Consider the following 115343-nt stretch of genomic DNA (forward strand, 5'->3'; position numbering starts at 1 on the left):
GTGTACCGAATGAGCGCTTTACCTATGGTTTACGTAGTAGTTCTATTTTAGCGGCTTTAGTGAATGCCGTTTTATTGTTAGTTGCTTGTGGTGGGATTGTTTGGGAGGCAGTACATCGCTTTATGGATCCTCCTGCAGTGGCAGGGTCGACGGTCATGTGGGTTGCAGCAGTGGGCATTGTGATTAATGGTATTTCTGCTTGGTTATTCATGCGTGGGAGTAAAAATGACTTAAATATCCGTGGTGCTTATTTGCATATGTTAGCGGATGCTGCGGTCTCTTTTGGGGTTGTACTCTCGGGTTTAGTCATTTTGCTCACAGGTTGGTATTGGCTCGATCCGCTGATGAGCTTAATGATTGTTGCAGTGATTATAGTGGGGACTTGGAGTTTATTAACGGAGTCCACGCAATTAGCTTTGCTCGCTGTACCTAAAAGCGTAGATTTATTAAGAGTTTCACAATTTTTACAGCAACAGCCGGGTGTCAGTACGATTCACGATTTACATGTGTGGGCGATGAGTACGACTGAAACAGCTTTAACCGTACATTTAGTAATGCCCGCTGGTTATCCTGGGGATGCTTTTATGGATGAATTGACCCAAGCTTTAAAAACCAAGTTCTCCATTGTGCACAGTACCTTACAAATCGAGCAGGGCACCACTGAACATAATTGCTGCTTGCATGAGCAAATTAAGTTTGAGCCTTTACATACGCATTAAGCAGGCGAGGGTGGTAAGGCCATGAAAGATGTTCCACATTATTCACTCTATGGCAAAAGTTCAGCAGCGGATGCGCCGCATTATCTTTACATTGCTCGCCTAGAGGAGTCTCTGCCTAAGCATAATTGGGAAATCCATGCGCATCGGCATGATCAAATGCATCAGCTTTTGATTGTGGAGGAGGGTAAAGTTTTCTTGCAAGTGGCTGATTGGAGCGCAGAAGAGCAGGGGGCTTGTATTCTTTCAGTGCCTGCTCGTGAAGTGCATGGTTTTCGGCATAATCCTGATGTACGCGGTTATATCATTACTATTTCTGAGTCTTTTTTAATGGGTGCTTTTGCCGAAACTGAGCGCCAAGCGTTTCCATTTTTGTTGATGCAGCCCTTATTAATGCGCTCAAATGAGCACAGTGTTGCGCATCAAAATTTATTTTCTTTGGTGCGCCAATTAGTCGCAGAATATGAGCAGCCGCAAAGTGGGCAAGCTTGTTTATTAGGCGCCTATTTAAAGATTATTTTTGTATTGTTAGGGCGTGCAGCTGGCCATGTGCAAACCCCAGATCAACAATTTGATGCAAAAATCACGGTATATGAGCAATTTCTAAAGCTGCTTGAGGACAATTACACTAAACATTGGTCGATTAATCGCTATGCAGAGCGTTTAGGCATGACTGAAAGCCGCTTGAATCGTTTGTGTCAGCGCTACACGGGGCAAAATGCGTTGCAAATTATGCATGGGCGCTTGGTAACTGAAGCTAAGCGTAAGCTAATGTACGCGAATTTATCAGTGAATGAAGTGGCTTACGAGTTAGGTTTTAAAGATCCAGCTTATTTTTCACGCTTCTTTAATAAGAACTGTGGTGAGCCTCCCAGTCAGTTCAAAAGCCGTATGCGCACTCAAGATCTTAGCTAAGTAATTGTGTCAATTAAGTATTTTCTAAAAAATAGTCTAACTCTATAGCATTTTCAGTCTATAATTGAGATGAGTGTGTCAAATCAATAATGGATGAACCCCATGCCTATAGGACTAGAGGCTCAGCAAGTTCGGGCTATCTTTTTCCCGAAACGTAAACATTTTACTTTCCACCGCATTAATATGGAGTATCTAGTACCGCTCAAAGCCTTGCAGCGTGAAAGTGTTTACAGCTTATTAGATGCCGGCTTACGTAATAATTTGCGTAATATCGGTGCTAAAGACGAAATTATTTTTAGCTTGCGCCCACAATTGGAAGGGGTAGCAGGGCGCATGTCTTTGCAAGGTCAACGCTTAGCGCGTGAACGAGAAATTTTACGCGAGCAATTAGCTAAGCAAGTACAACGTGGTTTTCGAGTTTACCGTGCGGAAGTAGAGGCTGATTTAGCGAATTTAAAGCTTTCAGAAGCTCTAGCTGTGGAACAGCAAGCGGGTTATGAAAGTATGGTGACTGCTGAATATTTATTAAGGGATGCGGTTACTACTAATATCAAAAACTATCGTGCTCACTTTGAGCTAGCTTGGATTTACCTCACTTTTTTAGAGTCACTTGCAGAAGCTGAATATCATTTTCAGATTGCGACTCGTTATGCTTTAGAGCAGGGTGATATATTGTTTGCACACTTTGCGAAACGACATTTAGCCGATGCTTGCTATAGCCAAGCTAAGTTTGGTGAGGCTGTGGAGCATACTTTAGCCGTATTACATGACAATGCGGAAACGGATCTAGAAAGCCGTTATGAGCATATTCGCTATCTATCCGCAGCAGGAGAGGTAGAGCCTGCAACTCAGAAGTTGTCAGCTTTAGTGTCTGCTTCACCAGTCTATTATGTACAAGCTCAAGCGGAGCCTGATTTTAGGCAGCATACGACGGTACGTAGTATGTTGTTTGATCTACGCCAACAACGTGTTGATCGCATTACTCACTATGTGCATACCTCTTGGCAAAATCATCCACTGGCACGCCTAACTCTGCCTGATCAGATTGACCCTGAGCAGTTATTCAGAAGAACATTTAAGCAACATATTAAAGTGATGGCACATCTGCCTTACATGACACTGACTACCCGTGAGCATCAAATTGCAGCTTTAATCGTAGATGATTCACAGCGACGAGTGATTAAAGAGCTTAATACACGTTCTAAATCCTACGAGGCGGCTAGCGAGAAAAAGCGCAAAAAATGGTCATGGGTTAATAAAATGGGGGCAGCCTTCTTGCACACAGCAGCGGTACTGTTGCTAGCTTGTATTTTCTTTTTTGCTGTACGTTATATAGCCAATTTAGCAGGTATCGGTACGGTGTTAGCAGGATCGGAGGCAGTAATGAACATTGCTTTATTCATTTTACCTTTATTATTAGCAGGTTTATTGCTGATTGGGTTTATTCCTAAAGGTGCTAGACGCCTATTCTATAAGCAATTAGAACTTGATAATACAGTAAAATTTATCAATAATTTTAAATAGTTAGGCAAAAGCAGGGTAGGTAAGTCACTCCCTGCCACTGAGACTATGTTTAAGCAGACTTTGTGCCTGAAACGGCTTTTTTTATAGCCTCCTGTAGTTCCCCACTTTGGAACATTTCTAAAGTAATATCGCAACCACCGATCAATTCACCGTCAACATAAACCTGTGGAAAAGTTGGCCAGTCGGCATAGCGTGGTAAATTTTGGAAGATTTCTGGATCACTCAATACGTTTACATATGCAAATTCTTCACCACATTGCATCAGAGCTTGCGCAGCGCGGCTAGAAAAACCGCATTGGGGCATCTGTGGAGTGCCTTTCATAAAGATAATGACTGGATTATTCTTTACTGCATCGTCAATACGTTCTAGTACGTCCATTCTTATAACCTCTTGTGGAATATTTATAGACTTATTGTACCTAGGTCTGAGCAGTAAGTGTAATTCAAGTTTCATCAGTTATGTATTTTTATATTTTTTATTATGTAAATTTTAACAAAAAAACTACAATCTTTTTCAAACCTACTTCAAACCAAACTATCAAAAGGAAGAATCTTCACCTGACTGCCTACTTCAATATCCCCCCATTCACGCTCTAAAACAATAAAACAATTCGCTTGGCTCATAGACCGCAGGACATGTGATGCTTGTTCGCCAGTGGTTTTAACTTGATAGCCTTCGGTCGTTCGCTGGTAAATACCCCGTTGAAAATCTTTACGCCCCGGAGTCTTTTTTAGAGGGGTTAAAGTAGTAGCGGTATGGGTAATAGCTTGAGTTACGGTGTTACCTGCTAGTTTTAAGATAGCAGGGCGCACAAAGAGTAAAAAAGTTACTATCACTGATACCGGATTACCGGGTAAGCCAAAAAATAGACAGTCGTCTAATCTGCCATATGCTAGTGGTTTGCCGGGTTTCATCGCCATTTTCCAAAATTTGACTTGTCCCAGTTTGCTTAAAGTTTTGGTAACAAAGTCGGCGTCTCCTACTGAGACCCCCCCACTGGTGATTAATAGATCAGCTTTAGTTTTCGCTTGTAGAAAAGCCTGCTCTACTGCTTCCGCTTGGTCAGGAATAATACCTAAATCCAGAATATCTACCGGAAGATGTTGAAGTAAGGCATGCAGGGTATAACGGTTACTATCATAAATTTCACCCCAAGCTAAGGGAGCACCAGTTGACTTTAACTCATCACCGGTAGATAAAAAAGCAATGCGCAGTTTGCGCAGGACTTTTACTTGAACCATCCCTAAAGAAGCCAGCATTCCAATGTCTGCTGCGGTAAGTTTACGACCAATAGTTAGAATTATTTCTCCTTGCTTTAAGTCATCACCGGGATAGCGCACATTTTCGCCTAACTTCGGTGAGCCATGCATTATGATGTGCTCATCTAGTTTTTCCGTATTTTCTTGCATTTCGACAGTATCAGTGCCCGCAGGTAAACAAGCTCCAGTCATAATACGTACACATTCGCCTAGCTGAACTGTACCTAAATAAGGTCGACCCGCCCATGAAATACCTATCTGAGTCAACTTAGCATGAGTTAATAAACTTTGATAAGCAAAAGCATAGCCATCCATTGACGAATTGCAGTACGGTGGCACGTCGAAACCTGCTTGAATATCTTCAGCTAATATCCTGCCATTCGCCTGTTTGAGATCTACCAACTCAGTTGCAGTGATAGCTGTAATTCCATTCAAAATAAGGTCTTGCGCTTGCTCAACGGTTAAAACATCTTCTGGTAAAGCATCACAAGTGCTACTTGCTGACATGTAGTTTGTCCATAAGCTTTCAAAGAACTAGTAGTGTCGCTAGTCATCCTTAGCTAAGCAAGCTTTGTTTTTAGGCTGATTTAGCTTTCTTTAAAGCTAGAAATTCTAATTAAGTATTTTTGGCAAAAGCTTGCGAGGAAATTTTTGGAATCTAAAATATTGCATAGAAACAAAAATATAAATATAGAGCGAGGTATAAAGTGAGCGTTATAGTCTTAGGGAGTTATGTGCACGCACATTGTTTAACTGTCTCGACTCTACCCCTAAATGGAGCTTCAATTCAAGCGCAAGATTACTGGCATGGACATGGGGGTAAGGGACTTAATTTAGCCATTGGTATGCATCGCTTGGGTTTAGAGGTTTGTCTCTTGTTAGCGATTGGTCAGGATAGGGCTGGGAAGGAAATCTATTCTTTCTTGGAAGCAGAGGGTGTTAACACCAAACACGTCTTAGCCTTAGGTGAACAGTCAGGATTTGGAGTCGGACTAATTAGTGCTGATGGGCAGAATATTATTGCCGTCCATCCAGGAGCTAATCATCTGCTAGTGGAGAAACATGTCACTGGGCTAGAAGAAGACATCAAACAGTCTAGCTTGATTTGCGCACAGTTTGAAATTCAACAATCAGTGATTTTAACTGCTTTCCGCTTAGCTAAGCGTTATCACTTAACCACTTTGTTGAATCCTTCACCTTGGAAGAGGCCAAGTCCTGAGTTATTAGCGCTGACCGACCTTTTGATTATGAATGAGTCTGAAGCAGCTTGTATGTTCGAGCTAGAGGATTACGGTCGTTTAAGTATCCAAGCGTGGTGTGACTTAAGTTTAGAACCTTATTGGCAGGGAGAATTACTGATTATCACTTTAGCCGAGCGGGGAGCCGTTTTATTTCAACCCGAACAAGCACCGCTTTATGTTCCAGCTTGGGGAGTTAAGCAAGCTGACCCAACCGGAGCAGGAGATGCCTTTACAGCAGGTTTCGCCTATGCCTTGTTAACATATAAACAATACCCGCAGGCTATGCAGTTTGCAAATGCTTGTGGAGCTTTATTAGCACAAGCAGTAGGTGTGCTAGATGCCTTACCACAACTCAGTACAGTGGAAACTTTTATGCAGCAGAATCGTTTGCCACATTCAGCGTAATTCGATAGGTATAAGCATCCCCACGAAAAGTACCTTCCACATATTCGACCATTTGCCCAGTGGTCGTATAGGTACGGCGCTTTAGCAGTAAACAAGGACTTGGCTCACGAAATTGGAAGCACTCCATTTCTTCTGGATTACTCATGGCAGCCTCAATTGATTGTTCGCCATGCTGTAAGCTTAAGCCACATTGATTCTGCAGGAAGCTATATACCGAACCACTCATATCATATTTAGCTAAGTCTGGCGCAAGGGTCAGGTCATACCAAGCCACTTCACGGGTCATGGGCATATCATTGGCTAAGCGCAAACGTACTAGTTTTAAGAAGCGTGCAGTCGAAGGGCGATTAAAGATCGAGGCAATCACTCGATCACTCACCACGCGTTGTTCAAGAATACGCGTGGAAGGCTCCATGCCAATCTCACGCATTTCTTCAGTAAAGCCTTTGAGTTTACCAATTTCAGGGTTAATCCGTGGTGGGGCTTTAACCATAACGCCAGCACGACCATGCGTACTGATATAGTCTTGATCGCGCAACTCATCATAGCAACGGCGAATGGTAGTCCGGCTCAGCTTCAAGGCTTCAGCTAGGGTACGTTCTGATGGCAAGCTATCACCATCTTGTAATTCTCCAGCCTTAATCATGCCAATAATTTGCCGCTGCAATTGCCGGTAGACCGGTTCTGAGATGCCTACATCGGGGCGTAAGCGGCGAATAAATCCAGCACTATCATTCGCTGCCTGTACCGTGTTAGTGGCTAATTGATTGTGGGCAATTACAGTCATGGTTACTGAGCCTTTATTTGAAATCAATGAACAGACTTAAGACTATCATAAAAAATAATAAAAATTGTAACAGGCTGTAGAAAGTATGAGGGATTTAAGCGGGCTTGACCTATGTCATAAAGAAGCGTTGCCACAAGTACCGTGCGACTCTTGTTATTCTAATAAATGCAGGTACTTGTAGCTGAAAAGGGATTATTGTTAGAATTATACACCTATCCAAGTGCTACCCCGGTTTTTCATACACTCTAGCCCAAAGTGTATTAGATATAAGTGTTTTAGCCCTATGCTAGATTTAACTCTTTGATTTGAAAGTTTATCTGGCTTATTGTTTTTTGCTGTTCACTGTCCGTTGCGTTGTTGTTATTCCATGTACGCAGAGTAAAGCTAAAGCGCTTAATTAAAACTTAATCACTTAGCACGAGGTTTTGTGAATTTTTACACAATTCGATGGCTTACGAATTTACTCATATCATCTAAAATTTCCCAGCCACGGCGGAAACCTAGACCACAAGCCTCCCAAGCATAGAACACCCCTGCTTGATAACTACGGCCTTCACGGTCTTGTGGAAACTCTGCAAACTCTTGATAAACTTTACGATAGTTATCGTACTCGCCCCCTAAAGACTTAATAATTTGGCCGGCGGCATCTAGAATCATGGTGTTAGCACCCTCACGACCAAACATAGTTTTAGAGACTTGCTTTTTTCCTTGTAAGGCTTGTGTACGGGTTTCAAGTAAATAAGGTGAATTTGGAAATAATTCGTACAATATTTTCATGATACCTTTGCTTTGGAATAGCAGGGTGTAAGCAGGATTAAGCAAGGTACAGGCCTGATTACGACTAATGTCTTCTAAAAGACCGGTAATACCATCTGTTTGTAGAGCAATATCCTCCCACGGGTAGAGCTTAAACCAATGATCAAAGCGCGTATGACTAGGATTGAAAACTCCTTCTTCTGAGAAGGCAGCTTCATTCATATAACAGTAGTCAGTCTGAAAGCCTGCATCGGATGCCATTTGTTGTAGGAAGCGGGTAGTGCGTTCGTCTTCAGGTAGACCTCCAATACTAGAAAATAAAATATTCTGGTATTGGTAATAGTTGGCAAAATTTTCTGGATCATCATTGCCAGTGAGCAAACGCTGGAAGTTTTTTTGAATTGCTTCATACACATTATTAAACTGACTTTCCTCATCCATACCATTGGCTTTGAGTAAAGCCCACTGCACTACTGCTGTTTCAAACAGACTAGTCGGAGTATCAGCGTTGAATTCGATGAGTTTAATCGGTAAGCCATCAATCCCACCGGCTAAATCAAAACGACCATAGAGATGTAGTTCATCCCGCTCCCAACTGCGCTTAATTTGTGAAACCAAGTTGAAGGGAATATCTAGGTCAAGAAACAGTTCGTTATCGATGACATATTGAGCCGCTTGCACATACATCTCATACAGTTCATTAGCAGCATTGTAGTAGGCCTCAGCCTCACTTTGAGTAACCGTAATGATCTCATTCATGATATAGGGCGTACCATCAGAATCGGTATGCCAAGTCATACCGACCTCTTCCATCAAGGCATTACTGATGGGTTTAACACTTTCTGTTTGAATCATACCTTAGCCCCCAAAGCTACTACCGCTGCTTTTATTGCTATTACTTGGATTACCTTGATTGCCACCAAAGAAACCAGAACGCGGTTGAGATTTGTTCTGGGTGGTATTATTAGTTTGCGCAGGATTACGGGTGCTGCTCATAGTGCTTTGGGCGCGTTGGTTTTGTTGTTGTTGATGTTGCTGGTAGTTTTGATTACTCATCAGCTTGTTAGCAATCATCCCACCAATTAAAGCCCCCGCTGCTGAGGCTAAAATGGTCTCACCCAAGCTTAAACCTTGGTTTTGTGCCGCTGGCTGTGCTAATTGTGAATTACCCTCTTCAAAGCGTTTCGCTTCAGCTTCTGCAATTTTTTTCAGCTCTTCTTCATTAAGAATTTTTTCGCTGCCATCTAAGCCTTTTAAAATTGCTCGTGTACCCTCAGAAGAGGGGTATTTTTCTTTAAGCTCATAGGTATCGGGGTTTGCGCCCGTTTGCTGAATGACCATAAACAAACCTTGGCCGGCGGCATCTGCAATTGCATTATTAGAGCTAGTTGCGGTGGGGGGAGGAGTGCCACTGTCACAACCTTGTAAGCCTGCTAAAAAGGTTAGCCCTAAGCTGCCTACCATGGAGTAAGAGAGAATTTTTTTAATGTAATGTTGCATGACGAGTTCCTAAGCTTTGGATAGATCAAGGTTAAAGAAACTAAGTGCAAAAAGCTATTACTACTGATTGAAGGCCGGTTATCCGTTGAGTTTAGATTATTAGTTTTAATTATGGCAAAGTTTACAAGAGTTTTTTCAAATTCAATTTTAAAAATTAAAATTACAAACTAATAATAAGGAAAATTTAATGAAATATTTAGCATCTATCATTTTAATCGCAGGCTCTTTGTTGGCTACCTCTGTTTTTGCAGAAATGGTCAATATTAATAAGGCTAATGCTGAAATCATGCAAAAGAATTTAAAAGGTATCGGTACGAAAAAAGCTGCAGCGATTATTAGTTATCGTACTGAGCATGGTGAGTTTAAAAAGCTCGAAGATATTAAAGAAGTCAAAGGCATTGGTGATGCTTTATTTGAGAAAATCAAAGCAGATATTTCTTTAGATCAAGGTTTAAGCGTTGAAGGCGCTGCTGGTGCAGAAGGTAAGGCTAGTCCTGAGAAAAAAGCAGAGGAAAAATTGACTAAACTTGAAGACAAGGCTGCTAAAGAAGAAAAGTCGCCAGCTAGTAAGGCAACTGAGAAGGTCGAATAAGCAAGCTCTAAGCATTTAGACTTGTAGTCTTGGCTAGCAGAGGTAAAGTAAGCTTCTGCTAACCAAGAGTTAAAATGATGACACATACACAAGCTATTAAACAAACCATATTGATCACGGGTGGGGCTGGCTATATAGGTTCACATACCTGTATCGAATTAATCCAAGCAGGTTATCAGGTCGTTGTGGTCGATAATTTATCGAATAGCTCGCCCGAAGCACTTAAACGGGTTGTCACTATTGTGGGTTGTGAGCCGTTAATTTTTTATCCCCTGGATATTCGTGATCAAGATGGGTTAGAGGCAGTTTTTAGTGCACATCCTATTAGTAGTGTGATCCATTTTGCAGGTTTAAAAGCGGTCGGTGAGTCGGTTCAACAGCCAGTTGCTTACTATGATAATAATGTCAGTGGTACAGTCACTTTATTAAAAGTTATGCAAAAGCATGCAGTTAAGCAATTAGTGTTTAGCTCATCAGCGACGGTTTATGGCGATCCGCACACGGTGCCTATCCAAGAGCATTTCCCGCGCTCGGCGACTAATCCTTATGGGCGTAGCAAGTTGATGATTGAAGAAATGTTGATGGATTTACAGCAGTCAGCACCCGACTGGCGGATAGCTTTACTGCGCTATTTTAATCCAGTAGGGGCACATAGCAGCGGTTTAATTGGGGAGGATCCACGTGGTTTACCCAATAATTTAATGCCGTATATTGCACGTGTGGCCGTTGGTACTTATCCGCAACTCTCGGTGTTTGGGAATGATTACCCAACAGTTGATGGTACTGGGGTGCGTGACTACATTCATGTCGTTGATTTGGCCAAAGGCCATCTGGCAGCGTTGCAAGCTTTTCAAAATCCGCAAGTTCCCCATTTATTGGCAGTCAATCTAGGTACTGGACAAGGCTATTCAGTCCTCGAAATGATTCAAGCCTTTGAGCAAGCTAGTCAGCGCAAGATTCCCTATCAGGTCGTGGAGCGTCGTGCTGGTGATGTAGCCGCTTGTTTTGCCGACCCACAGTTAGCGAAAGAGTTACTAGCTTGGCAGGCAGAAAAGTCTTTAGTCGAGATGTGTGCCGATGTTTGGCGCTGGCAACAGCAAAATCCGCACGGTTATCTCTGAACGTGTAATCGAATAGACTTTTAATGCCACCGATTGAAAGGTGTTTAAAATGTACTTCTTAGAGAACAGTGTTGGTTACTCTGGTGAGTAGATAATTATATAGTATAAATTCCATTTATCGGTTAAATAATTCCATTACCTCAGACAGCATTCGCTTTCAGAGTGCTGCTCTTTTAGTCTGCAATGCATAACAAAATCCTTAATGGAGTTAACGATGCATCGCCCCACCCAGAATTTGGTTTTCATCAGTATCTGCCTTACTCTCAGTGCCTGTGTGGCTAAAACGCCTAACTATCCAGCTCCACCTCTATTCGCTTCAACCGTTACTGCTTATAACCCTAGTATTGTCCCTTTAGCGCCTAAGGTTAGATCAGTGCCAGTTGCGCCAATGGTCTTGCCTCAAGGTGTCCAAGAGGTGGGCAGTGATTTAATCGGTGAGCAAGATTTATTGGATATTGCCGTTTTTAAAGTGCCTGATTTAACCAGAAGTGTACGCGTGGATGGGCAGGGCTATATTACTTATCCTTTAGTCGGGAAGCTGCGTGCCAAAGGCTTACATCCTGCCCAATTAGAAGATCAATTAGCGAAGTTACTTGAGCAGTCTTATATGCATAATCCACAAGTAACTGTGCTGGTTAAAGAGTCGACACAGAACCGCATTACCGTTGAAGGTGCAGTGCGTTTACCTGGTGTATTTCCAGTGGTGGGTAGTATGACCGTGTTACAAGCACTGGCGAAAGCGGGGGGATTGACCGAGCAGGCTGATAGTCGTCGTGCTGTTTTATTGCGCAAAGGTGCTAATGGGCAAGTAAGCCAACAACCCATTGATATTGCAGCGATTCGCCAAGGTCGTTTACAGGATTTTACACTCTTACAAGATGATCGTATTGTAGTACAAGATGCGATTTATAATCGCTTTACCGTTAGTGGTGCAGTCGGGCAACCTGGCGTTTACCCGCTCAAAGAAGGAATGACAGTGATGCAGGCTGTGGCAACGGCAGGTGGCATGACTCGTTTAGCCAATAAGTACAAAGCCATGATTTTCCGACGTGGTTTAGATGGGCGAGAACAGCGTTATGCAGTGAATTTGGATGCAATTTATCGTGGTACGAGTTTAGACCCGATGATTCAGCAGGATGATCGGATTGTGATTTTAGAAGCGCGGGAAAAAGTAATTTATGACGAAGCTACCCGCTTTGTCAGTCCGCTAAGCTTGTTCTAGCTATTTTTCTGGGAAGCTGGTATTTGGAGCTGGTTAATTGAGCCAGCTCCCTTTTTTTAGTTTAAGTCCTGCTATAATGCCGCTTTCGATTGCAGTGTCTTAAATTTCAGTATGCAAACAAATGCACCTTTTTTTATCGGAATTTGTGGGGGCAGTGGTAGTGGTAAGAGCGAATTAGCCCGAGCTTTAGTAGCTGCTTTGCCTGAGGATCAATCAGTACTGGTTGAACTAGATTCTTACTATCATGCTGCGATTAATTTTCCTACCAAAATCAAAGGTAACTATGACCATCCTTTATCCTTAGATGAAGCCCGTTTAGTCGAAGACTTACTTAAGCTCAAAGCTGGCGAGATGATTCATAAGCCTTGCTATGATTTTACCATACATAATCGTGCGCGCTTTTCTGAGCGAGTTTTTCCAAGCCATTTCATTATCATTGATGGCATTTTGTTATTCGCTTTACAACAAGTTGCCAAGTTAGTGGACTTATCCGTGTTTGTGGATACCCCAGCAGATATTCGTTTAGCCCGGCGCTTATTAAGGGATGTGCGCGAACGTGGGCGTACTTTAGATGATGTCTTGGCTCAATACCTAAATACCGTGCGCCCAATGCATGAGCAATATGTGGAAATCTATAAAGCAGAAACGGATATTTTAGTCTCAGGCACTGATAGTATTCAGGCAGAAGTAGCTGCAGTTTTAGCAGCTCTTCCTAGATAGAGTGTAATAAAGCTGGCCTCAAGCTTTAGGGCTAGGAGGTGGTGAGCCTTCTGCAAAGGTAGGCACATTTGGATCCATAAAATCCCAAGCGGGTTTATTTCGGTTGTAAACAATGCGGTCGGGCTTATACCAATCATGCTTTGCAAACGCACCAACTGCTACGCCCAAAACGCCCGGACGCATCGTGGTTTTGCCAAATAAGCGACTTCCACAAGTAGAGCAGAAATAGCGTGTATTCGTGCCACCCGTATCGGTTGGAGAGGCATAGCTTTGTGGATTGCCCGTGATTTGCACTGCTGCTTCTGGAAAAAAAGCTAAAGACATGTGTCCGGTTCCAGACGCACGTTGGCAGTGATCGCAATGACATTGGCCGGTTAAAATAGGGGCACTACTCACGGTGAATTGCACCGCCCCACACAAACAATGACCACTAGCAAAAATGGATTCTGACATTAGTTTCTCCTCAATGGGTTAGGGTACTAACTTACGCTCTGGCCATTGACTGATCAAGATGCCTGCAAGCATTAAACTACAACCGAAAAGTTGTTTAGCATTCACCGCTTCCTCTAAGAATAACCAGCCAACCCATAAAGCAAATACTGATTCGCAGGAAAGAATTAAGGCCGCGACACTGGCATCTACTGTGCGTTGCGCAATAATCTGTAACGTAAAGCACAAACTACTAGCGATTAGGCCTGAATAAACTAGAGGCCAAAGCGCTGCTTGATAGTTAGGCCAGCTTGGTTGTTCAAGTGTTACGGCTAAGAGGCTTGACCAGAGCGCAGCCACCGCAAATTGTACGACCGAAACACCTACTAAATCGCTCACCCGCCGCGAGAGCCAACCTAAAGTAATCACATGCCCTGCCCAGAAGAAAGCACCCATAAACTCTAAGTAATCACCTCGATTAATATGAAAATCATGCCCCACCGATAAGGCATATAAACCTAAAATGGCTAGAACAATCCCTACCCAAGTGAGTGGTCGCGTGGTTTGCCCTACTAATAAGCCCAATAGTGGTACGATCACAATATACATGCTGGTAATAAAGCCAGCATTCCCTGCTGTCGTATAAAGCAGCCCCGTTTGTTGAAAGGCAAAACCAATGGACATCACTGTCCCAGCTAAGAAACTACCGAACCAAAATAATTTAGTTTCACTCGCAGGTGGCTTAGCTTGACCTTGGCGCATAAACCACCAGATGGGCAATAGAGAGAACGTGGCTAACACAAAGCGCCCAGCATTAAAGCTGAAGGGTTCTAAACTTGCTAAGCCTAAACGTTGGGCGACAAAGCCACTACCCCAAATAGCTGAAATCAGAACTAGAATAAAGTGAGCGGAGGTGAACGGAGCCATGACTAACCTGTGTTGCTCAAAAGTCTTGAGCAAAAGGTTCGATTATTCAGAAATGAGTAAACTTGGCAAGGAAAACATTAGGAAATACAAAGCAGAGTTTAGGAAGTGGGACGGCTCCAAGAAGTCGTGTGAAACTTCAGCCTTGAACCAAAGGTTCAAGTGGGTGCTTGTTATGGTCTATAAGGCTTACCGCTATAGCAGTCATGCACACAAAACCACAAGGTTACTCCCGGGATAAAGAAATAGGCTCAAGGATTTATCCACTTCATCACGAGTATCCCAGATGACCGTCCTTGAATACATACTATTACAATTATTCAGCGCTGGGAAGCCCTAGCAAGCTTAACTAATCGAGGATTAGCCCGATGCATACTTCTGATATTGTGCTAAAGCGGCGCTGACTTGGGTTTGAATCTGTTCGACCTTAGCCATAGTCTCAGCATATAAGGCTTGGTCATGACTTAAACCTTGATGATTGATAAGTTCATGCGCTAAGTTTAGAGCCACCATGACTGCAATCCGATCGGTTCCTAAAACCTTCCCCGACTCGCGCACCTGACGCATTTCCTGATCAACACGCTTGGCTGATAAAATCAAGGCTTGTTCTTGACCTTCCGGACAAGCTACGGTGTATTCTTTATCAAAAATTTTGACTACTACCGGGACAATGGGACACTCTTCCATTGCATTAGTCCTCGATGGATTTAGCGGGGGCAGGACGCTTCAAGGCAGCTAGGATTTCCTCGACTTGCTGGCTGGCAATCCGATTTTTATGGTGTAGACGCTCACAATCGGCTATGAGAACTAACTCACGTTCTTCTAAACGCTGTTTATCAGCCACCAGTTGTGCGATCACTACTAACAATTGTTGTAAGTCTTGCTCTAGGATTTTAAGTTGATTTTGCAAAGCCATAAGGGATCATGCATGCTCGTTGTTTTCGGGGCGATGGATGCTAAATGCTCCTCTTCGGCTCATAATACACGCATAAGTATAGGAGACGCATGTATTGGATACACAGTTGCCTGAATTTTATACATTAGAAGACAGTTTATTGCGAGTTGAAGCTGATTTTACTGCTTCAGAAGTGCATGGAATTGCTTGTGCGGTGTTGGCGTTTAATAATCAATATGCTGAGAAAGCTTGGCAAGTTCAAGTTTTAAAAGGCGATGCACAGGATTTTTATATTCAAGAAGCGCGGCGATTATTGAAGCAATTGTTTAATACCACGCTTGAGCAATTAAACTCAGGTGATTTAGGTTTTGAATTATTCTTACCGCCTGAACAGGACAGTTTAGACGCACAAGTGGCTGCTTTACAAAAGTGGTGTCAAGGCTTTGCTTTTGGTTTGGCGCTATCTGGTTTGAAAACCATGCAAGACTTGCCTGAAGATACCCGTGATTGGGTACAGGATGTGGTTAAAATTGGTGCTGCGGGGGAAATGGATGTGCATGATGAGGACGAGTCCGAAACAGCTTTTATCGAGCTAGCAGAGTTTGTACGGGTTGGCGTATTACTAATGAATGAAGAATTACAACCTGTCCGTGGTAGGACACAATTAACTGAAACTTCACAGGAGCTTATAGAATAATGAAAAACGCCCCTACGATTCCGGCTAGTGAGTTTGCTGAGCGTCGCCAGCGCTTATTAAAAGCTTTAGGTATCAATGCGATTGCGATTATTCAATCCGCACATGTAGTGATTCGTAATCGTGATGCTGATTTCCCCTTCCGCCAAGATAGCGATTTTCTGTATTTAACCGGTTTCAATGAACCGAATGCAGTTGCAGTATTTATCCCCGGCAGGGCAGAAGGCGAGTATGTCTTGTTTTGCCAAGCTAAAGATCCTGCCATGGAGCGCTGGACAGGAAAGCGTGCTGGTGTCGAAGGAGTCATTAAAGACTATGGTGTTGATCAAGCCTTCAAGATTGAAGAGCTAGATCAGCAAATGGTGAAGCTCTTAAGCGGGCGTAGCGAAGTTTATTATCGCATTGGTTTTGAAACTGAGTTTGATCTGAAAGTCTTGAGCTGGCTGAATGTTTTACGTCGGCAGGCACGGAATGGGGTAGCTGCTCCACATACTTTTAAAGTCCTCGATGCATTAGTGCATGAAATGCGTTTATTTAAATCACCTGCAGAAGTGGAGATGATGCGCTATGCAGCCCAAACTGCCGCCCGCGCACATACTAAGGCGATGCAAACGTGTCGTCCGGGGCTATGTGAGTTTGAAGTACAGGCTGAGATTGAACGTGAGTTTCGGCAAGATGGGATGGAACCTTCTTATACCTCCATTGTAGGCGGTGGAGAAAATGCCTGTATTTTGCATTATGTCGAGAATCGTTCTGCGCTAAAGGCTGGTGATTTGCTCTTGATTGATGCGGGTAGTGAGCATCAGGGTTATGCGAGTGATATTACCCGTAGTTTTCCGGTGAGCGGTCGCTTTAGCCATGAGCAAGCGCAGCTCTATCAAGTAGTGTTAGAGGCACAAAAAGCAGCGATTGCAGCCGTGAAACCCGGTAATAACTGGGATGCACCACATCAAGCTGCTGTACGAAGTTTAACCACCGGCTTAGTAAAGCTAGGCTTATCGCAAGGTGAAGTGGATGAGCTCATTAAAGATCCACCTAAACCGGAAGATGGCAGTGCAGCCCAAGAAGCGCCTTATCGGCAATTTTATATGCACAAAACCGGACATTGGTTAGGGCTCGATGTGCATGATGTCGGCGATTATAAGCTGAAGGGTGAATGGCGCACCTTAGAGCCGGGGATGGTGTTGACTGTTGAGCCGGGTTTATACATTTCACCCGCAGAAAATGTCGATCCGAAATGGTGGAATATTGGGATTCGTATTGAGGATGACGTGCTAGTCACTACGGAAGGCTGTGAAGTACTTACCGCTGGAGTGGTGAAAGAAATTGTGGATATTGAAGCTTTAATGGCGCAATAGTTGGCTTAAGAGCGATGGGATTGAAGTATGTGGGATATTGTGATTGTGGGTGGCGGTATGGTTGGGGCGAGTTTAGCGCTGGCCTTAAAGCCTTTGCAGTTAAAAGTAGCTCTAATTGAAGCCGTTGCTTTTGGCAGTCGCTCACAGCCCGCTTACGATGATCGTTCAGTAGCGCTTTCTTATGGTTCTAGCCGGATTTATCAAGGGATAGGTATTTGGTCTGAGCTACAAACTCAAGTGGCTCCGATTAAACAGATTCATGTGTCAGATCGCGGCTATTTCGGCGCAACGCGTATTCGTGCGGAGCAAGAGGCCGTACCCGCTTTAGGCTATGTGGTTGAGAGCCGTGTGTTGGGGCAAGTTTTGTTTAATGCCCTAACAGGAAGCCAACTAGAAATTATTAGCCCAGCCACGGTCTCTGAGTTTGAACAACATGCTGATTATGTCGAAGTTAAATTTGAGCGACAGGGTTTAGTTGAGGGTTTGCAGACAAAATTATTAGTCATTGCCGATGGCGCGAAATCCCCTTTACGTGAGCAATTGGGGATTGAAGTAAAAGAGCGCAATTACCAACAAACGGCTCTTATTGCTAATGTTAGTACGGATAAACCCGTGCAGGGCGTGGCCTATGAACGCTTTACGAGTTCAGGGCCTTTAGCCTTATTACCTATGACTCAAGGACGTTATTCTCTGGTTTGGACGCATAAAACTAATGAAGTGGAAGCGAGCTTAAGTTTAAGTGATGCTGAGTTTCTACAAAAACTGCAGCAAACCTTTGGCTATCGACAAGGGCGATTTATTAAAGCAGGTAAGCGTTCTAGCTACCCTTTGAGCTTGATCAAGTCGGCGGCTGAGGTGCAAGGGCGTGCGGTTTTAATTGGAAATGCTTCGCATACTTTGCATCCGGTCGCAGGGCAAGGTTTAAATCTAGCCTTGCGGGATGTGGCAAGCTTAAGCGATCTCTTAGCCATGCAAGCCCAGCAACACCATGATTGTGGTTCGGCGGCAATGCTGGCCACGTATCAAGCAGCGCGCCAAGCCGATTATAAAAGTGTGCTGGGTTATACCGATTCGTTAGTGCGCTTATTTTCTAATGATTTTCCACCTTTAGGGCATGCGCGCGCAGGCGGCTTATTAGCAGTGGATCGAATTGCACCCTTGCGTAAGCTCCTCACGCAACAAAGTATGGGCTTACGCTTTCGCCAATCCCGCTTAGCTCGCGGTTTAGCCTTAAAATCTTAAGCGAGTAAAAACTGACTTGTAAAAAAGACAACAACCCCTACGGCAATCGTCAACAGTGGTTTTTTAAAGATTAGGCCAATGACAAAAGCGGCTAGACTACCTAAAAGCCATGGATTGTGCCAGCTTAAATCCAGTTGTTTATTCGGCATGAACATCATTGGCATAATGATCGCCGTTAAGACCGCAACTGGCACATAAGCCAAGGACTCCTCAAGCCAAATCGGCAGTTGAATCCGATGGGCACGAGCATAGAGCACAAAGCGAATGCCAAAGGTAACTACAAACATGCCGAAAATGTTCATAATAAGGCTGAACGTATCAGGCATGTTGATCACCTTTAGTTGTGTTTAAACGGGCATGTAAGTGTTGTACAGCCACACCGGCGAGTACGCCCAATAAAGCGGCTAGTAACATGCCTAGATTATTCGGTAATTGATATAAAAATAGAGCGGCTGTGCCTGCTACCGCAAAGCTGATCCAATAAGCACTGGTGCGTAAATAGGTCGTAATGATGCCTAAGAACGTGGCTACCATCGCAAATTCCAAACCCCATTCGCTCATACCCGGAATGAGTTCCCCTGCAAGCACGCCAATAATCGTGGTGAGATTCCACATAGTGTAAAAGGCGACGACAGAACCTAAATAAGCCCAATGCCCTGTGGTTTCATCTAATTTACCATTCACAAAATAAGGTTTAGTCGCTGCATAGGTTTCGTCGGTAAGGCCAAACGCTAACACCGCCCGCCATGACATGGGTAAGTGTTTGACATATTTCATGTAGTCGGCGGAATATAAAAGATGGCGTAAATTGACGATAAAAGTTGTAAAAATAACAATTAAAATCGGCGTGCCCACGGCAAATAAACCTAAGGCAACAAATTGTGCTGAGCCTGCAAAAACAAATAAAGACATGGCGATAGGTACCCAAGGATCTAAACCTTGGCTCACGGCTAAAGAGCCGAAGATCATCCCAAAAGGTAAATTGCCCAACATCATCGGTACTGAAACTAGTGCGCCAAAACGCATCGCTTCCCATTTTGTCATTGTGGTGCTGCCCGTTGCCTGTGGTGATTAGTGGATAGGTTTATACCAAGCTCTATGGAAAGATTCCAGACAGTTTGCAAGCCATGCTATTCTAAAGGCATAGAGAATTTTGCTTTTTTAACAACCGACGAAGGTATGAATGGAACTGGAACAACTGCAAACTTTAGTGCTCGCTAGTCTTGAAGATATGAAAGCCCGTGATGTAACTGTCTTAGATGTACGCGGCAAGTCAACTATTACCGATGTGATGATCATTGCTTCGGGCACTTCCTCCCGCCATGTGAAATCCCTTGCTGATAGCGTTGCAGCTAAAGTCAAAGAGGCTGGACACCAGCCTTTGGGGGTAGAAGGTGAGCGCGATTCGGATTGGGTTTTGGTGGATCTGGATCAAATTATCGTGCATGTGATGTTGCCGACTGCGCGTGATTTCTACAATTTAGAGAAGTTATGGGGCACAGGCAGTGAAGCTCGTCATGAGTTGCGCTTAGGAGCTGCCTAGTTGCGTATCCACCTGTTAGCAGTTGGCACGAAAATGCCGACTTGGGTGGTGACCGCGACAGAAGACTATGTGGGGCGAATGCCTGCCCATTGCCAAGTTCTAGTGCGCGAATTAGTTGCAGAAAAACGTACCAAAAGCTCTGATCTAAACCGAATTTGTGAGTTAGAAGGGGAGAAGCTGTTAGCGGCTATTCCAGCCGGTAGTTTCGTGATTGCCTTAGATGTGTTAGGTAAAGCTTGGTCGACTGAACAATTAGCGGGGCAATTAGATCAATGGCTGGGTTCTGGGCAGGATGTGGCTTTATTAGTCGGTGGACCGGAAGGTTTATCGAAAGCTTGCTTACAACGTGCAGATTTAAAATGGTCTCTGTCAGTTTTAACCTTTCCACACCCTCTTGTGCGCATTATTATTGCTGAACAGCTCTTCCGCGCTTGGAGTATTCTGTCTAATCATCCTTACCATCGTGGAGGCTGAATGTCTAACCCACAATTGATTTTGGCTTCAGCTTCACCACGGCGGCGCGAATTGCTTGAGCAAATCGGTATTCGTTATCAAGTGCAAACGGCAGATATTGATGAAAGCCCTTTGCCCGCTGAAGAACCTTTTGCTTTAGTACAGCGTTTGGCTAAGGAAAAAGCCCAATCTATTTGGGAGGCGAGCGATAAGAGCTTACCTGTTTTAGGCGCTGATACTTTAGGCATAGTAGATGGTCAGCTATTAGTTAAACCAGATAATTTTTTATCAGCGCGGCAAATGTTATTATCTATGTCGGGGCGTGCGCATACGATTTATAGTGCTGTTGCTCTGTATCATCAAAACGCTTGCGAGCTGGCAGTCAGCGAAAGTAAAGTCTGGTTTCGTATGATGACTGAAGCTGAGATTGAAGCTTATTGGAAACAAGGCGAACCGCGTGATAAAGCGGGTGCTTATGCCATTCAGGGGATGGGGGCTATTTTTGCTGAGCGTCTAGAAGGCTCCTATTCAGGAGTGATGGGTCTGCCACTGTTTGAAACAGCTCAGCTCTTAGCCAAAGCTGGAATACGCATATTATAAGCTAGCGCTTATTAAAATAAATCTAACCACTGGCGCCATTTAAAGAGGAAAGCATGAGTGCAGAACTGCTAATTAATATTACCCCGCAGGAGTCGCGCGTTGCCCTGTTAGAAAATGGTGTGCTTCAAGAAGTCTTAATTGAGCGCCTGTCACGGCGGGGCATCGTGGGCAATATCTACAAAGGTCGGGTCTCTCGGGTTTTACCGGGGATGGATGCGGCATTCATTGATATCGGTCTCGATAAATCGGCGTTTTTACATGCTTCCGATTTGACTGAGCCACCAATGGAAGATCTCCACACTGAAGATCTCCCTAAAAAACAGCCTGTCCCACAAATCCATGAAGTTTTGTACGAAGGTAAGCAGTTACTCGTACAAGTGATTAAAGATCCTCTAGGCAGTAAAGGAGCTCGTCTAACTACTTATATTACTTTGCCCTCGCGCTTTTTAGTGTTAATGCCCGATAATCAAACGCTTGGTATTTCTGGGAAGATTGAATCTGCTGAAGAGCGTGAACGCTTACGGGCTTTAGTGCTAAAAGTTCGTTCTGAATTTAGTGAGCAGTTTGGCTTTATTGTCAGAACTGCGGCGGATGGGATCAGTGAAGAAAGTCTACGTCAGGATATGCAGTTTTTGCTGCGCTTATGGAGCAGTATTGAGCACAGTGCCGCTGCAACTTCACAAGCAAAATTGGTCTATTCGGATTTACCGTTAGTCCTGCGGGTTTTGCGCGATATGGTGGGTGAGCCTATTCAAAAAGTTTTGATTGATTCGCGCGAAACAGCGGCGAAAGTATGTGAGTTTAGTCAGAAATATATTCCTGATTTAGCTTCACATATTGAACATTATCCGGGTGAGCGCCCTATTTTTGATTTACATGGGGTAGAAGAGGAAATCCAAAAATCACTGCAGCGTAAAGTGCCTTTGAAGTCAGGTGGTTATTTGATTGTCGATCAAACCGAAGCCATGACTACGATTGATGTTAATACCGGTGGTTTTGTAGGTAGTCGTAATTTAGAGGAGACGATTTTCCGTACTAATTTAGAGGCAGCACAGGCAATAGCACGCCAATTGCGCTTACGCAATTTAGGTGGAATTATCATTCTCGATTTTATCGACATGATGCAGAGTGATCATAAGCAACAAGTCATCAAAACTTTAGAGAAAGCCCTTGAAAAAGACTATGCCAAAACCTATATCAGTGAGGTATCCCCGCTGGGCTTAGTCGAAATGACCCGTAAGCGTACCCGCGAAAGTTTAGAGCATGTTCTGTGTGAATCTTGCTCCACTTGTAATGGGCGCGGCTATATCAAGACGGCTGAGACGGTATGCTATGAAATTTTTCGCGAAATTCTGCGGGCGGTACGTCAATTTGATGCGAAAGAACTGTTGGTATTAGCCTCACAAGAAGTGATTGACCGCTTATTGGATGAAGAATCGGATAGTTTAGCTGAGCTACAAGAATTTGTATCGGTAGCGGTACGGTTGCAAGTTGAAGCTTTGTATAATCAAGAGCAATTTGATGTGGTTTTGCTTTAAAACCGTTGACTGTCTAACACAGTAACGTCTGACGTTTGCAGTTAGAGGCCTTATAAAAATCAACGTATACTCAAGCAATCAGTCGAATGGGACGGAATATGAAAGCAATTGCTGCTTTACAAATGGCATCAGGCCCACAAGTACAAGCTAATTTAATGGAAGCAGGGCGCTTAATTGCCGAAGCTAAAGCTTTGGGTGCGGGTTTAGCAGTGCTGCCAGAAATGTTTGTCATCATGGGGCAGAATGACCAAGCGCGCGTGCAGGTGACTGAAACTTATGGTTCAGGCTTGATGCAAGCAGCTTTAGCACGCTTAGCGCGACAGCATAAAATGTGGATTCTAGCAGGGACGATTCCTCTGCGTTCAGCCGACGCGGGGCGGCCTTACGCTGCTTCCTTGCTATATAATGATCAAGGCCAAGTCGTGGCACGCTATGACAAAATTCATTTATTTGATGTCACAGTAGGCGAAAATGCTGAGGTCTATACTGAAAGCGACACGAATACGCCGGGTAATCAACTGGTGGTTGCTGATACACCTTTCGGCAAGATCGGGATGAGTGTTTGTTATGACTTACGTTTCCCTGAATTATATCGCGAATTAGCTCGGCAAGGTGCTGAGATTCTGGTAGTACCCTCTGCATTTACGGATGTGACCGGACAAGCCCATTGGGAGGTTTTATTACGCGCCCGTGCGATTGAAAATCTATGCTATGTGATAGCCCCTGCACAAGGCGGCTATCATGTGAGTGGGCGCACTACCTATGGACATTCTATGGTTATTGACTATTGGGGGCAAATTCGTGGTCAACTTAATAAAGGTTCTGGTGTGGTATTGATTGAGCCAGATTTAGAAGCTCAACGTGCACTGCGCCAACGTTTTCCCGTATTATCACATCGCCGCTTGCTGATGTGAAATTGAATAAGGACTAAAAACATGCAAGATGCCATGGCTTATGCTCGCGTTGAGTTTCTGACTCCCAGTGGGTTGAATGAAGCGGCTTTAGATAAAGTATTTGCTGAGTTACTCAGTACCGACACCACCCTTGCTGATTTGTATTTTCAAGCAGCGCGGTATGAGTCTTGGGGCTTAGAAGAAGGGATTGTTAAAAGCGGTAGTTACAGTATTGAGCGGGGTGTTGGTGTGCGTTCGGTCTGTGGTGAGCAAACTGGCTTTGCCTATAGTGATGAAATCAGTCTACCAGCGCTCTTAGAATCAGCCCGTGCAGCCCGTGCCATTAGTCGGGCAGGGCAGTCAGGCAAAGTGCAAGCTTGGAAGGTGCAATTGCCAGCGCGCCATTTATATGGGCTGAGTGATCCTCTCGCTTCTTTAAGTGAGGTCGACAAAATTGATTTATTGCAGCGCATGGATACTAAAGCACGTGCGGTAAGCCCCTATGTCAAGCAAGTGATGGCAAGCTTGGTCGCAGTGCATGAGATTATTCTGATTGTGGATGAGCAAGGGCGGATGACAGCGGATGTGCGGCCTTTAGTACGGACTAATGTCTCCGTGATCGTTGAGCGTAATGGGCAAACCGAAAGTGCTTCTTCCGGTGGTGGTGGGCGTTTTGATCTAGATTATTTCATGAATAATAATCGTGCTGATGAATTTGCTGAAGAAGCGGTGCGTCAAGCTTTAGTTAATTTAGATGCACAAGCTGCTCCAGCAGGGACGATGACCGTGGTATTGGGTTCAGGCTGGCCCGGGGTACTCTTGCATGAGGCGATTGGGCATGGCCTAGAAGGTGATTTCAACCGCAAAGGGACTTCCGCTTTTTCGGGGCGGATTGGCGAGCAGGTGGCTAGCAAAGGCATTACCGTAGTCGATGATGGTACTTTAGAAAAGCGCCGTGGTTCTTTAACGGTGGATGATGAAGGGACTGAAACTCAATGCACTACGCTGATTGAAGATGGCATTCTCAAAGGTTATATGCTGGATCGGCAGAATGCGGCGTTGATGGGCACTCAGTCGACCGGTAATGGTCGCCGTCAGTCTTACTCGCATTTAACCATGCCACGCATGACTAATACCTATATGCGGGCGGGTGAGTATGATCCCGCAGAGATTATTGCCTCCGTTGATAAAGGTGTTTATGCAGTGAATTTCTCAGGTGGGCAAGTGGATATTACCTCTGGGAAATTTGTGTTCTCGGCCTCAGAAGCCTATTTAATTGAAAATGGTAAAGCTACGCGGCCTTTGAAAAATGCTACCCTCATTGGGAATGGCCCTGATGTGCTGACTCGCGTACGTATGGTCGGTAATGATCTGGCTTTAGATGCCGGAATAGGCGTGTGTGGTAAAGATGGGCAAAGTGTACCGGTGGGCGTTGGCCAACCGACTTTGCGGGTTGATGGACTCACTGTTGGCGGCACGGCTGCTTAAGCTTAGGGAATAAAGAACTATGATCGAATTAGAAAATCGACAAGCTTTAGGGGCTGAGTTTCAAGAGCTGGCCGAGTTTGTGTTGAAAGCTGCCAAAGAGCGTGGTGCGAGTGCTGCTGAAGTAGGTATTGATAAGGGTACTGGTTTATCTGTCGAAGTGCGTATGGGTAAAGTCGATAAACTGCAATATCACCGTGATCAAGGGGCTAGCCTAACCGTCTATTTTGGACATAAAAAAGGTTTTGCTTCGAGTGGTGACTTTTCCCGCAAAGCACTCGAAGATACCTTAGATGCAGCGTGTCGGATTGCGCGCTATACCGCCGAAGATGAATTCAATGGTTTGGCTGATCCAGAGTTGATGGCAAAGAATCCACTGGATTTAGATTTGTATCATCCTTGGGAGATTAATGCGGATCGAGCCATTGAGTTAGCACTTCAGGCTGAAGGTACCGCGCGTGCTTATGATGCACGTATCACCAATAGCGATGGTGCAAGTGTGGATAGTTATGCAGGTTTGGGGGTGTATGCGAATTCAAATGGTTTCAATGGTCTGAATAGTAGTACTCGCCATTCTTTAAGTTGCTCAATTGTTGCGCAAGAAAATACTGCGATGCAGCGCGATTATTGGTATACGACCTCCTGTGTAGCTGAAGCTTTAGACTCTGCTGAATCGGTAGGCCAAGAGGCCGCGCGCCGCACAGTACGCCGTTTAGGGGGTAAGTCCATTCCGACTTGTGAGGCTCCAGTTTTGTATGCACCTGAGTTGGCGCGTGGTTTAATTGGACATTTGGTGTCAGCTTTAAGTGGTGCATCACAATATCGTAAGGCCAGCTTCCTGTTAGATTCAGTGGGTAAGCAAATTTTCCCTGAGTTTTTGCAGTTACGTGAATGCCCCCATATTCCGCGTGCACCCGGTAGCCGGGCTTGGGATGCAGAAGGTGTGGCTACGCAGGAGCGTGATATTATCCTCAATGGTCAAGTACAGGGCTATTTCTTAGGTAGTTATTCAGCGCGTAAATTAGGGTTGCAAACCACTGGCAATGCGGGGGGTAGCTCTAATTTGCTCCTAACTCATACTGATGCTTCGTTCCAAGATTTACTGAAGCAAATGGGGCGCGGTTTATTAGTGACTGAGTTGATCGGTAGCGGTATTAATATGATTACCGGCGATTATTCACGCGGTGCAGCGGGTTTTTGGGTCGAAAATGGTGAGCTGCAATATCCTGTGGAAGAAATCACCATTGCTAGTAACTTAAAAGATATGTATCTAGGTATTCAAGGGGTGGGGACGGATATTGACCAGCGCGGCAGTATTCAAACTGGGTCTATTCTCGTGAATCGTATGACGATTGCGGGGCAGTAAGCTTTAGCGGAGCCAGTTTTTACTGGCTCTCACTTGTCCAAAAACTTTAGTTCAAGCCAAACTCTTGTTGAATATCCATTTGCATCTGTGGGCTGATGGCTTCGCTAGTTGTGCCCATTAGTTGTGCTTGTTCCAATAATTGCCTAGCTGCCGTTTGTAGTTGAGTGGAATCGGCGGCTAGTTTTTTTGCTAAACGCAAATAATATAAACCAGTTTGCAAATGTCCGCGTTGAACCGCTTCTTGGGCGCGCTCTAAATGCTTGAGTGCTTGCGGATTGGTAGGTAATTCAGGTTTAGGTGGTACTTGAATGGCTACAGGTGAGTTAGTAACTAATAAGCTAGCAGAAATTGTAGCGGTACTTGGCTTAGCATCCTCAGTCGGTAAGGAAAGATTAGCTTCTTCAACTTTTTGCACAAGCTGCTTGTCTGCCACCTTGGTTAGCGATGTATCGGTTTTAGGTATTGTTATTTTAGGTTCTACAGCGGCTACTAAGCTGGTGATATTGGTTATATGTGTACTAGGTTTATCTAAGGTACTAACTGTTATAGCTGGTGGAGTCGGAGCTTGGACAGTTCTTCTAGGTGCTGCAAATTGATAAAGCCCTAGACTACCAGCCGCTACAACCAAACCCATGCTCCCAAGCAAAGCTAAAGGTAAAAAACGGGTTTTTTTCTTGGGTGGCACTTCAGATTGAGGCTGTAAGAGACTAGGTGACTGCTGTTCTAGAGCCTGTAGTTCTGTGAGAAATGCAGTGCCCATCAAATGCAAATCCCCATTGGGTGCTACTAAAAATAGCGCAGGATCAATACCTTTAGTAATCAAGCCTTGGTCGATGAGTTGTTGAGTAATACTGAGAGCCTTTTGATGTAGATTAGTAGGCTGACCTTGTAAAGCAGGCAGGACACTTAAAGACCAAGCTTCTGGTGCTTCTAGCACAAAACACACTTCAGTATCTGACCAAGCACAGTCCAAGACGTTCAATACGGCAGCTTCAGCTTTAGAACCTAAGTCTTGTAAATGATTCAGGCTCTGTTTTAAAGCGTAGTCGCTGATGAGTTGAGCAGGCAGGTAGTGAATCAATAAACGTTGATTACCGCCTGCCTGTAGCTCGCGTCCCAAAAATAGTTCACCAAGGGCGTTCGAGAAGAGACGCTCACCTATTTTGTAGCGTTTATGTAGCACACTTTCCATAGGTTATTTCCTTGTTTGAACGCTTGCTGACTTAAATCACTGTGATTTTTGCAGTGATTCGACAGTTTTCCAATGATTAGTTAAATGCTTATCCATAATCGCGTCGTACTCACCCGATTCTTGTAAAGCTTTTAAACCTTTGTTCACATAATTCAAGAGAATGGTGGCACGCGGGTGCGTTTTATGGATAAGCACATGTAAACCTTCTACAGAGAGTTCGCGTGATAACGGTGCTACTTTATCTTGCAAACCCATTTTCGCTACCGTCTCGCGTCCGGTGAAATCATTCATTGCGACTGCATCCACTTTGCCCGCCATGAGAAGGTCGAAGCACTCTTTGACTGATTGAGGCTGTTCTAGCTTAATCAAGTTTTTCTTCAACCACTCGCGACCAGTGCGCTCTAGGTCATGAGTAAAATAGCCACTCGGACGGCATAAAGTATGCCCGATCATATCATCATCTTTTTCAAATTTTAGTGGTGCATCATTCCGCGTGAACAAGACTTCTAACATTTGAAAAATGGGTGTGGAGAATAAAAACTGGCAGCGCATATGCTCGACATTCGGGCAGCCCGGATTTAACCAAGGAAAGCCCATGTCATATTTTTTCTCTTTGATTAAAGGATCGAGGTGTGCTGACCAATCATTAATCCAAGTCAGTTTATAACTGACATTTTGATTTTTCAGAGCCGTTTCTACTAACTCAGTAATCAAACCCCCATTAGGCAAAGATTGATCAGTGAAGGGTTGGTAATCCCCAGCAGTCAACAATTGTACTTCAATTTTGTTGATAGGATTAGTTGCTGCAGGCTCATTACTGGGTGTGGGCTGAGTGGTTGTAGTGGTGCTACTTGTAAGAGTGGCTTCAGTGAGTTCCGTAGGAGTTGTAGCGGTGTTTGCTTCGTCAAGGCAGGGGATACGTAACTCTTGGCCAACCTTTAGCAAGGCGGGGCCATCTGTCAGAATTTTAGTGTTAGCATAATAAATCATGCTGTATTTGCCAGCACTGCCATAAGCGCGTTGAGCAATAATACTTAAACTATCTCCTTTAGCGACTTTATAAGGTTGTTTGCAGTCCAAATTTTCAGCTTTTACGTTGGCTTGTAAGCTGACTAATAGCAAAAATACACATAAAAACAATCGCTTTCCATGTTGACTGAAGTGTAACCACATACGACTACCTCGCAAGTTTTTATTAAGCATTTTAATTCTTTAGCTGAACCTTGAATTAATGATTCATATATCGGATATAAGCACTCTTATAATGTGTGGTCAAGGCTGTGAGAAAAGTTTATTAAAAATGGTTGTTTTCCCTACAAAATTTATAGTTGTTCCTTGCAAGGTAGACAGGGATAATATCCGGTCATTTTTTAACTTCGGCAACACAATTAGGTAGTGCTTAGATGGCAGGTAAAATTTTCATAGAAACCCACGGCTGTCAGATGAATGAGTATGATTCAGCTAAGATGCTGGACGTGCTACATGCGCATGAGGGCTTGGAATTGACCAGCAATCCTGAAGAGGCGGATGTCTTGTTGCTGAATACCTGCTCGATTCGTGAGAAAGCGCAGGAAAAAGTATTTTCACAAGTCGGACGATGGCGCGCGCTTAAAGAAAAAAATCCACAGGTCATCATTGGCGTGGGTGGGTGTGTAGCGAGTCAAGAAGGTACGGCTCTACGTGAGCGAGCGCCCTTAGTGGATGTGGTGTTTGGCCCACAGACCTTGCATCGCTTGCCTGAGATGATTAAGCAAGTACGCATGGATCATAAACCTGTGGTTGATATTAGTTTCCCTGAAATCGAGAAATTTGATTATTTACCTGAACCACGTGCAGAAGGCCCAACCGCGTTTGTATCGATCATGGAAGGTTGCAGCAAATATTGTACCTTCTGCGTCGTACCTTATACCCGTGGCGAAGAAGTATCACGTCCCTTTGATGATGTCCTAGCGGAAGTCGCACAGTTAGCTGCACAAGGTGTGCGTGAAGTTAATCTGTTGGGGCAAAATGTAAATGCTTATCGGGGGGCGATGCACGATGGTGAAATCGCGGATTTAGCGCTATTAATTCAATACGTAGCTGCTGTCGATGGCATTGATCGGATTCGCTTCACGACCTCACATCCGAATGAATTTAGTGAAAATTTAATTAATGTGTATGCGCAAGTACCTGAGTTAGTCAGTCATTTGCACTTGCCAGTACAAAGTGGTTCGGATCGAATTTTGGCAGCAATGAAGCGCAATCACATGGTGCTAGAATATAAATCCAAGCTGCGTAAATTACGTCAACTGCGCCCCACCATAAGTATGTCGTCTGACTTTATCGTCGGCTTTCCCGGCGAAACCGACAAGGATTTTGCGGATACTATGAAACTGATTGATGAAATCGGTTTTGATCATAGTTTCAGCTTTATCTATAGCGCCCGCCCCGGCACACCAGCAGCGAATTTGCCGGATGACACGTCGATGGAGATCAAAAAGCAGCGGTTGCAAACTTTACAAGGCCGGATTCTGGCAAGTGCGCAGGCGATTAGCCAAGGTATGGTGGGGACGATACAGCGCGTATTAGTCGAACGTCCTGCAAAAAAGGATCCTAATCAATTAGCCGGTCGCACTGAGAACAATCGGGTGGTGAATTTTGATGGTAATGCCCGTTTGATAGGACATTTTGTTGACATTCTAATCACGGAAGCTTTACCGAATTCCCTACGTGGGCGCGTGGTGGCGGTTGAGCGTGAAGCAGGCAGCATGGATATGCAGGCTATTTGAGCTTTGTTAAAGCTTCCTATTTTATATCAAGACGACTGGCTGGTAGCGATTAACAAACCAGCCGGTTTACTTGTTCATCGTAGCCTAATTGATAAGCACGAAACCCAATTTGCCGTGCAATTAGTGCGCGATCAAATCGGCCAAAAAGTTTATCCCGTGCATCGGTTAGATCGTCCTACTTCTGGGATGTTGCTATTTGCTTTAGATGCGGCTACGGCACGTGCTGTCACTGATCAATTTACTCAAGGCTTAGTTTTGAAAACCTATAGCGCTTTAGTGCGAGGTTTTTGTGAGCTAGCCGGTGTCATTGATTATGCGCTAAAAGAAGAGCTGGATGAGATTGCCGATACTAAAGCTGATCCTAATAAACCCGCCCAAAGCGCGCTTACGCATTATCGAACACTTGAACAATTTGAACTGCCCTTCGCTTCAAGCAAACATCCGACCAGCCGCTATTCACTCTTAGAACTGCGGCCAAAAACGGGTCGCAGGCATCAATTGCGTCGCCATTTAAAGCATATTTTTCATCCGATTGTGGGCGATACCACACATGGGGATGGTAAGCAGAATAAATTATTTCGAGAACAATTTAGTTGTGAGCGGTTGCTGTTGCATGCGCAGGCTTTGCAAGTGCAGCATCCGATTAGTAAGGAGGCTTTAAATCTACAAGCACCGCTAGCGGACGAGTTTGTGCAGGTTTTACAATCAGTTGCTAGTAAGCATTTAATGGTAGGTAATTCAAATGTATATACCTAAGCACTTCGAGCAATCCAAACCACAAGCACTCTTAGAGTTATATGGTGCTAAATGTCTATGGGCATGTGCGTGTGCAGGATAATCGGGTTTGGCTGCATGTTTTTTTGGAGAAGCTCACGGCTCAGCAGGAAGCCAGTTTTTCCCAGCCTTGGCGGTTAGCCGATGCACCGGAAGATTATTTACAGAACATGCTCAAAGCGATTGTTGGGATTGAGCTAGTCATCACGCGCTGGGAGGGTAAGTGGAAATTGAGTCAGAATAAAGTTAGCCCCGAATACCAAGGGGTGATAGCAGGCTTGAGTGAAACCCAAGTGGCAGAGTCGATGGCTTTAGCCGCTACTATGCAAAGCCTCAAGCCTGCCCATTAGGAGGATAGGCACGGTAGTCGGAAGGTTCTAAGCTTAAAACTTTCCTCTAAGTGTGGAGCAGTGATGCCTGAGCAAACCTTGTCACAAGAGCGGCGTATTTTGATGGTGATGCGCAAAACTTTGGCGAGTATTGTGCGTGATTTGACGCCGAAAGATCCATATCAGCCTTATCCCCTTAGCACTGCGACGGTTGAAGATATGAAAGCCTGCTTTGATTTAATTGCCGCGCGTGAGCGAGAGTTAGCAGTACAAGAGGGTTTGACCACGCAAGAATTACCGCGCTTTACCGATGATCCTCCAACCGCGCAAGTGATCTCCGTGGCACAATTAAAAGCTAATTTGAAGCGAGTGAGTGAATGAGCGTGGTCGATCCTAAAACGTTTGCAAGCTTGCAGCAGCTAGTGCAGTGGGAGCTTAGCCCTGAGCATATGGCATTAATTTTAGGTTTGCCCGCTGAAATTAAAGCGCGTCACTTAAGTGCTTACTTGCGCGGCGAGCGGGCTTTACCCGAGTCTCTCGATTTGGCTGATCGGCTGGATCATATTCTTGGTATTAGTGAAGCACTCGCCACTACTTTCCCGTTTAGCGCACAGATGCGTTCAGTTTGGTTACGTCGCCCCCATCGACGTTTTCAAGGGCGCTCGCCTATAGTGGTGATGCTGGAAGAGGGTGTAGAAGGCTTGCAGAAAGTGCGTATGGATGTGGATTGCGCTTATAGCTATGCGATTGCGGATGCGTTACAGGCACAACAAACTAAAAACAATAACGCTTAAATTGCTTAACACTGCCATCGTTCGGTTCGTGTTTCATTTCGATACCAAGTAGGGGGTGAGGATTGGTGTTTATAGTACAGATCCTATGTACTAAACTTAACTTTTACCTAAGTTTAGGCTAAAGCTCATGTATCACCGTATCGTTAGACATAAACTTCTTACAGCCTTTGCTGGTTTGAATACAGGTCATATACAAGCCGTACTTAAAGAACTGAGTGATTCAGCCGAGCATTATTTTATTGGTGACCATGCTTTGGGTGAGGTACGCCATACTCGTGCAGATATTCAACAATGGTATGAGCGCCTATTGACCATCTTCCCTGATATTCAGTTCACCTTGCATAAAATCGAGGTCAAAGGTATGCCGTGGAATACTTTAGTCAGCGTATATTGGACTGAAGTCAATCATGGCACGGATGGTGTGCGTACAGAAAATACAGGTGTAAATCTCATGCAAATTCGCTGGGGCAAAGTAACTAGTATCCGGATTTATACGGATACAGTACTGTTAACTAGAGCTTTAGCACGTTTAGCAAAGGCTGGTAACTTGGAGGCAAGTAAGCCAGCTATTGAATCTTGAAAAGATTAACCAATTCTAAGTATTCCTTGTCAAACTACCTCAGTCTAGTATCCCCCCCCTGCTTTTGCTACATTAGCGCCTTTCTTTGATCTGAGAGTATCCCCTCATGGTAAATCCAAGTGTATTTTTTGACGTGTCCATCGGCGGCCAACCTGCTGGACGTATCGTGTTTGAACTATTCGAAGACGTAGTACCAAAGACTGCAGAAAACTTCCGTGCCTTGTGCACAGGTGAGCAAGGCTTTGGTTATAAAGGTTCTAGCTTCCATCGCGTGATTCCTGAATTCATGGTGCAGGGTGGTGATTTCACCAATCATAATGGCACGGGCGGTAAGTCCATCTATGGCAATAAATTTGCTGATGAAAATTTCAAATTAAAGCATGATCGTGCAGGCTTATTGTCAATGGCAAATGCAGGCCCCAATACCAATGGCTCACAATTCTTCATTACCACCGTTGTCACCCCTTGGTTAGACGGCAAGCACGTGGTATTTGGTCAAGTCACAGAAGGCATGGATGTCCTAAAAACGATTGAATCCAATGGTACGCGCAGCGGCAGCACTAAAGCAGCGATCAAAATTGAAGATTGCGGCCAACTCTAAGCTTGTTTTTGGTGCCGGTCGCTGATCGGCATCAAACCCCTCCTGATTCTCTTCTAGCACACTATTTACTATGCAAGGTTTAAATCCTCAACAACAAGCTGCAGTTGTGCATCTAGGTTCCCCCTTATTAGTTCTAGCCGGCGCAGGTAGCGGTAAAACCCGTGTGATTACCCAAAAAATTGCATGGCTGATTCGTAAAGCTGAGTACGAAGCGAAAACCATTGCGGCGATTACTTTCACCAATAAAGCAGCGCGGGAAATGCGCGAGCGGGCAGGGCAATTGCTTAGTAAAGAAGAGTCCAAGGGTTTAACTGTTTCCACCTTCCACACTTTAGGCTTAACAATTCTCAAGCAAGAAGTGAAGAAATTGGGGTATAAGCCCGGCTTTTCGATTTTAGATACGCAAGATAGTGATTTAGTACTGCGTGAATTAGCGCTTAAAGAGGATATTGGTGAAACCGATGATATTCGTTGGCAAGTCTCGCGCTGGAAAAATGATTTTTTAAGCCCTGAGCAAGTCATGCAACAAGCGACTGATGAGTTAGGTCAGCGTGCAGCTAGGTTATATGAACAATATCAGCGCCAAATCAAAGCGTATAATGCAGTTGATTTTGATGATTTAATTGTCTTACCCGTCCAATTATTTCAGCAATATCCTGAAGTCTTGGAAAATTGGCAAAAGCGCTTACGTTATTTATTAGTCGATGAATACCAAGATACCAATGCTTGCCAATATCAACTGATTCGTCAACTTGCAGGCGTGCGTGGTGCTTTGACTACGGTAGGCGATGATGATCAATCGATTTATGCGTGGCGTGGTGCGCGTCCAGAAAATATTGTGCAACTACAGCGTGATTATCCGAGTTTAAAAGTGATTAAGCTGGAGCAAAATTATCGTTCTACTAAACGTATTTTAGAGAGCGCGAATCATCTAATTGCCCACAATCCGCACATGTTTGAAAAGAAATTGTGGAGCACTTTGGGCGAAGGTGATCCGATTCTCGTCATGCCGTGTCGTTCGGTGGAACATGAAGCGGAAAAGGTAGTGGGCGAGATTATGAAACGCCATTTTCGCGAGCGAGCGGAGTACAAAGATTTTGCGATTTTGTATCGCGGTAATCACCAAAGTCGGGTATTTGAAACCTTGCTACGTCAGCAAAATATTCCTTATCAAATTACCGGCGGTACTTCGTTTTTTGAGCGTACTGAAGTTAAAGATATTTTGGCTTATTTGCGCCTAATCAGTAATTCTAATGATGATGCCGCATTTCTGCGGGTGATTAATACCCCACGCCGTGAAATTGGTACGATAACTTTAGAAAAGTTGGGCGATTATGCGCATGAACGCAAGAATAGTTTATTTATCTGTGCGCAAGAAATGGCATTTGCAGAGCGAATCGGTGCTAAGTCACGCCAGCGTTTAGAACATTTCACCTATTGGCTAAATGACTTAATTGAACTGAATAAGACCGAACACCCAGCGAATGTGGTGAAGCGTATTGTCACGGATATTCATTATGAGGACTGGCTCTTGCAAAATTCCAGCTCGCCGAATATGGCAGAAAGGCGCATGGCCAATGTGCACGAAGTCGTCAATTGGGTGAACAAACTGTATGACGATGGCATGGGCAAAGAGACTCTCGCGGAAATTGTTGCGCACATGAGTTTGGTGGATTTGCTAGAGCGCAATAGTGAAGAAACTGAGCAAAATGCAGTGACTTTAATGACCCTGCACGGTGCGAAGGGCTTGGAGTTTCCTTATGTGTTCCTGATTGGGGCAGAAGAGGAAATTTTGCCGCATTTGAATAGTATGGATGAAGCAGGCATTCAAGAGGAGCGACGTTTGGCTTATGTGGGGATTACCCGTGCGCAAAAGCATTTGACGATTAGCTATGCGAAAACTCGTTCACGCTATGGAGAGAAAATGGCTTGTGATCCGAGTCGCTTTTTAGCGGAACTACCTGAGGAGCATTTACTCTGGGAAGATCGTAAAGTTAGCACGCCCGAAGAGCGCCAAGCCACTGCGAGTGCTTATATTTCGAGTCTAAAGGATTTACTCGGTTAGCTGCAGTAGTCTAAGAGTAGGGCTTGTGATTATCTGATTAGCCCCCATCTTGTTTAGCCTAATTCTCGGAGATTTTCTGTATGGCTATTCGTCCTATTCAGCAATTAATCAGAGCGCAAGCGGTGCGTGAAGGTGCAGGTGTGACCGTGCATCGGAGTATTGGTACGCAGTCTTTGCGTCACCTTGATCCTTTTCTCATGCTCGACCATTTTGGTAGCGATAACCCGAATGAGTATATCGCCGGTTTTCCAGCCCATCCTCATCGTGGGTTTATTACCTTTACCTATATGCTGGATGGGCAGATGGAGCACCGGGACAGTATGGGGAATCGTGGCGAATTAGATTCGGGTGGGGTGCAATGGATGAAGGCCGCCAGTGGCGTGATTCATTCTGAAATGCCCCGCCAAGTTGATGGTTTACTCCGTGGATTTCAGTTATGGATTAATTTACCGGCTGCTGAGAAGATGTCTGATCCCGCGTATCAAGAGTTTCCGGCGAATAAAATTCCCGAAGTGGAAACGGCTAGCATTAAAGTACGGGTTTTAGCCGGTGAATATCAAGGCCAAGCTGGGGTAATTAAAGACCCTAATACCCAAGTCTGTTATTTAGATGTGCGCTTGGAGGCTCAGGCTCGTTTTGAACTCGCTGTACCTAAAGAGCACCAAGGCTTTATTTATGTGTTTGAAGGTAGTGCTACGAGCCAAAGCCACGCTTTACCTCAGCACAGTTTAGCGGTATTGGGGCAAGGTGATGCAGTTGCTGTGACTGCGGGCGAAAAAGGCACACGTTTTATTCTAGTGATGGGTAAACCGCTTGGGGAGCCGATAGTGCAATACGGCCCTTTTGTGATGAATACCCGTGAGGAAATCGGCCAAGCGATGGCAGATTATCAAAATAATCAGTTGGTCAGGAAAAAAGCAGCTTTTAATGTTTAATAGTTGAAGTAGCTTTACTAAAACGACAGCTAGCTATCTAGTAGCTGTCATTCGATAGGTGTGCTAGGTCTTAGCGGGTTAGCAGCAGTTACCGCAGAACTCATACCAATGTATTCAAGATTATTCATTTTGAATAGATTACAAAATGCGTTACCGTTTGTCGATGAATAGTAGCAGCAAAAACACCGTTGATTAGACAAGTATCATGCTGTACGGCATGATTTTAGTCATGCTCATCAGCCACAAAATCCGCCTCCAGCCTAACAATAAACAAGCGACTTACTTTGCTAAGGCAGCGGTTCGTAAGCTATACCGTGGATACTGACTCCAGCCACTTACCACCCGCCGAAAACCAAGGCGTGGTGGGGGTGGATTTGGGCGTATCCGCACTGGCAACCCTGTCAACGGGGGAAGTAGTGGCAGGGGCGAAGCCGCATAAAGCCTTGCTATCCCGTCTGCAACGGCTCTCCCGCAGCTTGTCACGCAAGGTTAAAGGCTCAAACCAGCGAAATAAAGCCAAGGCAAAACTGGCGAAACTTCACGCACGCATTGCCCACATTCGCAAGGAGACTTTGCACCAACTCACCACCGATTTAACCCGCTGCTTGCACACCATCGGCCTTGAAGATTTGAACGTGTCGGGCATGGTGAAAAATCGCCATTTGTCACGTGCCATCAGTGACATGGGCTTTTTTGAGTTTCGCCGCCAGTTGGAATACAAAGCCGAGATGCGCGGTGGTGTCGTGGTGGTGGGGGATAGGTTTTTCGCCAGTAGCAAAACCTGTTCGGCTTGCGGTCACAAGCTAGAAAAACTCCCACTGTCAATCCGGCAGTGGACTTGTCCGACCTGTGGCGCAAGCCATGATCGGGATGTGAATGCGGCTATGAACTTAGCCCATTACGCCGTGAGTTACACGGTGTCTGCCTGTGGAGGGGATGGCTCTGGTCTTGGACGAAAGTCGAAGACGAAACCAGCCCCAATGAAGCAGGAATTTGACCGCAAACTGGACGATGTTCAAGTTTGTATAAGTTCAAAGTAACGGTTTGTATACTTGTGCCAGTGCTGCCGCTTTCACATGACCAAAGCCTTTAATTTGACTGAAGCGTGCTAAGTTTTCTTGTGCTTGAACAGCATTTTCGGGTGTTAACTGCTGTGCCAGTGATTTAATCAATTCACTATACTCTTTAATCAAAGCTCGTTCCTGTTGACGCTCGGCAGTGTAAGCAAACACATCCAGTACAGTGCCGCGTAGACCTTTCAATTTTGCCAAATACGGCATGAGTTTAAACATCCACTGTCCATACTCACTTTTAATTGGCTTGCCTTGGCTGTCATATTTAGTAAATAGTGGGGGAGCGAGATTCAGTTTAATGCTGTAGTCTTGCCCCGGTTCACCCTCAAAGCTTTTGCGTAACTGCTCAATGAATTCAGGCTTGGAATACAAGCGGGCTACTTCATATTCATCTTTATAAGCCATTAGGCGTGCCAGATTTTGCGCGGCTATCCGTGTCAACGGTAAAGAGACATCCGTACCTAATTGCAATTCGGCTTGGCGTAAGGGTTCTAAGCTTTGCTCATAGCGCTTAGCATAAGCGGTATTTTGGTAGTCCGTCAGCCATTGCTTATTAAAGCTTAGGATACTATCTAAACTGGCTTCAAGTTTAGGTGCGAGTGGTGTGGTTTGGAGTAGCTCTTGCGCATTGCCAAAGTGCGCAAACTGACAACCCCATAAAAATGCTGCCTTGTTTTTCTCCACTTGCGTACCATTCAGTTCGACCGCTTGCATGAGACTGTTGCGTTGCAGTGGAATCCAGCCTTTTTGCCAAGCAAAGCCTAAGACCATCATATTGGCAAATAAGGTATCGCCTAAGAGTTTCAAGGCTAGGTCATTGGCATTTAAAAATTCACAATGACTACCAATGCTATTTTGCAGGTCATAAGCAATGGATTGTCCGGGGAACCTCCAATTGCGATTAGTAATAAATTCAGCGGTGGGTGTTTCACTCGTATTCACAATGGCTTGAGTTTGCCCGTTTAAGGTCATGGATAAAGCTTCTTGTGAGGCCGAGACAATCGCATCGCAACCTAAAAGTAAATCCGCTTCACCCGTTGCAATTTTACTGGCATTGAGTTGGCTAGGCAGTTTGGCAATTTGCACATGCGAGAGTACAGCACCGCCTTTTTGGGCTAAGCCTGCCATATCCAGCACCGTCACGCCCTTATTTTCTAAATGCGCCGCCATGCCTAATAAAGCGCCAATGGTGACAATGCCGGTGCCACCGACGCCAGTAATTAAAATTCGATGTGGCGTTTCCAACGCAGGTAACACTGGGGGAGGCAAATCTTCGTGGCTAGGTTGGGCAATTTTAGCCGGTTCGGGTTTACGTAAACTCGCTCCTTCTAAACTCACAAAGCTCGGGCAAAAACCTTTCACACAGGAAAAGTCTTGGTTGCAAGTCGATTGATTGATTTGCCGCTTAGTGCCTTTAGGCGTTTCTACCGGCTCAATGGATAGGCAATTGGAGGTTTTCGAGCAATCACCACAACCTTCGCAGACTTCGGTATTAATGAAGGTGCGTTTTTTTAGCTCAGGCATAATCCCACGCTTACGACGACGGCGCTTTTCGGTGGCACACATTTGTTCGTAGACTAAAATGGTAGTACCTGTTGTATCGCGTAAACGCTTTTGCACTGCATCCAATTCATCACGATGCACAATTTCAATTGAAGTAGGTAGGCGATTTTCCACCAATTTATATTTTTCAGGATCATCAGTGACAACGATAGTTTTGGCAACTCCCTCGGCCTCCACTTGATTCACCAACATGGGCAGAGTCAAAGTACCATCAATGGGTTGGCCACCGGTCATCGCTACTGCATCATTAAACAGAATTTTATAGGTAATATTCGCTTTGGCCGCGACGGCTGCGCGAATCGCTAATAAGCCAGAATGGAAGTAAGTACCATCGCCCAGATTAGTGAAGACATGCTTATCATTAGTAAAATGCATTTGTCCTAGCCAAGACACGCCTTCGCCACCCATTTGGCTAAAAGTTTCGGTATTACGATCCATCCAAATGGTCATGTAGTGGCAGCCAATCCCTGCTAAAGCGCGTGAGCCTTCTGGCACGCGAGTTGAGGTATTGTGCGGACAACCGGAACAGAACCAAGGCTTACGCTCAGCAGTGACCCGTGGGCGGGCGGTTTCACGTTCTTTGGCTTCAATAATGCGAATGCGCTCATTGACATGATGGCGAATGTCCTCGGGTAAATCCATCGTCACTAGACGCTTGGCAATCGCTTTTGCGACAATCGCCGGATTAAGTTCCGACATAGCTGGCAACAGCCAATCACTACGGGGTACTGACCATTCCCCACCATCATGATCCCGCGAGGCAAATTTACCGTAAATATTGGGACGTACATGTTCGCGCCAATTATAAAGCTCTTCTTTGAGAGCATATTCAAGAATTTGGCGCTTTTCCTCGACTACTAAAATCTCATCCAGACCTTCGGCAAAATCACGCGCATCGTGGGCATTCAAAGGCCAAACACAGCCGACCTTCATTACGCGCAACCCAATACGTCGACAGGCTTCAGTATCTAAACCTAAATCATTTAAGGCTTGGCGCACATCTTGATAAGCCTTGCCGCCGGTGATGATGCCGAAGCGCGCTTTAGGTGAATCAATTACCACACGATTTAGATTATTGGCGCGCACATAAGCTAAAGCCGCATACCATTTGTAATCCATAATGCGCGCTTCTTGCACTAAGGGCGGATCAGGCCAGCGAATATTGAGACCACCTTCAGGCATTTGGAATTCTGCATCAGTTGGCAGAATAATACGCACTCGGTCAGGGTCAAGCTCTACTGAGGAGGAAGTTTCAATCACTTGTGTCACACATTTTAAGCCCGTCCACAAACCAGAGAAGCGGCTCATTGCCCAGCCATGTAGACCAAAATCGAGGATTTCTTGGACATCAGCGGGATATAAAACAGGGATGCCTGCGGCTGCCAGTAAGTGTTCGGATTGATGAGCGATAGACGAAGATTTCGCAGCATGATCATCACCCACTACCATAATCACCCCGCCGTGTTTGGAAGTACCCGCGTAGTTGGCATGCTTCATGGCATCAGTCGAACGATCAGCGCCTGGGCCTTTGCCATACCACATACCAAAGACGCCATCGAATTTCGCATTCGGATAAAGGTTGAGCTGTTGTGAACCCCAGACTGCGGTAGCCGCTAAATCTTCATTTAAACCGGGTTGGAAAACGATGTCATGTTCGGCCAAATGTTTACGGGCTTGCCAGAGTTGTTGGTCAAAAGCCGCTAAGGGTGAGCCACGATAACCAGAAATAAAGCCGCCCGTATTCAAGCCCATGCGTCGGTCATTCACTTTTTGCAGCATGGGTAAACGCACCAAGGCCTGTTGACCACTCATATAAGCACGGCCTTGTTGCAGGGTGTATTTGTCGTCTAGAACCAGATTGCTGGGTAGTTTAGCGGTCATGGGGTGCTCCTCAACTCTTCTCTTTTATAGATGACTAGTATGCTAAGGAATTCTGTTTGTATCGTAAAATTATTTAAAATGACTTGAGGTATGTGAAAAACGCATGGATGAAACCAGCTAAAAAATACACCAGTTAAGCTGCTAAGCCTTACTAATCAGCAATAAATTAGCTAATAAGCATAAACTTGCTACATTGGCTCTAAGCTTATACTTAAATACTAAAATTCCATGTTTGCATTTATCTGATAGGGATTGAGATGCCAAATTCAAATCTAACTAATTTACAAGACGATCTAGTCGTGCAAATGACAGGGATCAGAGGCTTGCAAATTCCTCTGTGGGGGCTGTTCATTATGGCTGTGTTAGGTGTGCTGTATTTTGCCAAAGCCGTATTTGTTCCGGTTTTTCTAGCTGTGGTCTTTTCTTTTGTTCTGATGATTCCTGTCAAGTTACTGGAAAAGTTGCGCATTCCACAAGCTTTCGGTGCCTTGATTGTCTTGTTGGTGACTTTGGGGGCTTTCAGTGTGTTAGCCTATTATATGTATGATCCCGTGAAGGTATGGGTTGAGCGTTTTCCGACTGAAATCCAAAAAATTGAAACGAAAGTGGCAGAGTTGCGTTCGTCATTAAATGATGTACAAAAAACTACCGAGCAAATTGACCAGAAGATTACTGATTTGACGGGTTCTGCCATTAAAGACTCAAGCACTCAAGAAGTCGTAGTGAAATCAGGTAGCCGCCTTTATACCGTGATGGATACTACCCAAGCCTTTGTGGTGGGTTTTATGTCCTTCCTCTTATTGCTTTACTTTTTGATGGCTTTTGGCGAGTCGATGATCAAAAATTTGATGATGACTTGGAAAGATCGAGCGCATCGAATTACCTTCTTAAGAATTACGCAAGAATCGCAATATCAGATCAGTTACTACCTGTTATTGATTACGATCATCAATATTGGTTTAGGCATTGTGACTGCTTTAGGCATGTGGATGATTGGCATGCCGACCCCTTTACTCTGGGGTTTCTCAGCAACCCTACTCAATTATATTCCTTATATCGGCCCCTTGATTAATATGATTTTAGTAACGTTTGTGGGCTTGGTGACCTTTGATAATTTATCCACAGCCATGTTGCCTGCTTTAATCATTTTGGTGCTGAATATTATTGAGGGTCAAATGGTACAACCTCTCTTTGTAGGGAAAATGTTCACGATTAACCCTGTATTCGTGTTTATTTCAGTTGCTTTCTGGGGATGGCTCTGGGGAGTAGCAGGTATGTTTATGGCTGTACCTTTATTGATGATTCTGAATATCTTTGTGCTGAAAATGCGTGAACTAGCTGCTGCGGCTGAAGCTTCGAAAGCTGCAGCAGTCGCTGCTGCGGTTGAAGCTGCCGTGGCTGAAGAGGCAGCGAAAGATGAGGTGAAAATCATCCTGCAATGAAACGATGAGTAAAGACATTAGCCTGCGTCAATTAAGATATTTCATTGCTGCCGCTGAAACTGGCCAGCTTTCGATGGCGGCTAAGCAGGTGCATGTCGCTCAATCCACTGTGACCAATGCGATTTTGCATTTGGAAGACTCTATGGGGGTGAGGTTGTTTGAGCGTCACCCTCAAGGGGTCACTCTGACTGCAGAAGGCTATAACTTTTATCATCGCGCCAAACAGATTCAAGAAAGCCTCGATCTTGCGCTAAGCGAACCCCATTTCCAGCGGCATCATTTAACGGGTGCAGTACGGATGGGAGCATCTTATGCATTACTCGGCTATTTTCTGCCTCCTTTACTAGCGCGTTTTCGCCAACATTATCCAGATATCGATCTTGATTTACGTGATATGGAACGTCCAGAGATTGAGGCTGCGGTCTTGTCTGGTGACTTAGAATTAGGCTTGGTTTTAATCTCCAATACTAGTCAACGTGAGCTCTTCAATCATCATATACTCTTGCGTTCACGTCGCCAATTATGGACTTCAGCGAATCATCCTTTGCTCGCTCAGCCCTTTGCTTCTTTAGCAGATGTAGCACCCTATCCGTATATTCAACTGACTATGGATGAAGGTGAACCGGCTACCCAACGTTATTGGCAGTCACAAGGTTTGCAGCCGAATATCGCTTTTCGCACCAAGTCGATGGAGGCGGTACGTGGTTTGGTTGCACATGGTTTTGGTGTCACCATCCTCGCAGACATGGTTTACCGACCTTGGTCGTTAGAGGGTGGAAAAATCGAAACTTTGCCAATTTTAGGTGTGGTGCCGCATTTGGAAAGCGGCATGATTTGGCAAAAAAATCTTGAACTTGCTAAACCTGCCGAAGCCATGCGGCAGTTTTTGATTCATAGTTGTGGGAGTTGAACGGTATTAGTAATACTCCTCTGGTTTCCAGAATTTCTTTCGACAGTTTCTACAAAAACAAAGTGTTTCCTTTGGGTGAAGAACTTTTTGTAACAAAAAGCGCTGGTTTTTTGACCATAATTTGTGTCTGCAACAGGAAAAAAAGTGCAGAGAGTTCGTCACATGAGTCGTTTGATGTGCCTGCGTAACATCAGGTTCTAGCGCTCAATGCTTTGGAAATAGCGTTGAGTAATCAGGTGGTGCACCATTATAACAAGAGCGTTAGCGTTGCATCGGTGCGCCGTCCAAAGGCATAGGCAAAGACACGTTTGAGGTGAGGCGACCCAGCATACCAGAGCCAACAGGGTTCGGATTTCTTGCCCACATACGACCATTGTTCATCCCGCTCACAGATGAGTTCTAAACCGTGCTCCGCCGCACCAGCCTCTAGCGGTAAGGAGTTTACTGTCGGTGGGTCGAGTTTTTAAATGAGCTAGCACAGTATTAGTACTAATGCCTAACACGCGAGCGGTATCACGAACGCCAGCCCCCTTCATTGCCTACGCGATAATCTTTTCCAGTATGCCTACTTTATTTGCTTCATAGCGGCAATTGAGTTGAAAACAACAGTGGCAATCTTGGCAGCGATAGGGCGGTTCACCACTCTGTGAGCGACCGTGTTTATACAGATGCTCACTTATACACGACCAACACGCCACTAAGAAATGAATCATCCTAACGTCCTTGCATCTAAATCATTCTTATAGTTTATGGGCAGATCTTATCACCTCAAATCTTATGAGATATAGACAAACTCCTGACCCTTCAACTCTTCTAAAGCATGGACAAACTCCGCATCTTCTCCAACTGCATCTGCAATTGCCCCAAGGCTAGGCGCTGTTCCTCAGCCTGCTTTCGCGCCGTTTCAATCACCTCTGGTTTAGCTTTTTCCACAAAGGCTGGATTATTTAAGCGTGATTCCACACCCGCTAAATTCTTCTCGATTTTCTCAATTTCTTTACTTAAGCGTGCAATTTCCGCGCCTTTATCAATCAAACCTGCCAAGGGAATCAGAATCTGCATTTCACCTACCAAAGCAGTCGCTGATTCAGGGGCGCTTGCATCTTTGGCAAGCCAAGTCACTGTGCCGACTTTAGCGAGACTTTGGATTTCTTTTTCAGTATTTGCATACTGGGTTTTGTCGGTATCACTCCAATTTTGTAGCAGAATATCTAACATTTGCCCCGGCTTAATATCCATTTCTGAGCGAATGCGGCGGATACCCATAATAAAGGTTTTCAGCCATTCGATTTCTGCAACGGCGGCGTTATCCAGCTTGCTTTGATCAACAACCGGCCAAGCCTCAAGCATCAGTGTAGCCCCTGTTTTGCCTGCTAAACCCTTGATGCTTTGCCAAATTTCTTCCGTAATAAACGGCATAATCGGGTGGAGCATGCGCAAAGTGACTTCAAGTACTTGTACTAAAGTTTGGCGTGTAGCGCGTTTAGCCGCTTCATTGCTATTGTGTTTGCTCAAAGCTGGCTTGGTGAGTTCTAAATACCAGTCGCAGTATTCATACCAAGTGAATTCATATAAAGCTTGCGCGGCCAAGTCGAAGCGGTAATTGTCTAAATGATCGGTCACCTCAGTTTCGACGGTTTGTAATTTGGAGCGAATCCAACGATCTGCGGTGGACAATTCCAAGGGCAAGCTATCATCTAAGCCAGTATCTTGGTTTTCGCATTGCATCAGCACATAACGTGCTGCATTCCAGAGTTTATTGCAGAAATTGCGATAGCCTTCTAAACGTTGTAAATCAAAACGAATATCGCGTCCTGCAGTGGCGAAAGAGGCAAAAGTAAAGCGCAATGCGTCCGTACCGTGTGCTTCAATACCTGCAGGGAATTGCTTGCGGGTGGCTTTTTCAATCTTTTGTGCAAGTTGTGGCTGCATCATGCCACTAGTCCGTTTTTGCACTAATGTTTCAAGGTCAATCCCGTCAACAATGTCTAGTGGGTCAAGCACATTGCCTTTGGATTTAGACATTTTCTGGCCTTCCGCATCGCGCACCAAACCGTGGATATACACATCATGGAAAGGGATATCGCCCATGAACTTTTTGCCCATGATGATCATGCGCGCAACCCAGAAGAAAATAATGTCGAAGCCGGTGACCAGTGTACTGGTTGGATAGAACGCTTTTAAGGCAGAATCTTCGGTATTTGGCCAGCCCAAAGTAGAAAACGGCCAAAGGGCTGAGGAGAACCAAGTATCTAGCACATCGTCATCTTGGCGCAGCTCAAGGTTAGCGGCCAGTTGATGTTTGCTACGGACTTCGGCTTCATTGCGCCCCACATAAATGTTCCCTGCCTGATCATACCAAGCTGGAATCTGATGCCCCCACCACAATTGGCGCGAAATACACCAATCTTCGAGGTTATTCATCCACTGGTTGTAAGTATTAACCCAGTTGTTGGGGATGAAACGTACTTCGCCATTAGCCACCACGTCAATGGCGGGCTGTGCTAAAGCTTGTTTACCACCGGGGCGGCCATCGGCTTGGGTATCGCGGGTGAGGTCGATATACCATTGGTCGGTGAGATAAGGCTCAATCACCGTTCCAGAGCGATCACCACGCGGAACCATCAATTTATGTTCTTTGATTTCTGCTAATAAGCCCAAAGCATCTAAATCGGCGACGATTTGCTTACGTGCGACATAACGCTCTAAGCCACGATATTTTTCTGGCGCGACTTCATTAATATGTGCGTCTTTAGTGAAAATATTAATGAGTTCAAGTTGGTGGCGTTTGCCCACTTGATAGTCGTTGAAATCGTGGGCAGGCGTAATCTTAACGCAACCTGTGCCTTTTTCAGGGTCTGCATAGTCATCGCCCACAATTGGAATTAAGCGCCCGACTAAGGGTAGTAATACTTGTTTACCAATCAGATGTTTATAGCGCTCATCTTCAGGATGTACCGCAACTGCGCTATCGCCAAGCATGGTTTCTGGACGGGTAGTGGCAACAATTAAATAGTCTGCTGTTGCGTGGCCTTGAGCGTCTGCAAGCGGATAGCGGAAATGCCACATCGAGCCATTTTCTTCTTCAGAGACAACCTCCAAATCAGAAACCGCTGTGTGTAAAACCGGATCCCAGTTCACTAGGCGCTTACCACGATAGATCAAGCCTTCTTCGTGTAAGCGCACGAACACTTCAATCACTGCTTGGGATAAGCTAGCATCCATCGTGAAGCGTTCACGACTCCAATCCGGTGAAGTGCCCAAACGGCGCAATTGACGATTAATCGTGTCACCTGATTCGCCTTTCCATTCCCATATTTTCTCGATAAAAGCAGCCCGCCCGAAGTCATGGCGGGTTTTACCTTCGGCATTCACACGCCGCTCAACGACCATCTGCGTGGCAATGCCAGCGTGATCTGTGCCGGGTTGATACAAGGTATTATTGCCTTGCATACGATGATAGCGGGTGAGAATATCGATCACGGTCTGATTGAAGCCATGCCCCATGTGCAAAGTGCCAGTGACATTCGGCGGTGGAATCATGATGCAAAAAGGCTGACCTACGCCACTGGGCTTAAAATAGCCCTGTGGCTCCCAAGTTTGGTAGAGACGTTGTTCAATATTTTTAGGTTGGTAGGTCTTATCCATATCCGCTCTTTTGCCAAGGACGCTGAAAAGAGCGGATTATAACCGGATTAATGAAAAAATTTTACTTTAACATCGCAGACAATTCGCGCAGAAGTTCTTGCCGACGTTGATCCATTTCTTGCTCATAGCTTTGATTCAGGTTTAAAACATTATCGCTATCCTGTTGCTCAGAGCGAATCGCATGCGCACGGGCTAAGCCAGCATATTCATCTTGGCCGGTCGCCGATTGTAGCTCTTCGATCCGTTGTTTTAAGCGCCGCTCAAAATGTTTCTGGTATTCTGCATTCGTGCCTGCTTTCGCGCGCTTAATTACTTCGCGATCGCCGGGGCGCACTAAGTCGGTTATCACTGGAATGCGTATGGTGCTTTCTAAATCTTGTCTGCTACTCATCTCGTATGCCAATAGTATTTTTTATGCAAGCAATGTCTTTACTCATCATAACTGATGATAGTCTAGATTATAGCCTTGCTTTCGATAAATTTGGTAACGTTTGCGACCAGCGACTAAAATACTTTCCTCCTGATCTAGCACTTCAGCCATCCTTTCAAAGCGCTCTAAGAAGCTAGGTATCTCATTGGACAGATTAATCAAAAAATCATATGGCTCTGGTGGTTCGTTGTCATGGCCGATTAAGACCTTTAAACCTTGTTCTGCGCTAGGTGTTATCGCATGGGGAATGAAACTAATATCGCTATAAGTCCAGAGTAACTCATCCATCCGCGTACTGGTGCTGAGATGATCGGTGTGAATATAAACATGCAAGTTTTGGGCGAGCGCTTTTTCTACTAACTTACAGGCCAGCAATAGCCGTGCCTGTAAATTGTTTGACTGTCCAACGTAAAAGGCAATCCGCGTCAATTATTGCGCCCGATTAATCAGCCATTGGCATAATAAAGGCACTGGGCGCCCCGTCGAACCTTTGGCTGCACCACTTTTCCACGCCGTGCCGGCAATATCCAAATGCACCCACGGATAATTCTCTGTAAAGCGTGCCAAGAAGCAAGCAGCAGTGATTGTACCAGCCGGTGGGCCGCCAATATTCGCCATATCGGCAAAATTACTTTTTAGTTGCTCTTGGTATTTTTCACCCATCGGTAAGCGCCAAGCCTCATCATTCGCTTGCTTGCCCGCTGCTAAAACTTCATTCGCTAGTTCATCATTATTACTTAGCAAGCCCGAAATATGATGACCTAATGCAGTAATGCAAGCACCAGTGAGGGTTGCAATATCAATCACCGCTTTAGGCTGATAGCGCTCCACGTAAGTTAGAGCATCACAGAGCACTAAGCGACCTTCTGCATCGGTATTGAGAATTTCGATGGTTTTGCCTGCCATACTGGTGACAATATCACCTGGCTTGCTGGCTTTACCACTCGGCATATTTTCAGCAGCGGCTAAGACACCGATGACATTGATCGGCAATTGCATAGCCACACAAGCTGCTAAACTACCTAAAACACTAGCAGCGCCGGTCATATCGAATTTCATCTCATCCATGGCAGCGCCTGGTTTGAGTGAAATCCCGCCGGTATCAAAGGTAATGCCTTTGCCGACTAGCGCAACGGGTGCATCCTCAGCTTTGCCGCCTTTATAGTGCAGGATGATCATCTTGCCCGGTTCTTCACTACCTTTAGAGACCGAGAGGAAGGAACCCATCCCCAATTCAGCCATATGCGTTTCTTCAAGAACCTCTACCTCAAGATTTGTCTGGGAATGAGCTAATTTAAGCGCTGTTTTAGCTAAATAAGTCGGTGTACATTGATTACCCGGACTATTGGCGAGATCACGGCAAAGCTTCATACCTTCAGCAATGGCAGCACCTTGATGTGTTGCTGTGGATAAATCGACTGCAGTCTGATGGGCAATAGTCCAGTTTTCTAAGTGAGGGGCTGGAAGTTCTACTTTGTTACTTTTGAAATCATTAAAGCTATAAACAGTATCAGCAACAGCAATCACTGCTTGGCGAACTGCAGTCTCGGCTGCTTCTGGTGCGGCTTCATCGGTTAAAAAAGAAACCACTTGCTTAACTTTGGTCGCTTTTAAATTTGCAGCCGCAATATGAGTGGCTTGGGTGAGGATCTCTGCATTCAGTTTGTCGCGCTCACCCAAACCGACTAATAAAACACGTTTAGCAGTAACGCCGGGTAATTGATATAACAGGCTAAAGCGTTGTTTTTCACCTGAAAAATCACCTAAGGCTAAGTGCTCGGTGATAGCGCCTGAACTAGCCGTGTCTATTACTTGTGCTGCTGCTGAAAGTTCATTAGCTTTATAAATGCCGACTACTACACAATCTGCATCGACCTGCGCGGCTGGTATCTTGGCCTGAAATTGATACTTCATGACGAATCCTTAGGTTTCTTTATTTTAAGTTAAGGCTCTATGAAAAAATTAAAGCGGAGCTAGTATAACGCTAATTAAGTCTAGGAAGTGTAATACCTATACTCTGGTATCGTTAAACGTTTTTCTGCTTAAAAACTAACTCACTGTGCGGACTAACTGTGTGCGTGAAAATCGATCATGCCATGTTAATTTTCTGGGATCAAAAATAGCGATCCAAAAACCGACACCGAGTGCCATCCAACTTAATAAAGCACCTACATAGCGAAAAAAGGCGTGCGTCCACCTAAGGGGTGAACCATCTTCAGTGACAACTTTAATTTTCCAAGCACGCATACCTAAAGTTTGACCGCCATGTGTCCAAAACCAGCCAAATAAACCAAAAGCGATCACTAAGTCTAAAATAAACAAAGCATTAGAGAGTGGTGAACCGGGGTGTAATTGGATACCCCCTAAATGGGCAACGCTGGTTGCAATAATACCGCCGAGAATAGCCGTAGTGACTCCGATGAGCATAGTGTCATAGAAAATAGCAGCCATACGGCGGGGAAAACTTACAAGTTCAGCAGAGACACTCATGCATAGGTTCCAAGGCTCAAAAACGTGGGCATCACTTTAGACGCTTCACTTTAATCAGGCAAGTAATCAAGCAAGTTTTGCTAAAGCAGAAAAAGTCACAGGTTCTGCATGACCTTTGCACAGGTTTGATGCAGAATCAGCGCCTTCAATTGACAGGACTAGCTGCTATTTATGAGTCGCTTATTGCGTTCGGGTGCGGTGATTAGCGCGATGACGATGATCTCGCGGATTTTGGGATTATTGCGGGACGTGGTGGTAGCACGTTATTTTCCGGTTGATGGTGCTACCGACGCTTTTTTCGTAGCCTTTAAAATTCCGAATTTATTGCGGCGCTTTTTTGCAGAGGGCGCCTTTTCCCTAGCCTTTGTACCGATTCTGGCGGAGTACAAGGAAAAGCAAAGCCGTGAAGCACTCCAAGATTTAATTGATTATGTCGCAGGTACTTTGGGCTTAATTCTGTTAGTGATTACGTCCTTAGGAATGATCGCGGCCCCTTGGGTCGTCGAGATTTTTGCCCCGGGTTTTTCTAAACAAGCAGATGCTCAACCTGAGTTAGCCGCAGAGATGCTCAGGATTACCTTCCCATATATTTTATTTATTTCGTTGGCGGGTTTAGTTGGCGGTATTCTGAATACGTTTAGTAAGTTTGCAATTCCAGCTTTAACACCCGCTTTGTTGAATGTGGTGATGATTGCCTTCGCAATTTGGGGGCCACCGTATTTTGCTGAGCCTGTCATGGCCTTAGCTTGGGGCGTGTTTTTTGCTGGGGTCGTGCAGTTTCTATTTCAGGTTCCGGCTTTAATGCGTTTAGGGTTGCTGCCTAAATTTAAAGTACGGCGGGCGCATGAAGGCGTTAAGCGTGTCATGCGCTTGATGATTCCCGCCTTGTTTGGCTCTTCAGTTGCGCAATTGAATCTGGTGATTAATACGGTGATTGCTTCTTATTTAGTCGTGGGGAGTATTTCTTGGCTGTATTACTCTGATCGTTTTGTCGAGTTGCCTTTAGCGATTTTTGGGGTGGCTTTGGGTACAGTGATTCTGCCCAAGCTTTCTAGTGATCATGCTAAAGCCGATGCTAGTCAATTCCGTAGTACTATGGATTGGGCATTACGCTTAGCCCTGTTAATTTCAGTACCTGCTACTTTAGGTTTAATGCTATTAGCTGAGCCGATTTTGGCTGCCGTGATGATGCATGGTGCATTTAAATGGGACGATGTGGAAATGTCGGCTTTGAGTCTGATGACTTATTCCTTTGGTTTACCCGCCTTTATATTGGTGAAAGTCTTAGCGCCCGGTTTTTATTCGCGCCAAGATACCAAGACTCCCGTGAAAATTGGCATTATTTCGATTTTTGCGAATATGGTTTTGAATGTGTTGATTGTGCTACCTTGGTTTTTTTCTGGTATGGCTGGAGCGCATGCAGGATTGGCTTTAGCAACGGCGTTAGCGGGGTATGTGAATGCAGGTTTATTGTTTCATACGCTATATAAAGAGGGTATTTTTGCCGCTCAAGGGGGTTGGTTGAAGCATTTACTCCGTATTGCCATCGCTTCAATCATCATGGGACTGGCGGTGTACTTAGTCTTGCCAGAGGCAACTTGGTGGCAGGATGCGAGTACAGGGCTGCGCTTAGGTGCTTTAGCGGGTTTAATTATTTTGTCGATGGCTAGTTATTTTCTGAGTTTGCGTTTAAGCGGTTTGTCCTTCCGGCAAATCTTAGGACGTTAAGCAGTGATATAGTTAAGGCTGAGTATCGCTGAGTCGGTTGAATTATTTTTCAGCTCAAGTCGCTCAAGTAATATTAAAAATTAGGAGATCATGCATGAAAAAATTAGCTATGACCATTGCTGCTTTATTAGCACTGGGTGGAGCTGCTTGGGTAGGTGCAACTTGGTATGTCGGTCAAGAAACCGAGAAGATTGTACGTGCTCAAATCGAGCAAGCCAATAAAAATAGTGCCGCTCAAGGCATCAGCCAAGAGTTAGTCAGTTATGATCGCTCACTGCTGGGGGCGCAAGCAGTAACGCGCTTACTGGTGACTGAGCCGATGCTGAGCCAGTGGCTGAATAATGCGCAATTTACCCATAAAATCCAACATGGCCCTTTATTATTAGCTAGTGATGGCCTTGGGGTATCTCATTGGGAAACGCACTTAGATACTGCTAGTTTACCGGCTGAGTCCAAAGCTTTTGTCGAGAAAGCTTTTGGCGGTAAGGATGCGTTTGTGGCTCATACCAAGATTGGCTTCGATAAAGTCATGCATTCCACGATGGCAGTTAATCCAATGGATTTTAGCCTTGATGAAGGCAGCACTCAGCTAAAGTTTGCTGGTGCAAGTTTAACAGCAGAAATTTCCGCAGAGCAAAATACTGGGCCATTTAGCCTGAAAGCTGCTGCTTTTGAACTGCGTGATCCGAACACGACTTTCACGATTCCAAGTATTGAAGCTGATGGTAAATTAGGACCAGTCGTCGGTGGCTTAGAAAGTTTCACTATTAAAGCACCGGGTATTAGCATTCTCGCGGCGGGTAAAACCGAGCCTGTCAAATTAGATGTATCGGCACAATCCACTACGGGCGAGCAAAACGGTAGCATACAAGGTAATGGCTCTTTCCAAATTGCCAATATTCAAGGTGCGCCAGATATACCTCTTAAGCAAGCTGATCTAAAACTTGATTACGCAGGTTTCAAATTAGAGGGCTTAAAGGAAATTCAAACCCTACAAATAAAAATGCAAAACTTGCAAGAGCAAATGCAAGTGGATGAGTCGGCCACTGAATTGCCAGAAGGTCAAAAGCAACAACGACAATTAGAACAGGAAATGCAACAAACCACTGAGCAATTATTGGATATTATACTGAATAAAGTGCTACAAGCGGGGCAATCTAAATTGCGTTATGATCTAAGCTTGACCTTGGACAAAGGTAAGGTGAATGGCTTAGCTGATTTGACTTATGCAGGTAGTAATAAACCACTCACCCTGAATGATTTGATGCTCTATGGCCCACAAGATTGGGGGCGTTTAGTGAAAGGCAGTTTGAGCTTAAGTACTGATAAGGCGGCAGTGCCTGAAGACATGGCGATGATGTTAGCTGCTCCACTTGAGCAAAAGTCTGTTGTAGAAGTTAATAATCAGTACAAACTGGATTTAAAACTCTTAGGCGATAAAGCTGAGTTAAACGGTGCTCCAGTTGAGTTTGCTGATTTACCCGCAAAATTCCTTCCACAAATGCCTAATCTGCCGCAAGATGCTGCTTCCGATTTAGGTATTCCTGCTGATCTGATGCAGCAAATTGAAGAGCAAGGTATGACGCCTGAAATTATGCAGCAATTAGAAGAAAGCGATGATGTGCCAAAAGAAACCATCGAAATGCTTAAACAATTGCAGCAAATGAATGGGCAAACCACTCAATAAAGGATTCAGAGATTGACTACTCGCTTACATCGCGTCTTTATCCAAGCCATTCCCTTGCTCTTTGTATTTTTATGGAGTACAGGGTTTATTGGCGCGAAGTATGCGTTGCCTTTTATCGAGCCATTTTATTTGCTGTTTATTCGTATGCTTTGGACCATAGCAGTATTTTTACTGCTATGTGTAGTATTGCGCGTGCAATGGCCGAGTTGGCAACAAGCTGGGCATCAAATGGTGACGGGCTTATTGCTGCATGGCTTGTATTTAGGTGGTGTGTTTGCAGCGATTAAATGGGGTATGCCTGCCGGTATTACGGCGATTGTGGTCGGTATTCAGCCCTTACTGACGGCTGTGCTAGGCTGGCGTTTATTTGGAGAGCGTTTGTTGCCGCGTCAATGGCTAGGGTTAGCTTTAGGCTTAATCGGTGTCACGGTCGTGATTCTCAGTACCCGTGGCTATGGCAACTTTGATTTCGCTTGGTCAGCGATAGCCGCTAGTTTAATTGCTTTGGCGGCTATTGTGATGGGTACGGTGTATCAAAAGCGTTTTGGTGGTGGTGTGAATCTGGTGGCAGGTTCGCTCTGGCAATATGTAAGTACCGCGCTATTTATGGGGCTGTTGGCGTATAGCTTTGAAACTCGCGTCGTGGTTTGGGATAAGCAACTGATTTTTGCCCTAGCTTGGTTAGTCTTGGGTTTATCCGTTAGCGCGATTTTATTACTCATGTATATGATTCGTGAAGGCGAGGCCGCTAAAGTCGCGAGTTATTTTTATTTAGTCCCACCGGCCACCAGTATTGAAGCTTGGTTATTGTTTGATGAGTCTTTACCACTGCTAGCGATGGCAGCTATTGCTCTCACGGTGGCTGGGGTGTATTTGGTTGTTAAAAAAACCTAAAGCTCGTTATGCTTAAATCTGTTTATTTTTAAGGATGCGTCCTATGTCGCCTAGCCATCATTTTATGACTTGTCAAAACTTTGAAATTCACTACACCGAATGGGGGCAAGCCGATGCTCCGGTGGTGATTTGTTGGCATGGGTTAACCCGTACTGGACGGGATTTTGATGAATTGGCTGAGGCTTTAGCCAGCAAATATCGCGTGATTTGCCCTGATACACCGGGGCGGGGTTTGTCGCAATGGAGTGATCAGCCACTTCAGCATTATAGTGTGCCGTTTTATGCACAAATCGCCTTAGATTTAGCGAATCAATTAGGGATTGAGCAGTTTAAATGGGTCGGTACTTCGATGGGCGGACTGATTGGGATGGTGGTGGCTGCAATGGCTCCAGAGCGTGTCCAACAGCTCGTACTGAATGATGTGGGGCCTGAAGTTCCTGTGGCAGCCGTCGAGCGGATTCGTACCTATGCAGGCTCACAGCCTAGTTTCAATAATGTCAGTGAATTAGAGGCTTGGTTGCGGCAGGTTTATATCCCGTTTGGGGACAATAGTGATGCCTTTTGGCGGCGCATGGCAATGACCTCCGCACGACGTACTAGCGCTGGTAAAGTCACCCTGCATTATGATGTGCGTTTAGTCGAACCCTTTAAAAATTATACGGGTGAGGAAACTTTATGGCCGCTGTGGTCATTAATTCTCTGCCCGACCTTGATTATTCGTGGGGAGCTGTCTGATTTATTATCGGCTGAGCAAGTTGAGCAAATGCTAGCTAGTAAACCACAGGCGAATGCCCAAGCGGTAACGATTGCGAAGGTAGGGCATGCACCGACCTTGGCGACAGCAGAGCAGATTGGGCTTGTGAGTAAGTTTTTGGATTAGGTATGAGTAGGCGGACTTGGCAACAATTTTGGTCTAAATGGCAAACTTATCAGCAGCGATTGAGGTTGACCGCCATCGCTTTTTTGTCCGCTTTACTAGTAGTTTTCGACTTATTAGGTGGCATAGAACTCATCGGTGATTGGTGGAGTAAATTATTCCCACCACCTCAGTTAAGTTTAGAAATAACGCCTAAAGATCAAATTATTCAGCTTGGCGATACGATTAACCTCAGCTATGTAGCGGCAGATTACGGCTATTTGAGTTTGTGGCAACAGGCCTTGCAGGGGGCTGTGACACAAATTTTACCCCAAACCCAAGGATCTACGCTTAAGTTGGATGCGAGTTTAAAAAGCCGCACTTTATTTAACTTGAAAGCTGAAGGTAAGCCGGATCGTATCAGTTTTATTTTACTGTGGACTGCAATTGCACGGTATAACCTTGCAGGCGCAAGGCTTGAGCGATCAATTGGGCATCATCAACGGCGTATTTCAATGCGCTGATACTAGGCGCGTATTGCTCCACCCCAACCACCACCGCGACTTTGCGAGTTTCTTGAAACTGCTCAGCAGCTGCAACCCGTTCCACATGGCGACTATCCGCCCAAACAGGCAAGCTCAGCAAGGCTAAACTTCCGCATACCCACCCGATCCACTTTGCTAATATGCCTTAACCTTGGTTTAATCCGATAGATTTATCCATTTTACTGATAAACGGTATAAATTCAGCAAGTTTTAAACTAATCCACTGCTAATGCGTGATTTTTATTCATAGCTTGCTACGGCCATTCATTGGTCGGATAGCGGCTCACTTGCTGTTGATCAGTGGAAATTTGTTCTCGCTTCCACCATGATATACAATGCCGTCATCATTCATCTAATGATGGGTTTTTTTATGCGTACTATTGTTGAAATTCCCGATAATCAACTGCTTGAGCTAACCCAGTTTGCAGCGGAAAAACAGGTTTCTCGTGCTGAATTGATTCGGCGTGCCATCGCCGAATATTTGCAACGCTATGCTTCGCCTATCGAAGATAAGGCTTTTGGTTTGTGGGCGCAGCGGGGCGAAGACGGTTTGGTCTACCAAGAACGCTTGCGTGGGGAGTGGGATTGATGAAAGCCCTGTTTGATACCAATATCTTGATCGACTACCTGAATGGAATCGAAGCTGCCAAAGACGAAATCAACCGTTACCCATCTATTGCCATCAGTGTGGTAACGTGGATAGAGGTGATGGTCGGTGCAAAGCCGGATGAGGAAAGCAGCGTTCGGCAGTTCTTGTCTTGCTTTGAACAAGTCCCGCTAAATGCGGGGCTTGCAGAGCGGGCAGTGACGATTCGCCGTGCAACCCGTATTCGTCTGCCGGATGCAATTATCCGTGCTAGTGCCGAAGCAGAACATGCTTTGTTGGTATCCCGCAATACCAAGGATTTCCCAGCCAGTGAACCATGGGTACGAGTCCCGTACATTTTATAGTTTCCGCTATACTTGCCTTTAAGCTGTATGACTTATTAGGATTTTGTTATCAGCTTCTCGCAAGCCGCTAAATTGAGTTGGACAAAATCATCCCACAATATGATAGCTTGATAATGAGTTGTGTATTGTTCATCGACTCGGCAAATGCTAGTACGGGTGTTGTAAATACAGCATAAGTTGCTGCTGTCATCGTAGTTTTTACTAGTAATGAGTGAGGCGTTTTAATGTTAGCCCAAGTCGTGTCCAATTTAGCTCTCACTGAAACTGAATATTTAGCTCAAGAGCAAACTGCTAAAGAGCGCCACGAATATGTGGCCGGGCAAGTGTTTGCAATGGCGGGGGCGAGTAAAACTCATAATGAAATTGCTCTGAACTTAGCGGTTGCGCTCCGCCGTTTAAGTCAAGGTTCTGGCTGTCGCGTATTCATGGCGGATATGAAATTACGCATCAGTCAGCGTAATAGCTATTACTATCCCGATGTCTTGTTGACCTGTGAGCCGAATCAAGAAGACAGTGAATACTTTGTAGATCGTCCTTGCCTAGTGATTGAAGTCGTTTCTAAATCCACTGAGTGGAAGGATTATCACGAAAAACTACTGGCTTATCAGTCGGTAAGTTCAGTAAAAAATTATTGGGTGGTTTCCCAAGATCGTTATGAAGTGACCTGTTTTTACCGTGATTTAAAAGGCGAATGGTGGGTAAAAACTTATACGGAGTTGGAGCAGACCCTAGTCGTTGAGTGTTTGCAAGCCTCAATAAATTTAGCTGAAATCTATACCAATATACAGTTGCCCTAAACCCTTAAGTCTATTCCCTACGTTCGTGCTCCAAGCTTGCAACTGCTATAATTCGCAGAGCCAAAACAAGAAGGATTAGCATGAATTACGACGGGATCGAGACCTTACCCTTACAGACTTACACCGAAAAAGCTTACTTGGATTATTCCATGTATGTCATTTTGGATCGGGCGTTGCCGCATCTAGGCGATGGCTTAAAGCCGGTACAGCGCCGGATTGTGTATGCGATGTCGGAGCTAGGTTTATCAGCCGCTTCCAAGCATAAAAAATCAGCACGTACCGTGGGTGATGTATTGGGCAAATATCATCCGCATGGTGATTCGGCTTGTTATGAAGCGATGGTGTTGATGGCGCAGCCGTTTTCTTATCGTTATCCACTGGTGGATGGACAAGGCAACTGGGGTTCGCAGGATGACCCGAAGTCTTTTGCGGCGATGCGTTATACCGAATCGCGCCTGACGCCTTATGCGAAAGTGCTGTTGCAAGAATTAGGGCAGGGCACAGTGGACTGGCAAGCTAATTTTGATGGGAGTTTAGAAGAACCTGTGACCTTGCCAGCACGGTTGCCGAATGTATTGTTGAATGGTGCAACCGGTATTGCGGTCGGGATGGCAACGGATATTCCCCCGCATAATTTGCGCGAAGTGGTGAATGCTTGTATTCATTTGCTCGATCATCCCACTGCAAGCCTTGCTGATTTATGTCAGTTCATTCCAGCACCGGATTTTCCAACGGAAGCAGAAATTATCACGCCTGCCGCCGATTTTCTCAGTCTCTACGAAAAGGGCAATGGTAGTTTCAAAATGCGCGCGCGTTATGAATTAGAAGAGGGCGATATTGTGATTACCGCGCTGCCCTATCAGGTATCTGGCTCGAAAATCTTGGAGCAAATTGCCCAGCAAATGCAGGCTAAAAAATTGCCGCTGGTGGAGGATTTGCGTGATGAGTCGGATCATGAGCAGCCCGTGCGTTTGATTATTGTGCCGCGTTCCAATCGGGTGGATGTTGAGCAATTGATGTCACATTTATTCGCTAGCACCGATTTGGAAAAAAGCTATCGAGTCAATTTGAATATGATCGGCTTGAACGGTCGTCCCCAAGTCAAAGACTTGCGCCAAATTCTGACTGAATGGCTGCAATATCGCCGTCAGACAGTCACGCGGCGTTTGCAATGGCGTTTGGATAAGGTCGAGAAGCGCCTACATTTATTAGCTGGTCTACTGATTGCCTTTCTCAATTTAGATGAAGTAATTCGGATTATTCGTAGCGAAGATGAGCCAAAACCGAAATTAATCAAGCGTTTTGAGCTAAGTGATCTTCAAGCCGAATATATTCTCGACACTAAATTACGCCAATTAGCGCGTTTGGAAGAAATGAAAATTCGCGGTGAACAAGCCGATTTGGAAAAAGAGCGCGAAGATATTTTAGGCTTACTCGGTTCGGATAAAAAGTTGACCAGCCTAATTCGCAAAGAATTAAAAGAAGACGCTAAATTGTATGGGGATGAGCGCCGTTCGCCGTTGATGGAACGCGAGGCTGCGCAGATTTTAGATGAAGCCGCTCTAACGCCAGCAGAACCCATCACAGTAATTTTGTCGAAAATGGGCTGGATTCGTGCCGCCAAAGGCCATGATATTGAGCCAGAAGCTTTGAGTTATAAGCAAGGGGATGGTTTTTTAGCGGCAGCCCATGGGCGCTCGAATCAACAACTCGTTTTGTTGGATAGCACAGGGCGTACTTATTCTTTAGCCGCCAATACGCTGCCTTCAGCACGAGGGCAGGGTGAACCGTTGACGGGTAAGCTAACTTTGCCGAGTGGTGCGCGTTTCACGCATACCTTGTTAGGTAAAGACAGTGATCAATATTTACTGTCTTCAGGAGAAGGCTATGGTTTTATCTGTTCTTTAGAGGCGATGCAAAGCCGCAACAAGGCCGGTAAGGTCACGCTGACAGCGGGCGAGAATGTTTCTATTTTGCCGCCAGTTGCTTTGCGTAATGTAGAAACTGATTGGCTGGCTTTGGTTTCCACTACAGGCTATTTGTTGTTAATCCGTGCCGCTGAGTTGCCTGTGTTAGCCAAGGGTAAAGGCAATAAGTTAATCAGCTTGAAAAAAGGTGGCTTGGGTATTGCTGATGAGGCTTTAGCATTCGCGTTAGTGCTAAGTGAGGGCGAACACTTAGTAGTGCATGTGGATAATCGGAAAAAGCCTTTAGTGTTAAAAGCGCAGGAGTTAACTGACTATCGTGGCGAGCGTGCCCAGCGTGGCAAGTTATTACCTAAGGGTTATCAGCAAGTGAGTGCTTTGGAAAGCCAAGGACGTGGATAAGGGGTACTTGCATCTGGGTAACTTAACCCTATTATTGACCTAAGTATAAGTATTCATAAGAGGTTGAACTAAGATGATGCGAATTATTCTGTTAATGCTCACTAACTTCGCTGTGATGGCAGTGTTGTTTGTGACCATGAACGTGCTTGCCGCGCTATTTGGCATCAATATGTCGCAGGGTAGTATGGGCGGCATGTTGTTTATGGCCTTGATTTTTGGCTTCGGTGGCTCCTTCATTAGCTTACTGATGTCTAAGTGGATGGCGAAAAAGAGTATGGGTGTACAAGTCATTGAGCACCCTAGTAATAATCAAGAACGTTGGTTAGTGGAAACTGTGCGTCGCCAAGCTGAGAGAGTTGGGATTGGTATGCCGGAAGTGGGTATTTTCTATTCGCCTGAACCGAATGCTTTTGCCACAGGGGCGAATAAAAATGCTGCACTCGTTGCCGTTAGCCAAGGCCTATTAGAGCGTATGACACCCGATGAAGTTGAAGCAGTCTTGGGGCATGAAGTTGGACATATTGCAAATGGCGATATGGTCACTCAAACCTTATTGCAAGGTGTGCTCAATACCTTCGTATTCTTCTTTGCACGCGTCATTGGCATGTTTGTCGATGGTTTATTACGGGGTAATAGCCAAGAGAATAGTGGGCCAGGGATTGGTTATTTTATTGGCTCAATCGTCGCTGAAATCTTATTAGGCTTTTTGGCGATGCTGATTGTCATGTGGTTCTCACGCTATCGTGAATTCCGTGCTGATGTGGCTGGTGCGGATTTAGCAGGGCGGCAGAAAATGATTGCTGCTTTACAACGTTTACAACGGGTGCATGAGCCACAGGATTTGCCCGGGGAAATGAAGGCTTTCGGTATTGCTGGCGGTCAGGGTTTAAGTCGTTTATTTATGACACATCCACCCTTAGAAGAACGGATTGCTGCTTTACAAGCGGCTCAATAGACCAGTAAAAGCCAAGAGAGCAGAAACTTTCTTGGCTTAACTCCACCCTCTCTTAAGCTTAAAAGGTTGAATAAGTCAGCCCCGCACTATAATTGGTACTGTCTAAATCGCCGCCGACATATTCAACTTCACCACGTAAACCTAGATTGTCATTAATTTTGCTTTGAATGCCACCGCCTAGCAGCATATCAGTGCCATCGGCTTCTGCAGTGCCATTAGTGCGTGCTTCCCAAGCTAAGAACCCCAACTTACCGAAGAAATCAAGGTTATCTTTTAAGGGCATAATGCCTAGAGCAGTGGCACTCAGGCCAGTCGATTCTACTTTATAGCTTTTACCATCTAGCGAGTTAGTGTAGCGACCGCTGAACATATTGTGATAAGCACCTTCAAGCGCAAAGTTTTCTAAGGGGCGATAGCCCACAAAAGTTTTCCACGAGGTACAGTTTAAATCGAGTGCATCGCAGGCATCTGCAGCATCGCCACCTAAGATACCAACGCCAGCACCGACATAAAAGTCAGCGCTGCCATCTTTAGTGGTATCTTCAGTATAGGAATAGTCATAAGCGTAGACACTACTACCTTGCGCCAATAGCAGAGCGAGCGCGCTACCTAATAAATACTTAGTCATGTTTTTCCCTGTGTGGTTTTAATGATGGGGTAGGGAAGGGTGCTAAGCGGGGTAGCCTAACACCCTGATTTTATTTTTATAAAGTGGAGAAAGTGGCACCGACTGAAACGATGCCGACATTATGGTCTTCATCATTAAGGTCTTGGCGTTTAAAGTGTTCGTATTCGCCACGTACACCCCAGTTATCATTCAACTTATAACTAGCACCGACACCCAATAAAAGGCTGGTTCCATCTTTTTCAGCAATATCAGTTGCGACCGCGCTTTGACCGGAGGTAGTGTCAGTAACGGTGGCTTTAACGGTAGCTTCTGATTTCCAGAACATAGCCCCGGCTTTACCAAAAACTTCAAAATTATCGACCACGGGGACGCTAGCAACTGCGGCTACACCAAAACCATTAGCTTTACCTTCAGCAGTAGGATCAGTAATCGTATATTGGCCTTGGGTAGTAGAACCTTTAACGGTTTCTTCCATCGTACCTAGACTATAGTAGCCGCCTTCTACTGCGAGCATGTCAGTGACTTTATAGCCACCATACAATTTAAAGCCGTTTGAAGAGCATTCGTTTTCAGCTTTCATCATACAGTCAGTGGTTGCTTGGCCAACGCTGCCACCGCCATACATAGTCCCGACTTCCATTCCATCGCCGGAGCCACCTAAAAGTGCACCACCGCCAGCAAATGCGCTACCTGCTGTCAGCATCACCGCTGAGAACAGAGAGAACATAGAGAGTTTTTTCATGTTAGTTGACCCCGTTTTTGTTTATTTTTAATTATTAGTTAAATTGCTATATCAAAAATATTGATGAGAGTAATTCTTAGTGGGTTTGTCGTAATTTGCAATCTTATGCAGGTTTGAAGGTAGGACTTTCCGATGAGTGGGGGAGATAAAACAGCTTGAAAAATAAAGGTAGTAGCAAGCAGTCCGCCTGTCTGTTTTAATGCAACTCGACAGGCGTTCTCAAGTCATAAATTGATTATTGGCAGGCAGGGCAAGCCCCCGTTCCGCACGCTGGCGCAGGCGCTGCACTAGTATCAGTGCTGGTCTCTTTAGTCGCTAAATTCTTTTTATTATCACTTTTAAAGTCAGTTTCATACCAACCGCCACCCCCTAAACGAAATGCAGCCGCTGTAATCTTTTTACTTAGATTGGCTGTATGGCAACTAGGGCAATCGGCTAAAGGGGCATCGCTCATTTTTTGCAAGGCTTCCATTTCGTGTCCACAAGAACTACATTGATAAGCATAAATAGGCATAATCAGTCTCTCCTGATATTCAAGTGCGGCAATCATAGGGACGCTCATCACTAAATTCAAGATGGCTAAAGCGGTCCTACCCAGATATAAATAGGATGCAACTATGCGTAATGTATTAGTCACTGGTTGTTCAAGTGGTATTGGTTATTGTGTGGCCAAAGGCTTGCGTGAACGCGGCTATAAAGTTTTTGTCACCGCTCGCAAATCTGCGGATATTCAACGCCTTGAAGCAGAAGGTTTTAAAGTGATTCCTTTAGAATTAGCTGATCCTAAAAGTGTAGAGGCTTGTGCACATGAGCTAATGTTGCGTACTAATAGCCAACTCTATGCGATTTTCCATAATGGTGCTTATGGACAAGCAGGGGCTGTGGAGGATTTAAGTCGTGAAACTTTGGAGAAACAATTTGCTAGCAATGTGTTCGGTTGGCATCAATTGACTAATTTATTACTGCCACTGATGCGCCACCAAGGCTATGGACGTATTATTTATAATAGCTCACTATTAGGTTTTGTAGCGCTGCCTTTTCGTGGGGCTTATAACGCGAGTAAGCACGCAGTGGAAGGCTTAGCGGATACTTTACGCCTCGAGTTATACGATACGGCTATTAAAGTCTGTTTGATTGAGCCGGGGCCCGTGGAAAGTCGCTTTCGGGCGAATGCGCTCAAGTCACTCCTAGACCATGTAGATATTGAAAAAAGTGTGCATCGCGACAAGTATAAAGGAGCGATTAAGCGCTTAGAGAAAGTTGGCTCTGCTGCACCCTTTACCTTGCCACCTGAAGCAGTGTTAGCGAAAGTCATCCATGCTTTGGAAAGCCAACATCCCAGAGCACGGTATCGAGTCACTTTCCCTAGTCGCTTATTCTATGTTTGTAAACGGGTATTACCGACGCGTTTATTGGATAAAGTCTTGTTAGCAGTGTCGCGTAAAGAAAATAGAGGGAGTGAATTATGAGTGACGTTTTAGAGTATCTTTTCTTTACCAGAACTATTGCTGATCAATTTGCTGCTGCTTTGCAAGAACGCTTGATTGCTTACCAAGAGGTCATTGAAGCGGTGCAAGAGGCTATTGTATTTAAAGTTCCTGAATCAGTCGGTGAACAGCTTTGGGACGAATTAGATGATTTATATGATGAACTCTCAGTCGCTGATCAGGCCTTATTAGAAGCAGCCATCGAGGATGATACTGCACAAGCTGCTGCGGGTGTTTATTTACAACTCGCTAATGGTCAGCAAACGATTGCGCAAGTTGATCCTGCCTTAGTCAATCGGATTCTTTCAGTCCTCAGCCTCGAAGAGTTTAACCAATTCCTTGATACGCTTGTAAAAAGCGTTGAGCAGCCGAATGCTGCTGCCATTTGCCAGCGGTAATTACTTTATCTGTTTTTTAATCAAAAAAATAGAGTTTTCATTTAAAAAATATTTCCCATCACTTGATAGTTTAAGCAACAAAAAGTTAAATTTTTAGTCTACATATTAATGGGCTTGGTTTTTTTGGGCTTTATTTGGAGGGGGATAGTATGGCACAGGGACTTAGTTTAAACATTGGCGTAAATTTTATTGATGCCAAGCATTATGGATCAGATGGCGCTTTACAAGGCTGTGTGAATGACGCTAACGCTATGAATAGCCTAGCTTTAGGTCAAGGCTTCAAGGCGCAAATCCTTCTAAATGAAAACGCTACGCGTGAAAACGTAATCCGTTCTATTAATCAGGCTGCCGCTAGCTTGCAGTCCGGTGATATTTTCTTTATTTCCTATTCTGGACATGGAAGTCGTGTGCCCGATACCAATCGTGATGAAGACGATGGAATGGATGAAAGTTGGTGTTTGTATGATGCCCAACTCATGGACGATGAGTTGAATGTATTTTGGTCGCGCTTTAAAGCGGGTGTAAGAGTTTTAGTAGTTTCGGATAGTTGTCACAGCGGTAGTATTACTAAACCCGGTGAGGCGGAGGTCATTTACACTCAACAAACTCCACGCTTTTTACCCCTTAAGCAGATGCAAGAAGCGTGGAAGGCGAATGAAGCTTTTTATACAGGTTTAATGCGAGATTTGCCTCGTGCAGCCCCCGCTATTCAAGCGAGTGTGCGTTTATTATCGGGCTGCCAAGATAATCAATATTCCTATGATGGTGAGAAAAATGGAGCATTCACTACTCAGCTTTTACAAGTGTGGGCGGGGGGGCGTTTTCGAGGTAACTATCAGCAATTTCATCAGAAAATCCTAGCACGAATGCCAGCGATTCAATCACCGAATCATTCGATAATCGGTGCGAGTGATCCACAGTTTGACCAGCAAACACCATTTGAGATTTAGTATTAGTTTTTATGTTTCTTGAACAAGGATTGCTTCAAGAAACTTAATCCTCATGGATGAACCTCAAAGCAGCTCGAAAGGCTTAGTTGTTTTATGGACAACACTGCTGAAACCACCCAGTATGATTTTTTTATTTCCTTTGCAGAGGATGCAAAGGAGTGGGTGTATGGGGTCTTAGTGCCAAAATTAGGACGTACTGGCAAAACTTTTGTTTTGATGGGAGAAATTACTGGTAACGCATGGGTTGATGATCTGCAAGCTAATATTGAAGCGAGTGAGAAAATACTTGTCGTTGTTACCCCCCAATATTGCACGAGTCAGCGCAATCATCTATTGCAATTAATGGCTTTCACTAAAGGTGCTGAACACAGAGAGTGGCCTGTTGTACCGCTTTTACTGAAATCAGTTGATCTAGAGTTATTTTTACGTTTTATCAATGGAGTCAATCTGACTCAATATCAAAGTGAAGAGCAATTAGATGCATTATTTGCTGTCCCACCACGCAGCCAAGAAGAACAGCAACAGTTAGATGGCTCGCCTTATCCGGGCATGAAAACTTTTGAAGAAGAAGATGCTAGTCGATTTTTCGGGCGAGAAGAAGCCATTGACCGATATGTTCAAGCACTAAGGAATGAACATATTTTAGTGCTAACCGGTGCTTCGGGTTGTGGCAAATCCTCTTTAGCCCGAGCCGGTATCATTCCTCGCTTAAAAGCCAAACATCAATTCTTGGTTAAAACGGTTCGACCCATTGATAAAGATTTAGATAGCTGGTTAGAGCAAGCCGAAAGTGCTTTAAAACATGGTGATGACTCAACCAAGCAATTTTTTTCCTTAAAGCAGCCTGATCAGAATTTTTTATTGTTTATTGATCAGTTTGAAGAGTTATTTTCTACTGAATCAGATGAACCTTCAAACTTTATACTCAGTATAAGAGCTAAGCAGCTTTTAGGTTTGCTAGTCAAATTGAAAAAGCAAGTCCCTAATTTTTATTTACTCATCACTTTACGTGCGGAGTTTTACCCACAACTAGCGCTCTGCCAAGCTTATCTTGATTTTGATAACTACTTGCAGCGAATTAATGCATTAAGTCGTGAGGGCTTAACTAATGCCATTACTAAACCAGCCTTAAAAAAATATGTCTATATTGATGAGCGTTTAGTGGAGCGCTTAGTGAGTGAGGCTGGTGATGACCCAGGGATTTTGCCGTTTGTGCAAGAGACCTTGCGTGATTTATGGGAGAAACGTTATGAGAATTATATTGGCTTGGAAGCTTATGAAAGTTTGGGGGGAAGTACAGGTTCAGGGCTAAAGGCATCCATTGCTGCGAAAGCAGATGCAGCTTATAAGGCCTTAATCTCGATAGATAAAGAACATTGTCTTGAAAAAGAGAGTATTACTAAGCGGATTTTTTTGCGTTTAATTCAGTTTGGAGAAGGGAAGCCGGATACTCGGCGACAGCAATCTATTTCAGACTTACGAAGTGATCAAGATACTCAAGGTGTGTTTGAAGAAACTTTAAGGCATTTATCTTCAGAGAAGTATCGCTTATTAACGGTGAGTCGTGGGGATGATGATGAGGATTCTAAGGTTGATATTGTGCATGAGGCTTTGATTAAGGCTTGGCCAATGTTGCAGGAATGGATTAGTAAGTATAAAAGAGCAGAGTTAGAGAGTCGAGATTTATTAAATAAGGTTGTTGAGTGGGATAGGAATTTATCTAAAAAAGCAGGTTTCTTAGATAAAACTCAATTGGATAATGCATTAAAATTAAAAGATGGGCTAGAGAAAAATGGTTTTTCTATAGAAAATAGGGTTGATGAATATATAAGGGCTAGTAGGTGCTTTAGAAAAAAGCAGTTAATTAAGAAGGCCACTTTTCCCGTTTTATTTGGGTTGATTGTGTTAAGTTATTTTTCTTTCAAGTTAATAAGTAATTATCTTATGAAACAAGAGGTATTAGCTTTAAATCCATTAATTGAAGTACCCGCTGGAATTTACACAATAGGCAGTAATCTGAAAAAAGATGAAAATTATTATCCAGAATGGAAAGTTGCTCTAAATAGTTTTGCAATGGAGCAATATGAAGTAAGTAACTATTTATATTGTTTATGCACCAAAGTTGGTGTTTGTAATATGGTGAATTATCAAATACAAGATCAAGTACAAGATGTTTGCGATGCTCCTAAAAATGAACCAGTTAGCAATGTTAATAATGCTGAGGCTCAGGTATATTGTGGGTGGCTTAATAGACGATTGCCCACAGAGATTGAATGGGAAGCAGCAGCTAGGACTGTAAAAGCATATGCCTATACATCTGGCTATTTTTTAGATTATGAATTGACTAAACAAGAAAATGATATTAAAACTTCAATATTCAAAACAGAAAAATCTAAAATGGGTTTCTATGGCCTAGGTAGAAATGTTATGGAGTGGACTAGTTCACCCTATATTAGGTATTGTGAAAATAATTTTGAGAAATTATTAACTGATAAGAAAATTAATGAATCATCAGTGCTTAGGGGTAATACATCAAGAGATAAGGCAATAAATAGTTTTTCTCATTTGTTACTTAATAGAAGTGCTGCTCTTTCTAATCAAAAGCATGTATTTATAGGCTTTAGATGTCTTAATGTAGATAAAGAGCGAGTGAATAATTTAAATGAAGTGAGATGTGATAAAAATGGGTATATTAAATTGGATCAAAGATAAATTTTCGAATATTAAAATTGGTGATAATGAAAAGCCACTAAGCACATCAACATCAACTAGCGAATTAAGATTAGGTGAAGTTTTTGAAAATCATAAGATTACACTTCATCCTAAAGAAGAAATAAAAATAACTATTGGTGGTAGCCTTTCAATTGAAAACGGTAAGCGTATTGGCGTAGGAGAGTCTTTCTCAAATAACCAAATAGATAATGTATCATTATTAAATGATAGTGGAAAATCTGTTAGTTATGAGATAACACGTATATGAGAAGCCTATCAAAAAATTACTCGCTCATCATCGGCATCTCCGCCTACCAACATATCAAACCCCTATCCGCTAGTGTCACCAATGATGCCAACAGCATCCATGCTTTAATCACTAGTGGAAGTTTAGGGTTATATGGCTCGGCTAACGTCCAGTATTTAACGGATGCTGAGGCCACTGGTGCGGCGATTCGTGCCGCTTTAAATAAATTAGCCACTGAATGCCTAACCGATAGCACCGTCTTAATTTATTTCTCCGGTCATGGTGCGCAACTTCTTGCTGGTGATCAGGCCGGAGCTTATCTTTTGCCCGTGGATGTCCGTTACGGTTCAGATGAAGAATTGGCGAATACCGCCATTTCAGGCAAAGAATTTAGCGAGGCTTTGCGTCAATTACGCTCAAGAAGAGTTTTAGTTATTTTTGACTGCTGTCATTCAGGTGGTATTGGTGAGACTAAAAGTCCTTATGGTACTGAAGTAAAAGCTGGTTTGCCGGATGAGTATTATAAGGTGTTGTCTAAAGGTTGGGGGCGGGTAATTATTGCATCCTCCCGACCGAATGAAGTTTCTTATGTGTATCAGGGCGATAAAAATAGTTTGTTTACTAAGCATCTATTGGAAGGATTGCAAGGTAAGGCTTTGGTAACAGGTCACTATGTACGTGTCTTTGATTTATTTAGTTATCTCCAGCCCAAAGTAATAGCGGAACAGCCTAATCAAAATCCACTCATTAAAGCCGAGGTCGAGGAAAATTTTCCAGTAGCTTTGGTGGCTAATCTACCGGTAGCAGTACTACCCAAGACCCCAGAAGATGATTATAAATATGATCTATTTTTAAGTTATCGGCATGTTGATCCCGATCAGCAGTGGGTCAAGAAGACATTAGTGCCCGCTTTAAAGGAGGCGGGTTTAAGTATTTGTTTTGATGGTGACTATCAGTGTTTTCGTGCAGGTGAGCCGATTATTAAGTCCATGCAAGCAGCCGTCGAAAAGAGCCGTTATACGGTAGCGATTTTCACGCCTGATTACGAAAATAGCGGCTTTACTGAGTTAGAGAATTTAATGGCTCAGCATTTAGAGACAGAAGCTAGTCAAGTAGCCGGTAAAAATAAGCGTTTAATTGGGGTTTTATATCGTGACTGTGATATGCAAAAATTGTCTTTACGTTTACGTTATAAACGCTTTGTAAATATGCTAGATCCAGTAGAGTTTAAGGAGGGGGTTGAACAACTGGTTTATGAGTGTAGAGAGGCTAGTTTTTAAAGGAGAAATAAATTGGACAGAAAGATATTTTTCGATTGTGTACGTAATTATCCATCGAATGGTAAATTAAGTAAGCGCCAAGTACAGGGTATGGAAATCATCTTAAATGAATGGGAGCTACGTCAATTACAAGATATACGTTGGCTAGCTTATATTTTAGCGACGGCCTATCATGAAACGGCGTTTACCATGGAACCAATTGACGAATATGGGAAAGGCCGTGGCCGTGAGTATGGTATCCCTGATCCTGAAACTGGGCAGGTTTATTACGGGCGTGGTTTTGTACAGGTCACATGGAAAGCAAATTATTTACGCTTTAGTGAGTTACTGGGGATTGATTTACTGAGTCAGCCTGAGTTAGCGCTGGAGCAAAGTGTTGCAACGAGCATTTTGTTTGAAGGGATGATAAATGGCTTATTTACAGGTAAGGCATTGCGCCATTATTTTCGGGAAGAAAGTGATTGGTATAATGCACGGCGGATTGTGAATCGTTTAGATCGTGCCGAGCAGATCGCTCGTTATGGGCGTGCCTTTTGGTATGCCTTGCTGATGGCCGCAGGCGAAGTTGAACAGGCTTTGTTAGTACCTAAAAATCCGGAATATAACGAATCCGAGGGGTTAGCTGTCGAGGTGCAAGAATTAGCACGCCAATTTCGGCAGGCCAAGGAGTTTGATTATTGATTAATCAGTCTACATTCAGGCTTGATAGTAGCGCCTAAACAGCTCAATAATTCTTGTGACATCTTCTGCTGAAACGCCTAAATGCAATACACAACGCATCCACGGTTGTTGCCAGCCAATGCGTACTCCATTTTCTGCCATGAACGCTTGTAAAGGTGCATGATCTTCAGGGCGTGGCTTAATAAAGAACATATTCGTTTGTAAGCGCTCTTGATCAACTTCTAACTGTGGTAGTTGCGCTAAGGCTTCGGCAATGATGCGAGTGTGTTCATGATCAAGTGCTAAGCGTTCAATATTATTTTCTAGCGCATAGAGACCTGCACCGGCTAACATGCCACTTTGACGCATGCCACCGCCTAAAATTTTGCGTTGCCGCTTAGCATAACGAATTAGTTTTTCCGACCCCACAAGTACTGAGCCTGCAGGTGTACCTAAGCCTTTGGATAAACAGATGGAAACTGAATCCATGGATGCGGCTAATTCGGCGGGCGTTGTGTTTTGTTTAACTACCGCATTAAAAAAGCGTGCACCGTCTAAGTGAACGGTTAAACCGCGTGCATGGGCTGCTTCAGCGAGTGCATTTAGATGCACTTGATCTTGTACACAGCCAGATACGGTATTTTCTAAAGCGAGTAATTTGCTAATCGGATCATGAATATCGTCGGGCTTAATAGCCGCGAGCAGGTCTTTAATGTCAATCCGTCCTAACTTGCTAGTGGGCAGAGGATGCATCGCAATCCCGCCTAGAACGGAAGCACCCCGCGCTTCATGTAGGAAAGTATGGTAGTGCTCACCAACGATGACTTCCTCTCCGCGCTGACAATGACAAAGTAGCGCTGCCAAATTGCTTTGCGTACCACTAGGAAAAAATAGAGCTGCTTCTTTATTTAGCAGGCTCGCTAAACGCTGTTCAAGGGCTTTAACGGTCGGATCTTCTTCATAAACATCATCACCTAAAGGTGCATCAACCATCGCTTGCTTCATGGCCGCCGTAGGTTGGGTGACTGTATCACTGCGTAAATCAATCATGCGTTTATTCAAGTTCAACAAGGGTTGGTGATGTACATATTGGCTCATTGAACAGCTCCAGGAGGAATCGAATAAGTACCGACAACATGGGCAACAGGTTCTGCGTTGCCTACTGAATAAATATAAACTTCGCCTATGACTAGGCGTTTGCCCAGCTTTAAAAGCTTACATTCACCAATGAGATCGGCATTCGCAGCGGGCTTATTGAGGAAGTTGATTGATAAATTTGTAGTGACTGCTAGAGCCACTGGGCCGAGTTCATGCAGGATCGCTATATAGATGGCAATATCGCCGACTAAGACTTGAGTAGGGCCAGATACCGTCCCACCCGGGCGCAAATGATTATCGTCTACGGGTTGGCGCACCCGACAGGTTTTAGTGCCAACGGCTTCGATCACTACATTGGTCTGTGGAAATTCCTGGGCAATAAAGGCGCGAATGGCAGCTAACTCCATGCATTTTCCTCTGGCAGTTCCAACACTGTCGCTTAGTTTGCTTACTTAACTACTAGCTTGATCATGCCAAAGGCTTAGAAGCAATGCAATTTAGTGCTGTTGGAGCGTGTCTATTCTTTATGTGATTATAAAAAAAAGGCAACCCGAAGATTGCCTAAAATGCAGAAAGAGACGGTGTAGTCGTTAACTCAATTTAACGATGCCGATTAGGTATATGGCGAATAGGGGTATACCCACCATGGCGTGGCATTGGGCGTTGATAGTGACGGTTACTTAAACAATTGCGTTCCGCTCGGGTAACTCGTCCATCAACCCGCACACAACTATTGCGATAGTTAACAACGCGATGATTTTGGCGCTGATAATGCACCACAGCAGCACGGGTAGGAGCAGGGCGATGATAGCCGGAATAACCCACACCACATTGCGATGCGCTAGCGCCCGTACCAACTAGCAGTAAACTAGTACCGAAAATAGCCAAAGATAATAATTTTTTCATGCAAATACTCCTAGATTTGTGGTTGGGTAAACTCAATAACGCACAAACTGTCTGATTGGTATACAAGTCTAAATAGAGATTGCGCAGAAAATACACGAGATAATGTGCAAATAATAAGGAAGTTGAAAGTTGTATAGTGCCTTTGATCCACTGAATCAATGCTATTTTCTGCAACCATCTTAAAGCTTAGACCGAAAATCGGAGTTATTTTCTAAAATGGCTCAATTAAATCTAATTTAAGCTCTAAAATAATTTTGTTTAATTGTGGTTAAATTCTAATTAAGGCTTAGTTTAGTGAACTATCGTCCTGAAATTGACGGTCTACGTGCGCTTGCCGTAGTTGCCGTGATCTTGTTTCATATGAATTTTAATCTATTCCAAGGTGGTTTTCTTGGTGTGGATCTATTTTTTGTGATTAGCGGCTATCTCATTACTAACTTAATTCTTAATGAGCTAAAGTTTAATGATTTTAGCTTGGTAGGGTTTTATGAAAGACGAGCAAGGAGAATTTTACCAGCTTTATTAGTGGTACTCTTAGCGACTTATGCTTTTTCGTGGTTTTTTATGTTGCCTGATGCACATCGTGCTATTGGGCAATATGTAGTGGGTAGTTTAACTTTTTCTTCCAATTTACTATTTTATATCCAAAATAAAAACTATTTTAAATTAGGTGAAGAGGAGAACCCGCTCCTGCACACTTGGAGTTTAGCGGTTGAAGAGCAGTATTATATTTTATTTCCATTACTTCTCTTGTTACTTTGGCCGAATAGAAGGATCTTGCTCGTAGTTTTAGTGACTATTGGTATGGCCAGTATCCTAACCGCTAACTGGTTGCTTGCTCAGCAAGCTTTAGCCGCGTTTTATCTGTTACCGGCCAGAATCTGGGAGCTGTTGGCCGGAGCTTTAGCGGCTATTTATCTTAGTAGTCAGCTCATCCAGTTCAAGCCTATTCATCATTGGCTGGGATTACTAGGGTTAGGGCTGATGGTTTTGCCGATTTTTCTGTTTAATGCCCATACTCCTGTACCCAGCTTCTATACCCTTATTCCAGTACTAGGCTGTGTATTAGTGATTATATTTGCGCAGAAGGGGGCTTGGGTTCAACGCTTTCTTAGTCAGCGCTGGATCGTGGGACTGGGGTTAATTTCTTATAGTGTGTATTTATGGCATCAACCCATTTTAGTATATACGCAGCTTATGTTGGGATCGCTTAGTACCGTGACTAAGCTAGGCATTTTGTTCCCCATAATGTTGGTTTTCGCTTATTTAACTTGGCTTTTAGTAGAACAGCCATTTAGGAATAAACAACAAGTTTCTCTCAAGCAATTAGTTGCTTGGGTAGCACCGGCGAGTCTGATGTTAATTAGTTTAGGGGTGCTAGGGCAGTTCACCAATGGTTTTGAAATGCGCAGCCCTCTGTTCCAGCGCTTAGCAAGTAATGCCGGTTTTGGCAAACAGTGTAATGGTAATTTTCAATACCAAGCGGCTTGTGCTTCTTCGCAAATGCCTGCAGTTGCTACCTTGGGAAACAGCTATATGGTGCATTTCTCGAAAAATCTGACTGAACAGTATGCAACTGCAGGTGTTTTGCAACTGACCAAAGAAGGTTGTGAGATCGGCCTGATTGAGAAAGACGTCGCTTTACATCAAAACACTTGTGTTGATTTTTACAAGAAGGCACTTCAGACCATCGAAAGCTTAGCTAGCATCAAATTGGTGATAATGTCTTCACCCTTTAATGGGGTATTGGATGAGGATTATTATGCTTCCCTGCGCAGTATCATTGATAACTTAAATGAGCAGGGTTTGCCAGTATTGCTGCTTGGACCCACCCCTGATGCACCTTTTAATGTAGGGCGCTGTTTGGTCAAACAATATTATTTACCTTGGCTAGCAACTAGCAATACATCCTGTAATTTTGAGGTTAGTGCTCAGCAACTTAAGAAGGTAGCTAAACTTCAAGAGCTGGCTCAACAAACTAAAGCAGCTAAGTTCATCGATCTGACGGAAACGATCTGCTCCAATTATCAATGCCAAATGCTACGGGAAAATGGGATATTGATGTATACCGATCAAGGGCATTTAAGTGTCGAAGCCTCTAGTTATGTACTGAATCAGCTTAAGCACGAATTGCCCAAGCTGTAGTTAATCTGGACTTAAGTTAGAGCCTGAACCAAGAAGACACTAGAAACTGTATGCTAGTTAGACTCATGTTATGCTGTGCGTTTTTGTTTTACTGAGCTGGTATTTTGGATAGTCAACAAACTGAACGCTATTATCGAGAGGCGCCTGCAGCTCGCTACGCAGTCTTAATTATTGTCTGTATTAGCAGCTTTTTAACCCCAGTTTCTTTATCTGGCTCTTTTGTTGCTGTTCCAGCTATTTCAGAGGATTTGCATGTCAATGCGGTCTATGCTAGTTGGATTCCTGCGACTTTTCTCTTAAGTAATTTATTAATGATGTTGCCTGCTGGGCGTTTAGCCGATCAATATGGTCGCAAACGAATTTTTTTAATAGGTGGTGTGTTATTCAGTATTGGCTGTTTAATTGCAAGCTTCGCACAAACCATTGAAGTTTTGTTAGTTAGCCGCGTGGTGCAGGGTATTAGTAGTGCCTTATTTTTTACTACTGGCATGGCGATTATTACTAGCGTCTTCCAACAAGGGCGCGGTGCCGCTTTAGGTTGGTTAGTTTCTTCGATCTATTTAGGTTTGACCTGTGGGCCTTTATTAGGTGGCTGGGTGACGGAACAGTTTGGTTGGCAGGCGGTCTTTTGGTTTCCCTTACCTTTAATGCTCATGGTGCTGGTGCTCGCTGCCTTGAAAATGAAAGGCGAATGGCGGAATGCTCAACCAGATCGCTTAGATTTTATCGGTACTCTGTATATGGCCTTGGGTATGACCGGTAGCTTCATCGGTTTAAGTAGCTTGCCTGATTGGAAAGCGATCCTTTGGCTGGGTCTGGGGATCAGCTTTATGGTGATCTTTGTGCGCCATTGCTATACCGCTGCTAGTCCTTTAGTGCGCTTAAACTTAGTGCTTGAGAATAAACCATTTTCGCGGGCTTTGGGTGCATCTATCATGGTGTATGCAAGCAATTATGGCTTGGTGTTTTTACTCAGTTTGTATTTGCAATATAACCGTGGGATGACACCGACCGAGGCAGGGCAAGTTTTAATGGTGCAAGCGATTGTTATGACAGTGTTAGCGCCTTTAGCCGGACGTTTATCCGACCGCTATCGCCCGCGTTTATTGGCGACTTTGGGTTGCTTATCCATGGTGGCCGGTTTAGCTTTATTGGTGGTTACCGTTGGGCCGAAGACGCCGATTTGGATTATCCTTATTTGCTTAATAGCCTTCGGGATTGGTTTCGGTCTGTTCTCTACTCCGAATAGCAATAGTGTGTTGGGTTCAGTACCTCCTGAACGCTTGGGAATGTCCTCGGCTTTATTAAATTTATCGCGTCTATTAGGACAAATGTTTGGAACGGCGATTATTACTTTACTGATGTCGTTGATGATTGGTCAGGCCAAAATCACTCCGGAGTATTATGCCGGTTTAATGGAAGTGGTACGTTGGGCAGTCGGTTTATCCTTAGTGTTTGCCTTAGCAGCGGCGTATTTTTCCAAAGAGCGCTCTGTAGCTCTAAGTACTTAAAAGCTTATAAAAAAGAGCCAGCTCCTTGCGGAAACTGGCTCTAGCCCCTCAAACATTCCTAAGTGCCCTGTGTGTCTTACTTAAGGTAAGCGCTTAAGCCATTTGGCACAGCACTAATACTCACAAAAGTTTTAGCGTTTTCGTCATGGTGATAGCTGCTGTGCTTATCCTCATAACGGTCGTGATCATGATCATAATGATAACCACGTGCCACGATACGGTTGTTGGTCAACTTATAAATATTGCGTTTTAAGTTGCTTTCTTTGCGTTCCAGTGAATTACGTTCTTTATTAGTCAAACGATGGTCTTTTAAGGCCATTTTCAGTGAATAACGTAAACTTTTCAGTTCAGAGCGCAGCATACGTTCTTCGCCGCGCGTTAATTTGCCAGTTGCCACACCGCTATCAATTCGCGCATCTAAAGCGCCTATATTGACAGGGCTGGAATGATAACTCGGCGAGGCCATCGCTGTAGAAGAGCCTATGACTGCGCCAGCGATTAATAAACTTGAGAGTAGCGTTTTGAGTTTCATGATATTTCCCTAGTAACTTGGTTTAAAGTTTTCTTGTCTTGACAGGGATAAAGATACGCGCTGAATTTGTGGGAAAAATGCGCTAAATGTGGAAAGAAAGCGTAAGGCTGATCCCTTATTTAGGGGATGCTAAGTGAGGTATGTAGGCTTTGTAAGCTGAAGAATTCATCGGTAGGGCTTTAACAATGGACAAACACTCACCAGTGCAAGCCACCTAAATTATCTTAGGTGGCGCACAGCAAGGTTTAAGGTTCTTGCTCAGTTTTACCCCAAGTATCTTTCAAACCGATAATCCGATTAAACACCGGCTTATCCGCACTGGAATAAAGCGAATCGAGAATAAAATAACCTTCACGTTCAAATTGATAGCGATCATCTGTTGTTGCTTTCGCTAAACCGATCTCAGCCTTACAACCTTGCAAAATAGCTAAACTATGCGGATTCATAAAGTTTAAAAAATTCTTATCGCCTGCATCAGGGGCTGGGTCAGAGAATAAACGGTCGTATAAGCGCACTTCACAATCAATGTGTTCACGTGCCGATACCCAATGAATCACGCCTTTGGCTTTCACACCATCCGCAGGGTCTTTGCCGACGGTATCTTCAATCACGCGGGCGCGTACCTCGATAATATTACCACTGGCATCTTTAATCGCTTCATCCGCTTCGATGACATAGGCATTTCGCAAACGTACCCGCTTACCCAATACCAAACGCTTATATTGCTTATTCGCAGCTTCACGGAAGTCGTCTTGATCAATATAAATTTCGCGGCAGAACGGCAACTCGCGATTACCCCAATCTTCGCGTTGTGGGTGAATCGGTGCGAGCATAGTTTCAGTTTTGTCTTCAGGATAATTGGTCAGGGTGACTTTCAAAGGATGCAACACGCACATGGCGCGTGGCGCAAGGGCGTTTAAGTCTTCGCGTAAAGCATATTCGAGCATGCTAATGTCAATCACGCCGTCGACTTTAGTCACACCCGCCATTTCACAGAAATCGCGTAAGGCTTTTGGGGTGAAGCCACGCCGACGCATACCGGCAATCGTCGGCATCCGTGGATCATCCCAACCATCCACATGCTGTTCATCCACCAATTGCTTGAGTTTACGCTTACTGGTGACGGTGTAGTTCACATTCAATCGCGAGAATTCATATTGGTGAGGTTTAGCCGGTACAGGCAAGTTATCAATACACCAATCATACAAAGGTCGATGCGCTTCAAACTCTAAAGTGCAAATCGAATGCGTAATCCCTTCAATTGCATCACTTTGACCATGTGCATAATCGTAAGAAGGATAAATACACCATTTATCACCAGTTTGATGATGCGAGGCATGCTTAATCCGATACAAAACAGGGTCACGTAAATTGATATTCGGTGAACTCATATCAATTTTAGCGCGCAAAGAGCAATGTCCATCAGGGAATTCGCCCGCGCGCATTTTTTCAAATAGAGCTAAATTTTCTTCCACTGAGCGTTCACGATAAGGACTATTTTTACCCGGCTCAGTCAACGTGCCCCGATATTCGCGCATTTGTTCGGCATTCAAATCGCAGACAAAGGCTTTACCCTGTTCGATTAAATACAACGCCCATGCATGCAGTTGATCGAAATAATCCGAGGCATAGCGTACTTTGCCATCCCATTGATAGCCCAGCCATTGCACATCTTTTTGGATAGATTCGACATATTCTTCATCTTCTTTGACCGGATTGGTGTCATCCATGCGCAAATTGCACTTGCCACCATAACGTTGGGCTAAACCGAAATTCAGCCAAATCGATTTAGCATGGCCTAAATGCAAGTAGCCATTCGGTTCAGGGGGAAAGCGCGTTTTAATTTCGCTGACCGCATGGTTAGCGAGATCATTTTCCACGATGCGCTCAATAAAATTTAGGGGACGGCTAGTATCGCTCATAATTTTTAGCTTTTTTCAGTGATTGCAATGCCAGAATTAGACTATGTGCTCGACGGTATGTCTAGTGTAAAACTTTCGAGCAATTTTTCTCTGCGCCAGACGGTAGAAATCCTCTAGTTGTGCGGCGCAAAATAGCTTGAATACTAGCAGATTTTTCAGGTTATACTGTGCCTCCGTCATTCGGAGGAGTACCTATAATGGATCAAAAAGATAGCTCAAGCGCTAAGCTTAGCAAGCGCCGCACCGTCACTACACTACGTAAGATGAAGCAAGACAAGGAAAAGATTGTCATGCTCACCGCTTACGATTCCAGTTTTGGGCGAGTGTTAGATGAGCAAGGGGTTGATGTGATCCTCATTGGGGACTCGCTCGGTATGGTGATTCAAGGCCATCCAACCACGATTCCGGTCACTGTCGATGACATGATTTATCACACGCGTGCGGTGTCAGCCGTCGCACAGACTGCTTTAGTCTTAGCCGATTTACCCTTTATGAGTTATACCTCGTCAGAAATGGCCTTACGCAATTGTGCGCGCCTGATGCAAGAAAGTGATGCGCAGATGGTCAAACTTGAAGGGGGCGCCCCTCAAGTCGCGACGGTCAAGCAACTGACCCATCACGGTGTACCTGTCTGTGCACATTTAGGCTTGCAGCCACAATCGGTGCATAAACTGGGTGGTTATCGCGTGCAAGGCCGTGACGATGCAGTGGCTAAGCAAATGCAAGCGGATGCTTTAGCCTTACAGGATGCTGGTGCAGATATGATTTTGCTGGAATGTGTGCCTGAAGTCTTAGCCACTGCTATTACCCAAGCGGTTGAAGTACCGGTGATTGGAATTGGTGCAGGACGTGGCTGTGATGGGCAAGTGTTAGTATTACACGATATGTTAGGACTCACACCACGTGCACCTCGCTTCTCACAGAATTTTATGCAAGAAGGCCGCACGATTCAGCAAGCAATTCGCGCTTATGTGGAGGCCGTAAAATTGGGTAATTTCCCTGCTGATGCACATTGTTTTGTGTAGTAAAGATTAAAAAAGACTTGAGAGGACTTAGCATGCAATTAGTGCATCAAATTGAAGCATTGCAAGCACAAATTCGCGCTTGGCGTACTAGTGGTGAAACTATTGCTTTTGTACCAACAATGGGCAATTTGCATGGCGGACATTTAACGCTAGTGCAACGAGCTAAAGAAATGGGTACGAAAGTAGTAGTGTCCATTTTCGTGAATCCCGCCCAATTTGACCGCGCTGAAGATTTGGCGGCTTATCCCAAAACCTTGGATGCAGACTGCGGTTACTTAGCCAAATTGAACACCGATTTAGTATTCGCACCAACCCCAGAAAGTATGTATCCCACCGGCAAGCTACGTACTAAAGTCGAGGCACCGGGCATTAGTGATATTCTTGAAGGTGAAAAGCGCCCTGGTCACTTTACGGGGGTCGCTACGGTGGTTTGCAAGTTGTTTAATTTAGTGGAGCCAGATATTGCGATCTTTGGGGAAAAAGATTTCCAACAATTGCTGGTAGTGCGGCAGATGGTGAAAGACTTAAACATTAACGTGCAAATCGTTGGTGTAACGGCCGTCCGTGAACCCGATGGCTTAGCGATGAGTTCGCGCAATGGTTATCTGACTCCCGAGCAACGTCAACAAGCGCCATATTTACATCAAACCCTGCAAGAAGCGGCACGGCAAATTGTCGCTCAAGGTCAAGTGACGGATGAGGGCTTTGAGTCGATCCAGCAAATTATGATTGGGCATTTAGCTGAGCATGGCTTTCGTCCTGAATATTTTGAAGTACGGCGTGAGAATGACTTACAAGTACCCAGTTTAGGTGATGAAAATCTAGTGATTTTGGCTTCCGCATGGCTGGGCAAAGCGCGCTTAATTGATAATGTGCAAGTCTTCTTAAAGGACGGACGAATTGTTTGATCCCATTTCAATCTAGTTAAGGTTTTGGGCTATTCTGGTTGAATAGCCCAGTTCTAGCCATTAGTTAGTTGCTACATTTTAAGCTAATGCTAGTGACAGCAACTTTCAGTTCTTTAGCAAAACCCTCCACCCGAATTTTTCGCTCACCGTTTGCTTTTGGTAGAGTGATCGTTACCGCATTATTGCTGACATCTTGTGAGCCAGCCGGGCGATTATTGATATACCAGTCCACCCGATCAATGGCTTTGGTGCTGACTTCTAAGGTACAAGTTGCTGCATTGGTTTTAATGCTAATCTGATAATGCGACTGAGTGATCAGTAGTTTAGCAGCATGGTTAATCAAGTCTTGATTCGTGCCTAAAATGTCGGTGCGTGTCATATAATGGCGTTCATCAGGTTCGACGCCAAAGTCTTCGAGAGGTAGCCCTGCTTGTTCGCCAACCCTTAACATGCGGCGGCTGGAGACACGAAAATCGGCCATGCGTGGCAATTCGGTAAAAGCTTTAGCCAGGGTATTCGTTTCAGTTCGACCAGGAGCTTCCGCTAACACACGTAAGACTAAATGTTGCCAAACATTCGCTCCCCCCGCGCCTGTATTATCACTCGCGCCCAAAATCTTGCCGACTTTATTATCTCTAAATCCTGCTGCAAACATATCGGTCGCACTATAGCAATGTGCATCAGTAATTAAGACCACCGGGCCGGTGTAGATTTGCCCAATATCATTCGCTTCTTCTACGGTAGTGATGGCATGGGCGGTCGAGTAAAGAGTACCAGTCACTGGCGCTTGTTTAAGAGAAGGTACCCAATCTTTTAGATTAATCTGCGGTGCAATCGGTGAGGGCGAGTTACGAATACACAGCTCACGGATCAGCGGAGTACTAATAAATTGTGCCCTTTCGGGTTCCACAGGGTGGGGCGTGAAAATTTGTAGTAAACGTTCAGCCGCAGTAATTAAGCCTCCCGGATTGCCACGTAAATCAAGAATTAAGCCATTTTGCGGCAGGAGGTTTAAGAGACGAATAATCTCCTGAATAAAGGCCTGATCATCCTGCACCATAAAGGAGAACAAGCGTAGATAAGCAAAGCTCCCACTCGGCGTCGTCACTGAACGGGCAGTAATATCCGGCAATAAGGATTTTACTTCAATGTTATCAGCCGCGCGCCGTCCGGAAACTCGGCGTCCATGAGGTTTCATTTCGACAAATAATTTTTTGCGTGCTTGATTGATATATTCGCCTTCAAGCTGATTACCCAGCAGAAAGTCGCGATAAATCGTGGATGGATCAGGGCGAATGGGCAATAGGGTATCTGGACTCGGTATCACTCCTAAATCGACTCCTAAACCGCTACTCGGTTTTATCAATAACCATTCAAAAGAGGTTTCGAGTAATTTGTCATCGGCAGTTTTGTATTGCAGATAAAGGCGAGTTTCTAAAGGTGGAAGATTAATGGCTAAGGAACGAATCGTCAGGGAGCGTAAACCCACAGCATAACGCGCTGCGGCATTACTTCCCCCCCCTTGCTCACCATTTAAGCGAATCGCCTCTATAATAGGTAAGCCATTCCAAGTGATGAGTTCGACGCCAGCTTTAAAGGTATCAGAAGCGGGAACAACCCCACTGATTTTGGTAATTAAATAATGCGCTTGTTGTTGCTCATCAAAATATTCTTCGACTAAGAAAGGTAAAATAGCTGTGAGTGAGTTATAGGGGGCGGGTAAAACATAATTGGTATGTAAATCGTGTAGGCTAGTGAAAATCGAGAGGAGTTCACGATGGAATTCTAGCTCACTTTTCACTACCGGATCGCTAGGATTTTCGAGGCGATATTGCAATAAGGTTAAACGCTGTACCGGATCAATCGCATACAGAGCTTTTTTTAGATAAAGATGCGCGTAGACCTGTTCAAGTAGTATTTTGGCTTGATCAACGAGTATGTGTTTATCGGTGAGGGTTAGGCCAGCATCTTTGGGTAAGTTGTCGGCTAAACGCGGCAGCCCAGCGGCAAGTTCTACCATGATATGCTCCCCAGCGTGTTGTTGGTTTCGTTTAGACAGTATACTCTGCCGGTTCAAAAAACAGTGGGAAATTCAATGAGGCTTAGGCTGAATATGCAAAAGCAGATGACATTTAACTATTTATTAAGTGCTATTTTAGGGTTTGGATTATCAGCTAATGTGTCGGCTGAGTTTAAGCAGCGTTCTTATATAGCGCTTAGCCAAGAGCAAGGGCAAATTCTATGGTTGCAAACGGGGGCAAAGTCTAGTCTCAATACCTTTAATGGACAGACAGGTGCTTTAGAGCAGACTATAGATTTAACAATCAAACCTGAGCAATTGATCATGGGTTTTACCCCTGATGGCTTTAAAATAGCGTTATTAGAATCTGGCGGGCTAAGTATTCTGCATCGTACCGGCAAAACTTTACGTACGGTAAAAGTACCGAATTTGCCTAAACTACCGAGTAGTTATCAACCTGCCACGGCGATTACCAATGCAGCTGGTACTGCGCAACTCTTTCATGATGCCCAAACTCAGCAGTTACGTGTGATCCACACGGGCAATGGCAGGGAACTAGCAGTGGTTGACTTGCCTGAAGCGCGTTTATTGGCCTTAGGTTTAGATGCAAACATGAACAAAGTGTCTTTTGTCACGCAGGGTAAGACGGGTAAGGCTGATTTGCAGGTTTATGATCTCTTCAAAAAAACTACCGTAAAAACCTATGAGATCCGCGCGCCAGCAACTTTTAGCCAGCCCGTGGTATTCAGTTCCGATGGCAACTATGCCGCCCTTTTACCGCAACTGATTAATCTGCAAACTGAAGAGGTCTTTACGGTGAAGGATGCCATCGGCTCAGCGGTGTTTACAGCTAATAATGAAGCACTGTTATTTGCCAGCAAGCAGGGGTTACAACGTTTGGAGTTAAGCACTCAGCAACAACGACCTTTGACCTTAAATCTTCCAGCCAATTGCCGTACTGCCATTGCGGAGGACATTAGTGCCGATCAAAAGCGCTTAGCGTTTGCGAGTTTATGTAGCAATGATCCTAAAACGCTGGCAGTGGTATCTTTCTTAGATGCAAATACAGGCCAATGGCAGCGAAATGTCAAGCTAGCGAAGCCTTAATTGACTATGCCACATTTAGTTGTTGATATCTCTGCACATGGTTTTGGTCATTTAGCCCAAACTGCTGCAGTGCTCAATGCCTTAGATCAGCAGAATTTACGCCTTACGATTCGCTCTAAAGCGCCATTAGCTATCTTGCGAGAGCGTATTCATTTGCCATTTGAGTTGATTCCTCATCAGCAAGATAAGGGCATGATCATGTCAGATGCTTTGCGAGTGGATGTACCCAAAACTTTTGCTTGGTATCAAGCCTTCCATGCAAATTTTGCAGTCAGAGTAGAGCAAGCAGCCACTGATTTAGAGGCTTTACAGGTTGATTTATTAGTTGCCAACGTGCCTTATCTAAGTTTAGCCGCAGCTCAACGCTTAAACTTGCCAACTATAGCTTTATGCTCCTTGAATTGGGCTGATGTGTTTAAAAGCTATTGTGGGCATTTGGCGGGTGCTTCTGAAATTTATACAGAAATTTTACAAGCTTACCAAGGCGTAGCTTGTTTTCTCCAACCTACACCCTCGATGGCTATGCCTAGTTTGCTACGCAAACAGGCTATTGCACCGATTGCTAGCTTAGGCAATCCGCAAACTGAACGCTTACGCACTGTGACTAAGCAGTGCTTTCAAAAATTTGTTTTGGTTGGCTTAGGGGGCATTGGTATGCGTTTTCCCCTAGAGGCTTGGCCACAGCTTAGTGGGGTGGCGTGGATTTTTGATGATCAAAGTCTGTATTTGGGGCGCGAAGATTTGTTTCCAGTGTCTCACTTTGGTTTAAGTTATATTGATCTACTAGCCTCCTGTGATGCGATTCTCACCAAAACTGGCTATGGTACGCAAACAGAAGCAGTTGTTAACCAAATTCCCGCTATCTGTGTACAGCGTGGTGATTGGCCGGAAGAGCCTTATTTATTTGCTTGGCATCAAGAGCATGGTGAAGTAGCTTTTGTGGATTGGGGGGAAATTCAAACTGGAAGTTTTGTTGAGAATTTACAAAGTTTGCTTAACCGAACATGGCGTAAAACAAGAATAGTAGCCACGGGTGAGCAAGAAGCCGCACATTTTATTCAACGGGCTTTAGCTAACTGAAATCAACTGATTAAGCAGATAAACCCTGATCTCTATCTAAAATTTAATGCATCAGTCTTAGAGCCAGCTACACTCCTATACATTCTTATTATGGAGCATGAACATGGCAAATTTGGGTAAGCATCTATGCTTGGCAGGTTTAATACTGCTAAGTACGTTCTTGAGTGGCTGTGGCTATAACAATTTGCAGGCACAAGATGAGGCCGTGAAAGCCTCTTGGGCAGAGGTCTTAAACCAATATCAGCGGCGGGCAGATTTAGTGCCAAATTTGGTCAATGTTGTGCAAGGCTATGCTGCTCAAGAAAAAGAGGTATTGACACAAGTGACCAATGCTCGTGCCAGTGTGGGGGAGCTGAAACTGAGTCCAGAATCCATGAATGACCCTGAGGTCATGAAGCAATTTAGTGCTGTTCAAGGTGAGCTTAGCAGTGCCTTATCGCGTTTATTGGTCGTGAGTGAAAACTATCCGAATCTGAAGTCGGATAATTTATTTCGGGATTTAAGTGCACAACTTGAAGGGACTGAGAATCGAATTGCCGTAGCGCGTAATCGCTTTATTGAGCAGGTACAGGCTTTCAATACCACAGTTCGTCAGTTTCCTGAAAATCTCACCGCTAAAGTGATTGGTATGAAGCCTAAAGAAGGTTTCACCGTGGATAGTGAAGCTAACATTATGCGTGCGCCCAAGGTTGATTTTAATCCTAAGCCTGTAGGGCAGTAAGGTGTTGGTTTTGTGTAAGTGTCTGAGTTTCCGCTTAAGTACTTGGCTGTTGTTAGCTTGCTTAGTTTTAGGCTTGGTTTTTCCCTTGGCCTATGCTCAGTCTGCAACTACGCCAACAGCCAGTAGACTCAGCTTAAATGCGCCAGTCATTGATCAGACTAGGACGCTGAATACTGCAGAAATAGCGGCTTTAGATGCCAAGTTGCGTGCTATCCATCAAGCAGGGCGCGCCCAAATAGCGATTGTGCTAGTTCCGTCAACAGGTAGTGAGAGTACTTTTGATGCAGCGATGCGCTTGGCAGAACAATGGAAACTGGGGACAGCGCAGCAGGACAATGGCCTATTAATCTTCGTAGCGGTGCAAGATCGACGTGTACAAATACTCACTGGTTATGGTTTAGAATCAGTGCTGCCAGATGTCATCACGAGTCGAATTATCCGCGAAGAAATGACTCCTGCTTTTCGTGAAGGTGATTATGCAGGCGGTTTAAACGCTGCCGTGGAGCGGCTTGAGCAGATTTTGCAGTTAGATCCGGAACTTGCTAAATCTCAAGCGATGCAAGCCCAAGATCAAGCACATGAGCAACTCGCTGATCCATTTGCGAATCTTTTTGGCATGGGTATTTTTTTATTCGTGATCGGGCAGTTTTTACGCTCATTTTTGGGACGTTTTATTGCAGCAACAGTGGTTGCTGGGCTTGCCTTCTTGGTGGGTTCTAGCGTGTTTGGTTTGTCTGTCTTGCTATCTGCGATGATGGCTGTTGTCCTATTTGTACTACTCTTTATCGGGATTGGTACAGGTGGAGGTCGTGGCGGTGGGCGCAGAGGGGGGGGATTTATTTTTACCGGCGGTGGTGGCGGGCGCTACGGAGGTGGCGGTGGGTATAGTGGTGGTGGCGGCGGTTTTGGTGGTGGAGGAGCGTCTGGGTCATGGTAAGGCAAACACAAAATCCAATAGCCGCAAACCCTAGCTTTAAGCGCTGGTGGAAACATGCTATCTATATGCCTTGGCTGACTGCGCGCTATTTTAATAAGACGAACCTAGATGAAATTGAGCAAGCAGTGCAGGCTGCAGAATTAGGTCATGCCGGTGAGATTGTGGTGATTATTGAAGGCAGTTTACCTTTTAATCAAGCTTATTATATCAACACCCAAGAGCGTGCTTTAGAGCTATTTGGCCAGTATAAGGTTTGGGACACCGAATACAATAGCGGGATGTTACTGTATGTGAATATCTGTGAGCACCGAGTTGAATTAGTCGCTGATCGTGGTATCCATCAATTTGTTATGCCGGAGCATTGGCAAACGCTTTGCGATCAGATAACTACAGAGTTTACTCAAAGCAGGTATGCCTTAGGTGTATTAACGGGGGTGAAACTGATTGGCCAGACTTTACAGGCTTTCTATACTGTTAAACTCCAAGAAATGGAGAATGAACGTAGCAATCGGCCTCTGTTGATTTAGCAGGGTAATTGTCTGCGGTAAGTCCCAACGCCTTTTGAGTATTCGCTATATTATTGCGAATCTCATGCTGTAAGCGTTCCAGAATGACAGGTACGTCTTTTTCCCAAGTGCTCGGCCATTGCACTTTGTCTAGGGTGAAATGCATCGGATCATCGCCCCAAGTTGTGTCAAAGGGCAGTTCAGTAATCGTAAATTCGCCATTATCAAAAGGTAGTCCACTGGCTTGGCGTTTCATACTGAGATGCTCACGGATACCATGTGCAGCATTTACTAGGGAACGATGATGACAGTAAGGATTATTCCCGCGCTTATCAAAGAACACATGCGCCGTCCAATTACAAGCGCCACGACAAAGCTCAGCAAAATCACAAGTCTTACAAAAGCCCCATAAATGTGCGGTAGCTTCTGCTGTACCCGCATTCAAATTGAAGGTTAGTTCTTCGCGTTCGGTCAATATTTCTGCCAAAGAGTGATCACGAATATTGCCACCTGAGTAAGCTGACGTGGGTAAAGACGGGCAGGCTTTAATAATCCCGTCCGCCTCAATGCCAATCGTCGCTAAGCCCGCAGAACAACCGCGCCAAAACGCCCATTCATTATTCTTGCGCCCGAAACTCCGTAGTAAGCGATCATAAGGGCCGTAATAACCGAAATTATTCCCCGGCTGGACAATCAAACCTTCGTGATGACCGCGTTGCGCTAAATAAGCGAGAAGCGGATGAAAGTTGATAAGCTCAGCAGGTTGCAGCAGCATGTCTGAATTATCGGCTGCATTACCCATCGGAACTGTCATTTGAATTTGCCAAGCTTGTGCACCGGCTTTTAATAAAGCCTCATATAGCAATGCAAATTCTGGGGCAGAATACCGATTCACTTGGGTATTTGCCCCAAAGGGAATGCCCACAGTGCGCAAATGCTGCATAGTTGTAAACGCTTGTCGCCATGAGTCGAGTTTGCCACGCAAACGATCATGCGTGGCTTTCATCCCATCCACCGACACTGAGATTTGATTAATCCCCGCTGCTTTCATGCGTTCTGCGGTCGTTAGGCTAATGCCATAGCCACCCGTTGTCATGGAGCAGACCATACCTGCCTTTACAATCTCGCGCGCAATCTCTAGCCAATCCTTGCGTAGATAGGCTTCACCACCAATCAGCGTCACTTCAGTGATACCTGCATCGGCCATTTGATGGACTAAATCGAAGGCTTCTGCAGTACTTAGTTCATTTGAGCGGGCATCACCCGCCCGTGAACCACAATGTGTACAAGCTAAATTGCATTTGAGAGTAATTTCCCACACTGCATAGCATTTACGTTGGCGAGGTCGATAAGCTTGCGAAGACGATAGTGCGGTTTCCATTAGCGTTCTCTATTTTTATGGTTAGCTAAGCGCTTTACTCTTTATTATTTACTATTTCTTTAGGTGTAGTTTGCTGACTACTACCTAAAAAATCAGCACTGATACCACCATAAACAGGTTGAGCCTGATTGTCTCCAATGGGATCAATCACTGCGCCATACACCGGTTGTACGCCACCATCATCAATTGGGTCGATCACCACGCCGTAAACAGGCTGGATAATCGGATCGTCAATGGGATCAATCACCACGCCATACACCGGTTGGATAATAGGATCATCAATGGGATCAGGTTTAGGTGTTGGTTTTGGATCAGGTTTGACAGGCTTATCAGTTAACTGCGCCAATAACTGCATTAAAAGTTGCAGGATAAGTTGTTGCAGGTTATTGCCTGTGTCGAAGGGCTGATTACATCCACTAAATTGATTTAAACGCTGCCCTGCTTGTAAGGTTTGTGCTTGTGTATCAGGTTGGCGGGGTAGGATGGTATTTTGCCCGCGTCTCGTTTGAATATCCATTTCTCACCTCCTTGGTTTGGATATGTTGCTAGGAATTAGCGAATTTGAACTTTGGCCTAGTATATGCAGGGTTTTTCTAGTTGAGACAAATCAGTCTGTTTAAAGGTGAGGCTAGACAGATAATAGGTGGGTGAGTTGAAAAGGGTAGATGAGCGGTGCTGGTAGAGCTTGTATGAGTCTGTAATAATGCCGGTAAACCTCTATTATCGTCCGATACTAAGACTCACTCGATGCAAAATATGCCAATTGAAAAAATAGCTGTCGTTGACGATGATGCTATTACTCGTTTTTTAATTGGTTCAGCTCTGCGTGAGCATCAGATGGAGGTGTTTGAATGCGGAAGTGCTGAAGAGCTGTTTGTGTTACTGGAAAAACAGCGGATTGATGTGATTATCCTCGATATGGTTCTTCCCCAAGTGAATGGTTTGGATGCTTTGACCTATGTACGTGAACAGTCCGATGTGGGGGTTATTATGATTTCATCGCGTGCCAATCCTCAGCAGCGGCTGTACGGTTTACGTGAGGGAGCTGATGACTTTATTAGTAAACCGGTACTAACCGATGAGCTGGTATTCAAGGTGAGATCGTTGGCCTTGCGGGTTAGCCATCAACATGGGATCACCGAGCAACAAGACTTGATGGTGGGTAACTGCCTATTAGTACTGGATGAGGGGTTGCTAGTGAGGGTCGATGAGGAGAATCATTGTGCTTTGACCGAAGCAGAGCAACGTATGTTGACCCTATTAGTTCAACATCAGCCGCAGGTCTGTAGTCGTAAGCTGTTACTCCAATGCATTAGCCGTTCTGAAATCAGTTTCAGTAACGACCGTAGTATTGACACCCTGATCAGTCGTATTCGTCTCAAGTTACGCCAACTGGGTTGTACCCTTTCAATCATTTCGGTACGGGGACAAGGGTATCGCTTACAAGATGACCTGCCAAGGTGTAATGGCTAAAGCTTTTGATGCTGGACAGTTAAAACGGCAAGTTGTCGAGTAATCAGGACTTGAAAGCTGCTCCACTCAGGCACAGGTGCATGTTCCTGAAACGTTTCGAGTTGCAAAGCAGCATCTGCGTTACGGTGCAAACCTAGTGCGTGGCTAGCACTGACAATACGGTGAGCCGCCACACGTAGCTTGTTTATGTCCTGCTCCTTAGCGGCTTGTTGAATGCGTGCAATATCTTCCTGTAATTGTGCTTGATAGAGTCCCAACACTTGCGCGACTTTCTCATCGCCTAAGCGCTCTTTGAGATGGCTGAATGTGTTATCTTCTAAAGTATTGCTTTGGTTGTCTGGTGCAGACTTTTGCAAGGAAGCTAGCAATTCGGTAGGGGTATAGGGCTTCGCCAAACAGGCATCAGCGCCCATTGAAAGCAGGTGATTACGCTGTTGTGTATCGAAATGAGCGGAAGTCATCACAACCCGCAGCTCAGATGGGTTATATCGTTGGCGCAGCGCGGCCAGTAAAGCAAAGCCATTCATTCCTGGCATTCGCACATCACTGATCACGGTATTGAAGGTTTGCTTCTGTAAGAGCTTGAGCGCTTGTCTCGCGTCTTTAGCTTGGGTAACGGTATGCCCTACAGCGGCCAGCAATTCATAGGTAATCATCCGGTTACTGGGAATATCATCGACGACCAATACCTTGAGCGGTTTGCTGTTTTCCCTGTTTGGGGTCGCTAGTTCTGGGTCGGTGGTCGTGGGTAGGTTCATTTTCAGGTAAAAGTGGGCTTGAGTGCCTTGTTCAAGCTGGCTATCCAGCGACAAATGTCCGCCTGCTGCTTTAATCATTTCAAAGCAAATGGGTAAACCCAGCCCGGAGCTAGCATCTTGGCTATACAAGGATTCCACACCAAGGTTAAAACGTGCCTTGACCTGCGCCAATTGTGCGGGCGACATGCCTCGTCCGGTATCCTCCACTGTAATATGCAGTTCATGGCGGTTAGCCAGCCAACGTGCTGAGACCTCAATCATGCCGCTGTCGGTATATTTGATGGCATTGCTGATCAGGTTAATCAACATCCGCCGCAAGACAATGGGTTTGCCCATCAAATACTTGGGGAGTTCACGAGTATGCAGATGGAGGGTCAATTGTTTTTCTTCAGCGCGGTTGCGTAACAGGTTGATCATGGCTTCCAGCAGAAACTGTGGGTTAAAGGTGGTATTGTTATCGGTGATCTCTGCCTGTTTAGCTTGAGTGCGATCTAGTAAATTATCCACCAGCGCATACATGGACTCGGCTGCATAATGGGTGGTGCTCCAGTAATCTTTTTGTTTATCGGATAGGGCAGTACGCCCTAATAGGGTGGTTGAGCCGAGCATGGCATGTAGCGGGGTGCGGATTTCATGGCTGAGGGTAGAGATAAATTTCTCCTGTTGCTCCATACGTAGTTCGGCACTCTCACTCGCTAGCTGAGCGCTATCTCTGGCTGCTTGTGTGTCTTTGATAGCGATGCCTAAAGCAATAGAGAGCAGCACCATTTCTAGAGCCGCCGCCAGTAGAGCGTAGGTCATTCCTAACCCATGCAGATTCATGATGACTTGGCCATCCAAAATGAACAAGATATGGCCAATAATCAATGCCGTCCACGCCGCCAAGAATATCCAAGCGGGTTTGTAGCCACTAAGAGCTACTACTAGGGATAGTAGGGGGATCAGTAGGATACAGCCTAGATAAATGAAGGGATAAATTCCGGCGACTTTTGCTTGGCTAGCAGGGTAAAAGCTGGCGGTTAGCAATATCCCTAGCATAAACACGATAGCCAGCCAGTTGAGTGAAATGATAGCTTTTACTAGGATGAACAGAGGTTTTTTTGTAGAGGACTGATGTAAAGAGCTGATACCCGGCTGCATGAAACGTAGCGCGAATAATATAAAAAAAATTGCGGTAAGGGCACCAATGCCCCATAGGGTCTGGCGGGCATTGCCCAGCAGGTTGCCCAACGGTTCAGGGTTAAAGTGGAATCCTATTGCAACGATTAAGTGCATCACGGCATACCCGATATAAATCAGGTACATGCTGTCACGTAGCGGTAGATACAACAGCAAGTTGTATAAAATCAGGCCGATAACAGCACCCATTCCAAGGAGGGCTAGGGTGGTTTTTAGGTTAGATTCCCATACCATCTTGGCATGAGGCACTAGACTGATTCTGATGCCATCGAACATGGAGGTACGCCCCCGTTGCAAGAAGCCACAACGAGTATTTGGGGGCAAGTTGATGGGAATAAAATAGGCGCTTGCCAGCGTCGGGCTGTCCAATCCGAGGGTAGGGCGTGGGATAGCTTGCAAAGACTGACCTTGGCAATGCAAATAAAAATCTAGTTCGCTGTACAATGTGTGATCAGAGCGGATAGCCCACTGCGCGGTGGTGCTACGGTTGATCAGCGGGATGTAAAACCAATATTGCTTGCCTGCTGCAAGCAGTGGGTCGGATTGAAAGTCTGCTTGATCCATACGCCTAACCACCGTTTCAGGACTCAAGCGGTTATCGGGGTCATTCAGGCGGAGTGTTTCCTTGGATAAGCCAATACTATACGCCTGCAAAAAATCATCGGTGACTTCCAAGGCAAGGGCTTGCCCGCACACCATCGACAGTAGCAGATATAGCAATAGAACGACAAGTTGCCGAGTAATGGGATGAGTCATTTGCCTTGTTCCGTGGGTTCCTGTCTTAGACGATAGTTTACGCTTTGTTCACGGTACGGCCTATTCTGGCTCTGCTGGTTAACAGGAGAGTGACCCAGCAGTTGTCTCAATGCTCTGCGGCCACTGGGTCACATTGTTAAGGATGAATCACTGACCCGCTTTCTTTAAAATAGCTTGGGTATGGGTAACTTGGGGTTGCTGATGCATAGCCGCCGATTGCACTTGATTTTGAGCAGTTTGGGGTGTTGTGTTGCTAGCTTGTATCCCAAATAAGGTAATACCCGCCGCAATAATAAAACCCAAGGTAATGGGGTCAATGACTCCACGCATTTTTTTCATGTTCATCATGTTCAGTATCTCCCTCGCTAGTCGATCTTGTCTGTCCATCGCAGTAACTGCTTGGAACCCACTATAGCGAGGTGAATGTCAACGAACTGTCAACAAGAGCGGGAAAAAGGCGAGATAAACCGTGGGTGTTAGCCCTGAAACCATGGCTAACAAGACTTTGGGCGATGATTCATTCGGGTTGAGTCTGTTCACCAATGCCCCATGTTACTTTGGGCGCAATTCAATCCAGTCGTGCTTCACCAACTGATTCATGGCAGAAAACCGGAGGTTTTAAATAGCTAATGCCAGCCGCTTGCTAAACCTGTTAAGATTCGTTTTTTGTTTGGTTTTAGGCTTGCATACCTCATGGACAAGTTCATCCGCGTGCGTGGAGCGCGTACTCATAACCTGAAAAATATCGATGTTGATTTGCCGCGCGATAAGCTAATAGTGATTACGGGCTTATCCGGTTCGGGTAAGTCATCGTTAGCCTTTGATACGATTTTTGCTGAAGGCCAGCGCCGCTATGTGGAGTCCCTATCCGCTTATGCGCGCCAGTTCTTATCGATGATGGATAAGCCCGATCTGGATCATATTGAAGGTTTATCCCCCGCGATTTCGATTGAGCAGAAAACCACCTCACATAATCCACGCTCAACCGTCGGTACGATTACCGAAATTCATGATTATTTGCGTTTGCTGTTTGCACGTGCCGGTATACCGCGTTGTCCGACTCATCATGTCGATTTACAAGTGCAGACCGTAAGTCAAATGGTGGATCAAGTGCTAGCCATGCCTGCGGAAGCCCGCTTAATGCTCTTAGCGCCAGTCGTGCGCGAACGTAAAGGCGAGCATGTGCAGTTATTTGAGTCCTTGCGCTTACAAGGCTTTTTGCGGGTGCGCGTTGATGGACAGGTTTATGATTTAGACGATGTACCCCAATTAGAACTACGTAAAAAGCACACCATAGAAGTGGTGGTGGATCGCTTTAAAGTACGCGAGGATTTACAACTACGTTTAGCCGAGTCTTTTGAAACGGCGCTGAAACTTTCCGAAGGTTTAGCAGTGATTGCGCCGATGGAAGCAGATACAGGGCAAGAATTTACCTTTTCTGCAAATTACGCCTGCCCGCATTGTGGTTGGTCACTGCCGGAATTAGAACCTCGACTTTTTTCTTTTAATGCACCACAAGGGGCTTGCTCGACCTGTGATGGTTTGGGGGTAAAACAATATTTTGATCCAGAGCGGGTGATTCAAAATGAAAAATTAAGTGTCGCTGAGGGTGCGGTACGCGGTTGGGATCAACGTAATGCCTATTATTTCCAGATGATGACTTCGCTAGCGGATTATTATGGTTTCGATGTACATGCACCTTGGAGTGATTTAAATGCAACCACACGCAAAATTATTTTATATGGTAGTGGTCAAGATAAAGTTGAGTTCACTTATGTGGGGCAAAAAGGGCAGGTGTATCAGCGTAGCCATGAATTTGAAGGGGTGATTAATAATTTAGAGCGCCGCTATCGAGATACTGATTCCAATATGGTGCGCGAAGAGTTAGCTAAGTATTTATCCAGCCGCCCTTGTCCTGATTGTCAAGGCACGCGTCTAAATGAACAGGCGCGTAATGTATTAGTGGCGGCAAAGAATTTACCCAGTTTAAGTTTATTACCGATTGGCGAAGCGCATGCATTTTTTCGTGATTTAATCCTACCCGGTACGCAAGGCAAAATCGCTGAAAAGATCATTCGTGAAATCTGTTTGCGTTTAGAGTTCTTGGTAAATGTTGGCTTGGATTATTTAAGCTTAAGTCGTAGTGCAGAAACTTTATCTGGTGGGGAAGCCCAACGCATTCGCCTAGCCTCGCAAATTGGAGCGGGTTTAGTCGGAGTCATGTATGTGCTAGATGAGCCTTCGATTGGTTTGCATCAGCGGGATAATGATCGTCTCTTGCGTACTTTATTTCGTTTGCGCGATTTAGGTAACACGGTGATTGTGGTTGAGCATGATGAAGATGCAATTCGTAGCGCGGATTTTGTGCTGGATATTGGCCCCGGTGCGGGTGTACACGGTGGGCAAATTATTGCACAGGGTAAACCTTTAGAAGTCGCTGAAGCCCCTGAATCGGTGACAGGGCAGTTCTTATGTGGTCAACGGCGAATTGAAATTCCTAAACAGCGAACGCCCGTTAATCCAGAGCGTTTGATTAAACTGGTGGGCGCTACTGGAAATAATCTACAAAATGTCAATTTAGAAATTCCCTTAGGTTTATTAACCTGCATTACCGGGGTTTCAGGTTCGGGAAAGTCAACGCTGATTAATCGCACCCTGTATCCTTATTTAGCCCGGCATTTACACGATAGTAGTGTAGAGGTAGCGCCAGTTAAAAGCGTAGAAGGTGTCGAGCAAATCGACAAGATTATTGATATTGACCAAAGCCCGATTGGGCGCACGCCCCGTTCTAATCCCGCCACTTATACGGGTGTATTCACGGCGATTCGGGATATTTTCGCCGCGACTCAAGAAGCTCGCTCCCGTGGTTATCAACCGGGGCGATTTTCTTTTAATGTCAAAGGTGGACGTTGCGAAGCCTGTGCGGGTGATGGAGTGATTAAAGTCGAAATGCATTTCTTGCCGGATGTGTATGTCACTTGCGAAGTGTGTCATGGCAAACGTTATAACCGTGAAACTTTAGATGTGCGCTATAAGGGCAAGAATATCAGTGAAGTCTTGAATATGACGGTGGAAGATGCTTGCGAGTTTTTCGCTGCAGTACCATCAATTTATACCAAGCTGAAAACTTTAATAGATGTGGGCTTGTCTTATGTCACGCTCGGGCAAAATGCGACCACGCTCTCTGGTGGGGAAGCGCAGCGTGTTAAGTTAGCTAAAGAACTCTCTAAACGTGAAACGGGAAAAACGATTTATATTTTGGATGAACCAACGACAGGTTTACATTTCCACGATGTCGATCAACTCTTAAAAGTGCTGCATCGCTTGCGGGATGGTGGCAATACCGTAGTAGTGATTGAGCATAATCTGGATGTGATTAAGACGGCTGATTGGGTGGTAGATCTAGGCCCCGAAGGGGGTAGCCGTGGCGGGAAAATTATTGCAGTAGGCACACCCGAACAAGTCGCAAAAACTAAAGGCTCGTTTACGGGAGAGTTTTTGCAGCGGATGTTGTAGGGTTTTAGTTAAAGTCAGTTAAATGACATAGGTTTTAAATGAATGGCTGCTATGTTGAATAAAGTCTTAGTGATTCTTTTATTGAGTGTCGGTTTACTATCTCAGCCCTCGTTTGCTAAGAACACTAAGGCAGAGCTGAGTTGTGCTAACTTAAACGGCCAATTAGTACAAGTAAAAACCAATTTGACTTTACCTGCTGGTTGTACGCTCACCGACACACGTTTTGTCTTTGAGAATGTACAAAATGTCAGTTTAGACCTGAACGGGTCTACTTTAGCGAGTTCCGGTTTTTCAGCCGCGATCATGTTCACCACTACTAATCCACAGAATCCAACTCGTAATGTGGTAGCTAAAAATGGCACGATTAGAGGCTATGGTACGGCTTTATATGTGCATCGCGCGCTAACGACTAAGGATTTACAAGGCTTACGAAGTAATCCACAAGGCTATTATCCCTACATTCAGAGCACGGCGACGAGTGGTGTGTTGATTGAGGATATGAATTTTCTGAACCCTAAAGGCACTGCGGTCTATGTTTGGGTGGGCAATAGCAAAGTCACTTTAAGAAAAAGCCGGATCACTGCGGCTCAAGGGCCTGCTGTTTATTTAGATACGGGTTCTTTTGGAAATATTATTGCGAATAATGTGATTATGAATAGCGGATTTCTTGACCCTCAAGGCAAACCTAAACAAGGGCGAGGCCTGCGTGAGGCGATTGCGGTGGATGGTAGTTATGATAATCGCATCAATCGCAATACCTTAACAGGCAATGCACGTGGTGGGGTGCATCTTTATGCTAATTGTGGGGAAAAAGTCAGTACTGATCCTAGTTATGTGCCCCGTATTTTTGAGGCAGAGCGTAATCTAATCCGCAATAATTTGATTGAAAATAATGGAGCGGGGGGGGCGATAGAAATTGGCAAACGTGTGGATTGGAATTTAGAGGATTGGGATTGTGCCAAACCCGTTTATGCTAGTTTTCTGACCTTTAAATATTATTGGGATAACTCGGGTTACAATCGAGTAGAAGCCAATCGTGGCAATGGTTCTATTCAAGTGCGTACTGATAATAATACCCTCACCAACAATGTTCAGCCCGTGGAAGTGGATAGCGTAGTAAGGCGTTTAAAGGGTGACCCTTTGGTGAATAATAAAGTAAACCCTTAAGAGCTACTGAGCCGGCCAAGGAACCTATTGCTTAGATACTAATCCAAGTTTAGCACGGCCAGATCAATCACAGGGCAGCTATGAAAAACCAGTTCAGCAAATTCTTCGGGCACTCTTATTTCTCTTTAGTGATTGCCTTGGTTTTGCTCGTATCCATTATCGCTTTAGTGGGCGTAGCGATCTTTTCTCTGCTGAACTTTTCCGCCGCACCCCTTTATCCAGCGGGTAGTGCCATTACTGAAGAGCAAAGCTTCGAGGAATATGTGCGCTTAGTCGCTCTCACCTTCGAGTTTATGACGACTTTGATTGGTGTATTAATCGCCGCTTTAGTACTTACCTTAGTGTTGTTTGGTGTCCAAATGTATAGTTGGAGTCGGGATAAGCGCCGCTTGGCTTTGTGGCGTGAGCAGGGGCTAGTGATAGAGCGTCTGGAGTTTTTAAGCGGCAATCGCTTACGCTTAAATCAGATGGAGTTGGAGCTGAATCGTGCGCAAATGCAGACGCTGCGTGAATTAGTGACCAAGCGTCAAGCGGATTTACCTTTACATCCTGCGGATTTACCCGGTGACAATGGTACGCAGTTGATTAAGCGCTTGCGGGAAGAGTTAGGGGCGCGTTTATTAGAAAAAAGTTTCATTCAGAATCGGCGTGGCAAGGGCTATTGGTTGGATATGGAGGCTGCCCATATCCATGTGTTGGAGGATGAGCTGGAGTCTCATTAACCTTCTGCTTGCATCATCCGTGTCCGCTGAAAAGTGATTTGCCAACCTTCTGCAATAATCGGTGCTAGCGCATCTCGCTCGCAATCGCGCGAGTTCTCCCCCATCCCTGCTACTGTACCCGATCTAAATTCGGGGCGTTCGATATTGCCAAACCAATGCGTTTCTTGTACGTCACGCTTAGCCCGAAAATCAACTTCACAGCTTAATGCATAAGCGTTGGCTTGCATGCTGAATACTAGTGGAATTAGCAGGCTATAGCTTAGTGTTTTCATTATTGCTCTCCATTCATTGCCCTAATTAACTTAGCTGATTTTTTCAAGTCCTAAGCCTAACAGGATGATTGGGATTATTCGATAACTTGGCCTTGTTATACCGTAACAACTAATAATATTTAATATAAACAATGAGTTAATAGTTGTATTTAAAAATTAAGCTAGTCCAGTATTCAGCTAAAATTTCAAGCTGTTATGAAATGCCAATTGGCAGGAATAGAAGGTTTATTAAATAGAGCAAAGCGTGTTATGGCATAACAGCCGCATGATTTTCATACTAGATTCAGCAACTGAATAAAGGGTTTGTGTGATCCCTGTTCGATACCTGCAATCTGGTTTAACTGCCTAACCCCAAGGAAAATAACTCATACAGTCTTATGCGACTGAAGAAGGAGTGGAGTATGTTTAAGAAAACTTTATCCCTGAGTCTAGCTGTAGCAACTTTATGCTTGAGCAGCTTAGCAAGTGCCGAAAATTATCTTTATGAAAATAATGATTGGCAGCCTGAACATCGGCATTCGGGCGGGCATTTTAGTATTCATGTCGTGCCACCTATACCGCCTCGTTATGCACCTCCACCTCGCTATTATGAGCCTCCTCCCCGTTGCGTACCGGGGTATCAAGTGGATCAACTGCAAGCTGAGCAATCCAGCCAAATTTATGCAGGCCGCCAAGATGGTGATTTGACGCGCCCTGAAATGGAGTCCTTATTAGCGCAACAGGATCATATTGAATCCATAGAGGAACGCATGCGCAGAGATGGTTGCCTTACTTTAGATGAGCGCAAGGATCTAGTGGCACGTTTGAATCAAGCTAGCCGCGATATTTGGCGCGAACGCAATGATAATGAGCGCCGTGGGGATCGCCGTCGTCCTCATTATGGTGGCTGGAGCAGTGATCGACATTAAACTTTAGTAGTTTTAGTCAGTAGTGCTTAGAGGCTAAGCACTACTTTTCAGGTTTATTTGCATTCAGTTTGTGCAGTCGGCACGTCTATTTTGTGATCATTTGGCATGTCATTGGTGACTTTGCTCAAACTGGGTGTAGAGCAAATTTTAGAGAGAGCTTCATCTAAGCTTGCATCTTGTGCATTTTTATAAAAAACAGTTGCTACACCATCTGGATCGGCCAAACTCAGACTGATTTTTTTTCCTGCTACTGCAATAGGTGCTTTCAACGGCACTTGAAAGCTTAGACTCATACTTTGATCAGGATTAAGCACCATGCTGTAGTCTTGAACTTCATTAAAGCTGAGCGCTTGACCATCAACAGTTAGTTGACTGAAATAACCTAGTTTAAACAGATCAACCAAAATATCGCTAGCACGTTGCTTGAGCGTAGCCGCCTTGTTAGCTGCAGATAAGTCTTCATCTTCTAATAAAATGGCTGCCAATTCAGGGTCATAAGTCCAAACCATATCAATTGCCTGAAGCTGACTGGCAGGATCACCCACTAATTTAGTTGCGGCTTGAATTTGATAGTGAAAGCCATCGGCTGAAAGAGGCGTAGTCACGCTCATCAGTGTAACACTTGCAGCGACCCCCAAGAAGGGGCGCATTAATTTGGCAAAAAGTCTCACGTTGAATTCCTTATATAAACTAAAAGTAGCTCGAGCTGCCTTATTATCTTATTGGCAACTGAATTGAATAGTAGGCACATTGGGTTCGTGACCATTAGGTAATTTTAGGGTTTCTTCACTAAGGTTGGGCACGGTACAAGTTTTAGCGAGTACTTCATCTAAACTCAATTCAGGCTGCTTATTGAACACCACTGTAGCGACTCCATCAGGGTCAACGAGTCTTAAACTAACTTGCTTAGCAGAAAGTTTAGTGGCCGTTTTTAAAGGTAAAGTGAAGTCTAAGGTAAGGCTTAGATCATCATCAGTACTCACCCTATAAGTTTGTACTTTATTCAGTAACACTGGCTGACCATCAATGGCTAACTGAGTGTAATACCCGGACTCAAAAAGATCATCCAGCATGGCTTGACCCAAGGTTTTAAGGCTTGCGTCTCTATGAGTGGCTGATAAATCTTTATCGGCTAGTAACTGCTGGCCTTCATTCGGTGCATAAGTCCAAGCTAGTTGGATCGCAGTGAGTTCACTAGCTGTATTTGCTAAAAATTTAGCACTTGTTTTGATTTGATAGTGATAACCATCAGCCTGCGTGGTTGGTATCAAACCCACTAGTAGTAAGCTAAGCATAAGGTGCTGAACGATGGGGAGACGCAGTTTAGATGCTTGCAACACGTAAAATTTCCTTTGATGAGTTACTTAGCTTATTAGTTCATGCAGGAGTAAAGCTAAGACCATTAGTGAGCCAGCCGTCACCCATGCACCAATAATTCTGACCGCAATCCCAGCCAAGAGTTTATTAAGATAAAAGCTAATCAGTGCCAGAAGGCTTAAAAGCAGTGAAGCACTGAAAGCTATACCCAATAATTGCAGGTAAATTTTACTAGCATCCAAGCCGGGGAGAGCTGAGACTCTAGAGTCCAAGCCAATCAAAAGGCTCGCACTAATACTCAAAGTGACGATTAAAGCAAGATTGATTCTCAGCTTTAGAATAACTAACAAGCCTAAGCTCAAAGCTAAGATTAATAAGCTCAGCTCACTTTGCTCCATGCGTGGCAAGACACGAGTTAAGAATAAAGCACTGCCTAGACCCGCCACATAGACCACTAGGCTAGTGCGAATCGTGCTGGGTGTTTGTTGACCCAATAATAAACCTAAGGCCAACAGCACCAGTAGATGGGCTGGCACAAGCAAAGGATGGAGACAACCTTGCCAGAAAAAATGACTCACAATACGCCCGTGAGGAAACCAAACCCAGCTAAAGCAATAACACCACCGACTGTGCGTGCGACTGTTTTGCCCCAAGGCCAACGAATTAATTCACCAATAGCAATACCAAGTAAGTGTAAGAGACCAGTGCAAATCACAAAGCCCGCTGAATAAGCCAAAGGATTGGCTGCATTTGGCAGCTCAGCACCATGGGCATAGCCGTGGAAGATTGCAAAGCCAGCAACTAAGACCGCTGCTACCCATAAAGGTGGGTGTACTGCTAAAACAATCAAGCTACCCAAAACAATGGAAGAGATAGCAATGCCAGGTTCAATACCAGGTAAAGATATACCTAAAATCCCTAAGACACCGCCGAAAGCCATTACCACAGGAAACACCACTGGTAACAGCCAAATCGCCGGACGACCCAAAAAGGCTCCTAAAATACCGACCGCTACCATCGCAGCCACATGATCCCAGCCATATAAAGGATGGGTAAAGCCGCTCATAAAACCGCCTATCGCACCCGCACCGGTATGAGCCCAAGCCGCTGATTGCATAAAGACAAAGAGAGCAATAATCCATCCTAGTTTTTTATAACGGTTGTGCATAGCTGTACTCCTGTGAAACTAAGTTAAAGTGAAGATTTAAAAGGTCTTACGGGTAAATACGGGTCGATTTGGATGCTGAGTCAAGCTTGGATTATAGGCATAAGCGTGCACAGTGAACTCTAAAATTTGCTCCAATTGAGTAATCTTCTGTTGAAGAGCAAAGCGCGCCATTAAGCCACGAGCACGCTTAGCGAAGCAACTTATCACTTTACCAGCAAAAGCAAACATTGCTGGTTTCGCGTTGTCTAACTGACAAGGTAGTTGCCATTGTGCATAACGCTCGAAGTTGAGCTGTGCGAGTTCATCACTGAGGTGCATGAGTTCTGCCAGTTGCTGGGGCGGATAAGTTTTTAATTGTTCGACTAAAATCTGCGAGTCTTCTAGGCAGCGTGCTTGCGTATGATTTATGCTAGTGAAAGGGGATACATAATCCAGTTTCTTTGCAGGTGATAGTAGAATCATCAAGATAGCAGTCTCAGCTAAAGCTATTTAAAATTACTAAGCGGTAAGCGAGCGCGAGTATAGCAAACTTAGTTGTGCAGCAAACGGGTCTACTTTGGTAGCTTACTGTTAATAATTAAGGTTCAATAAAAATTAGATTAATTTAGGAGGAAAGTGCCATGTTCAAATTAAGATCCGCATCCGCAGCTTGGCTAATGAGTCTGAGCTGTTTGGTTTTACCTATTTCAGTGGTCGCTAAGCCTGCGCCAGCACCTGTTAATTTAATAAAGATTTATAAATATCAAGGGTCATTGCAATGTCAGGGCGGTGGTGAATCTCTAGCCCAGATGCGTCGACAATTAATTAACTTGGGTGTGAAAGTCTTAATCGGACACTGTGGCGTGGATGGTTTAGTTTATCCAATGGTCTGTGGTGCGCCGGATGGACGTATCAATATCTTTACGATTCAGCGGAAACATTTAGAAAAAGCTCAGGCTCAGGGTTTTGGGGTGTTGAGAAAGCTACCTGATGCTCAAGTCAACCGTTGTAAACCAGCAGCATGAAACTTTTTAGGCATCAAAGGTTTAGTAAACGCTTCGTAAACTCAAGATTTAAGGCATGCAAATTCACTACTGTGTTGTAAGATAACTACATGAAAAAAGTAAGCCTTTTTGTAGATGTACAAAATATCTATTACACCACTCGGCATGTCTATAATCGGAACTTTGACTATAACCGATTTTGGCAACAAGCTACTCAGGATCGAATAGTCGTGAGTGCATACGCCTATGCCATTGATCGAGGTGATCAAAAGCAGCAACAGTTTCAGAATATTCTTCGAGGGATCGGTTTTCAAGTCAAACTCAAACCCTATATTCAACGCCGTGATGGTTCCTCTAAGGGTGACTGGGATGTGGGTATTACCTTAGATGTGATGGAAGCTGCTGCACATACGGAGGTGATTTTGTTGGCTTCTGGTGATGGAGATTTTGATTTGCTGCTGCAGCGTGTGCAGCAGCGTTATGCAGTAGAAACCGAAGTCTATGGTGTACCAGTGTTGACTTCTAATGCTTTAATCAATAGTGCAACTCGCTATATACCGATTAAAGAAGATCTACTTTTATAGATTACAGCAGCTTTTGCCCTGTTTTCGCCCAATCTGCCATAAAGACCGCTAAACCTTTATCCGTGAGTGGATGGTTGTACATTTGCTTGAGGATCTTCGGTGGGATGGTTGCTACATGTGCACCTGCATAGGCCGCTTCTAGCACATGCTGTGGGCCACGGATGGAGGCAGCTAAAACCTCAGTGTTTAATTCGGGGTAGTTGTCATAAACCATGATAATATTGCGAATTAAATCAGAGCCAAGTTCGCCAATATCATCCAAACGCCCAATGAAGGGTGAAACATAGGTGGCTCCAGCTTTGGCCGCTAATAAGGCTTGTAGAGGGCTAAAGCAGAGTGTCACATTGGTTTTAATGCCTTGGCTAGACAGTTCTTTACACGCTCGCAGCCCATCCATCGTCAAGGGCAACTTAATGCAGACATTGCTGGCGATTTTGCTCAAAACTTCTGCTTCTTTGAGCATGGTCGCAGTGTCAGTGGCTAAAACCTCCGCACTGACAGGGCCAGTCGTGATTTCGGTAATTTCGCGAATTAAAGAAATAAAATCGCGGCCAGAGCTTGCGACTAACGAAGGATTAGTGGTGACTCCATCTACCATGCCGGTAGCACAAAGCTCGCGAATTTCGTTAATATCGCCTGTATCAATAAAAAATTTCATATTTAACTCCTCATATCATCGTTTTGCTGACAGAGTATAAAGAAATATGCGCCCAAGCGGGCGAAGAATTGTGAACTGTAGTTGATTAATACGCATACTTGGAGACTGAACACTATGTTGAAACAGTTTTTTGGTTTAGCCTTAAGTTTTTTAGCCTCGACTCAAGTGATGGCAGAACCGATTAAAGGCCCCATAACCACGAATGGTTGTCCCGCTCCCTTAAACTTCACCCTGCGGGCACTGAATAGCCAAGAGCAAATTAATCTGTGTGAAGCTTATAAAGATAAAGTAGTGTTAATCGTTAACACCGCTAGCAAATGTGGTTTCACCCCACAGTTTGAAGGTTTGGAGCAGCTTTATAAGGATTATAAAGACCAAGGTCTGGTCGTTTTGGGCTTTCCTTCTAATGATTTTGGTGGGCAAGACCCCGGTAGTGAGCAAGAGGTTAAGGACTTCTGCAAACTCACTTACGATGTGCAATTCCCTATGTTTGAAAAAACGCATGCCTCTAAAGACGCAGCTTCACCGATTTACCAAATGCTCGGTGAAATGGCCGGCGAATATCCGAAGTGGAATTTTCACAAATACTTATTGAATCCTAAAGGTGAGTTAATTGGCAGTTTCTCCAGTTTTGTCAAGCCACAGGATGCTGAACTGATCAAGCTGATCGAAGCTAATTTGCCTAATCACAGTTGAAGCCGTTCATAGCCTTATGAGCGGTTTAACCATAGAGGTTTTTGCTAAAGCCTTGGCAGATCAGACGCGCTTACGGATTTTGAATCTATTGGTACAAAATCCGCAGCTCTGTGTTTGTGAATTAACCGATGCCCTAGAACTTGCCCAGCCTAAAATCTCCCGCCATTTAGCCATCTTACGTGAAGCTGGTTTGCTGCAAGACCGTAAACTAGGGCTGTGGGTACATTATCGTTTGCATGATAACTTGCAATCTTGGGCTAAACTTATCCTGACACAAGTTCAAATTGCTAGTCAGGATGAGTCGCCTTATCAAGAAGATAGCCAGCGTCTAAAGCAACTCGCTTTGAGTGATTCTGTATGTGACAAAACTTAGTTCTTAGATGAATCTTTTGTGATTATTTATATCTGAAATTTCAGATATATGAAAAATCGAATATAATACTACTATCTAAAGTGTTAGGAGATAGTAGGTGTTTACTGTATTGATTTTATGTACTGGCAATTCTTGCCGTTCGCAAATGGCAGAGGTCTTGTTGAATCATGATCTAGCAGGACAAGTTAAAGCTATTTCTGCAGGGACTCAAATACAATCCAAAGTCGCAGAGGGGGCCATTGCGGCTCTGCGATTAGCTGGTTTGGAGACTGCTGGTTTATATCCAAAAAATGTTGATGTTTTCCTAGAAACACCTATCGATTTAGTTATTACGGTGTGTGACAACGCACAAGAAACTTGCCCCGTGTTTCCCCGCTCTGTGCCTAAACTCCATTTACCTTTTCATGATCCGCACGGTGAATCATTAGATAGCTTTATTCGAGTGCGGGATGAAATTCGTGCTTGCTTAGTGCCCGCTGTACGTAGCGCTTTGAAGCTGGAGGCATAAATGTCTGCACAAGTTGAGGTGGTGGTCAAGCAACAGACAAAGCAAATAATGGGGCTTTTTGAACGTTATTTAAGCATTTGGGTGCTGTTATGCATTGTAGCTGGGATTGGCTTAGGCGCGTTATTTCCTAGTCTATTTCAAAATATTGGCAAGCTTGAAATTGCGCAAGTCAATTTGCCTGTAGCGATTTTGATTTGGCTCATGATTATTCCAATGCTGCTAAAAATTGATTTTCATGCTTTAAAACAAGTAGGGCAGCACTGGAAAGGAATTGGGGTGACCTTATTCATTAACTGGTTAGTGAAACCTTTTTCAATGGCGCTATTAGCTTGGTTATTTATTCGGGTGTTATTTGCAGAATGGCTGCCTGTCGAGCAATTAGATAGCTATATTGCGGGTTTAATTCTACTCGCCGCTGCACCGTGTACTGCGATGGTATTTGTCTGGAGTAACCTATCAGAGGGAGAACCACATTTCACATTATCGCAAGTTGCTTTGAATGATGCGATTATGCTGTTTGCTTTTGCACCTTTAGTTGGTTTCTTACTAGGTCTATCAGCGATCAGCGTACCTTGGGAGACGCTGCTCTTATCTGTGGTAATTTATATCATCTTGCCGATCGTTATTAGCCAAATACTAAGACGCTATTTACTAAAAACTCAGAAACTAAACACTGTGTTAAAAAAGCTCCAGCCTTGGTCTCTAAGTGCTTTACTCGCGACTCTAGTACTATTGTTTGGTTTTCAAGGTCAACAGGTACTCGCTCAACCTTTAATTATTCTGCTGCTCGCGGTTCCTATTTTGATCCAAGTTTATTTCAACGCTTTACTAGCTTATAGTTTAAATAGATGGTTAAAAGTTGAGCATTGTGTGGCCGCACCTTCGGCTTTGATTGGCGCAAGTAATTTCTTTGAGTTAGCAGTAGCTACAGCGATTGCTTTGTTTGGTTTTAATTCCGGAGCAGCTTTGGCAACTGTAGTTGGTGTTTTAGTAGAAGTTCCAGTCATGCTCTCAGTGGTAGCTATAGTCAATCGGACGAAGACTTGGTATGAGCAGGGTTTACAAGGGTAAACGTTTAGATGGCTGGCAAGCGAAGGCCAGCCTTTTGTTTACTAGTTGAGAGATTTTAAGCCTTTTGCCGCTTTTGCCAAAAATAGTAAATAGCCAATATAGCTGCGATTGAGCCTAAAATTGCTGCAGTCATGAACGGCACATTGTCTTTAATTAACTGCTCATTCCCGCCAATGAAATAGCCCATTAAGATCAGTACTAACGACCAAACTGCTGCACCCAAGCAAGTATAAAAACTAAATTTACCAAAACTCATCCGTGTTAAACCCGCTGGAATCGAAATAAGATGGCGAATGCCTAGCACTAAGCGCCCCGTGAAGGTTGAAATCGCGCCATGTTTAAGGAAAAACTCATCCGTTTTGCGCAACAGCTCAGGGCGCACGAAAAAGTATTTCCCGTATTTCTCCAAGAAAGGTCTACCTAACCAGAGGGCTAGGACATAGTTAAACGCAGCGCCTGCTAAACTGCCTAGTGTGGAAACAAGTAGAATGAGAGCAAAGTTCATTTCCCCTTGATGGGCTAAGTAACCAGCAGGAATTAAGACAAGTTCGCTAGGTACAGGCAATACGGTAGACTCCATTGCCATCAAGATGAAGATTCCGGTATAACCCCAAGCACCCACGGTTTCGAGTAACCAACTAACTAAATCGTGCAGCATGCTAAGCACTCATTCTGATAAAAAATGGCGCTTACTAGAAACTATCAGCACACAAATGTCTAGAAACTTTGATCAATGCAATGGCTAAATTTTGTTGCAAAGCAGCAGTATTTCAGCGTTTATCCATTAAACTTGCACAGGAGGTTAATGTTTCCTGCAAGCTTATTGTGTAAAATGCCCCGTTGTTTCCGCCTGCACTTAGGCTGGGTAAACTAAGCTCGCATGAGGCGGGTCAAATTTGGCATAGTTGCACATTAAGCAGGATAGCACCTTGACTCAGGAATCCAATCAGAATCCGCCCGCAGTGGTAAAAACATCACGGACTGCTTGGTGGCTCTCGCCCTTGAAAGGAATCGGATTTTTTATGGCTCTCTTTGGGCGGGTTTTCCGCATTGTTCTTATTGTCGGTTTGGTTTTAGGGGTATTAGCGCTAGTTGTGTATTCGATGCAACTTGACGAGATTGTGCGTAAGCAATTTGAAGGGCGACGCTGGGCTTTACCAGCACGCGTATTTGCGCGGCCTCTAGAATTATTTAATGGGCAACAACTCTATGCAGATCACCTTGAGCAAGAGTTGAAACTACTGAGTTATGTAAAGGTGGATAAAACCCCCACTGAGACGGGGCAATATTACCGCAAAGGTGATGAATTCCAGATTGTGACTCGTGGCTTCCAGTTCGCTGAAGATATGGAGCCACCGCGTAGTATTAAAGTGAGCCTAGCGCGTGGTAAAGTCACTTCGCTGGCCTTAGCTAACAAAGAAGCACTCCCCGTAATGCGGGTAGAACCCGTACTCATTGGCAATTTCTACCCTAGCCAGAATGAAGACCGGGTCTTAGTGCGTATCAAGGATGTTTCCCCGCTGTTAATTAATGGCCTACTAGCCGTCGAAGATAAAAAATTCTACGAGCATCAGGGCGTGAACCCGATGGCGATTGCGCGCGCCATGGTGACTAATCTCAAAGCTGGGCAAACGGTACAAGGTGGTAGCACCATCACTCAACAGTTGGTAAAAAACTTCTATCTGACTAATGAGCGTAGTTGGGAGCGCAAGCTCAAAGAAGCATTGATGGCTTTGTTGTTAGAGTTGCATTACAACAAACAAGAGATTCTCGAGGCTTATTTAAATGAAATTTATTTGGGGCAAGATGGCTCACGTGCGATTCATGGTTTTGGCTTAGCTGCACAGTTCTATTTTAATCGTCCGATTCGTGAGCTGAAATCCGACCAGATTGCTCTCTTGATTGGCTTGGCAAAAGGGGCTGCTTTTTACGATCCACGCCGTTTCCCAGATCGTGCTTTAGAGCGGCGTAATATAGTTCTGACAGTCATGGAGCAAGAAGGGGTACTCACTGCGGCTGAGGGTGCAGAAGCCCGTAAGCGGCCTTTGGGTGTAAGTGAACATCGTCCTTCGGGTGCTAGTCCCTTCCCTGCCTATTTGGATTTAGTCCGTACCCAACTACAGCGTGATTATCGCGAAGAAGATTTGCGCTCAGAAGGTTTACTGATTTTTACTTCAATGGATCCGATTGTGCAGCTCACGGCTGAGCAAATTGTGATTAAACGTGTCCAACAATTAGAGCGTGCCAATCGGATTCCGAAAAATAAGCTGAGTGGCTCGATGATCATTAGCACCGTGCAAGGCGGTGAAGTCATCGCTTTGGTCGGTGGCCTAGATGTGCGCTATCCGGGTTATAACCATGCTCTTATTGCGCAGCGACAGATCGGTTCTTTGGTCAAGCCAGCTATTTATCTAGCGGCTTTTGAGAACAAGGGCAAATATGGCTCGCTAGGTGAGCGGGTTAGTGATGGGCCAGTGACGGTAAAAATTGGACGCAATAAGTATTGGCAACCTGGTAACTATGACCAGCGCTTTACGGGTACTATGACGATTCTATATGCCTTAATGATGTCACGTAACACCCCCGCTGTAAGAGTCGGTGTGGAGGTTGGCTTAGATAAGGTCATTAAAACTTTAGGTGATTTAGGCATTAAGCGAGAAATTCCAGCTTACCCTGCTATTTTGTTAGGTGCTTTAGAATTATCACCCTTTGAAGTACAACAGATGTATCAAACGTTGGCAGCAAATGGCTCTTACTCCCCATTGAAGTCAATTCGGAGTGTGATGAATGTCTCGAATGGCAAAACTTTGACACGCTATCCACTAACAGTTCAGCAAGTGGCACGTCCTGAGTCAGTAGAAATGCTGAATTTTGGTTTACATCAAGTCACTACCAATGGCACTGCAAAAGCTTTACAAGGTGTGCTGCCCGGTTGGAAGGATGTGGCTGGAAAAACTGGAACAACCAATGATAAGAAAGATAGCTGGTTTGCTGGTTTTTCAGGCCAGCATGTGATGACCGTTTGGGTAGGACGCGATGATAGTAAGCCCACCAATATGACCGGCGGTACGGGGGCTTTGAAGGTCTGGGCAGATATGATGAAAGTCATGCCTTCACAACCGCTGAAAGTCGGTCAGTCTGCACGCTTGATCTGGGTCGATGTCGATGCCGCAACTGGTCTATTATTTAATCCAGCTTGTGGCAAGTCGGTAAAAATACCTTTTATTCGTGGTACACAACCGCAGAAGATTAGCTATTGTGCTGAGCCACAATTAGAAGCACCGGCTTCTGAAACAGGTGTGCCCGCAGCTCCTACACAAACCAGACCTGCAGCCACTGCACCCGCTCCAGCTAGGTCTGCAGCGCCTCCCCCTCAAGCAGCTCCGCGGCCAGCACCACGTCCTGCGCCTGCTGCACCCAGTAGTGGTAATTGGGTGGATGATCTAATGAATAAACCTGGGAATCAGTAAAAATGTCAATGAAGTTTTCTAAAATGGTTTTACGTTATGCTCCATTAGCTGGATTAGTAGCTGGTTTAGTGGGCTGTACGCCTGCGCTGCCACCCGAACCCATTTATGCAGCGCCCCCACAAGCCATGCCGTTGACTCCTATGCCCCAGCAAATACCTCAACCACTGCCTGAGCCAATGCCGATGCCCGTGCAGCAACCACCGCGTCAGCAAACTTACAATCCACCAGCAACTGTTACCCCTATCGAAGCGCGCACTAAAATTGTAGCTGAGCCTTTACCTGAACCGAGTGCTCCTAAAAAAACTACAAGCCCTTCAGTTACTTATATTCCTGAGCAGCAACCAGCGCCTAACACTCAGACTCAAACCAGTTCCCAAAAGCCAGCAGGTGTGCCTTTTTGGGATCAAGGCAAAGTCCAAGTGGAAGTGCTGGATTTACCAGCAGAAAAGCAACCAGCTCCCACTGTCAATATGACCGTACCACCGCAAACAGGTTTGGGTAGTACGCAAAGCACAACGTCTAGTAGTCCTAGTCCAAACAGTAGTTCGCAAACCACGACTAGCTCGCCTGCTGTCGCGGTATTATTGAAGCAAGCTAATAATGAACTAAGTGTGGGTAAAGCTGACCGTGCAGCCACTACTTTAGAACGTGCTTTACGCATTGCGCCGAACGATGCCAATTTATGGCTGCGTTTAGCGGAAGTGAATGAGCAATTGGGTAATCAGTCGCAAGCTTCTTCCATGGCCAGAAAGGCTTTAGATTTAGCGCCAGATGATGCAGCTATTCGCTTACGTGCCCAGCGCTTGGCTAACTAAGTTTAGGAAGGCGGGTGGTGAGCACAGATTCTGAACAGCCTGCTTTAGCTTGGCTTGAAGAAGGCGGTGCATTAGCACAAAGGATTGAGGGTTTTCAGCCGCGCCCACAACAACAGGCAATGGCTAAAGCTATTACTGAATTGTTAGCGGGCGAAGGTGTGCTCATTGTCGAGGCGGGTACGGGTGTTGGGAAAACTTTTGCTTATTTAATTCCTACCTTAGCTTCAGGTGAGCGCGTAATTCTTTCTACGGGCAGTAAAACCTTACAGGATCAACTATTCTTCAAAGATTTGCCTGTTGTTTGTGAAGCACTCAAGCTGCCTCTTAAAGCAGCCCTGTTAAAAGGGCGAGCGAATTATCTTTGCTTGCAGCGTTTAGAGCTGACTTTAGAAGAAGGACGCTTTACGGATCGGCGTGAAATCGGCTGGATTAGACGTTTAGAAAGCTGGAGCCGCCTTACTGAAACCGGTGATATTGCTGAAATGACTGCGATTCCACATGATGCAGAAGTCTGGCCTAAGGTCACGTCAACGCTTGAAAATTGTTCAGGCTTAGAGTGCGAATACTATAGTGATTGTTTTGTAGTGAAGGCACGGCGTAAGGCTCAAGATGCGGATGTTGTGGTCGTCAATCATCACCTGTTCTTTGCAGATATGGCTTTGAAAGAAGAGGGCTTCGGGGAGCTATTACCGACTGCGGATGTGATCGTCTTGGATGAGGCGCATCAACTCCCTGAAATTGCTTCAAATTTCTTCAGTGAAACTATCAGCAGTCGCCAGCTACAAGAATGGTCGCGTGATACTTTGGCGGAATTTTTAGTCAATGCTAAAGATATGCCACAGTTACGCGACCAGTTAAACCAGCTCGATAAAGCCGTGTTAGATTTGCGTTTAGTCATGGATGCACCGGGGCAACGTGCTTCATGGCTGATGATGCGAGATCGCCCGGGGATTATTGAACATACCCAAACGCTGCTGGAAGTGATGCAAGATCTAGAAGTTTTATTGGTTGAAATTGTTGAGCGCAGCAAGGGTTTAGAGCTTTGTCATGAACGCTTAGTTGAATTACGTGAGCGTTTACTGCGGATGCAAATGCCACAAACGGATGTGATTCAATGGTTTGAGACTTTCACCCGTAGTTTCAGTTTAACAGCAACGCCTTTAGATATTGCGGTTCCGTTGCAACGTTGTATGGAAACCTTACCCTGTCGCTGGGTGATGACCTCTGCTACTTTAGCGGTCGGCGATTCTTTTGAGCATTTCACCAAGCGCTTAGGTATTAATCAGGCCGCTACCTTAAAACTCGATAGCCCCTTTGATTATTGGCATCATGCCCTGATGTATTTACCGACCGGTTTGCCAGAGCCACAACAAGCTGATTTTGTAGAGAAAATGGTTGCAGCGGCGATTCCGGTGATTAAAGCTTGTGGTGGCCGTACCTTTATGCTGTTTACCAGTTATCGCGCTATGCACGAAGCCGCTGAATTACTCGAGGGCGAGTTTGACTACCCTATGCTGATTCAGGGCGAGTCGCCGCAGCGTGAAATGATTGATAAGTTCCGTGAACTAGGCAATGCAGTTTTATTGGGTACGGCTAGTTTTTGGGAAGGAGTTGATGTGCGTGGCGAAGCTTTAAGCTGCGTGATTATTGATAAACTCCCCTTTGCAGCACCGAATGATCCCGTCCTAGAGGCGCGTCTGGAAACTTTACGCCAAGAAGGTGGCAATCCTTTTGCAGATTATCAACTGCCACAAGCGGTCATTGCCTTAAAACAAGGGGTAGGGCGCTTGATTCGTGATCAAGAAGATCGCGGCCTTTTGATGATTTGTGATGCACGCTTGCGTACTCGTCGTTACGGTTCGGTGTTTTTAGACAGCTTGCCGCGTATGCCGCGTACCCAAAAACTGGAAGTCGTCGAGCGCTTTTTTTCGACACAACCCGTAAAACCATCTTCCATTCTCAACTCGAACGAAAATCATGCCTCTATTAGCTCTTGATACCTCTAGTGATGCTTGCTCTGCTGCGGTAATGACCGACACCACTTGTTTTACCGCGTTTGAACTCACACCACGCGCGCATACCCAATTAATTTTGCCGATGGTGGAGTCGGTCTTAAAGCAGGCTAATTTAGAGTTAGCTCAGGTGGATGCGATTGCTTTTGGGCGTGGGCCGGGAGCTTTTACGGGCGTGCGCATTGCAACCGGTGTTGCTCAAGGCCTAGCCTTGGCGGCGAATAAATTAGTATTGCCCATTTCAAGCTTAGCGGCCTTGGCGCAACAGGCTTATCAGCAGTTACAAGCACAGAAAATTTTAGTCGCCTTAGATGCACGCATGGGTGAAGTCTACTGGGGTGTTTTTCAAGTAGTGGCGGGGCAAGTACAGTTGCAAGCGGAAGAACAAGTCTTAACTCCGAATGCGATTGAGTTACCTAAGGATGTTGGCTGGGTCGCAGTCGGGAGTGGTTGGTCGGCTTATCCTGAGTTAGCCGAGCGTGCGGCAGGTTTAGTGACAGCAACTTGTGCAGATTGGCTACCTTCAGCGGAATTTATTGCGCAGTTAGCTTGGCAAGACTACCAAGCGGGGCGTGCGATACCTGCTGAGCAAGCACAACCCATCTATTTAAGAAATAAAATTGCTCAAACCACTCAAGAGCGTTTGGCACTAAAAACCCGCTAAGCTGTCGCTGTTTTCGGTATCACATGAGCGACCATGAGTTGTAAGGAGCGCTCATTACGATATTCATTCACGCTCAATTTGTAAATTAACTGTACGCGTTCACCTTCAGCAGGCCATTGCCGCAAATCCGCAAAGAAGTGCATGGCTGTAACGGCTGAAACTAAACTCGGTTCGGCATAAATCGGAATGAGGGTAGCGCGTACATGCAAATCTTTGAGAATTTGCAGTTTTTTGACCTCAAACTCACCTTCAAATTGCGGCTCAGGGAACCATTGACCCCAAGGCGCCAAAGCATGCAGTTGTTCGGCGGTATTCAAATTCAGTTCTTGTGGGCTGAGATGACCATCGGTGTAGACAGTTTCGCGGAAGGTATCGGGCTTAGTCTGACGATTCACTGCAGCAATCATGCTGGTTTGGAATTGCTGGAAATGTTCAGATGGCAAAGTTAAGCCTGCCGCCATCGCATGCCCGCCGAAGCGCTGGATCATGCCCGGATGCTGGGTTGCCACTTCATCAATTAAATCACGTAAATGTAAGCCTTCAATGCAACGCCCAGAACCTTTCAGCAAACCATCTTCGGAGTTAGCAAACACAATGACTGGACGGTGATAGCGATCTTTAATCCGTGAGGCCAAAATACCAATGACTCCTTCATGCCAATCTGCCTGATGCAGGCACATAATCGGTGGCAAATGAGTATCTCGTTCAAAACCTAAAGCTTGCATGATGCGCTCGGCATCTTCTTTCATATCCGCTTCAATTTGGCGACGGTCATGATTGAGGCTATCTAGTTGCAAAGCTAATCGTGCTGCTTCTTTGGGGTCATCGGTTAGTAAGCAGCAGATACCTACCGCCATATCCGCCAAACGCCCTGCCGCATTTAATCGGGGGCCGCAGGCGAAACCAAAATCACTACTCACGACCCGCTTGGGATCTTTTTTTGCTACGGTGAGTAAAGCTTGAACTCCAGCATGGGCTGCACCGGAGCGAATCCGCCGCAAACCTTGCTCCACTAAAATTCGATTATTCGCATCTAGTGGTACGACATCCGCCACCGTGCCTAAAGCGACTAAATCCAACAAACTCACCATATTCGGTTCAGGCAAGTTCTGTTTAGCAAAATAGTTTTGTGCAATGAGTTCTTGTTTTAAGGCGAGCATCACATAAAAAGCAACCCCGACTCCGGCTAAGGCTTTGGAGGGGAATTGATCTTCTGGCTGATTCGGATTAACCATCACATCACTCGCCGGTAGTTGCTGGCCGGGTAAATGATGATCGGTAATGAGGGTTTTAATCCCTAAAGCATGCGCGGCTTCAACCCCTTCAATACTAGAGACACCATTATCTACGGTCATCAAGAGCCACGGCTGATAAGGCTTAGCTAGTTCTACAATCGCTGGGGTTAAACCATAGCCATATTTAAAGCGGTCAGGGACTAAGAAATCGACCGCTTGATGCCCACACAGATGTAAAGCACGAATACATAAAGCAGTCGCGGTCGCGCCATCCGCATCATAATCACCCACAATCAGGATTTGATGCTGATTGATAATCGCCTCAGCCAATAATTGTGCCGCCGCTTTAACGTTTTTTAAGCTTGAAACGGGGTGCAATTGCTTTAACACAAAGTTTAGTTCGTCACTGTGGTTAATTCCGCGCGCAGCCAGAATACGCTTAATGAGCGGCGGATAGCTACTATTAGTATCATGCAAGATAGCGCCAGTATAAGGGCGCGCTTGAATCTGTTTAGCTGTGAAATAAGACATAGTGGGTCTGAGTTAGGAATGCCGCTTAAGTCTAACATGGGGCGAATGGAAGGTCTTGGCCTGATTCGCATGCACCCTTATCTAGCATAATGGCTGGAATTCTGCTGCTTGTCCGCTGAGACTAAGGGATAATCTGCAGTTTTGCTAATCATCGGAAATCGTTCATGCCAAATACTCGCCAAGCACTAGATGGAAAAGCCATGGGCATCATGGTCTTGCTGTGTATGCTCTGGGGTGTACAGCAATCGCATTTGAAAGCCGTGGTGGATGAGATTAGCCTGATGTTGTTGATTGCTTTGCGTTCAGGGCTGAGTGCCTTATTAGTGGCTGGCTTGATGCATTATCGGCAAGAACGTATGAATCTTGCGCAAAACTGGAAGCCGGGTTTGGTGGTGGGCTTACTGTTCGCGGTTGAGTTCGTGTTTGTGGCAGAGGGCTTACGCTACACGGCTGCTTCGCACATGATTGTTTTAGTGTATACCGCACCGATTTTTGTGGCTTTGGGGATGCATTGGCTATTTCCTGCCGAGCGCTTAGCCGCCGTGCAATGGGTGGGTGTGCTCTTAGCTTTTGTTGGTATTGGTGTTACTTTCTTAGGGCATGAGCAACCCAGCACTGGGAGCAATATGCTTTGGGGTGATTTTTTAGGCTTATTAAGCGGTTTAGCTTGGGGTTTAACTACTTTAGTGGTGCGTGCCTCAAGCCTTGCCAATGCGCCTGCAACTGAAACTTTGCAGTATCAACTGGTCGCTACTTTTATTCTGTTACTCATTGTTGCTTTGGTAACGGGACAGGCAGAATTTAATCCGACTCCTGTTGTTTGGGCAAGCTTAGCTTTTCAGGGTATTTTAGTATCCTTTGCGAGTTTTTTAATTTGGTTTGCTCTCCTGCGCCGCTATATGGCTGCCCAATTGGGGATTTTCTCGTTTTTGACGCCGCTGTTTGGGGTTTTATTTGGAGTGGTTTTATTAAATGAATCCTTAGAACTGCATTTTATTATAGGCGCGGTGATGGTGTTGCTGGGTTTGGTGGTGGTGAGTGGGTATGGGTGGTTTGTGGGGTGGCGGGGGAAGTAAGTTTAGCGCTCTTAGTAGTCAAATAAAAATATGTTGAATATGAGGAGAACAGCTAAATCAAGATGTTTTCGCGTGTGGGCAAATAACCTATTTGGAGACACCATACCTGCCTTGGAATACTTCACGAATATGCC

Annotated in this window: 117 protein-coding genes, 1 other RNA gene and 1 pseudogene (2 of these 119 cut by a window edge); 73 read left to right on the top strand and 46 right to left on the bottom strand. The window is 44.9% G+C overall.

Annotation, left to right across the window (positions count from 1 at the left end; genetic code table 11):
• From Q0307_RS04660 to Q0307_RS04670, 3 genes are all read left to right on the top strand, one after another.
• Window positions 1–719: the 3' portion of a cation diffusion facilitator family transporter gene (locus Q0307_RS04660; protein WP_298657279.1), read on the top strand. 259 nt of this gene lie to the left of the window's left edge; the window shows 719 of its 978 coding nt (coding positions 260–978); its start codon lies off the left edge, out of view; its stop codon occupies window positions 717–719.
• A gap of 21 nt (window positions 720–740) precedes the next feature.
• Window positions 741–1631 carry a helix-turn-helix domain-containing protein gene (locus Q0307_RS04665; protein ID WP_298657282.1) on the top strand — a complete coding sequence of 297 codons (891 nt, stop codon included), beginning with the start codon at window positions 741–743 and terminating at the stop codon, window positions 1629–1631.
• Between the two features lie 102 nt (window positions 1632–1733).
• Entirely contained in the window at window positions 1734–3155 is a 1422-nt protein-coding gene (locus tag Q0307_RS04670; RefSeq protein ID WP_298657285.1) for a hypothetical protein, read from the top strand.
• A gap of 49 nt (window positions 3156–3204) precedes the next feature.
• On the opposite strand, the gene grxD is transcribed toward Q0307_RS04670, so the two are convergent.
• Both grxD and glp read right to left on the bottom strand, forming a co-directional pair.
• Window positions 3205–3534, bottom strand: a complete 330-nt coding sequence (grxD, locus tag Q0307_RS04675) for a Grx4 family monothiol glutaredoxin (RefSeq protein ID WP_298657288.1) — start codon at window positions 3532–3534, stop codon at window positions 3205–3207.
• Between the two features lie 146 nt (window positions 3535–3680).
• Window positions 3681–4922 (bottom strand): gephyrin-like molybdotransferase Glp, encoded by a 1242-nt coding sequence (gene glp / locus Q0307_RS04680; protein ID WP_298657292.1) that lies wholly within the window; start codon window positions 4920–4922, stop codon window positions 3681–3683.
• 200 nt (window positions 4923–5122) lie between these two features.
• Between glp and Q0307_RS04685 the strand changes: the two genes are divergently transcribed.
• Window positions 5123–6061, top strand: a complete 939-nt coding sequence (locus Q0307_RS04685) for a ribokinase (RefSeq protein WP_298657295.1) — start codon at window positions 5123–5125, stop codon at window positions 6059–6061.
• Here Q0307_RS04685 and Q0307_RS04690 read toward each other — a convergent pair.
• The 3 genes from Q0307_RS04690 to Q0307_RS04700 all read right to left on the bottom strand — a co-directional run bounded on the left by Q0307_RS04690 (window position 6027) and on the right by Q0307_RS04700 (window position 9104).
• Window positions 6027–6848 (bottom strand): GntR family transcriptional regulator, encoded by an 822-nt coding sequence (locus Q0307_RS04690; RefSeq protein WP_298657298.1) that lies wholly within the window; start codon window positions 6846–6848, stop codon window positions 6027–6029. The two genes, Q0307_RS04685 and Q0307_RS04690, sit on opposite strands and share 35 nt — an antisense overlap.
• Window positions 6849–7283: 435 nt before the next feature.
• Window positions 7284–8459 carry a glutathionylspermidine synthase family protein gene (locus tag Q0307_RS04695; RefSeq protein ID WP_298657301.1) on the bottom strand — a complete coding sequence of 392 codons (1176 nt, stop codon included), beginning with the start codon at window positions 8457–8459 and terminating at the stop codon, window positions 7284–7286.
• A gap of 3 nt (window positions 8460–8462) precedes the next feature.
• Entirely contained in the window at window positions 8463–9104 is a 642-nt protein-coding gene (locus Q0307_RS04700) for a hypothetical protein (protein ID WP_298657304.1), read from the bottom strand.
• A gap of 187 nt (window positions 9105–9291) precedes the next feature.
• Here Q0307_RS04700 and Q0307_RS04705 point away from each other — a divergent pair, with 187 nt between their 5' ends.
• From Q0307_RS04705 to udk, 4 genes are all read left to right on the top strand, one after another.
• Window positions 9292–9696, top strand: coding sequence for a helix-hairpin-helix domain-containing protein (locus Q0307_RS04705; RefSeq protein ID WP_298657307.1), 405 nt, complete (start codon window positions 9292–9294; stop codon window positions 9694–9696).
• Window positions 9697–9770: 74 nt separating this feature from the next.
• Window positions 9771–10817 carry a UDP-glucose 4-epimerase GalE gene (gene galE / locus Q0307_RS04710; protein WP_366936748.1) on the top strand — a complete coding sequence of 349 codons (1047 nt, stop codon included), beginning with the start codon at window positions 9771–9773 and terminating at the stop codon, window positions 10815–10817.
• Between the two features lie 214 nt (window positions 10818–11031).
• The gene (locus Q0307_RS04715) at window positions 11032–12039 is read left to right on the top strand and encodes an SLBB domain-containing protein (protein ID WP_298657310.1); all 1008 of its coding nucleotides are present in this window, start codon (window positions 11032–11034) and stop codon (window positions 12037–12039) included.
• Between the two features lie 111 nt (window positions 12040–12150).
• Window positions 12151–12759 carry a uridine kinase gene (gene udk / locus Q0307_RS04720; protein ID WP_298657313.1) on the top strand — a complete coding sequence of 203 codons (609 nt, stop codon included), beginning with the start codon at window positions 12151–12153 and terminating at the stop codon, window positions 12757–12759.
• A gap of 18 nt (window positions 12760–12777) precedes the next feature.
• On the opposite strand, the gene Q0307_RS04725 is transcribed toward udk, so the two are convergent.
• The 5 genes from Q0307_RS04725 to Q0307_RS04745 form a co-directional block, all read right to left on the bottom strand.
• Entirely contained in the window at window positions 12778–13212 is a 435-nt protein-coding gene (locus Q0307_RS04725) for a GFA family protein (RefSeq protein ID WP_298657316.1), read from the bottom strand.
• Window positions 13213–13230: 18 nt separating this feature from the next.
• On the bottom strand, window positions 13231–14115 hold the full coding sequence (locus tag Q0307_RS04730; RefSeq protein WP_298657319.1) for a DMT family transporter: 885 nt from the start codon (window positions 14113–14115) through the stop codon (window positions 13231–13233).
• A gap of 110 nt (window positions 14116–14225) precedes the next feature.
• A non-coding RNA gene (gene ssrS / locus Q0307_RS04735) (6S RNA) lies at window positions 14226–14404 on the bottom strand.
• A 68-nt stretch (window positions 14405–14472) separates the two neighbouring features.
• Window positions 14473–14799 carry a cell division protein ZapA gene (locus tag Q0307_RS04740; RefSeq protein WP_298657323.1) on the bottom strand — a complete coding sequence of 109 codons (327 nt, stop codon included), beginning with the start codon at window positions 14797–14799 and terminating at the stop codon, window positions 14473–14475.
• Between the two features lie 4 nt (window positions 14800–14803).
• Window positions 14804–15028, bottom strand: a complete 225-nt coding sequence (locus Q0307_RS04745) for a hypothetical protein (RefSeq protein WP_298657325.1) — start codon at window positions 15026–15028, stop codon at window positions 14804–14806.
• Window positions 15029–15122: 94 nt separating this feature from the next.
• Between Q0307_RS04745 and Q0307_RS04750 the strand changes: the two genes are divergently transcribed.
• Genes Q0307_RS04750 through ubiH form a run of 3 tightly spaced genes read left to right on the top strand, consistent with a single transcriptional unit; the run spans window position 15123 to window position 18301 of the window.
• Window positions 15123–15704 (top strand): YecA family protein, encoded by a 582-nt coding sequence (locus Q0307_RS04750; protein ID WP_298657328.1) that lies wholly within the window; start codon window positions 15123–15125, stop codon window positions 15702–15704.
• Window positions 15704–17059: a Xaa-Pro aminopeptidase gene (gene pepP / locus Q0307_RS04755; protein ID WP_298657331.1), complete on the top strand. Its 1356-nt coding sequence runs from the start codon at window positions 15704–15706 to the stop codon at window positions 17057–17059. The genes Q0307_RS04750 and pepP overlap by 1 nt, the downstream gene beginning before the upstream one ends.
• Window positions 17060–17086: 27 nt before the next feature.
• Window positions 17087–18301, top strand: a complete 1215-nt coding sequence (gene ubiH / locus Q0307_RS04760; RefSeq protein WP_298657334.1) for a 2-octaprenyl-6-methoxyphenyl hydroxylase — start codon at window positions 17087–17089, stop codon at window positions 18299–18301.
• Here ubiH and Q0307_RS04765 read toward each other — a convergent pair.
• A complete protein-coding gene (locus Q0307_RS04765) occupies window positions 18298–18627 on the bottom strand; it encodes an AzlD domain-containing protein (protein WP_298657337.1) in 330 nt (109 codons plus the stop codon). The two genes, ubiH and Q0307_RS04765, sit on opposite strands and share 4 nt — an antisense overlap.
• The gene (locus Q0307_RS04770; RefSeq protein WP_298657340.1) at window positions 18620–19345 is read right to left on the bottom strand and encodes an AzlC family ABC transporter permease; all 726 of its coding nucleotides are present in this window, start codon (window positions 19343–19345) and stop codon (window positions 18620–18622) included. Before Q0307_RS04770 ends, Q0307_RS04765 begins: the two co-directional genes overlap by 8 nt.
• A 139-nt stretch (window positions 19346–19484) precedes the next feature.
• Between Q0307_RS04770 and rsfS the strand changes: the two genes are divergently transcribed.
• From rsfS to pmbA, 7 genes are all read left to right on the top strand, one after another.
• A complete protein-coding gene (gene rsfS, locus Q0307_RS04775; RefSeq protein ID WP_298657343.1) occupies window positions 19485–19844 on the top strand; it encodes a ribosome silencing factor in 360 nt (119 codons plus the stop codon).
• Window positions 19845–20318 carry a 23S rRNA (pseudouridine(1915)-N(3))-methyltransferase RlmH gene (gene rlmH, locus Q0307_RS04780; protein ID WP_298657346.1) on the top strand — a complete coding sequence of 158 codons (474 nt, stop codon included), beginning with the start codon at window positions 19845–19847 and terminating at the stop codon, window positions 20316–20318. It abuts the gene before it with no gap.
• On the top strand, window positions 20319–20897 hold the full coding sequence (locus Q0307_RS04785; RefSeq protein ID WP_298657350.1) for a nucleoside triphosphate pyrophosphatase: 579 nt from the start codon (window positions 20319–20321) through the stop codon (window positions 20895–20897).
• A gap of 53 nt (window positions 20898–20950) precedes the next feature.
• Window positions 20951–22435 carry a ribonuclease G gene (gene rng, locus Q0307_RS04790; RefSeq protein ID WP_298657353.1) on the top strand — a complete coding sequence of 495 codons (1485 nt, stop codon included), beginning with the start codon at window positions 20951–20953 and terminating at the stop codon, window positions 22433–22435.
• Between the two features lie 98 nt (window positions 22436–22533).
• The gene (locus Q0307_RS04795; RefSeq protein ID WP_298657356.1) at window positions 22534–23349 is read left to right on the top strand and encodes a carbon-nitrogen hydrolase family protein; all 816 of its coding nucleotides are present in this window, start codon (window positions 22534–22536) and stop codon (window positions 23347–23349) included.
• A gap of 21 nt (window positions 23350–23370) precedes the next feature.
• Entirely contained in the window at window positions 23371–24816 is a 1446-nt protein-coding gene (tldD, locus tag Q0307_RS04800) for a metalloprotease TldD (protein ID WP_298657359.1), read from the top strand.
• Window positions 24817–24835: 19 nt separating this feature from the next.
• Complete coding sequence (gene pmbA, locus Q0307_RS04805) at window positions 24836–26179, top strand: metalloprotease PmbA (protein WP_298657362.1); 1344 nt, start codon at window positions 24836–24838, stop codon at window positions 26177–26179.
• A gap of 46 nt (window positions 26180–26225) precedes the next feature.
• Here pmbA and Q0307_RS04810 read toward each other — a convergent pair whose 3' ends face one another.
• Window positions 26226–27371: a hypothetical protein gene (locus Q0307_RS04810; protein ID WP_298657365.1), complete on the bottom strand. Its 1146-nt coding sequence runs from the start codon at window positions 27369–27371 to the stop codon at window positions 26226–26228.
• A 36-nt stretch (window positions 27372–27407) separates the two neighbouring features.
• Window positions 27408–28544, bottom strand: a complete 1137-nt coding sequence (locus Q0307_RS04815; RefSeq protein WP_298657368.1) for a transporter substrate-binding domain-containing protein — start codon at window positions 28542–28544, stop codon at window positions 27408–27410.
• Window positions 28545–28774: 230 nt separating this feature from the next.
• On the opposite strand from Q0307_RS04815, the gene miaB reads away from it, so the two are divergent.
• The 11 genes from miaB to Q0307_RS04865 all read left to right on the top strand — a co-directional run bounded on the left by miaB (window position 28775) and on the right by Q0307_RS04865 (window position 37257).
• A complete protein-coding gene (miaB, locus tag Q0307_RS04820) occupies window positions 28775–30139 on the top strand; it encodes a tRNA (N6-isopentenyl adenosine(37)-C2)-methylthiotransferase MiaB (protein ID WP_298657371.1) in 1365 nt (454 codons plus the stop codon).
• Window positions 30140–30142: 3 nt separating this feature from the next.
• A complete protein-coding gene (truC, locus tag Q0307_RS04825; RefSeq protein WP_298657374.1) occupies window positions 30143–30895 on the top strand; it encodes a tRNA pseudouridine(65) synthase TruC in 753 nt (250 codons plus the stop codon).
• Window positions 30896–30936: 41 nt separating this feature from the next.
• Window positions 30937–31263 (top strand): FMN-binding negative transcriptional regulator, encoded by a 327-nt coding sequence (locus Q0307_RS04830; protein ID WP_298657377.1) that lies wholly within the window; start codon window positions 30937–30939, stop codon window positions 31261–31263.
• Between the two features lie 63 nt (window positions 31264–31326).
• A complete protein-coding gene (locus Q0307_RS04835; RefSeq protein ID WP_298657381.1) occupies window positions 31327–31623 on the top strand; it encodes a segregation and condensation protein A in 297 nt (98 codons plus the stop codon).
• Window positions 31620–32036: an antitoxin Xre/MbcA/ParS toxin-binding domain-containing protein gene (locus Q0307_RS04840; protein ID WP_298657384.1), complete on the top strand. Its 417-nt coding sequence runs from the start codon at window positions 31620–31622 to the stop codon at window positions 32034–32036. The genes Q0307_RS04835 and Q0307_RS04840 overlap by 4 nt, the downstream gene beginning before the upstream one ends.
• A gap of 127 nt (window positions 32037–32163) precedes the next feature.
• Complete coding sequence (locus Q0307_RS04845; RefSeq protein ID WP_298657387.1) at window positions 32164–32616, top strand: nuclear transport factor 2 family protein; 453 nt, start codon at window positions 32164–32166, stop codon at window positions 32614–32616.
• Window positions 32617–32722: 106 nt separating this feature from the next.
• Entirely contained in the window at window positions 32723–33217 is a 495-nt protein-coding gene (locus Q0307_RS04850; RefSeq protein ID WP_298657389.1) for a peptidylprolyl isomerase, read from the top strand.
• 70 nt (window positions 33218–33287) lie between these two features.
• Window positions 33288–35282, top strand: a complete 1995-nt coding sequence (gene rep, locus Q0307_RS04855; protein ID WP_298657391.1) for a DNA helicase Rep — start codon at window positions 33288–33290, stop codon at window positions 35280–35282.
• An 80-nt stretch (window positions 35283–35362) separates the two neighbouring features.
• A complete protein-coding gene (locus Q0307_RS04860) occupies window positions 35363–36217 on the top strand; it encodes a pirin family protein (RefSeq protein WP_298657395.1) in 855 nt (284 codons plus the stop codon).
• 229 nt (window positions 36218–36446) lie between these two features.
• Window positions 36447–36542 carry a helix-turn-helix domain-containing protein gene (locus Q0307_RS19030; protein WP_366936755.1) on the top strand — a complete coding sequence of 32 codons (96 nt, stop codon included), beginning with the start codon at window positions 36447–36449 and terminating at the stop codon, window positions 36540–36542.
• Window positions 36502–37257: an RNA-guided endonuclease TnpB family protein gene (locus tag Q0307_RS04865; RefSeq protein WP_298657398.1), complete on the top strand. Its 756-nt coding sequence runs from the start codon at window positions 36502–36504 to the stop codon at window positions 37255–37257. The genes Q0307_RS19030 and Q0307_RS04865 overlap by 41 nt, the downstream gene beginning before the upstream one ends.
• Here the strand turns inward: Q0307_RS04865 and Q0307_RS04870 are convergent.
• Window positions 37249–40734, bottom strand: coding sequence for an indolepyruvate ferredoxin oxidoreductase family protein (locus Q0307_RS04870; protein ID WP_298657401.1), 3486 nt, complete (start codon window positions 40732–40734; stop codon window positions 37249–37251). The genes Q0307_RS04865 and Q0307_RS04870 overlap by 9 nt on opposite strands.
• 257 nt (window positions 40735–40991) lie before the next feature.
• Between Q0307_RS04870 and Q0307_RS04875 the strand changes: the two genes are divergently transcribed.
• Both Q0307_RS04875 and Q0307_RS04880 read left to right on the top strand, forming a co-directional pair.
• Window positions 40992–42176, top strand: a complete 1185-nt coding sequence (locus tag Q0307_RS04875) for an AI-2E family transporter (protein ID WP_298657403.1) — start codon at window positions 40992–40994, stop codon at window positions 42174–42176.
• A 4-nt stretch (window positions 42177–42180) separates the two neighbouring features.
• Complete coding sequence (locus Q0307_RS04880; RefSeq protein ID WP_298657406.1) at window positions 42181–43086, top strand: LysR family transcriptional regulator; 906 nt, start codon at window positions 42181–42183, stop codon at window positions 43084–43086.
• Between the two features lie 247 nt (window positions 43087–43333).
• On the opposite strand, the gene Q0307_RS19035 is transcribed toward Q0307_RS04880, so the two are convergent.
• From Q0307_RS19035 to Q0307_RS04905, 8 genes are all read right to left on the bottom strand, one after another.
• Window positions 43334–43450, bottom strand: coding sequence for an IS1 family transposase (locus tag Q0307_RS19035; RefSeq protein WP_366936749.1), 117 nt, complete (start codon window positions 43448–43450; stop codon window positions 43334–43336).
• Window positions 43451–43472: 22 nt separating this feature from the next.
• A complete protein-coding gene (locus Q0307_RS19040; RefSeq protein WP_366936750.1) occupies window positions 43473–43622 on the bottom strand; it encodes an IS1-like element transposase in 150 nt (49 codons plus the stop codon).
• Window positions 43623–43625: 3 nt separating this feature from the next.
• Window positions 43626–43799, bottom strand: coding sequence for an IS1 family transposase (locus Q0307_RS19045; RefSeq protein WP_366936751.1), 174 nt, complete (start codon window positions 43797–43799; stop codon window positions 43626–43628).
• A gap of 100 nt (window positions 43800–43899) precedes the next feature.
• A complete protein-coding gene (locus Q0307_RS04885; RefSeq protein ID WP_298657409.1) occupies window positions 43900–46734 on the bottom strand; it encodes a valine--tRNA ligase in 2835 nt (944 codons plus the stop codon).
• A 61-nt stretch (window positions 46735–46795) separates the two neighbouring features.
• Window positions 46796–47125 (bottom strand): hypothetical protein, encoded by a 330-nt coding sequence (locus Q0307_RS04890; protein ID WP_298657412.1) that lies wholly within the window; start codon window positions 47123–47125, stop codon window positions 46796–46798.
• Between the two features lie 45 nt (window positions 47126–47170).
• Window positions 47171–47593, bottom strand: a complete 423-nt coding sequence (locus tag Q0307_RS04895) for a DNA polymerase III subunit chi (protein WP_298657414.1) — start codon at window positions 47591–47593, stop codon at window positions 47171–47173.
• Entirely contained in the window at window positions 47594–49078 is a 1485-nt protein-coding gene (locus Q0307_RS04900; protein WP_298657416.1) for a leucyl aminopeptidase, read from the bottom strand.
• Window positions 49079–49213: 135 nt separating this feature from the next.
• Window positions 49214–49654: an RDD family protein gene (locus Q0307_RS04905; RefSeq protein ID WP_298657418.1), complete on the bottom strand. Its 441-nt coding sequence runs from the start codon at window positions 49652–49654 to the stop codon at window positions 49214–49216.
• Between the two features lie 171 nt (window positions 49655–49825).
• Here Q0307_RS04905 and murJ point away from each other — a divergent pair, with 171 nt between their 5' ends.
• The 10 genes from murJ (at window position 49826) to htpX (ending at window position 60394) form a co-directional block, all read left to right on the top strand.
• The gene (murJ, locus tag Q0307_RS04910; protein WP_298657420.1) at window positions 49826–51382 is read left to right on the top strand and encodes a murein biosynthesis integral membrane protein MurJ; all 1557 of its coding nucleotides are present in this window, start codon (window positions 49826–49828) and stop codon (window positions 51380–51382) included.
• Window positions 51383–51476: 94 nt separating this feature from the next.
• Window positions 51477–53069, top strand: coding sequence for a DUF945 family protein (locus tag Q0307_RS04915; RefSeq protein WP_298657423.1), 1593 nt, complete (start codon window positions 51477–51479; stop codon window positions 53067–53069).
• Window positions 53070–53081: 12 nt separating this feature from the next.
• Entirely contained in the window at window positions 53082–53963 is an 882-nt protein-coding gene (locus Q0307_RS04920; RefSeq protein ID WP_298657425.1) for a DMT family transporter, read from the top strand.
• Window positions 53964–54006: 43 nt separating this feature from the next.
• Complete coding sequence (locus Q0307_RS04925; RefSeq protein ID WP_298657426.1) at window positions 54007–54843, top strand: alpha/beta hydrolase; 837 nt, start codon at window positions 54007–54009, stop codon at window positions 54841–54843.
• Window positions 54844–54845: 2 nt separating this feature from the next.
• Entirely contained in the window at window positions 54846–55343 is a 498-nt protein-coding gene (locus tag Q0307_RS04930) for a hypothetical protein (RefSeq protein ID WP_298657429.1), read from the top strand.
• 391 nt (window positions 55344–55734) lie between these two features.
• A complete protein-coding gene (locus tag Q0307_RS04935; RefSeq protein WP_298657432.1) occupies window positions 55735–55953 on the top strand; it encodes a ribbon-helix-helix protein, CopG family in 219 nt (72 codons plus the stop codon).
• Entirely contained in the window at window positions 55953–56315 is a 363-nt protein-coding gene (locus tag Q0307_RS04940) for a type II toxin-antitoxin system VapC family toxin (protein ID WP_298657435.1), read from the top strand. The genes Q0307_RS04935 and Q0307_RS04940 overlap by 1 nt, the downstream gene beginning before the upstream one ends.
• A gap of 224 nt (window positions 56316–56539) precedes the next feature.
• Window positions 56540–57112 (top strand): Uma2 family endonuclease, encoded by a 573-nt coding sequence (locus tag Q0307_RS04945; protein WP_298657437.1) that lies wholly within the window; start codon window positions 56540–56542, stop codon window positions 57110–57112.
• A gap of 80 nt (window positions 57113–57192) precedes the next feature.
• Complete coding sequence (parC, locus tag Q0307_RS04950) at window positions 57193–59439, top strand: DNA topoisomerase IV subunit A (protein WP_298657440.1); 2247 nt, start codon at window positions 57193–57195, stop codon at window positions 59437–59439.
• A gap of 73 nt (window positions 59440–59512) precedes the next feature.
• Window positions 59513–60394 carry a protease HtpX gene (gene htpX, locus Q0307_RS04955; protein ID WP_298657443.1) on the top strand — a complete coding sequence of 294 codons (882 nt, stop codon included), beginning with the start codon at window positions 59513–59515 and terminating at the stop codon, window positions 60392–60394.
• 58 nt (window positions 60395–60452) lie between these two features.
• Here htpX and Q0307_RS04960 read toward each other — a convergent pair whose 3' ends face one another.
• The 3 genes from Q0307_RS04960 to Q0307_RS04970 all read right to left on the bottom strand — a co-directional run bounded on the left by Q0307_RS04960 (window position 60453) and on the right by Q0307_RS04970 (window position 62278).
• Window positions 60453–61022 (bottom strand): outer membrane beta-barrel protein, encoded by a 570-nt coding sequence (locus Q0307_RS04960; protein WP_298657446.1) that lies wholly within the window; start codon window positions 61020–61022, stop codon window positions 60453–60455.
• A gap of 76 nt (window positions 61023–61098) precedes the next feature.
• The gene (locus tag Q0307_RS04965; RefSeq protein ID WP_298657449.1) at window positions 61099–61764 is read right to left on the bottom strand and encodes an outer membrane beta-barrel protein; all 666 of its coding nucleotides are present in this window, start codon (window positions 61762–61764) and stop codon (window positions 61099–61101) included.
• A 235-nt stretch (window positions 61765–61999) separates the two neighbouring features.
• Window positions 62000–62278, bottom strand: a complete 279-nt coding sequence (locus tag Q0307_RS04970; RefSeq protein ID WP_298657836.1) for a zinc ribbon domain-containing protein — start codon at window positions 62276–62278, stop codon at window positions 62000–62002.
• Between the two features lie 103 nt (window positions 62279–62381).
• On the opposite strand from Q0307_RS04970, the gene Q0307_RS04975 reads away from it, so the two are divergent.
• From Q0307_RS04975 to Q0307_RS05005, 7 genes are all read left to right on the top strand, one after another.
• Window positions 62382–63233 (top strand): SDR family NAD(P)-dependent oxidoreductase, encoded by an 852-nt coding sequence (locus Q0307_RS04975; RefSeq protein ID WP_298657451.1) that lies wholly within the window; start codon window positions 62382–62384, stop codon window positions 63231–63233.
• Window positions 63230–63649 carry a hypothetical protein gene (locus tag Q0307_RS04980; protein WP_298657454.1) on the top strand — a complete coding sequence of 140 codons (420 nt, stop codon included), beginning with the start codon at window positions 63230–63232 and terminating at the stop codon, window positions 63647–63649. The genes Q0307_RS04975 and Q0307_RS04980 overlap by 4 nt, the downstream gene beginning before the upstream one ends.
• A 149-nt stretch (window positions 63650–63798) precedes the next feature.
• A complete protein-coding gene (locus tag Q0307_RS04985) occupies window positions 63799–64599 on the top strand; it encodes a caspase family protein (protein WP_298657457.1) in 801 nt (266 codons plus the stop codon).
• Window positions 64600–64692: 93 nt separating this feature from the next.
• Window positions 64693–67311, top strand: coding sequence for an SUMF1/EgtB/PvdO family nonheme iron enzyme (locus Q0307_RS04990; protein WP_298657460.1), 2619 nt, complete (start codon window positions 64693–64695; stop codon window positions 67309–67311).
• Window positions 67283–67579, top strand: a complete 297-nt coding sequence (locus Q0307_RS04995; RefSeq protein ID WP_298657462.1) for a hypothetical protein — start codon at window positions 67283–67285, stop codon at window positions 67577–67579. The genes Q0307_RS04990 and Q0307_RS04995 overlap by 29 nt, the downstream gene beginning before the upstream one ends.
• Window positions 67576–68838: a caspase family protein gene (locus Q0307_RS05000; RefSeq protein WP_298657465.1), complete on the top strand. Its 1263-nt coding sequence runs from the start codon at window positions 67576–67578 to the stop codon at window positions 68836–68838. The genes Q0307_RS04995 and Q0307_RS05000 overlap by 4 nt, the downstream gene beginning before the upstream one ends.
• A 12-nt stretch (window positions 68839–68850) precedes the next feature.
• Complete coding sequence (locus Q0307_RS05005) at window positions 68851–69519, top strand: hypothetical protein (protein WP_298657468.1); 669 nt, start codon at window positions 68851–68853, stop codon at window positions 69517–69519.
• A gap of 15 nt (window positions 69520–69534) precedes the next feature.
• Here Q0307_RS05005 and ltaE read toward each other — a convergent pair whose 3' ends face one another.
• The 3 genes from ltaE to Q0307_RS05020 form a co-directional block, all read right to left on the bottom strand.
• Window positions 69535–70596 (bottom strand): low-specificity L-threonine aldolase, encoded by a 1062-nt coding sequence (gene ltaE / locus Q0307_RS05010; protein WP_298657470.1) that lies wholly within the window; start codon window positions 70594–70596, stop codon window positions 69535–69537.
• On the bottom strand, window positions 70593–71003 hold the full coding sequence (locus Q0307_RS05015; protein WP_298657472.1) for a PaaI family thioesterase: 411 nt from the start codon (window positions 71001–71003) through the stop codon (window positions 70593–70595). The genes ltaE and Q0307_RS05015 overlap by 4 nt, the downstream gene beginning before the upstream one ends.
• A 193-nt stretch (window positions 71004–71196) precedes the next feature.
• The gene (locus Q0307_RS05020; protein ID WP_298657475.1) at window positions 71197–71502 is read right to left on the bottom strand and encodes a hypothetical protein; all 306 of its coding nucleotides are present in this window, start codon (window positions 71500–71502) and stop codon (window positions 71197–71199) included.
• 294 nt (window positions 71503–71796) lie between these two features.
• On the opposite strand from Q0307_RS05020, the gene Q0307_RS05025 reads away from it, so the two are divergent.
• Entirely contained in the window at window positions 71797–73647 is a 1851-nt protein-coding gene (locus Q0307_RS05025) for an acyltransferase family protein (RefSeq protein WP_298657477.1), read from the top strand.
• Window positions 73648–73751: 104 nt separating this feature from the next.
• Window positions 73752–75158: an MFS transporter gene (locus Q0307_RS05030; protein ID WP_298657480.1), complete on the top strand. Its 1407-nt coding sequence runs from the start codon at window positions 73752–73754 to the stop codon at window positions 75156–75158.
• A gap of 76 nt (window positions 75159–75234) precedes the next feature.
• Here the strand turns inward: Q0307_RS05030 and Q0307_RS05035 are convergent, their stop codons facing one another.
• Together Q0307_RS05035 and Q0307_RS05040 are read right to left on the bottom strand one after the other, a co-directional pair.
• On the bottom strand, window positions 75235–75690 hold the full coding sequence (locus Q0307_RS05035; RefSeq protein ID WP_298657483.1) for a hypothetical protein: 456 nt from the start codon (window positions 75688–75690) through the stop codon (window positions 75235–75237).
• A gap of 245 nt (window positions 75691–75935) precedes the next feature.
• Window positions 75936–77612 (bottom strand): glutamine--tRNA ligase/YqeY domain fusion protein, encoded by a 1677-nt coding sequence (locus Q0307_RS05040; RefSeq protein ID WP_298657486.1) that lies wholly within the window; start codon window positions 77610–77612, stop codon window positions 75936–75938.
• A 197-nt stretch (window positions 77613–77809) separates the two neighbouring features.
• Here Q0307_RS05040 and panB point away from each other — a divergent pair, with 197 nt between their 5' ends.
• Window positions 77810–78637: a 3-methyl-2-oxobutanoate hydroxymethyltransferase gene (gene panB / locus Q0307_RS05045; protein ID WP_298657489.1), complete on the top strand. Its 828-nt coding sequence runs from the start codon at window positions 77810–77812 to the stop codon at window positions 78635–78637.
• A 32-nt stretch (window positions 78638–78669) separates the two neighbouring features.
• Entirely contained in the window at window positions 78670–79545 is an 876-nt protein-coding gene (gene panC / locus Q0307_RS05050; RefSeq protein ID WP_298657492.1) for a pantoate--beta-alanine ligase, read from the top strand.
• A 64-nt stretch (window positions 79546–79609) separates the two neighbouring features.
• Here the strand turns inward: panC and Q0307_RS05055 are convergent, their stop codons facing one another.
• Window positions 79610–81565, bottom strand: coding sequence for a S41 family peptidase (locus tag Q0307_RS05055; RefSeq protein ID WP_298657496.1), 1956 nt, complete (start codon window positions 81563–81565; stop codon window positions 79610–79612).
• 105 nt (window positions 81566–81670) lie between these two features.
• Between Q0307_RS05055 and Q0307_RS05060 the strand changes: the two genes are divergently transcribed.
• The 5 genes from Q0307_RS05060 to Q0307_RS05080 all read left to right on the top strand — a co-directional run bounded on the left by Q0307_RS05060 (window position 81671) and on the right by Q0307_RS05080 (window position 85937).
• Window positions 81671–82672: a hypothetical protein gene (locus Q0307_RS05060; RefSeq protein WP_298657499.1), complete on the top strand. Its 1002-nt coding sequence runs from the start codon at window positions 81671–81673 to the stop codon at window positions 82670–82672.
• A 6-nt stretch (window positions 82673–82678) separates the two neighbouring features.
• The gene (locus Q0307_RS05065; RefSeq protein ID WP_298657502.1) at window positions 82679–83752 is read left to right on the top strand and encodes a hypothetical protein; all 1074 of its coding nucleotides are present in this window, start codon (window positions 82679–82681) and stop codon (window positions 83750–83752) included.
• 103 nt (window positions 83753–83855) lie between these two features.
• Window positions 83856–84473 carry a LemA family protein gene (locus tag Q0307_RS05070; RefSeq protein WP_298657505.1) on the top strand — a complete coding sequence of 206 codons (618 nt, stop codon included), beginning with the start codon at window positions 83856–83858 and terminating at the stop codon, window positions 84471–84473.
• Between the two features lie 10 nt (window positions 84474–84483).
• Complete coding sequence (locus Q0307_RS05075; RefSeq protein ID WP_298657509.1) at window positions 84484–85410, top strand: TPM domain-containing protein; 927 nt, start codon at window positions 84484–84486, stop codon at window positions 85408–85410.
• Window positions 85404–85937: a TPM domain-containing protein gene (locus Q0307_RS05080; protein ID WP_298657512.1), complete on the top strand. Its 534-nt coding sequence runs from the start codon at window positions 85404–85406 to the stop codon at window positions 85935–85937. Before Q0307_RS05075 ends, Q0307_RS05080 begins: the two co-directional genes overlap by 7 nt.
• Here Q0307_RS05080 and Q0307_RS05085 read toward each other — a convergent pair.
• Entirely contained in the window at window positions 85885–87297 is a 1413-nt protein-coding gene (locus tag Q0307_RS05085) for a radical SAM protein (protein ID WP_298657515.1), read from the bottom strand. The genes Q0307_RS05080 and Q0307_RS05085 overlap by 53 nt on opposite strands.
• A gap of 34 nt (window positions 87298–87331) precedes the next feature.
• Complete coding sequence (locus Q0307_RS05090; protein ID WP_298657518.1) at window positions 87332–87814, bottom strand: hypothetical protein; 483 nt, start codon at window positions 87812–87814, stop codon at window positions 87332–87334.
• A gap of 230 nt (window positions 87815–88044) precedes the next feature.
• On the opposite strand from Q0307_RS05090, the gene Q0307_RS05095 reads away from it, so the two are divergent.
• Window positions 88045–88770: a response regulator transcription factor gene (locus tag Q0307_RS05095; protein ID WP_298657521.1), complete on the top strand. Its 726-nt coding sequence runs from the start codon at window positions 88045–88047 to the stop codon at window positions 88768–88770.
• On the opposite strand, the gene Q0307_RS05100 is transcribed toward Q0307_RS05095, so the two are convergent.
• A complete protein-coding gene (locus tag Q0307_RS05100; RefSeq protein WP_298657524.1) occupies window positions 88767–91463 on the bottom strand; it encodes a response regulator in 2697 nt (898 codons plus the stop codon). The two genes, Q0307_RS05095 and Q0307_RS05100, sit on opposite strands and share 4 nt — an antisense overlap.
• 147 nt (window positions 91464–91610) lie before the next feature.
• On the bottom strand, window positions 91611–91811 hold the full coding sequence (locus tag Q0307_RS05105) for a hypothetical protein (RefSeq protein ID WP_298657526.1): 201 nt from the start codon (window positions 91809–91811) through the stop codon (window positions 91611–91613).
• Window positions 91812–92156: 345 nt separating this feature from the next.
• Between Q0307_RS05105 and uvrA the strand changes: the two genes are divergently transcribed.
• The 3 genes from uvrA (at window position 92157) to Q0307_RS05120 (ending at window position 96868) form a co-directional block, all read left to right on the top strand.
• Window positions 92157–94979 carry an excinuclease ABC subunit UvrA gene (uvrA, locus tag Q0307_RS05110; protein ID WP_298657529.1) on the top strand — a complete coding sequence of 941 codons (2823 nt, stop codon included), beginning with the start codon at window positions 92157–92159 and terminating at the stop codon, window positions 94977–94979.
• A gap of 42 nt (window positions 94980–95021) precedes the next feature.
• Entirely contained in the window at window positions 95022–96146 is a 1125-nt protein-coding gene (locus Q0307_RS05115; protein WP_298657532.1) for a right-handed parallel beta-helix repeat-containing protein, read from the top strand.
• Window positions 96147–96226: 80 nt separating this feature from the next.
• Entirely contained in the window at window positions 96227–96868 is a 642-nt protein-coding gene (locus Q0307_RS05120; protein ID WP_298657535.1) for a hypothetical protein, read from the top strand.
• On the opposite strand, the gene Q0307_RS05125 is transcribed toward Q0307_RS05120, so the two are convergent.
• Window positions 96865–97140 (bottom strand): hypothetical protein, encoded by a 276-nt coding sequence (locus tag Q0307_RS05125; protein ID WP_298657538.1) that lies wholly within the window; start codon window positions 97138–97140, stop codon window positions 96865–96867. The genes Q0307_RS05120 and Q0307_RS05125 overlap by 4 nt on opposite strands.
• Before the next feature lie 401 nt (window positions 97141–97541).
• On the opposite strand from Q0307_RS05125, the gene Q0307_RS05130 reads away from it, so the two are divergent.
• Window positions 97542–98048 (top strand): hypothetical protein, encoded by a 507-nt coding sequence (locus tag Q0307_RS05130; protein ID WP_298657541.1) that lies wholly within the window; start codon window positions 97542–97544, stop codon window positions 98046–98048.
• A gap of 53 nt (window positions 98049–98101) precedes the next feature.
• On the opposite strand, the gene Q0307_RS05135 is transcribed toward Q0307_RS05130, so the two are convergent.
• Genes Q0307_RS05135 through yaaA form a run of 5 tightly spaced genes read right to left on the bottom strand, consistent with a single transcriptional unit; the run spans window position 98102 to window position 100995 of the window.
• Window positions 98102–98719, bottom strand: a complete 618-nt coding sequence (locus Q0307_RS05135; protein ID WP_298657544.1) for a DUF1007 family protein — start codon at window positions 98717–98719, stop codon at window positions 98102–98104.
• Window positions 98720–98767: 48 nt separating this feature from the next.
• The gene (locus tag Q0307_RS05140) at window positions 98768–99388 is read right to left on the bottom strand and encodes a DUF1007 family protein (RefSeq protein ID WP_298657546.1); all 621 of its coding nucleotides are present in this window, start codon (window positions 99386–99388) and stop codon (window positions 98768–98770) included.
• Window positions 99389–99412: 24 nt separating this feature from the next.
• Window positions 99413–99943: a HupE/UreJ family protein gene (locus Q0307_RS05145; protein WP_298657549.1), complete on the bottom strand. Its 531-nt coding sequence runs from the start codon at window positions 99941–99943 to the stop codon at window positions 99413–99415.
• Window positions 99940–100533 carry a HupE/UreJ family protein gene (locus tag Q0307_RS05150; protein WP_298657552.1) on the bottom strand — a complete coding sequence of 198 codons (594 nt, stop codon included), beginning with the start codon at window positions 100531–100533 and terminating at the stop codon, window positions 99940–99942. The genes Q0307_RS05145 and Q0307_RS05150 overlap by 4 nt, the downstream gene beginning before the upstream one ends.
• Window positions 100534–100569: 36 nt before the next feature.
• On the bottom strand, window positions 100570–100995 hold the full coding sequence (yaaA, locus tag Q0307_RS05155) for a peroxide stress protein YaaA (RefSeq protein ID WP_298657839.1): 426 nt from the start codon (window positions 100993–100995) through the stop codon (window positions 100570–100572).
• A gap of 158 nt (window positions 100996–101153) precedes the next feature.
• Here yaaA and Q0307_RS05160 point away from each other — a divergent pair, with 158 nt between their 5' ends.
• Window positions 101154–101537 carry a hypothetical protein gene (locus tag Q0307_RS05160; protein WP_298657555.1) on the top strand — a complete coding sequence of 128 codons (384 nt, stop codon included), beginning with the start codon at window positions 101154–101156 and terminating at the stop codon, window positions 101535–101537.
• A gap of 89 nt (window positions 101538–101626) precedes the next feature.
• A complete protein-coding gene (locus Q0307_RS05165; protein ID WP_298657558.1) occupies window positions 101627–102100 on the top strand; it encodes an NYN domain-containing protein in 474 nt (157 codons plus the stop codon).
• Between the two features lies 1 nt (window position 102101).
• Here the strand turns inward: Q0307_RS05165 and fsa are convergent, their stop codons facing one another.
• On the bottom strand, window positions 102102–102758 hold the full coding sequence (gene fsa / locus Q0307_RS05170; RefSeq protein ID WP_298657561.1) for a fructose-6-phosphate aldolase: 657 nt from the start codon (window positions 102756–102758) through the stop codon (window positions 102102–102104).
• A 114-nt stretch (window positions 102759–102872) separates the two neighbouring features.
• Here fsa and Q0307_RS05175 point away from each other — a divergent pair, with 114 nt between their 5' ends.
• The 4 genes from Q0307_RS05175 to arsB all read left to right on the top strand — a co-directional run bounded on the left by Q0307_RS05175 (window position 102873) and on the right by arsB (window position 105406).
• The gene (locus tag Q0307_RS05175) at window positions 102873–103454 is read left to right on the top strand and encodes a glutathione peroxidase (protein ID WP_298657564.1); all 582 of its coding nucleotides are present in this window, start codon (window positions 102873–102875) and stop codon (window positions 103452–103454) included.
• Between the two features lie 16 nt (window positions 103455–103470).
• The gene (locus Q0307_RS05180; RefSeq protein WP_298657567.1) at window positions 103471–103827 is read left to right on the top strand and encodes a metalloregulator ArsR/SmtB family transcription factor; all 357 of its coding nucleotides are present in this window, start codon (window positions 103471–103473) and stop codon (window positions 103825–103827) included.
• 97 nt (window positions 103828–103924) lie between these two features.
• The gene (locus tag Q0307_RS05185; RefSeq protein WP_298657570.1) at window positions 103925–104335 is read left to right on the top strand and encodes an arsenate reductase ArsC; all 411 of its coding nucleotides are present in this window, start codon (window positions 103925–103927) and stop codon (window positions 104333–104335) included.
• Entirely contained in the window at window positions 104336–105406 is a 1071-nt protein-coding gene (arsB, locus tag Q0307_RS05190) for an ACR3 family arsenite efflux transporter (protein ID WP_298657572.1), read from the top strand.
• Window positions 105407–105461: 55 nt separating this feature from the next.
• On the opposite strand, the gene Q0307_RS05195 is transcribed toward arsB, so the two are convergent.
• A complete protein-coding gene (locus Q0307_RS05195) occupies window positions 105462–106064 on the bottom strand; it encodes a DedA family protein (protein WP_298657575.1) in 603 nt (200 codons plus the stop codon).
• A gap of 271 nt (window positions 106065–106335) precedes the next feature.
• On the opposite strand from Q0307_RS05195, the gene mrcB reads away from it, so the two are divergent.
• From mrcB to tsaB, 4 genes are read left to right on the top strand one after another with little or no spacing between them, the layout of a single operon-like run.
• On the top strand, window positions 106336–108876 hold the full coding sequence (gene mrcB / locus Q0307_RS05200; RefSeq protein ID WP_298657579.1) for a penicillin-binding protein 1B: 2541 nt from the start codon (window positions 106336–106338) through the stop codon (window positions 108874–108876).
• Between the two features lie 8 nt (window positions 108877–108884).
• Complete coding sequence (locus Q0307_RS05205) at window positions 108885–109691, top strand: tetratricopeptide repeat protein (RefSeq protein WP_298657582.1); 807 nt, start codon at window positions 108885–108887, stop codon at window positions 109689–109691.
• Between the two features lie 17 nt (window positions 109692–109708).
• Window positions 109709–111688, top strand: a complete 1980-nt coding sequence (locus Q0307_RS05210; RefSeq protein ID WP_298657585.1) for an ATP-dependent DNA helicase — start codon at window positions 109709–109711, stop codon at window positions 111686–111688.
• The gene (gene tsaB, locus Q0307_RS05215) at window positions 111669–112367 is read left to right on the top strand and encodes a tRNA (adenosine(37)-N6)-threonylcarbamoyltransferase complex dimerization subunit type 1 TsaB (RefSeq protein ID WP_298657588.1); all 699 of its coding nucleotides are present in this window, start codon (window positions 111669–111671) and stop codon (window positions 112365–112367) included. Before Q0307_RS05210 ends, tsaB begins: the two co-directional genes overlap by 20 nt.
• On the opposite strand, the gene recJ is transcribed toward tsaB, so the two are convergent.
• A complete protein-coding gene (gene recJ, locus Q0307_RS05220; RefSeq protein ID WP_298657591.1) occupies window positions 112364–114133 on the bottom strand; it encodes a single-stranded-DNA-specific exonuclease RecJ in 1770 nt (589 codons plus the stop codon). The two genes, tsaB and recJ, sit on opposite strands and share 4 nt — an antisense overlap.
• A 164-nt stretch (window positions 114134–114297) precedes the next feature.
• Here recJ and Q0307_RS05225 point away from each other — a divergent pair, with 164 nt between their 5' ends.
• The gene (locus tag Q0307_RS05225) at window positions 114298–115209 is read left to right on the top strand and encodes a DMT family transporter (RefSeq protein ID WP_298657594.1); all 912 of its coding nucleotides are present in this window, start codon (window positions 114298–114300) and stop codon (window positions 115207–115209) included.
• 87 nt (window positions 115210–115296) lie between these two features.
• On the opposite strand, the pseudogene Q0307_RS05230 reads toward Q0307_RS05225, so the two are convergent.
• Window positions 115297–115343, bottom strand: a pseudogene (locus tag Q0307_RS05230) (phosphorothioated DNA-binding restriction endonuclease) (it continues 853 nt past the right edge of the window).

The sequence above is a fragment of the uncultured Thiothrix sp. genome, assembly GCF_937873765.1.
GTDB lineage: Bacteria > Pseudomonadota > Gammaproteobacteria > Thiotrichales > Thiotrichaceae > Thiolinea.

Coding starts and splice junctions, on each gene's coding strand:
- Q0307_RS04925 (WP_298657426.1), top strand. CDS start 54,007: ATGTCGCCTAGCCATCATTTTATGACTTGTCAAAACTTTGAAATTCAC.
- glp (WP_298657292.1), bottom strand. CDS start 4,922: ATGTCAGCAAGTAGCACTTGTGATGCTTTACCAGAAGATGTTTTAACC.
- Q0307_RS04810 (WP_298657365.1), bottom strand. CDS start 27,371: ATGGAAAGTGTGCTACATAAACGCTACAAAATAGGTGAGCGTCTCTTC.
- Q0307_RS05150 (WP_298657552.1), bottom strand. CDS start 100,533: ATGCACAACCGTTATAAAAAACTAGGATGGATTATTGCTCTCTTTGTC.
- Q0307_RS05130 (WP_298657541.1), top strand. CDS start 97,542: ATGTTTAAGAAAACTTTATCCCTGAGTCTAGCTGTAGCAACTTTATGC.
- Q0307_RS04975 (WP_298657451.1), top strand. CDS start 62,382: ATGCGTAATGTATTAGTCACTGGTTGTTCAAGTGGTATTGGTTATTGT.
- Q0307_RS05085 (WP_298657515.1), bottom strand. CDS start 87,297: ATGGAAACCGCACTATCGTCTTCGCAAGCTTATCGACCTCGCCAACGT.
- Q0307_RS04725 (WP_298657316.1), bottom strand. CDS start 13,212: ATGTCAGAATCCATTTTTGCTAGTGGTCATTGTTTGTGTGGGGCGGTG.
- Q0307_RS05180 (WP_298657567.1), top strand. CDS start 103,471: ATGAGCGGTTTAACCATAGAGGTTTTTGCTAAAGCCTTGGCAGATCAG.
- Q0307_RS05120 (WP_298657535.1), top strand. CDS start 96,227: ATGAAAAACCAGTTCAGCAAATTCTTCGGGCACTCTTATTTCTCTTTA.
- Q0307_RS04960 (WP_298657446.1), bottom strand. CDS start 61,022: ATGACTAAGTATTTATTAGGTAGCGCGCTCGCTCTGCTATTGGCGCAA.
- Q0307_RS04965 (WP_298657449.1), bottom strand. CDS start 61,764: ATGAAAAAACTCTCTATGTTCTCTCTGTTCTCAGCGGTGATGCTGACA.
- Q0307_RS04830 (WP_298657377.1), top strand. CDS start 30,937: ATGGTGCTAAATGTCTATGGGCATGTGCGTGTGCAGGATAATCGGGTT.
- Q0307_RS05100 (WP_298657524.1), bottom strand. CDS start 91,463: ATGACTCATCCCATTACTCGGCAACTTGTCGTTCTATTGCTATATCTG.
- Q0307_RS04900 (WP_298657416.1), bottom strand. CDS start 49,078: ATGAAGTATCAATTTCAGGCCAAGATACCAGCCGCGCAGGTCGATGCA.
- Q0307_RS04875 (WP_298657403.1), top strand. CDS start 40,992: ATGCCAAATTCAAATCTAACTAATTTACAAGACGATCTAGTCGTGCAA.
- arsB (WP_298657572.1), top strand. CDS start 104,336: ATGTCTGCACAAGTTGAGGTGGTGGTCAAGCAACAGACAAAGCAAATA.
- Q0307_RS04850 (WP_298657389.1), top strand. CDS start 32,723: ATGGTAAATCCAAGTGTATTTTTTGACGTGTCCATCGGCGGCCAACCT.
- Q0307_RS05060 (WP_298657499.1), top strand. CDS start 81,671: ATGACATTTAACTATTTATTAAGTGCTATTTTAGGGTTTGGATTATCA.
- htpX (WP_298657443.1), top strand. CDS start 59,513: ATGATGCGAATTATTCTGTTAATGCTCACTAACTTCGCTGTGATGGCA.
- pmbA (WP_298657362.1), top strand. CDS start 24,836: ATGATCGAATTAGAAAATCGACAAGCTTTAGGGGCTGAGTTTCAAGAG.
- Q0307_RS05175 (WP_298657564.1), top strand. CDS start 102,873: ATGTTGAAACAGTTTTTTGGTTTAGCCTTAAGTTTTTTAGCCTCGACT.
- Q0307_RS04915 (WP_298657423.1), top strand. CDS start 51,477: ATGAAAAAATTAGCTATGACCATTGCTGCTTTATTAGCACTGGGTGGA.
- Q0307_RS04765 (WP_298657337.1), bottom strand. CDS start 18,627: ATGCCTGATACGTTCAGCCTTATTATGAACATTTTCGGCATGTTTGTA.
- Q0307_RS05165 (WP_298657558.1), top strand. CDS start 101,627: ATGAAAAAAGTAAGCCTTTTTGTAGATGTACAAAATATCTATTACACC.
- Q0307_RS04770 (WP_298657340.1), bottom strand. CDS start 19,345: ATGACAAAATGGGAAGCGATGCGTTTTGGCGCACTAGTTTCAGTACCG.
- uvrA (WP_298657529.1), top strand. CDS start 92,157: ATGGACAAGTTCATCCGCGTGCGTGGAGCGCGTACTCATAACCTGAAA.
- panB (WP_298657489.1), top strand. CDS start 77,810: ATGGATCAAAAAGATAGCTCAAGCGCTAAGCTTAGCAAGCGCCGCACC.
- Q0307_RS04785 (WP_298657350.1), top strand. CDS start 20,319: ATGTCTAACCCACAATTGATTTTGGCTTCAGCTTCACCACGGCGGCGC.
- Q0307_RS04730 (WP_298657319.1), bottom strand. CDS start 14,115: ATGGCTCCGTTCACCTCCGCTCACTTTATTCTAGTTCTGATTTCAGCT.
- Q0307_RS04695 (WP_298657301.1), bottom strand. CDS start 8,459: ATGATTCAAACAGAAAGTGTTAAACCCATCAGTAATGCCTTGATGGAA.
- Q0307_RS05205 (WP_298657582.1), top strand. CDS start 108,885: ATGAAGTTTTCTAAAATGGTTTTACGTTATGCTCCATTAGCTGGATTA.
- rng (WP_298657353.1), top strand. CDS start 20,951: ATGAGTGCAGAACTGCTAATTAATATTACCCCGCAGGAGTCGCGCGTT.
- Q0307_RS04860 (WP_298657395.1), top strand. CDS start 35,363: ATGGCTATTCGTCCTATTCAGCAATTAATCAGAGCGCAAGCGGTGCGT.
- Q0307_RS05065 (WP_298657502.1), top strand. CDS start 82,679: ATGCCACATTTAGTTGTTGATATCTCTGCACATGGTTTTGGTCATTTA.
- Q0307_RS05095 (WP_298657521.1), top strand. CDS start 88,045: ATGCAAAATATGCCAATTGAAAAAATAGCTGTCGTTGACGATGATGCT.
- pepP (WP_298657331.1), top strand. CDS start 15,704: ATGAAAAACGCCCCTACGATTCCGGCTAGTGAGTTTGCTGAGCGTCGC.
- Q0307_RS05225 (WP_298657594.1), top strand. CDS start 114,298: ATGCCAAATACTCGCCAAGCACTAGATGGAAAAGCCATGGGCATCATG.
- Q0307_RS05015 (WP_298657472.1), bottom strand. CDS start 71,003: ATGGAGTTAGCTGCCATTCGCGCCTTTATTGCCCAGGAATTTCCACAG.
- Q0307_RS05125 (WP_298657538.1), bottom strand. CDS start 97,140: ATGAAAACACTAAGCTATAGCCTGCTAATTCCACTAGTATTCAGCATG.
- Q0307_RS04995 (WP_298657462.1), top strand. CDS start 67,283: ATGGGTATATTAAATTGGATCAAAGATAAATTTTCGAATATTAAAATT.
- Q0307_RS04985 (WP_298657457.1), top strand. CDS start 63,799: ATGGCACAGGGACTTAGTTTAAACATTGGCGTAAATTTTATTGATGCC.
- Q0307_RS04795 (WP_298657356.1), top strand. CDS start 22,534: ATGAAAGCAATTGCTGCTTTACAAATGGCATCAGGCCCACAAGTACAA.
- panC (WP_298657492.1), top strand. CDS start 78,670: ATGCAATTAGTGCATCAAATTGAAGCATTGCAAGCACAAATTCGCGCT.
- yaaA (WP_298657839.1), bottom strand. CDS start 100,995: ATGATTCTACTATCACCTGCAAAGAAACTGGATTATGTATCCCCTTTC.
- Q0307_RS05160 (WP_298657555.1), top strand. CDS start 101,154: ATGTTCAAATTAAGATCCGCATCCGCAGCTTGGCTAATGAGTCTGAGC.
- Q0307_RS04670 (WP_298657285.1), top strand. CDS start 1,734: ATGCCTATAGGACTAGAGGCTCAGCAAGTTCGGGCTATCTTTTTCCCG.
- Q0307_RS04835 (WP_298657381.1), top strand. CDS start 31,327: ATGCCTGAGCAAACCTTGTCACAAGAGCGGCGTATTTTGATGGTGATG.
- Q0307_RS05035 (WP_298657483.1), bottom strand. CDS start 75,690: ATGAAACTCAAAACGCTACTCTCAAGTTTATTAATCGCTGGCGCAGTC.
- Q0307_RS05020 (WP_298657475.1), bottom strand. CDS start 71,502: ATGAAAAAATTATTATCTTTGGCTATTTTCGGTACTAGTTTACTGCTA.
- murJ (WP_298657420.1), top strand. CDS start 49,826: ATGAGTCGCTTATTGCGTTCGGGTGCGGTGATTAGCGCGATGACGATG.
- Q0307_RS19040 (WP_366936750.1), bottom strand. CDS start 43,622: ATGAAGGGGGCTGGCGTTCGTGATACCGCTCGCGTGTTAGGCATTAGT.
- Q0307_RS05040 (WP_298657486.1), bottom strand. CDS start 77,612: ATGAGCGATACTAGCCGTCCCCTAAATTTTATTGAGCGCATCGTGGAA.
- galE (WP_366936748.1), top strand. CDS start 9,771: ATGATGACACATACACAAGCTATTAAACAAACCATATTGATCACGGGT.
- Q0307_RS19045 (WP_366936751.1), bottom strand. CDS start 43,799: ATGATTCATTTCTTAGTGGCGTGTTGGTCGTGTATAAGTGAGCATCTG.
- Q0307_RS04690 (WP_298657298.1), bottom strand. CDS start 6,848: ATGACTGTAATTGCCCACAATCAATTAGCCACTAACACGGTACAGGCA.
- recJ (WP_298657591.1), bottom strand. CDS start 114,133: ATGTCTTATTTCACAGCTAAACAGATTCAAGCGCGCCCTTATACTGGC.
- Q0307_RS04740 (WP_298657323.1), bottom strand. CDS start 14,799: ATGGAAGAGTGTCCCATTGTCCCGGTAGTAGTCAAAATTTTTGATAAA.
- Q0307_RS05070 (WP_298657505.1), top strand. CDS start 83,856: ATGGCAAATTTGGGTAAGCATCTATGCTTGGCAGGTTTAATACTGCTA.
- fsa (WP_298657561.1), bottom strand. CDS start 102,758: ATGAAATTTTTTATTGATACAGGCGATATTAACGAAATTCGCGAGCTT.
- Q0307_RS04885 (WP_298657409.1), bottom strand. CDS start 46,734: ATGGATAAGACCTACCAACCTAAAAATATTGAACAACGTCTCTACCAA.
- tsaB (WP_298657588.1), top strand. CDS start 111,669: ATGCCTCTATTAGCTCTTGATACCTCTAGTGATGCTTGCTCTGCTGCG.
- ubiH (WP_298657334.1), top strand. CDS start 17,087: ATGTGGGATATTGTGATTGTGGGTGGCGGTATGGTTGGGGCGAGTTTA.
- Q0307_RS04880 (WP_298657406.1), top strand. CDS start 42,181: ATGAGTAAAGACATTAGCCTGCGTCAATTAAGATATTTCATTGCTGCC.
- tldD (WP_298657359.1), top strand. CDS start 23,371: ATGCAAGATGCCATGGCTTATGCTCGCGTTGAGTTTCTGACTCCCAGT.
- Q0307_RS04905 (WP_298657418.1), bottom strand. CDS start 49,654: ATGAGTGTCTCTGCTGAACTTGTAAGTTTTCCCCGCCGTATGGCTGCT.
- Q0307_RS04665 (WP_298657282.1), top strand. CDS start 741: ATGAAAGATGTTCCACATTATTCACTCTATGGCAAAAGTTCAGCAGCG.
- Q0307_RS04815 (WP_298657368.1), bottom strand. CDS start 28,544: ATGTGGTTACACTTCAGTCAACATGGAAAGCGATTGTTTTTATGTGTA.
- Q0307_RS05080 (WP_298657512.1), top strand. CDS start 85,404: ATGGTAAGGCAAACACAAAATCCAATAGCCGCAAACCCTAGCTTTAAG.
- grxD (WP_298657288.1), bottom strand. CDS start 3,534: ATGGACGTACTAGAACGTATTGACGATGCAGTAAAGAATAATCCAGTC.
- Q0307_RS04980 (WP_298657454.1), top strand. CDS start 63,230: ATGAGTGACGTTTTAGAGTATCTTTTCTTTACCAGAACTATTGCTGAT.
- Q0307_RS04745 (WP_298657325.1), bottom strand. CDS start 15,028: ATGGCTTTGCAAAATCAACTTAAAATCCTAGAGCAAGACTTACAACAA.
- Q0307_RS04840 (WP_298657384.1), top strand. CDS start 31,620: ATGAGCGTGGTCGATCCTAAAACGTTTGCAAGCTTGCAGCAGCTAGTG.
- Q0307_RS04700 (WP_298657304.1), bottom strand. CDS start 9,104: ATGCAACATTACATTAAAAAAATTCTCTCTTACTCCATGGTAGGCAGC.
- Q0307_RS04870 (WP_298657401.1), bottom strand. CDS start 40,734: ATGACCGCTAAACTACCCAGCAATCTGGTTCTAGACGACAAATACACC.
- miaB (WP_298657371.1), top strand. CDS start 28,775: ATGGCAGGTAAAATTTTCATAGAAACCCACGGCTGTCAGATGAATGAG.
- rsfS (WP_298657343.1), top strand. CDS start 19,485: ATGGAACTGGAACAACTGCAAACTTTAGTGCTCGCTAGTCTTGAAGAT.
- Q0307_RS05115 (WP_298657532.1), top strand. CDS start 95,022: ATGGCTGCTATGTTGAATAAAGTCTTAGTGATTCTTTTATTGAGTGTC.
- Q0307_RS05055 (WP_298657496.1), bottom strand. CDS start 81,565: ATGGTAGAACTTGCCGCTGGGCTGCCGCGTTTAGCCGACAACTTACCC.
- Q0307_RS05195 (WP_298657575.1), bottom strand. CDS start 106,064: ATGCTGCACGATTTAGTTAGTTGGTTACTCGAAACCGTGGGTGCTTGG.
- Q0307_RS04845 (WP_298657387.1), top strand. CDS start 32,164: ATGTATCACCGTATCGTTAGACATAAACTTCTTACAGCCTTTGCTGGT.
- ltaE (WP_298657470.1), bottom strand. CDS start 70,596: ATGAGCCAATATGTACATCACCAACCCTTGTTGAACTTGAATAAACGC.
- Q0307_RS04970 (WP_298657836.1), bottom strand. CDS start 62,278: ATGCCTATTTATGCTTATCAATGTAGTTCTTGTGGACACGAAATGGAA.
- udk (WP_298657313.1), top strand. CDS start 12,151: ATGCAAACAAATGCACCTTTTTTTATCGGAATTTGTGGGGGCAGTGGT.
- Q0307_RS04990 (WP_298657460.1), top strand. CDS start 64,693: ATGGACAACACTGCTGAAACCACCCAGTATGATTTTTTTATTTCCTTT.
- Q0307_RS04935 (WP_298657432.1), top strand. CDS start 55,735: ATGCGTACTATTGTTGAAATTCCCGATAATCAACTGCTTGAGCTAACC.
- Q0307_RS04715 (WP_298657310.1), top strand. CDS start 11,032: ATGCATCGCCCCACCCAGAATTTGGTTTTCATCAGTATCTGCCTTACT.
- Q0307_RS05090 (WP_298657518.1), bottom strand. CDS start 87,814: ATGGATATTCAAACGAGACGCGGGCAAAATACCATCCTACCCCGCCAA.
- Q0307_RS05105 (WP_298657526.1), bottom strand. CDS start 91,811: ATGATGAACATGAAAAAAATGCGTGGAGTCATTGACCCCATTACCTTG.
- parC (WP_298657440.1), top strand. CDS start 57,193: ATGAATTACGACGGGATCGAGACCTTACCCTTACAGACTTACACCGAA.
- Q0307_RS04940 (WP_298657435.1), top strand. CDS start 55,953: ATGAAAGCCCTGTTTGATACCAATATCTTGATCGACTACCTGAATGGA.
- Q0307_RS05000 (WP_298657465.1), top strand. CDS start 67,576: ATGAGAAGCCTATCAAAAAATTACTCGCTCATCATCGGCATCTCCGCC.
- rep (WP_298657391.1), top strand. CDS start 33,288: ATGCAAGGTTTAAATCCTCAACAACAAGCTGCAGTTGTGCATCTAGGT.
- Q0307_RS19030 (WP_366936755.1), top strand. CDS start 36,447: ATGCTCATCAGCCACAAAATCCGCCTCCAGCCTAACAATAAACAAGCG.
- Q0307_RS04890 (WP_298657412.1), bottom strand. CDS start 47,125: ATGAGTAGCAGACAAGATTTAGAAAGCACCATACGCATTCCAGTGATA.
- Q0307_RS04945 (WP_298657437.1), top strand. CDS start 56,540: ATGTTAGCCCAAGTCGTGTCCAATTTAGCTCTCACTGAAACTGAATAT.
- Q0307_RS04705 (WP_298657307.1), top strand. CDS start 9,292: ATGAAATATTTAGCATCTATCATTTTAATCGCAGGCTCTTTGTTGGCT.
- Q0307_RS04930 (WP_298657429.1), top strand. CDS start 54,846: ATGAGTAGGCGGACTTGGCAACAATTTTGGTCTAAATGGCAAACTTAT.